This window comes from Azospirillum himalayense, from assembly GCF_042657465.1.
Taxonomy (GTDB): domain Bacteria; phylum Pseudomonadota; class Alphaproteobacteria; order Azospirillales; family Azospirillaceae; genus Azospirillum; species Azospirillum himalayense.
On record NZ_JBHSLC010000021.1, the window covers coordinates 1 to 111,379 of the forward strand.

Sequence of the window (111,379 nt, forward strand, 5' to 3'; positions counted from 1 at the left end):
CGAGCCCCGCATCGCCCCCTCGCTGGCTGCATTCTCCACGACCGTAGAGAATCACGACAGGCCGGCAGGCAACAGACCTTTTTCCGCGTCCTGTTAGTGCAGCGACGGGCTGGGGGAATCGTCGGCATCCTCCGCCTCGATCAGCAGCTCGCCCGCGGCGATGTCTCCGGCGCATTCCTCCAGCCCGGCCTTGACGGCGATCAGGAGGTTGATGATCTCGCCGTTGTCCTGCTCCAGGATGCGCAGGCGCTCCTCCAGCTTGTCCAGACGGCGGGTGACGCTGTCGGTCAGCCGGTCGAGGCGGGCGAGAACCGGGTCGGTGTTCGTGTCGTCCATGGCGGCGGTTGGTCCGTCGATGATTCATGTGCGATCCTGAAGCTAGGACCACGCACCGCCTCTGGACAGACCCGCGCCCGGCGCAACCCGCAATTGATGGGATTATCGTCCGGATGGTGCCCGGCGAGTCCCAAAGGACTCAGGAACGGGCACGCCCGGTCGTTATTCCCCCTCCGACGTGGTGGTGCGGCGGCTCAACGGAACACCATACAATTCCAGCCTATGGCCGAGCAGTTCATAGCCCAGTTCGCGGGCTATGACTTCCTTCAGCCGTTCGAGATCTTCATTCTGGAACTCCACCACCTTTCCGGATTCGAGATCGATCAGGTGATGATGGTGCTCCGAACCGGCTTCCTCATAGCGGGCGCGACCGTCGCCGAAGTCCAGCCGGTCGATGACGTTCGCATCCTCGAACAGGCGCATCGTCCGGTAGACGGTGGCGATGGAGATGCGCGGGTCGATGGTGGACGCCCGGCGGTGAACCTCCTCCACGTCGGGGTGGTCGGCGGCCTCCGACAGCACGCGCGAGATCACGCGGCGCTGGTCGGTCATCTTCAGCCCTTTCTCGATGCAGAGCTGTTCGAGGCGCGAAGGCATGGAAGTCCCCTTGTTGTCGTCTCATTGGCGCGCGCGATCCGGCCGCTGTAGCCCCGAACGCGCGCCGGCCGCCGTCCCTCCCCGGCACGGCCACCCGAATGCCCGAGCACCATACTGTGATTCGGAACCATTCACAAACGCCGACGTTTGGTGTCGGCTTACGGAAAGGGCGTGCGCCATGATGACCCTGGACATCCACCACACCACCACCTACCGCTACGCCAACCCGGTGACCTTCGGCGACCATCGCCTGATGTTCCGGCCCCGCGACAGCCACGATCTGCGGTTGATCGAAACGGGGCTGGTGATCAGCCCGCAGCCGGCCTCCGTCCGCTGGCTCCACGATGTCTTCGGCAATTCCATCGCGGTGGCGAGCTTCGACCAGCCGGCGACGGAACTGCGCTTCGAAAGCCACATCCGGGTCGATCACTACCCGATGGGCGAGCTGGAATTCCCGATCGAGGACTACGCGCGTTCCTATCCCTTCAGCTATTCCGCGGAGGAGGTGCCGGATCTGGCGCTGACCACCCAGCGGCACTACCCGGACCCCGACCATCTGGTGGACGAATGGGCCCGGCAGTTCGTGACGCTGGGCGAGGGCGGTCCGCCCGACACGCAGGACATGCTGGTGTCGATGACCCGCGCCATCAAGGAGACCTTCACCTATCAGGCCCGTGACCTGGAGGGCACACAGAGCCCGGTGGACACCCTGACCTGGAAGAGCGGTTCCTGCCGCGATTTCGCGCTTCTGATGATGGAGGCGGTGCGCTCGCTGGGCTTCGCGGCGCGGTTCGTGTCCGGCTACCTCTACGATCCGGCGCGGGATGGGCAGGAGGGCGCGATGACCGGCGGCGGGGCGACCCACGCCTGGGTGGAGATCTACCTGCCGGGCTGCGGCTGGGTGGAGTTCGATCCGACCAACGGCATCGTCGGCGGCAAGAACCTGATCCGCGTCGCCGTCGCCCGCGACCCGTCGCAGGCGGTGCCGCTCGGCGGCTCCTGGACCGGGGCGCCGGCTGATTTCCTCGGCATGACGGTGGACGTGCAGGTCACGGCGACCGGCGGGGCGGGTGCCGGCGGCGCTCCGCAAAACCCGGCGCCGGCGGCCGGCGCCGCCTGATACGGCAACCAATTGCAAACGAACGTCTGGCAGGATGGAGGGTCCGGGGCTGCTTCGGTTCCGGACCGACCGTCCCATCCGACAGACGAGGCTGCGTCACCCCGTGCTCGATCCCGATCCGACCAGTCCCGTCCCAAGCGGCACGCCGGAAACGGAGGTCGCCCCTGTCCTGGTGGCGGCCCTGCTGGCCGTCCGTGAACCGCCCGTCGGGCCGGACGCGCCCTGCCGCACCCTGCGGGACCGGCTGGCGGCCCAACCCGGTCTGCCGGCGCTCGCCGTGACGGCGGGGGACGGGCGCGTTCTGGGGCTGGTGGACCGTCTGGCGCTGGCGGGGCTGGCCGATCCGGAGGCGCCGGCGCGGACGGCGATGGACCCGGCGCCGCTGCTGGTCGAGGCGGACTTTCCGCTGTGCGAGGTCGCACGGCGGATCATGCGGGACAAGCCCGGCGCGCTGTCCTCCGGCTTCGTCGTGCTGGAGAATGGGCGGTATCTCGGCATCGGGTCGGGGGTGGCCCTGCTGGCGCGGACGGACGAGCAGATCGTCCAGCGGACCCGCCAGCTCGACGAGGCCCGCCGCGCCGCGGAGCGCGCCAACCGGGCCAAGACCGCCTTCTTCGCCTGCATGAGCCATGAGATCCGCACCCCGCTGAACGCGATGATGGGCTTCGCCGAGCTGCTGGAGCAGGAGGTCCTGGGGCCGATCGCCAACCCGCTCTACCGCGACTACGCCCGCGACATCGCGGAAAGCGGGCGGCACCTGATGGACCTGATCAACGACCTGCTCGACCTGTCGAAGGCCGAGGCTGGGCGGCTGGAACTGGCCGAATCCGCGGTGGACGTGCTGCGGGTCGCCGTGGGCAGCGCCCGCCTGCTGTCCGACCGCGCCGCGCGGGCCGGGGTCGGCATCGATACGGACCTGCCGCCCGACCTGCCGCCGCTGCGCGCCGACGAGCGCAAGCTGCGGCAGATGCTGCTGAACCTGCTGTCCAACGCGGTGAAGTTCACGCCGCCCGACGGAGTGGTCACCCTGAACGGCCGCGTGGCGGCGGACGGGACGCTGTGTCTGTCGGTGCACGACACCGGCATCGGCATGACCGCCGACGAGCTGGAAAAGGCGCTGGAACCCTGGGGCCAGATCGACAGCGCGCTGGGCCGCAACCACATCGGCACCGGCCTCGGCCTGCCGCTGACCAAGCGGCTGGTGGAGCTTCACGGGGGGAGGCTGGACATCGACACCGCCCCCGACCGCGGCACCACCATGACGCTGGTCTTCCCGGCGGAGCGGGTGGGCGGGTAGCCTTGCCCCCACCCCGGCCCTCCCCTGCGAGAGCGGGGGAGGGCCGGGGTGGGGGCAACGGGGCCTTACGCCAGCCCCTTCTCCATCGCGCTCGCCAGACGGCGGGCGAAGGCGGCGGGGTCGGGGAGGGGTTCGCCTTCCACGATGCGCGCCTGGTCGAGCAGCAGCCACGCCGCGTCGTCCAGCGAGGTCGCCGCACCGCTCGCCTTGGCGCGCTCGGCGAGGCGCTTGATCAGCGGGTGGGCGGGGTTGACCTCCAGGATGCGCTTGGCCGCTGGGGCGTCCATGCCGAGCTGCTTGTGCTGCTTCAGCAGGCGCTCCAGATGCATGTCCATGTCGTTCTCGTCGGCGACGAGGCAGACGGCGCTGTCGGTCAGGCGCTCCGACGGGCGGACGTCCTTCACCGCGTCCTGGAGCGTCAGCTTCAGCAGAACCAGCAGGTCGGTCAGCTCGCCCTCGGAGGCCTTCTCCTCGGCCGGCTTCTCCTCGCCGCCCTGGATCTTGCCGAGGTCGGCGCCGCCGCGGGTCACCGACTTGAAGGGCTTGTCCTGGAAGCTGCCGACCGACGGCACCCAGAACTCGTCCACCGGGTCGGTCAGCAACAGCACCTCGACGCCCTTGGCCTTGAAGCCTTCGAGCTGCGGGCTGCGCTTCAGCGTCTCGATGTCGTCGCCGCTGATCGTGAAGATGGCCTCCTGGCCCTCCTTCATGCGGCCCAGATACTCCTCCAGCGAGACCAGACCGTCACCGGCGGTGCTGCGGAAGCGCATCAGCTTCAGCAGATCGTCCCGGTGCTCATAGTCGTCGTAGAGCCCTTCCTTCAGCACGGCGCCGAAGTTTTCCCAGAAGGTCGCGTACTCCTCCGCCTTCTCGGTGTCGCGGGCCTTCTTGCCCAGCTCCGAGAGGACGCGGCGGGTGATGCCGGCGCGGATCTTGGCCAGCATCGGGTTGTGCTGGAGCATCTCGCGGCTGATGTTCAGCGGCAGATCCTCGCTGTCCACCACGCCGCGCAGGAAACGCAGGTAGGGCGGCAGCAGGCCTTCCGCCGAATCGGTGATGAAGACGCGCTTGACGTACAGCTTCACCCGGTGGGCGCGCTTGGGGTCGAACAGGTCGAACGGCTTGGAGGACGGCACGAACAGCAGGTTCGTGTATTCGATGGCGCCCTCGGCCCGCCAGTGCAGGGTCAGCCACGGATCGTCGAAGGCGTGCCCGACATGGTGGTAGAACTCCGTGTACTGCTCCGCCGTGATCTCGTTCTTGGAGCGCATCCACAGGGCCGAGGCGCTGTTCAGCGGCTTGGCCTCCTCGCCCTCGCCGAAGAGGATCGGGATGGCGATGTGGTCGGAATACTTGCGGACGATGGCGGAGAGGCGGTGCTCCTCCAGATACTCGTCGTCGCCCTCGCGCAGGTGCAGCTTGATCTGCGTGCCGCGCGGCAGGTCGGCGACGTCGGAGATGGTGAACTCGCCCTTGCCGTCGGACAGCCAGCGCCAGCCCTGCGTCTCCCCGGCCTTGCGGGTCAGCACCTCCACCCGGTCGGCGACCATGAAGGCGGAGTAGAAGCCGACGCCGAACTGGCCGATCAGGTTGACGTCCTTCTTGGCGTCGCCCTCCTTTGCGCTGTCCTTCAGGTTGCGCATGAAGGCGGCGGTGCCGGAGCGCGCGATGGTGCCGAGGTTCTCGACCAGATCCTCGCGGTTCATGCCGATGCCGTTGTCGGCCACGGTGAGGGTCCGCGCCTCCTTGTCCACGACCAGCCGGACCTTCAGGTTCGGGTCGTCGGCGGACAGTTCGGGCTGCGTCAGCGCGGCGTAGCGCAGCCGGTCGCAGGCGTCGGAGGCGTTGGAGACCAGCTCGCGCAGGAAGACTTCCTTCTCGCTGTAGAGCGAGTGCGCGACGATGTCGAGCAGGCGGCTGACCTCGGCCTGGAAGCTGAGCCGTTCCTCGGTCATGGTGTCATCCTTGATCGTTCTTGTTGGTGGTGGGCTTGTTGATGGGCTTGCCGATGGGTCCGAAGGACGGCGCAGATATGTGCGAGCGCGCCGCCCCATGCAAGAGCGATCGGCTGGCGTTGCGCTGGAGTTTCGCAACCGGAGTGGGTGGGGTGGGGGAAGTATTGCCCCCACCCTGACCCTCCCCCGCTATCGCAGGGGAGGGAATGAACTCCCTCTCCTGCGAAGCGGGGGAGGGAAGGGGCCCATGCGCAGCATGGGAAGGGTGGGGGCAAGAACCTCCCCCAAGCCTCAGCGCTTCTTGCCCTGGATCGGCTCCGGCTCCGGCGCCGGCTGGCCCATGCTCATCAGCGCGCTCATGTCCGCCCCGTTCAGCAGGAACTGGCCGGTTTCGGTGACGTCGATCTTGTAGCTGCGCACGTCGTTGCCGGCGTCGTCCTTGGACGCCTGCCCGAAGGCCTGGAGCATGGCGATCACGCCCAGCGCGTTCTGGGTGCTCTCGTCGGCCTTCTTGCCCGGCTTGGGCTGCATCGCCTTGGTGGCGGCGTCCAGGCCGCGCAGCAGCACGGTGCTGCTGCCCACCGCGCCGAAGGCGGAGTTGGCGGCCATGCGCATGGCGCCGGTCATGGTGCCGGAGGTCGCCGGGGTGTTGACGACGAAGCGGTCGATGCGCAGCTCCGTCCCGACCTCCGCCATGGCGCCCATCAGCCGGTTGCCGATGGCGGTCACCGCCGCCTCGTCGGTCCCGTCGTCCGGCAGGGCGGCTTCCTCCTCGCCCTCGCCGTCCTCCTCGTCCTCCTCGCCCGCGGCGGCCTGGGCCTCGGCCAGCGCGGCGAGGTCGGCGAAGGCCCGCCACAGCGAGGCGGTCGGCAGCTTCGCGGTGCTGATCTGGATGTCCAGCTTGTCCGGCATGAAGGCCTTCGGCGCCACCTCCGGCTCCAGCGTCAGGCCGCTGGACTCGATCCCGAAGGTGGTGGAGGCCATCGGCTTGTCCAGATCCTCGGCGCTGCCGCGCAGGACGAGCTGGCCAAGGGCGAGTCGCGTGCCGTCCTCCGGGTTCAGCGCGGTCAGGCCGGACAGGCGGACGCGCCCGCTGGCCCCACCCATCAGGTTCTGCATCAGCGGGATCAGTTCCGCCGCCGGGGGCTGGGTGCCGGCCAGGGCGTGGCTCTGGGTCAGCCGCTGCATGGCGTCGGCGCGGGCGAGGTCGACGCGGGTGTAGGTGCCTTCCATCGTCAGGCCGCCGAGGTTCAGCACCTCCTTCTTCGTCTCGTCGAGGAAGCGCAGGTTGCTGACCGACAGGGCGCCGGGACCGCTCCACAGCGGGGCGCCGGCGGCGGCGGTGCCGTCCGGCTTCAGCTCTCCGGCGACGGTGATGGCGCCGACGGTCAGGGCGCTCTCGTCCTTCTTGCCCTTCTTGCCCTTGCGGTCGCTGGTGACCGACAGGTCGCCAAGCTCCGCGTCCATGGACAGCGCCGTCTCGTAGGCGCCGGACCACAGGGCGCGGATGCGCTGGCGGCCCAGCGTGACGGTGGCCGACGGCTTGCCGTTGTCGAGGATGGCGACGCGGTCGGGCAGGGTGGCGGTGACGGCGTGGGTGTTGCCGTCCTGTGGCTTCACCGTCAGGCGGATGGTGCCGATGTCGGCGGTGGTGCCGTCGTCCGACACCGCGGTCAGCGCGGGCAACGCCACCTCGTAATGATCGCCCGCCGGGGTCGCCACCGGCTCGCCGCTCCAGCGCAGCTCGGTCTCGTCGCCCTCGCTCTTGGGGAACCAGCGGGCCAGCCCATCCTTCAGCGCGGCGGCGAGCGCCCTGGCCCCGTCCTCGGTCACCGGAGGCGCCTCCGCGCGGGCGGTGGCGGGCGGCAGCGCCAGGGTTGCGAGCATCAGCGCGGCGGCGAGCGGACGGGCGGGAAGACGGCGCATGGTGTGGCGCATGAGGAATCCCTTAGGGTGGAGCGCGCCAGGGTAGACGGGATAACCGGCGCCCGTCCATCGGCCCGAGGTTTTATACCCAATCCCGGAAGAGTGCGGCCCCGGATGGTCCTTGCAGCATGGCACGGCCGCCCTGACGCTTGCATTGCCGGTCCCCAGGCCCAAAACTTACGCTTATGACCTCTGTCCTTTCTTCGTCCGGGGGCGGTCTGGGTGCGGGTGGCCGGGTGGTCGCCGTGCTGGGACCGACCAACACCGGGAAAACCCATCTCGCCATCGAGCGCATGCTCGGCCACCGGACGGGGATGATCGGCTTTCCGCTGCGCCTGCTGGCCCGCGAAAACTACGACCGCATCGTGTCGATCAAGGGCAGGAACGCCGTGGCCCTGGTGACGGGGGAGGAGAAGATCCTGCCGCCCAGCCCGTCCTACTGGGTGTGCACGGTGGAATCCATGCCGCTCGACCGGGCGGTGGACTTCCTGGCGGTGGACGAGGTGCAACTCTGCGCCGATCCGGAGCGCGGGCACATCTTCACCGACCGGCTGCTCAACGCACGCGGGCTGGTGGAGACGATGTTCCTCGGCTCCGACACCGTCCAGCCGCTGATCCGCCGGCTGGTGCCGCGGGCCGAGTTCATCAGCCGGCCGCGCTTCTCGCAGCTGACCTACGCCGGCTACCGCAAGCTGACGCGCCTGCCGCCGCGCTCCTGCGTCGTCGCCTTCTCGGCGACCGACGTCTACGCGCTGGCCGAAATGATCCGGCGCCAGCGCGGCGGCACCGCGGTGGTGCTGGGCGCGCTGTCCCCGCGCACCCGCAACGCCCAGGTCGGGCTCTATCAGGCGGGCGAAGTGGATTATCTGGTGGCGACCGACGCCATCGGCATGGGGCTGAACATGGACGTCGACCATGTCGCCTTCGCCCGCATCGTGAAGTTCGACGGCTTCGCCCCGCGCCGCCTGCGCGCGCCGGAGGTGGCGCAGATCGCCGGGCGCGCCGGGCGGCACATGCGCGACGGCACCTTCGGCACCACCGACGAGGTGGGGGAGCTGGAGGCCGACGTGGTCGACCGCGTCGAGAACCACCAGTTCGAGACGATCAAGACGCTGATGTGGCGCAACAGCAAGCTGCGCTTCGACACGCCGGGCTTCCTGCTGAAATCGCTGGAGGAGCGCCCGCCGATCCCGGAGCTGCTGCGCGCCCGCGACGCCGACGACCATCTGGCGCTCCAGGCGCTGGTCCGCGACCATGAGGTGATGGACCTCGCCAAGGGCCGCGACAACGTGCGCCTGCTGTGGGAGGTCTGCCAGGTCCCCGACTTCCGCAAGGTGCTGTCGGACGCCCACACCCGGCTGCTCGGGCAGATCTTCCGGCAGCTGCGCACCGGCATCGGGCGGCTGGACGAGGACTGGGCGGCCAAGCAGATCGCCCGGCTCGATCGCACCGAGGGCGACATCGACGCACTGGTCGCCCGCATCGCCCACATCCGCACCTGGACCTACATCTCCAACCGGCCCGCCTGGCTGACTGATCCCCTGCACTGGCAGGCGCGCACCCGCGCCATCGAGGACAAGCTGTCCGACGCGCTGCACGAGCGGCTGACGCAGCGCTTCATCGACCGCCGCTCGGCCACGCTGGCCCGCACGCTGAAGGACGGGCGGGACCTGATCGGCGGCGTGCGCGCCGACGGCGAGGTGGTGGTGGAGGGGCACCCGGTGGGCCGGCTGGAGGGCTTCCGCTTCGTCCCCGACGCCCCTGAGCGCTCGGAGGAAGCCAAGTCCCTGCTGACCGCCGCCCGCCGCGCGCTCCGCGAGGAGGTGGCGTCCCGCCTGCGCGCCTTCGAGCAGGAGCCGGACGACGTCTTCGCCCTCGGTCCGGACGGGGTGCTGACGGCGGACGGCTTGCCGGTGGCCCGGCTCGGTCCCGGCCCGTCGGTGCTGACCCCGGCGGTTCTGCCCTTCGACGAGGGGCTGCTCGACCAGGGGCAGCTCGACCGCGTGCGCGTCCGGCTGGAGCGCTGGTTGAAGGACCGCGTCGCCGCCCGGCTGCGCCCCCTGCTGGCGCTGCGCGACGCGGACGATCTGACGGGAACGGCGCGTGGGCTGGCCTTCCAGCTCGTCGAGAACATGGGGGCAATGCCCCGCGCGCCGGTCGCCCCGCTGGTCGAGGGGTTGGAGAGGGCCGACCGCAAGGCGCTGTCCCGCCACGGGGTGCGGCTCGGCGTGTCGCATCTCTACCTGACGGCGCTTGCCAAGCCGGGGGCGGTGGAGCTGCGCGGGCTGCTGTGGGCGGTGAAGCATCGCCTGCCCCTGCCCGTGCCGATCCCGCCGCCGGGCCGGGTCTCGGTGGAGGCGACCGGCGCGCCGCCCGCCTTCTGGGAGGCCATCGGCTACCCGGCGGCCGGGCCGCGGGCGTTGCGCGTGGACATGCTCGACCGGCTGGAGACCGAGCTGCTGACCGCCGCCAAGGAGGGCCGGGCGGTGGCCGAGCCGGTGCTGGCCCAGATGATCGGCGCCAAGCCGGACGAGCTGGAGGCGGTGATGAAGGGGCTTGGCTACACCCGCTCGGTGGCGGAGGATGGGGCGGTCTCCTGGCGCCGCCGCCGCAACCCGCGCCACAAGCCCCGCCGCGAGGCCCCCGTCAACGCCGACCACCCCTTCGCCAAGCTGCGCCAGCTTTCGGGAACCTGATGAACGGATACGCTATTGCCCCCACCCTGACCCTCCCCCGCTGGGCGGGGGAGGGAATGACGTTTGCGTGGTGGAAAACTCCCTCCCCCGCCCAGCGGGGGAGGGAAGGGGCCCACGGCGTCAGCCGTGGGAAGGGTGGGGGCCCCGCATGACCGACCTCGACGACGATCTCCCCGACTCCGGCTCCGACCCCACCCCGGCGGGCCGGCTGCGGATCGACAAGTGGCTGTGGTTCGCGCGCTTCTTCAAGACGCGCAGCCTCGCGGCGAAGCTGTGCAACGGCGGCGGCTTGCGGGTGTCCGGCACCGTGGTGAACAAGGCGCATTACGCGGTGAAGCCCGGCGACGTGCTGACCTTCGCGCAGGGGCGGCACATCCGCGTCATCAAGGTGATCGCGCTCGGCAGCCGGCGCGGCCCGGCGCCGGAGGCGCAGGCCCTCTACGAGGACCTCGCCCCGCCGGTGCGCGAGGAGGCGATCCAGGACCCCTACCGCGCGCCGCCGGCCCCGCGGGAGCCCGGCGCCGGACGCCCGACCAAGCGCGACCGCCGGGCGCTCGACCAGCTCTACGGAGAGGAGTAAGCCGAAACAGCCGGGAAAAGCGGCGGGCAAGCGCGGGCGGGGCCATTGCCATCCAGGGGCCGCACCCTCATCTGCGCACAATAATCCCGCAACGGCCGACTTTTCTGGAGCCCGCCGCCCTCATGCTCGAACTGTTCTCCGACCCGCAGGTCTGGGCCAGCCTCCTGACGCTCACCGCGTTGGAGATCGTGCTCGGCATCGACAACATCATCTTCATTTCGATCATGGCGGCCAAGCTGCCGGTCCACCAGCAGCAGAAGGCCCGGCAGCTCGGTCTGGCGCTGGCCCTGGTCATGCGGCTGCTGCTGCTCGCCTCCATCTCCTGGGTGGCGACCCTGACGGAACCGCTGATCACCGTGCTCGGCATGGGCTTCTCGGGCCGCGACCTGATCCTGCTCGGCGGCGGCCTGTTCCTGCTGGCCAAGGGCACCATCGAGATCCACCACACCGTGGAGGGCCATGAGGAGGGCAGCGCCGCCCCCAAGGTCGCCAGCTTCGGCGCGGTGGTCGGTCAGATCATCGTGCTGGACATCGTCTTCTCGCTGGACAGCGTGATCACCGCGGTCGGCATGTCCAACGACCTTCCGGTGATGGTCACCGCCGTCGTCATCGCCATGGCGGTGATGCTGTTCGCGGCCCGCCCGGTGGGCGATTTCGTGAACCGCCACGTCACCGTGAAGATGCTGGCCCTGTCCTTCCTGCTGCTGGTCGGCGTGGCGCTGATCGCCGACGGCTTCGGCTTCCACATCCCGAAGGGCTACCTGTACTTCGCCATCGCCTTCTCGACGCTGGTCGAGGCGCTGAACCTGATGGCCGCCGCCCGCCGCAAACGGAAGAAGGCCGAAGCGCACTGACGCTCCGGCCTCCCTGAAGACGTGCTCGACGGGCCGCCCCTTCGCGGGGGCGGCCCGTTCGCTTTCCGGCGATCAGGTCCGCATCAGACTGTCGCGGAACTCCACCTCCTCCACCAGATGCTCGTAGGCGAGCTTGAACAGGTCGCGGATCGAGACGATGCCGACCGCGCGCTTGCCCTGGGTGATCGGCAGGTGGCGGTAATGCTTCGACTGCATCAGGGTCAGCGCCTCGATGGCGTCCGCATCCGGCGGCAGGGTGTCCGGGTTGCGGGTCATGATCGCCGACACCTCGGTCTCGAAGGCGTCGATCTGGGTGGAGAGCACCTTGTTGTTCAGGTCGCGCTCGGTGACGATGCCGACGAGGTCGCCGTGGTTCACCACCAGAACGGCGCCGATGTTCTTCTCCGCCATCAGCTTCGACACGGTCAGGACGGAGGTGTCCTCCGTCACCAGGATGAGTTCCTGCGACTTCACCACGTCCGGAACCAGCTTCCGCTTCATCATTTCCCCCGTTTTGTAATTTGTTTACAAACTTAAGCGCTGCAGGGAAACAATAGCAAATATCGCAGGTGCAAAACTGCGACAGAAGACCGCACCTCGGGCGAGGTGGTCCGGATTGGGGATCGGGCGGCGCTCAGTGGCGGCGCAGGACGACGGTCAGGTTGTTGGCCGGCATCTCCACCAGCTCCGCGAGGGTGAAGCCGGCGGCGGCGCGCTCCACCGCGTCGAGGTCGCGCACGCCCCAGGCGGGATTGCGGGCCTTCAGGTCGGCGTCGAAGGCGGCGTTGCTGGGTGCGCTGTGCCGTCCGCCGCGTGTGAAGGGGCCGTAAAGCAGCAGCGGCCCGCCCATAGGCAGAAGGCGGGCGGCCCCGGCGAACAGGCCGAGCGCCGCCTCCCACGGGGCGATGTGGATCATGTTGATGCAGACCACCGCATCGGCCGCCTCGACCGGCCAGTCGGGCGCGGCGGCGTCGAGGTCCAGCGGGTCGCGCAGGTTGGGCAGCGCCGCGGCGGCGGCCCAGGAGCGGACGCTGTCGCGCAGGCCCGGGTCGGGGTCGCTCGGCTGCCACGTCACGCCGGGCAGCGCCGCGGCGAAGGCGACGGCGTGCTGGCCGGTGCCGCTCGCCACCTCCAGCACCAGGCCTTGTGGCGGCAGGACGCGGCGCAGCACCTCCAGGATCGGGGCGCGGTTGCGCTCCGTCGCGGGGGCATGGCGGCGGGAGTCCTCGGGGTGCAGCGGATCGAACATGGCGACAGGCTACCCGCGCCCGGCGCCCAGGGCAACCGCGGCGGGGCCGCGGCGCCCGGCCATCCAGGCCCCGGCGGCGAGGAGGAGCGCACCGGCCAGCACTGCCGCGGCGGCCCCCAGCAGGGCGGAATCGAAGCTGCCGGTGCGCGCCACCACCAGCCCCGCCGGCACCGGCCCGATGATCTGTCCCAGCCCGTAGACGGCGGTCAGCGCGCCGATGACGCGGGCCGACGCCCCGCCCGACAGGTGCCGGCCCAACGTGAAGGACAGGGTGACGATGCCGACGAAGGTCCCGCCGAACAGCACGGCCGACAGCAGGGCCGCCGCAGGGGACCCGGTGATCGGCAGCAGGATGCCCACCGCCTGCACGGCATGGGCGAGGATCAGCGCCCGCCAGAGGCCGAGCCGCCGCCCCGCCGCCGCCCAGAGGATGCCGGACGGCATGGCCGCCAGACCGGTGACCATCCAGGCTGCGGCGCCGAGCTGCGCCGTCTCCGGCATCGTCTTCAGGATGGCGACCAGGAAGGTGCCGGTGACGATGTAGCCGGCCCCCTCCAGGAAATAGGCCAGCGTCAGCAGGATCATCGGGGCGGAGGGACGGAGGGAGGGCGCGGGTGTGGGCCGGGCGGCGGCCATGTGGCCGGGCTCGCGCGGCGGGTCGCTCACCCACAGCCAGGACAGGATGCCGAAGCCCAGGCAGGCCAGCCCCAGCCACAGCCAGTTGCCGCGCCAGCCCAGCCGGTCGCCCATCACGGCGACGAACAGGCCGCTCGACGCGATGCCGAGGCCGACGCCGGTGTAGAGCCAGCCGGTCCAGGACTCCCGCCCGGCGCGGGCCAGCGCGTCCAGCGTCATGGCAATGCCCAGGATGAACAGGCCGGCGCTGGCCAGCCCGGAGACGAAGCGCAGCACGGCCCAGGCCGCCATACCCTCGGTGAAGCCCATGCCGGCGGTGGAGGTGACGCTGGCGATCAGCGCGGTGCGGAAGACGGCGGTGCGCGCCGCGCCCTGCGGCACCAGCCCGACGCCCAGCGCCCCAAGGAAATAGCCGAGATAGTTCAGCGAGGCGAGCAGTCCCGCGGCGTCGGTGCCCAGCCCGGTGGCCGCCTGCATCGCCGGCAGGATCGGCGTAAAGGCGAAGCGCCCCACCCCCATGGAGATGACCAGCACCAGCACGCCGCCGATCAGCACCCGGACCATGGCTTCCTCCCGCAGGTTCTTTTTTCGTGTACGCCCATCCTGGCGCGACGGAACCCTCATTTCTAATGATTTGTTTCGATGCTATGCTTCACTGAGAGTGATGGGAAGTGTGCGGATCGGGGAGGGTGTCGATGGACCTCGCGGGCCTGCGGGTGGTGAAGGCGGTGGCGGACACCGGCAGCGTCAGCCGGGCGGCGGAGACGCTGAACTGCGTCCAGTCCAACGTGACGGCGCGGCTGAAGCGGCTGGAGGAGGATCTCGGCGTGCCGCTTTTCCTGCGGCTCAGCCGCGGCATGGCCCCGACGCCGGCTGGGCGGGTGCTGGCCGATTACGCCGACCGGGTGCTGCGCCTCGTCGCCCAGGCGCGCGACGCGGTGGCCGACGCGGCGGGGCGGGGCGGGCGGCTGTCCGTCGGCACCATGGAGACCACCGCCGCGGTGCGGCTGCCGCCGATCCTCGCCCGCTTCCACGCGGAGAATCCGGATGTCGATCTGACCATCGTCCCCGGCCCCACCGAAACCATGTTGGGGGAAGTGCTGGCCGGGCGCATCGACGGCGCCTTCGTCTCCGGGGCGGTGGAGCATCCGGAACTGGTCAGCCAGCCCGTCTTCGTGGAGGAGCTGGTGCTGGTCGAACCGGCCAGCGGCATCACCAGCGAGTCCGGGCGGAACACCCTGCTGGCCTTCCGGCGCGGCTGCGCCTACCGCGCGCGGGCCGAGACGGCGATGCGCGAGGCCGGGCGGGTTCCCTACCGGGTGATGGAGTTCGGGGCGCTGGAGGCCATTCTGGGCTGCGTCGGCGCCGGTATGGGGGTCACCGTCCTGCCCCGCGTCGTGGTGGAGCGGGAGCCCTGGCGCGGCCTGTTCGCCACCCGCCCGCTGCCGCCGGAACTGGCCCGCATGCCCACCCGTTTCGTCCGGCGGGTGGATTCCATGGAGACGGTGGCCCTGCGCACCTTCCTGGAGGCGGTTGCGGAGGGGAATATGGGGGGTGGGGCTGCGTCGCTTGCGCCCACACAACCGGCGGGGTTGATCCCGTCTCGGGCGGCGTGCTAGGCAAGCGCCGCGGTCGGGCCATGGTCATCAAACTATGCCCTTCCGCGCCCACGCGCGAGCACGTCAGTCGAAGCGTCCATCGAAGCGACTCGAACCCCGGCGCGTGAACACCGCCGGAACTGGCGAGAACAGCGGAGAACGAATCATGCCCTACGTCGTGACGGAAGACTGCATCAAGTGCAAGTACACCGATTGCGTCGAGGTCTGCCCCGTGGACTGCTTCTACGAGGGCGAGAACATGCTGGTCATCCACCCGGATGAGTGCATCGACTGCGGCGTGTGCGAGCCGGAATGCCCGGCCGAGGCCATCGTGCCGGACACCGACGGCCGTGCGGAGAAGTGGATGGAGCTGAACCGCGACTACGCGGCGCAGTGGCCCAACCTGACCCGCAAGAAGGACGCGCTGCCCGACGCCGACGCCATGAAGGGCGTGGACGGCAAGTTCGACAAGTTCTTCTCTCCGAAGGCCGGCGGCTAAGCGGAGTCGGGACTATTGCGGCGCATGGCATTCTTTTGCCGCCATGCAAAAACGACAGGTCGGCCATCGGCGGGCAACGTCAGAATCCGGACGGCTGCCCGCGCGTAGCCTTTGTAACCCGGCCGTAACATCGCTATAATACGCGCCCGGAGCCGGCCTCAGCGTCATTGCCGGAATTCCCATCGACCAAGGGCTCAGTGCAACAGTGCGCGGCGTGGAGGACCCCATCCCCACGGTGTGTCGTTGTCACCGGGCCTTTTTCGCCCCCTCCACCGGGGCGGCAAAATGGCGCGATCGCGAGAAGTGAGAGCCAACCCAAATGTCGAACAAGCTTGACTTCGAGGCCGGTGACTTCGTCGTCTACCCGGCCCATGGCGTCGGTCGGGTCGAGGGAATCGAGACCCACAGCATCGCTGGCATGGATGTTCAGCTCTACGCGATCACGTTCGAAAAAGAGCGCATGACGCTCAAGGTTCCGGTCGGCAAGGCCAAGGCCGCCGGCCTGCGCCGGCTCAGCACGAAGGACCGCATCAAGGTCGCCCTGGAGACGCTGCAGGGCCGTTCGCGCGTCCGCCGCACGATGTGGAGCCGCCGCGCCCAGGAGTATGAGGCCAAGATCAACTCGGGCGACCCGGTGGCCATCGCGGAGGTCGTGCGCGACCTGTACCGCGGCGCCGACCAGTCCGACCAGTCCTACAGCGAGCGCCAGATCTATCAGGCCGCCCTGGAGCGTCTGGCCCGCGAGCTGGCCGCCGTCGAGAAGATCGACGAGACCAAGGCCACCGAGCGGCTGGAGCTGGTCCTCAAGAAGGCCGCCTGACTTTGGATGAAAACCCTCTCCCGCCCCGGGAGAGGGTGCCTGCGAAGCAGGCGGGTGAGGGCCGCACGAGGAGCGGGGTGCTTATCCTTGGTGGCACCCTCACCCTCCCACCGCTTCGCGGCGGGTCCCTCCCTCTCCCGGGACGGGAGAGGGAACTGTTTTTCAGAGTGTGATGTTGACGATGAAGGCGCGGCGCTTTGGCCGCGCCTTTGTCTTAAGTTTTCGTCTTTCGCCGGGCCTGCGCGGCGCCTACACTCCCGCCCCCGGCCTGTTCTGGGCCGGTCCGTGACCGCTGGATGGGGTGAGCGTCTCCGGCATGTCTGAAGCGCAGAAATTCATCGATCTCCGAAACCCGCGGCGCATCTGGGCCGTCGGCTCGATCCACGCGCAGACGGACCATCTCCACGCCGTGCACGAGGTGATCGCGGCGCGCTTCCTGCCCGGCGACCGGCTCGTCTATCTCGGCAACATGGTCGGCTGGGGCGAGCGGGTGCTGGAGACGGTGGACGCGCTGCTGGCCTTCCGCACCTGGCTGCTGAGCTGGCGGGGCATGGAGGCCGGCGACATCGTCTATCTGCGCGGCGCGCAGGAGGAGATGTGGCACAAGCTGCTCCAGCTCCAGTTCGCGCCCGACCCGCAGCAGGTGCTCGACTGGATGACCCGCCACGGCGCGGGGGCCACACTGGCCGCCTATGGCGGCACGGTGGAGCAGGGCATGGCGGCGGCCCGCGGCGGCACCATGACGCTCGGCCGCTGGACCCAGGGGCTGCGTCAGGCGATGCACGCGCAGCCCGGTCACGAAAATGTGTTCAACACCCTGCGCCGCGCCGCCTACTGCACCGGCCCGGAGAGCGGGGAGGGCGGCGTGCTGCTGGTCAGCGCCGGGGTGGACATCCGCCGCCCGCTCAACCACCAGGGCGACGCCTTTTGGTGGGGGGCGCCCGGTTTCGCCCAGATGTCAGAGCCTTACGGCGGTTTCGCCCGCGTCGTGCGGGGCTACGACCCGGCCCGCAAGGGCGTGGCGGTGACCGACCGCGTGGCGACCCTGGACGGCAATTGCGGGTTGGGTGGGCACCTCGTTTGTGGATGCCTGTCGCCGTCGGGTGAGATCCTGGACCTGTTCCAGGTCTGACCCATCTCCCTTTTTCCTAACCGTCTTACCCATCCCCTCGGCCTCCGCCACCGAATCCCTTCCGGTGCGGATGATCCGAAACGTCTTGTGCTGCGTATGACGTGCAACAGGGCGAGGGGAACGGCTGTTGTCCCAACCGTCGGCACTCCGAGGCGAACCGGCCATGGTGAACCGACGGACCATTGGACCTGAGGGGGCCTGTCCCTTCGGACTCCGCAGCACAGGGCACGAGCAGCCTGAAACGCGGCCGCCCAGACGGGAAGGAAGGGACGTATGGCCTACATCGACGATCCCGAGACTCAGCGCGCGAATCTGAGTTTCATCAAGGCTTCCATGCGTGAGCCTCTGCTGACGCGCGACCACGAATTCGATCTCGCCCGCAAATGGCGCGAGGGCGGTGACGAACGGGCCCTTCACGAGCTGGTCCGCGCCTACACCCGGCTGGTGGTGGCGACCGCCGCGCGCTTCCGCAACTACGGCCTGCCCATGGGCGACCTCGTGCAGGAGGGCAATGTCGGGCTTATGCAGGCGGCCAGCCGCTTCGAGCCGGACCGCGAGGTGCGCTTTTCCACCTACGCGGCTTGGTGGATCCGCTCGGCCATGCAGGACTACATCCTGCGCAACTGGTCCATCGTCCGCACCGGCACCACCGCCGCGCAGAAGTCGCTGTTCTTCAACCTGCGCCGCCTGCGCGCCCGCATCGAGAGCATCACCCAGGGCGGCACCGGCTCCGGCAACGGCCTGACCAAGGAAGGGCGGGAGTGGATCGCCGGCGAACTCCAAGTCGACGTGACCGAGGTGGAGGCGATGGAGATGCGGCTGTCCGCCTCCGACCAATCGCTCAATTCCCCGGTCGCCGACGGCTCGGATGAGGACTGGCAGGACTTCCTGGCGGACCAGCGCCCCTCGCCGGAGGAGGTGGTGATCGGCATGCGGGACAGCCGCACCCGCTCGCAATGGCTGGCCGAGGCGCTGGGCGAACTCAGCCCGCGCGAACGCACCATCATCCAGGAGCGCCGCCTGCGCGAAGAGGGCGCCACCCTGGAGGAGCTGGGCCGCGAGCTGGGGGTGAGCAAGGAGCGCGTGCGCCAGCTCGAACACCGCGCGCTCTTGAAGCTGCGCCAGTCGATGCTGAAGCGGGTGGAGGGGTTCGGGGATCTGCTGGCGGACGCGTAGCGGACCGCTTGCCCCCACCCCGGCCCTCCCCCGCTTCGCAGGGGAGGGAGTTATCCGCGAACTGGCGGCAGTCCCCTCCACTGCGAAGCGGGGGAGGGTTAGGGAGAGGGCAAGTTGCGCTGGGGCAAAGCCCGCCTACGCCTTCTCTTCCTCCCGAACCGCTCCGGCGCCATCCCCCCCACCGTTGTCGCCATCGCCATCCAGAGTGACCCGCCACACCTCGGTCGTGCCGGTGCGGCCGCGGAGCGTGCGGTCGCCGACGCAGTCCAGCGGCGCGGCCCCGTCGCCCTGGAAAGCGGTGGCGGCGCTGGACAGGACGATGACCTCCTCGTCCCCCTGCAGGGCGGAGGCCAACTCCTCGATGCGGGCGGCGACGTTCACGGTGTCGCCGACGATCGTATAGTTGATCCGGCTTGCCGACCCGATGTTGCCGACGACCACCGGTCCGGAATGCAGGCCGATGCGCACGCGGATCGGCGGCAGCCCCTCCGCCACGCGGCGGCGGTTGCCTTCGCGCACGGCGCGGGTGATGGCGTGGGCGGCGCGCAGCGCGCGGGCGGCGTGGTCCGGCTGCTCCTCCGGCGCGCCCCAGAAGGCCATGATGGCATCGCCGATGAACTTGTCCACCGTGCCGCCCTCCGCCTCGATGCAGTTGGCGAGCAGGGTGAAATGCTCGTTGAGCAGGGCGGCGGTGTCGGCGGCGCCCATATGCTCGGCCATGCGCGAGAAGCCGCGGATGTCGGTGAACATCACCGTCACCTCCCGCTCCTCCGACTGAAAACTGGTCAGGCCGCCGCGGCGGTGCATCAGCCGCAGCACCAGGGCCTTGGGCACATAGGTCTCGAACCAGCGCAGGCCGGCGACCATGGCGTTGAAGGCGCTGTTGGCGCGGGCCAGTTCGCGCAGGCGCGAATCGGGAAGCTCGGATATCTCGCGGAACTCGAAGGTTCGGACGCGGTCGGCGGCCTCGGCCAGATGGGCCACCTGGGTGCTGATGCGCCGCCCGACGATCAGCGCCACCGCCACCGAGATCAGCAGGATGCCCAGACCGGCGAGGCCGGTGGTGTAGAGGCGGCGGACCTCGGCGCTGGCCTCGTTGGCGCGGAAGCTGATGCCGATGATCCAGTCCTGCTGGCCGTAGCCGGCCATGCTGCGCATCAGGAACAGGTAATCCTCGTCCAGCACGTTGACGAGCCGGCCCTCCACCCGCTTCTTCAGGGCGTCCACCGGCTGGCCGGTCTGCCAGAGCGCCGCCAGCGCCGGGTCGGCCACCTGATCGATGCGCGGCAGGGGCGGGCCCTCGGTCTTGGTGGAGAAGTCGAACTTCATGCCGGCCAGCGACGGGTGGGCCAGCACATGCTGCCGGTCGAACAGGACGAAGGCGTTCAGCCCCTGCTCCACATAGAGCGTGGACAGGAAGCGCGACAGGTCGCCCAGCGACACCCCGACGACCACCTGCCCCAGATAGGTGCCGTTGCGCCGCACCGGCTGGAACAGGGTGACGAAGCTGGTCCCCGCCTCCTTCGACCACAGCGGGTCGGCCCAGACGGCGGTGGTGCGGTCGGCGCCGTTGCGCAGCTCCGGCCCCAGCTCCGGTTCGTGGCGCAGATCCTCCCGCCCGATGTGGAGCTGGTTGCCCAGCCGGTCGGCGCGCAGGCCGGTGCGGTCGGGATGGAAGAAGGCGATGCCCGTGACGTCCGGCGCCCCGGCCAGCGCGCCGCGCAGGGTGTCCTGGAGCGAGCGGGAATCGGCGGGGTCCAGTTCCCCCCGCTCCATCAGTCCGGCCACGAAACGGGCCATGTCCCGCGCGGGGTTGAGCTGGTTGCGGATGCGCACCTCCACCCCCGACAGGGCGAGGTCGGCACGGTCGTTCAGCAGCGTGAAGGTGTTCCGGCTGGCGCTGACCAGGCCGAGCACCAGCACGCTGGCCACCGCCAGCAGCATCAGCGACCCGAAGCCCGCCACCAGCACCGCCGCGATGGGCAGGCGCAGGCGCGGGCGTCCCAGCGCGGGTGGGCGCGTCCGGCGCGAACCACCCTTTTTGCGCATGGCCTCCTTCAGCCGGGAGACGCGCAAGCCGGTTTGCAGGAAACGCCGTTTGGTGGGGTGGTCAGCCATGGCGCGGAGCCTACAGGACGCACGCGTCCATCGGCAATCGGCCATCGCGCCGCGTCCTGCAACGGTCACCCCGCCTTCAACCGGGCGCCATCAACCGAGCGCCATCAGCCGGTGATGATCTTCACCGGGCGTCCAGGCTGGAGCGGCATGCTTGGCGGCAGGTCGTTGATGATCCGGAACAACTCCTCCGCGTAGGGTTCCCGCGGCATCTGGCGGACGAAGCTCTCGACGCTGTCGCCGGGGCGGGCGGTCTGCACGCGGATGCGCCGGGGCTGGTAGGACGCGGCCTCCTGCCGGGTCAGCCGGCGGAAGCTGACGGCGGTCTGGCGGAAATCGCCGTCGAAGCGCGACAGCGCGCCGCCGGGCGCCAGGAAGGTGAAGCGGTAGAGCGTGCCGGAGTCGGCGCGGATGGCGACCAGCCGCACGTCCACCGCCCCGGCGTCGGTCTTGCCCTGGGTCAGCGCGGTGGCCGCCGGCATGCCGTTGACGGCGAAGGATTGCAGGTCCCGCAACGGCGCCCCCTGCGCCCAGCTGCCGGTCAGATAGGCGGCCGGGTCGCGCGCCCCCGGCGCCTTGCCGCCGTCGAAGACGATGGCGCCGCCGTTGGGACCCTTGGCGATCACCTGCTGCGCCCCGTTGAGCAGGCTGTAGCCCTGCGGCACGTCGAAGGCGATGCCCAGCTGCGGGTGGGCGAAGGTCCGGCCGCGGACGAAGCCGTTCTCCGGGCTGTCGCCGTAGATGACCCCGTCCATCGCCCTCATGTAGGGATCGACGGGCCGCGCCCCGCGGGGCAGGTCGCGGGCGATGGCCGCCGCCTCGTCGACGCGCGACGCGGTCTGTGGGTGGGTGGCGAAGAAGTCGAAGCCACTCTCCCCGGCACCCTTGCCGGAACGCAAGCCGGAATATTGGGTGTCGCGGCGCATGGTCTCCAGGAAGGTCGCCATGGCGAAGGGGTCGTAGCCGGCGCGGTGCAGATACTCGATGCCCAGCCGGTCGGCCTCCGACTCCTGGCCGCGCGAGTAGCGGGCGAGCAGGGCGGTGCCGCCGATGTTGGCGATCTGCGCCAGCTCCGGGCTGCCCAGCACGAGGCCGATGCCGGCGGCGAGCAGCCCGGCGATGGTCTGGTTGGTCTGCCGTTCCTGCCCATGGTGGGCGATGACGTGGCCGATCTCGTGCCCCAGCACGCTCGCCACCTCCGCCTCGTCCTTGGCGAGCGCCAGCAGGCCTCGGGTGATGTAGACGTAGCCGCCGGGCAGGGCGAAGGCGTTGACCACGTCGCTGTCCAGGACGGTGAAGGTCCAGGGGCCGGAGCGGTCGGTCTGGGCGGCCAGCCGGTTGCCGATGCCGGTGATGTAGGCCTGCAGCCGCTGGTCGGGGTAGGCCCCGCCATACTGGGCGAGGATCTTGGGATGCTCCTGCGCGCCGATCGACTCCTCGCTGCCGCCGAGGAGCTGGGCGTCGGCCGGGGTGCAGGCCGAGGTGAGCAGCAGGACGGCCAGCCCCGCGGCGGCGATCCGGCGCAGCGGAGACGGGGAAGACGGCTTGCGTTCGGTCGTCGGTTCGGGCGTCATGAGTCGTCATATCGGAAGGGGGCTCGCAGAGATCAAACTCCCCGTCCGGCCCGCCTGTTCCACGGCTCCATCCCTACGCCCGCCATGCCGCGTCGCATTCCTTCGCTGATGCTGTCTGCCCTGCTGCTGATGGCGAACACCGCCGGGCCGCCGGAGCTGCGCGTCGCCGCGGTGACCGACGGCGCCACGCTGCTGCTGGAGGACGGGCGCAGCCTGCGTCTGGCCGGAATCGAACCCGCCGCACCGCCCATGGGGGCGGAGCCGGGCGACCACTGGCCGCTGGCCGAAGCGGCGCGGCAGGCGCTGGCGGAGCTGGCCGTCGGGCAGCGCCTGACCTTGCGGGGGGAGGCGCGGACCGACCGGCACGGGCGCCTGCTGGCCCAGGCGGTGCGCGGCGATGGGCTGTGGCTCCAGGGCGAGCTGCTGGCGCGCGGCCTCGCCCGCGTCCACACCCGGCCCGACGCCCGCGCCCTGGCCCGCGAGATGCTGGCGGCGGAGGCCGGCGCGCGGGCGGCCGAGCACGGCATCTGGCGGACCCGCGCCTACGCCGTGCGTGCCGCCGACCCGGACGCGCTGCGCCGCGACCGCGACAGCTTCCAGATCGTCGAGGGGCGGGTGCTGCGGGTGAGCAAGGCGGGCGGCGACGCCTATCTGGATTTCGGCGAGGACTGGCGGACCGACGTCACGGTGCACATCGGGCGGACCGCCTTCCCGGCCTTCGTCGCCGCCGGCATCGACCCGCTGTCCTACGAGGGCCGAGTCGTCCGGGTGCGCGGCTGGGTGGGCCTGCGCGCCGGCCCGCTGATCGAGGCGACCCACCCCGAGCAGATCGAGCGGCTGGACGGCGCCGGCCCGCCCGTCCGCGCCGCAGGGCATGACTCGACCCCGTCGCTGGATGCTGCCGCCAACGAGGACGACGAGGATGGGGAGTGAGCCAGTGGCGGAGGCCGGACCGGCGCCCTACACTCGCTGCGGACCGGCATCGGGAATGATTGGGCCGGATTCCTTGGATCGGCTACTCTGTGGGCCGGACGATCCGGCCCGGACTGACAGGACCTCTTCATGCCCCGCAGCGAGCTTTTCCCGCCCATCGACCCCTACCAGACCGGCTTCCTGCCCGTGGACGAGATCCACACGCTCTATTGGGAGCAGTCGGGAAACCCGCGTGGCGTGCCGGTGCTGTTCCTGCATGGGGGGCCGGGGGCGGGCGCCTCGCCGACGCACCGGCGTTTCTTCGATCCCGGCCATTACCGCATCGTCGTGATGGACCAGCGCGGGGCGGGGCGCTCCACCCCGCTGGGCGAGGTCCGGCGCAACACGACCGAGCTGCTGGTGGAGGACGCCGAACGGCTGCGCCGCCATCTGGGGATCGAGCGCTGGCTGCTGTTCGGCGGAAGCTGGGGATCGACGCTGGCGCTGGCCTACGGGCAGAGCCATCCGGAGCGCTGCCTTGGATTGATCCTGCGCGGCATCTTCCTGATGCGCAAAGCGGAGATCGACTGGTTCCTCTACTCCATGCGCACGATCTTCCCGGAGGCCTGGGCCACCTTCGCCGGCCACATCCCGCCGGAGGAGCGCGGCGACCTGCTGGAAGCCTACTGGCGGCGGCTCAACGCGCCGGATGCGGCGACCCGCATGGCGGCGGCGCGGGTGTGGAGCCTGTATGAGGGCTCCTGCTCCTCGCTGCTGCCCTCGCCGGAGCTGATTGCGACGAGCGCGGAGGACACCCACGCGCTGGGCCTCGCCCGCATCGAGGCGCATTACTTCCGCTCCAACCGCTTCACCCCGGAGGACAGGCTGCTGCGCGACGTGCACCGCATCCGGCATCTGCCGGGGGCGATCGTCCAGGGCCGCTACGACATCGTCTGCCCCATCACTAGCGCCGACGAGCTGCGCCGCGCCTGGCCGGAGGCCGATTACCGCGTGGTGCCCGACGCCGGCCATTCCGCCATGGAGCCGGGCATCCGCGCCGCCCTGGTCCAGGCGACGGAGCGGTTCAAGGAATACCGGTAGGGAGCACCGGTAGGGGAGGGGGCGCGCCGGCCCCCTCATACCTCTCCCGCGTTCGCTCCCCCTTGCGTTGCGGCGTGGCCGCGCGTATAACCCTGCGCTCCAACGGGCGGCGAGGCCGGGTCCGAGACCCAGGGCATGCCCAACCGTCAGTCGGGAACATCCAACGCAAGGATTGAAAATGCCCAAGCTGAAGACGAAGAGCGGCGCCAAGAAGCGCTTCAAGGTGACCGCGTCCGGTAAGGTGCGCGCCCAGGCGGCCTTCAAGCGCCACTGCCTGGAGCAGAAGAGCCCGAATATGAAGCGCAATGCGCGCGGCATGATGACCCTGGCCGAGCCGGACCAGAAGATCGTGCTGAAGAACTGGCTGCGCAACGCTTGATATCGTAAGGGAATCTGAACCATGGCTCGTGTTAAGCGCGGCGTCACCACGCACGCCCGTCACCGCAAGATCCTGAAGCTCGCCAAGGGCTACCGGGGTCGCAACTCCAAGAACTTCCGCATCGCGATCGAGAAGGTCGAAAAGGCCCTTCAATACGCGTATCGCGACCGCCGCAACAAGAAGCGCGATTTCCGCGGCCTGTGGATCCAGCGCATCAACGCCGGTGTCCGCCAGTACGGCCTGACCTACTCGCGCTTCATCAACGGCATCAAGCTGGCCGGCATCGAGATCGACCGCAAGGTCCTGTCGGATCTGGCCGCCCGTGAGCCGGAGGCCTTCAAGGCCATCGTCGATCAGGCCCAGGCCGCTCTCGCCTCCAAGGCCGCCGCCTAAAGGGTCCGCCGCGAAAAGCGGAAACCCGGTCCGGCGCCGGACACGAAAGAAGGGAGCCGTGCCTCTGGGCCGGCTCCCTTTTTCTTTACGCTCGCACTTCCTTATGGCTCGCGGGAAATGACATGCTCGATGCGCTGAAAGACGAACTCCTGTCGCAGGTCAACGCCGCTGGCGACCTCGCGGCCCTCGAAGAGGTGCGGGTCACCGCGCTCGGCAAGAAGGGGCGCATCACCGGCTTCATGAAGGAGCTGGGCGGGCTGTCGCCCGACGAACGGCGCGAGCGCGGCCAGCAGCTCAACGCGCTGAAGGACGAGATCGCCGCCGCCATCGACGGCCGCAAGGCCGACCTCGCCCGCGCCCATCTGGAGGCCCGCCTCCAGGCCGAGCGCATCGACGTCACCCTGCCGGTCCGTCCGGAGACCGAGGGGCGCATCCACCCGATCAGCCAGACCATCGACGAGATGGTGGCGATCTTCGCCGAGATGGGCTTCAGCGTCGCCGAGGGGCCGGACGTCGAGGACGACTTCCACAACTTCACCGCCCTGAACTTCCCGCCGGGCCACCCCGCCCGCGACATGCACGACACCTTCTATCTCCCCGATGCGGGCGACAAGAAGATGCTGCTGCGCACCCACACCAGCCCGGTGCAGGTCCGCACCATGCTGAACAAGAAGCCGCCGATCCGCATCATCGCGCCGGGCCGCACCTACCGGTCCGACTACGACATGACCCACACCCCGATGTTCCACCAGATCGAGGGGCTGGTCATCGACGAGGCGACCCACATGGGCCACCTCAAGGGCTGCCTGATCGAGTTCTGCCGCGCCTTCTTCGACGTGGACGACCTGCCGCTGCGCTTCCGCCCCAGCTTCTTCCCCTTCACCGAACCGTCGGCGGAGGTGGACATCGGCTGCTCCCGCAAGGGCGGCGAGCTGAAGCTCGGCAACTACGGCGACTGGCTGGAGATCCTGGGCTGCGGCATGGTGCACCCCAACGTGCTGGAAGCCTGCGGCATCGACAGCACCAGGTACCAGGGCTTCGCCTTCGGCATGGGGATCGAGCGCGTGGCGATGCTGAAATACGGCATCCCCGACCTTCGCACCTTCTTCGAAGCCGACCTCCGCTGGCTGAAGCATTACGGCTTCGTGCCGCTCGACGTTCCCAGCATGGCCCAGGGCCTGACGCGCTAAAGGAGCCGGACCCATGAAGTTCACGCTGTCCTGGCTGAAGGACCATCTGGAGACCGACGCCACGCTCGACCAGATCGTGGAGAAGCTGACCGCCCTCGGCCTGGAGGTCGAAGGGGTGGAGGACCGCTCCCGGGAGCTGAAGCCCTTCCGCGTCGCCCACGTCGTCTCCGCCGAGAAGCACCCGGACGCCGACAAGCTGCGCGTGCTGGTCGTCGACACCGGCACCGAGAAGCTCCAGGTCGTCTGCGGCGCGCCGAACGCGCGCGCCGGCCTGAAGGGCGTCTTCGCGCCGGAGGGGGCCTACATCCCCGGCTCCGACATCACGCTGAAGAAGGGCGTCATCCGCGGCGTCGAGTCGAACGGCATGATGTGCTCCGAGCGCGAGCTGAAGCTGTCGGAGGAGCACAACGGCATCATCGAGCTGCCGGACGACGCGCCGGTCGGCGTCGCCTACGCCGATTACGCCGGCCTGGGCGATCCGGTCATCGACATCAGCCTGACGCCGGACCGCGCCGACTGCGCCGGGGTGCGCGGCATCGCCCGCGACCTCGCCGCCGCCGGGCTGGGCCGGCTGAAGCCGCTGGCCGCTGAGCCGGTCAAGGGCGCCTTCGCCAGCCCGTTTGGCGTGACCATCGAGGCGCCGGACGCCTGCCCGATGTATGTCGGCCGCTACTTCCGCGGCGTGAGGAACGGCCCGTCGCCGAAGTGGCTGCACGACAAGCTGGTGGCCATCGGCCTGCGCCCGATCTCGGCGCTGGTCGACATCACCAACTTCATCACCTTCGACCTGTCGCGCCCGCTGCACGCCTTCGACGCCGACAAGGTCAAGGGCGGCATCGTCGTCCGCATGGCCCGCGAGGGCGAGACGCTGGCGGCGCTGAACGGCAAGGAATACCCGCTCGACCCGAGCATGACGGTCATCGCCGATCATGAGCGGGCCGAGGCGCTGGGCGGCATCATCGGCGGCGAGGCGTCGGGCTGCACCGAGACGACGGTCAACGTCTTCCTGGAGGCGGCGATCTTCGACACCGTGCGCACCGCGCAGACGGGCCGCAAGCTGGGCATCGAGTCGGACGCCCGTTACCGGCTGGAGCGCGGCGTCGATCCGGCGGCGGTGGTGTCGGGGATGGAGCGCGCCACCCGCCTGATCCTGGAGATCTGCGGCGGCGAGGCCTCCGATCTCGTGATCGCCGGCGAGGAGCCGCAGTGGCGCCGCACCCTGACGTTGCGTCCGGGCCGGGTCGCCGCCCTGGGCGGCGTCGACGTGCCGCGCGACGAGCAGACCCGCATCCTGATCGACCTCGGCTGCGAGATCGTCGGCGAGGATGTGGACGGCACCCTGCGCGTCGTTCCGCCCTCCTGGCGCGCCGACATCCACGGCGAGGCCGATCTGGTGGAGGAGGTGCTGCGCATCCACGGCTTCGACGCCATCCCGGCCACCCCGCTGCCGCGCGACAGCGTGCTGACCCGCCCGGCCCTGACCACCAAGCAGCGCCGCGTCGGGCTGACCAAGCGCACGCTGGCCGTCCGCGGCCTGTCCGAAGCCGTCACTTGGTCCTTCATGGCCGGTCCGGTGGCCGCGCTGTTCGGCGGAGTCGGCGAGGGGCTGACCCTGGTCAACCCGATCAGCGCCGACCTCGACGTGATGCGCCCGTCCATCCTCGGCAACCTGATCCAGGCCGCCGGGCGCAACGCCGACCGCGGCTACGCCGACGTCGGCCTGTTCGAGGTCGGCCCGGCTTTCCGCAAGCCCTCGCCGGATGGGCAGGACATCGTGGCCGCCGGCATCCGCGCCGGCAACGCGGTGCCGCGTCATTGGGCGGAGAAGGCCCGCGGCGTCGATGCCTTTGATGCCAAGGCCGACGCGATGGCCGTGCTGGAGGCCGCCGGTGCGCCGGTGACCAACCTGCAGGTCACCACCGACGCGCCGGGCTGGTACCATCCCGGCCGCTCCGGCGTGCTGCGCCTCGGCCCGACGGTGATGGCCCGCTTCGGCGAGATCCACCCGACCGTGCTGGGCACGCTGGGCGTCAAGGGTCCGGTGGTCGGCTTCGAGGTCTTCCTGGACGTCATCCCGCTGCCCAAGAAGAAGGGCGGCACGGCGCGTCCGCTGGTCCAGCTCTCGCCCTTCCAGCCGCTGGAGCGCGACTTCGCCTTCGTCGTCGGCAAGGACGTGGAGGCCGACAAGCTGATCCGCGCCGCCAAGGGCGCCGACAAGGCGCTGGTCAAGGACGTGACGGTCTTCGACGTCTACCAGGGCACCAACCTGGAGGAGGGCAAGAAGTCCGTCGCCCTCTCCGTCACGCTCCAGCCGACCGAGCGCACCCTGACCGAGCCGGAGATCGAAGCCATCGGCCAGAAGATCGTCGCCGCGGTCGCCAAGGCCACGGGCGGCAGCCTGCGCAGCTGACGTTCGCCCTTCTGACGCGGGCGCATCCAAAGGCTGCGGATCCGGGAAAGGGTTCAATTTCGTAAGACAAAGTTTGGGCCTCCGCCGCAAGGCGGGGGCCCATTGTTTTTCCATGTCCGGATGGAACGGCTCCCAATCCGGACAGTTCAAAGGATTGTTCCGGAGGCGTCACGTCTGGATTCGCAGAACATGCCGCGGTCCGTTGTTTGAAGCACGTTTCGGCGTGGCATCCGGGCGTGCCTCATATGCGCTTTTTCAGAGTTGAATGGAGTTGATCCATCAGATAAAGCGAATGAACATAAGTTTGCAAATCATGCATCCGTATTGTCTCGATGCTGCGCATCGCTGCTTATAAATTTCAGAAATGGAATGTTTTCTTTCCAAGATACATGCCAGACATTCCAAAAAGTTTGTTGGGCTGATATTTTGATTTTTTTAATATTTTTCATTCTTTTTTGAAACGGTCATTCGGACAAACGGCGCGGAGTGCCCTGGCCCCGTCGCCCTCAGAGCTGGTGAAGAATCCGATGGTGAGCTTAACGAACGACCACGCCAAGACCGCCTCCGTCCTCGCCATGACCGGGGATGCCGGCAATGGTTCGGTGAACGGCGGCGGTGCGCTCCGCCGCGAGGATGGCGATGGAGGGACGCCGGCCGCGGCCAGCCGGCTGGTCATTGTCGTGGACGACGACCGGTCGATCGTGGAAGGGCTGGCGCTGCTTCTCGAAGCCTGGGGGTACGACGTGCTGACCGCCCTGTCGCTGAACGAACTGGCGCAGCGGCTGCCGCAGGCGCCCGGCCGTCCGGGACTGGTCCTGGCCGATCACTTCCTGCCGGCGGGGGGCACGGGCGCCCAGGCGGTGGAGATGGTGCGCGCCCATGTCGGCGCCCCGGTGCCCGCCCTGATCCTGACCGGCGACACGATGCCGGAGCGTCAGGCCGAAGCCGCCGCCCTGGGCTGCCGGCTGCTGCACAAGCCGGTGCAGATCGGTCCGCTGAAGGACATGGTGGACACGCTGATGAGCGGCGCCGGCTGATCCCGCGTCCGCCGTTCTCCGACGGGCGCCGGCATCCCTTCAGGCGTCACTCCCGGCGCAGGCTGCCGGACACCGCCAGGAAGGCGTCGACCACCACCGGATCGAACCGGCTGCCCGACAGGCGGCGGATCTCCGCCACCGCCACGTCATGGTCCAGCGCCTTGCGATAGGGGCGGTCGCGGGTCATGGCGTCGAAGCTGTCGGCCACCGCGACTATGCGGGCGCTCAGCGGGATGGCGTCGCCCTTCAGGCGGTCGGGATAGCCGGTGCCGTCCCAATTCTCATGATGCGACCGGGCGATCTCCGCCCCCAGATGCAGATGCGTCCGTCCGTCGGACCGCTGGCTCGCGCGGTCCAGCAAATCCCAACCCGTGGTCGTGTGGGCCTGCATGACGGCCCGCTCCTCCGGGGTCAGCGGTCCGGTCTTGCCGAGGATGGCGGGGTCCAGCGTGGCGTTGCCGACGTCGTGGAGGATGGCGGCCAGACCGACCGACTCCAGGAACACCGTGTCGAGGACGGCGGGATGGCGCCCCTCCTCGGCCAGCCGGCGGGCGATGCGGTCGGTCACCAGGGCGATGCGCGGGCCGGTTTCGGCCTCCGCGCAGGGATGACCGGCGCGCTCCGCCAAGTCGGCCATGGCGATGACCGTGTGCTCCTGGCTGCGCCGCAGTTGCTCGTACAGATGCAGATTGTCGAAGCCGACCGAGATCTTGCGGCAGAACACCTCGATCAGGTTGCGATCGAGGTCCGACAGCGGCCGGTCGGAACTCAGATAGACCACGTTCTCGCGGTCGTTCGGCGTGCGGATGTAGAGCGTGCAATGGTCGGCGGCGTAGCGGTTGCTGCGCGACTCCAGGCAGCGCTTCACCTCCGCCAGCACGGCGGGCTCGACATGGTTGGCCGCCGGCTCGTCGATCAGCGTTTCGAAGCGGCCGGAGCCGGCCAGCACATACAGCCCGTCCGCCGCGCCGTTGATCACCGGGCCGCGCTGCACGCACAGGATGGCGTCCGGCCCGACGCCGAGGATGCCGGAGAGCTGCGTCAGCACGCCCGCGGCGAACAGCTTCATCGAGCGCGCCTGGAACAGCGACGACGACGCCTCGATGATCTTCTCCAGCCCGCGCCGGTTCATCTCGATCGCCATGATGTCCTCGTAGGAGCGCAGGGCGGCGACCGTGGTGGTGAACAGCTGCTGGGCGGTGAGCTGCGTCTTGGCCTTGTAGTCGTTGATGTCGTAGTCGAGGATCACCGCGCGCTCCGGCGCCTGGCCGGGCTGGCCGGTGCGCAGGATGATGCGGACATGGCGGTTCTTCCGCTCCTCCCGGATGTGGTGGACGAGCTGCAGCCCGGCGTCGTCGGTCTCCATCACCACATCCAGCAGGATGATGGCGATGTCCTCCTCGCGCTCCAGGATCGTCCGCGCCTCCGCGGCGGAATAGGCGGAGATGAACTGGGCGGAACGGCCCTTGTAGGCGAAATCGGCCAGGACGAGCTTGGTGATGGAGTGCACCTCCGGCTCGTCGTCCACGATCATCATCTTCCACCGGTTCCCGGTGGCCGGCGACCCGGTTTCGCCGTTGCCGTCGCCGTCCTGGTCGTCCAGAAAAAGGAACTCGTCGTCGGAGTCGGTCATGGGCAAAGCCTGGGGGGAGCGGGCGGGGGGCAAGAAAGATTAACACGGCTCGGCCGCGCCCGCCTACCGCCACGATCGATGCATTTTCGTCGAAAAAGCTCAGTAATTTACCGGAGGCGCCGGGATCAGAAGGTCTCCAGCTCGATCACCCAGCAGTCCATGGAGCGTTGCGCCAGCGCGCCGCAGACATTGTCCACCTGCGTCCGGGTGAAGGGGCCGACGCCCATCTGGTAGGTGGTGCGGGCGCCGCGGAAGACCGGCCAGACCATCGGCGGCAGGTCGCGGTAGGCCGTCCCCGGGCCGTAGGTGAACTCCTGCCACGCCCGCAGCCCTTCGGCGTGGCTGACATATTCGCCGAGCCGCGCGGCGAACAGCGGGCCCGGCTCGATCGGCGGCATGCCGGGCAGCGGGTAGGGGGCGACCACCCCGATCAGCCCCTCCGCCGTGGCGACCGCGCGCGTCCTGCCGGGCATGCCCAGGGTCACCCGCCCGTTCGCGGAGTCGATCAGGCTGACCACGTCGCCCTTGCGCAGGGTGAAGCCGCGCCGCTTCTTGTTGTCGAGGATCTCCGTCGCCTTGATGGCGTCGGCCGCGACGACATAGCCCTGGGCGGGCACCTGGGCGGCGATCTCCCACGCGCTGCGCGGCACCACGGCGGCGCTGCGGTGGATGACCGGCGGCTTGCCGGTCGAGGGGGGCGATCCGCCGGCGTTGGCCCCGGCGGCGGTGGCGCCCATGGCGGCGGTGATGGAGCGCGACACCATCAGCGCCGGGTCCAGCGAGTCGGAGGGCACGTAGCCGATGGGCTGGCCGCCGATGGCGACCTCCGTCCAGCTGGTGCCGCGGGGCGTGCCCAGCGCGTTCAGCGCCTTGCCGCGCGGCAGGGTCTGGATGATCCGGGCGTCGGCGTTGGGGCCGATGCGCACCTCGATGTCGCGGTTGAGGACCACCTCGCCGGTCAGCGGCGCGCCGATGGCGACGGGGCTCTGCGCCAGGGCGGCGTCCGGGGCGAACCACATCGTCGCCGCGGCCAGGATCAGCCGCAGCGCCAGGGCGCGGAAGGCGGTGGTGGAACGCGTGCGCACGGCGGTTTGCCCCCATGGAGGAGGGGCCATTCTGCATCGGTCCGGCCCGCCGGGGCAACCCGGCGCGCGTCCGGCGTGGCGGATGTCACGAAGCGGGGCCAAGCGTCAGGCTGGGCGTCAGGCTGGGCGTCAGGCCAGACGGCTCCCGCCCACCAGATCGTGGATGGCCTCGGCCAGCAGGCGGACCGGCTTGGCGGCCATGCCGGGGGCGCGGTGCAGCGCGATGTCGATGTCCGGCAGGTCGGGGAAGCCGTCCGCCGCGGTCAGCCGGCGCAGGCTGGGCGGGACGGTGCACTCCTCCATGGCGGTGACCCCCAGCCCGCCCAGCACGGCGCCGTGCACCGCCACCACGCTCTTGCTGATGAAGGCGACGCGCCAGCCGCGCCCGATGCCCTCCAGCGCCGCGACGGCGAGGTCGCGCACCACGCAGCCCTTGGGGAACAGCGCCAGCGGCAGCGGGTCCTCGCGCTCGATGGGGGGGGAATCGACGACGGTGGAGCGCGGCGGGGCGACCCAGGCCACCGGCTCCCGCCGCACCAGCTCGCCGCTGCGGCTGTCGGGGTGGCGGGTGACCAGGGCGAGGTCGTAGCGGCCCTTGTCGATCTCCGCCACCAGATCGGGGCTGTTGTCGCAGATCACCTCCACCGGCACGTCGGGGTAGGCGGCGGCGAAGCGGGCGAGCACGCCGGGCAGCAGCATGGTGGCGTAATCGTCCGGCGTGCCGATCCGCACGCTGGCGATCGTGGCGGGCCGGCGCATCAGGGCCAGAACCTCGTCGTTCAGGGTCAGCATCCGCCGGGCGTAGGTCAGCAGAAGCTCGCCCTCCTGGGTCAGGTGGACGCTCTTGGTGTCACGCTGGAAGACGCGGGTGCCCACCACCTCCTCCAGCCGGCGGACCTGCTGGCTGACGGCGGCCTGGGTGCGGCCCAGCGTGTCGCCGGCACGGGTGAAGCTGCGCGCGTCGGCGACGGCGACGAAGGCGCGCAGAAGGTCGGTGTCGAGGTTGGCCGGCATGGTCACGCATTCAAGCAGAGGGGGCGCGCGGGTTCAACGCGCGGAAGGACCATCACGATCTGTGATGAACCTCATAAAGCCTATTCGTTTCCAAGATTTTTCGCGCGGGCGCAGGGTGCCCTCCGATCTTGGGAGGACGGAGCGATGGGCGTGTTCGACGCGATGACGACGGTGGTGCTGGAAGCTGGACGGCTGGACCGCGAGGGGGAGCGCCGTCCGATGACGGTGACGGTGGCGGCGCCGTCGCCGTGGCGCTTCCGGCTGCCGCGGATGCCGGCGCTGTCGGTGCTGCTGCTGACGATCCTGGTGGCGTGAGGGCCGGGTCAGGTGGCGGGCGTGCCGTCGGCGGGCTTGTCCGCCGGGGCCTCGGCCGCCGGCACCGGCTCGGGAGCCGGCGTTGCTGGCGGGGTGAGGCGGATGGGCGCCGGTCCGCCGCTGTCGGGAGTCGAGGCCGCCGGAGCTTCCACAGGGGCCTCCGCCGGGACCTCCGCGGGGGGCGGGGCGGGAAGCTCCTTCGTCTCGATCGTCTCGGCGGGCTTGGCGTCCTTTTGGGCGTCCTTCGCCGCTTCCTTCAGGGTGGGGGCCGGCTCGGGGTCCGTGGAATAGTCGGCGACGATGCGGGCCTGGCTGCCGGCGATGACCAGCACCTTCTGCCCGATCTCGATGGGCTTCTCTTCCCGCTGGGTGACCGACAGAAGCTCGCCGTCCGGCTTGCGGACGATGTACTCCCAGCCCGTGGTGTCGCCGGTCACATGCTCGATCGAGGTGCCGATCAGCCCGCCGATGGCGGTGCCGCCGACCGCGCCCAGCGCCGCATTGATGCCGAAGGTGCCGGACTGCGAGCCCAGCACGCCGCCCGCGGCCCCGCCGGTGACCGCGCCGACGGTGCCGTTGGTGCTGATCTTGACCTGACGGAACCCGATGACGACCGCACGCTCCACCTTGTTCGCCTGCTGCGTCGCGCTGGCGGCGTAGGTGTTCGGGGAGTAGTTCGGGGTGCAGCCTGCGAGGATGCCGGCGACCAGGGCCGCGGCGGGCAGGCCAAACATGACAGTGCGCGTCACGGGACATCATCCGTTTGGAAGCCTGATCGCGGTGATAGGCGATTCCGTGCGGGGAGTCATTCGACTTTTTATGGGCTCCGGGATGCGCGGACAAAAAGAAAGCGGGCCTTGCCGCACCCGCTTTCCATCACATCACCGCGGAACCGTGGCTCACTCGTCGCCCATCTTGAGGGCGGCGATGAAGGCGCTCTGCGGGATTTCGACCTGACCGAACTGCCGCATGCGCTTCTTGCCTTCCTTCTGCTTGTCCAGCAGCTTGCGCTTGCGGCTGATGTCGCCGCCGTAGCACTTGGCCGTCACGTCCTTGCGCAGCGCGCCGATGCTCTCGCGGGCGATGATCTTGCCGCCGATGGCCGCCTGCACGGCGATCTTGAAGAGCTGGCGCGGGATCAGTTCCTTCAGCCGCTCGCAGAGCTGGCGGCCGCGCCGCTCCGACTGGGAGCGGTGGACGATCATCGACAGGGCGTCCACCGGCTCGGCGTTCACCAGGATCGACATCTTGACGAGGTCGCCTTCCTCGTAGCTGTCCATCTGGTAGTCGAAGCTGGCGTAGCCGCGGCTGATCGACTTCAGCCGGTCGTAGAAGTCGAAGACCACCTCGTTCAGCGGCAGCCGGTAGACCAGCATGGCGCGGGCGCCGGCGTAGGTCAGCTCGATCTGCTGGCCGCGCCGCTCGGTGCAGAGCTGGAGGATGCCGCCCAGATACTCGTCGGGCAGCATGATGGTGGCCTTGATCCACGGCTCGTCGATGCGGTCGATCTTCATCACGTCCGGCATGTCCGCCGGGTTGTGCAGATCCATCACCGTGCCGTCGGTCATGTACAGCTTGTAGACCACCGACGGCGCCGTGGTGATCAGGTCGAGGTTGAATTCGCGCTCCAGCCGCTCCTGGATGATCTCCAGATGCAGCAGGCCGAGGAAGCCGCAGCGGAAGCCGAAGCCCAGCGCCGCCGACGTCTCGGCCTCGTAATGGAAGCTGGCGTCGTTCAGCTTCAGCTTGCCCAAGGAATCGCGCAGCCGCTCGAAGTCGGCGGCGTCGACCGGGAACAGGCCGCACCACACCACGGGGATGGAGGGCTTGAAGCCGGCCAGCGGCTCGGCCGCCGGGCGGCGGTCCTCGGTGATGGTGTCGCCGACCTTGGTCAGCGTGATGTCCTTGATGGCGGCGGTGATGAAGCCCATCTCGCCCGGCCCCAGCTCGCCGGTCAGCAGCGCCTTCGGGGTGAAGACGCCGACGCGGTCGACCTCGTGCGCGCTGCCGGTGGACATGAAGCGGACCTTCTGGTTCACCTTCAGCCGCCCGTCCACCACGCGCACCAGGATGACCACGCCGAGATACGGGTCGTACCAGGAATCGACCAGCAGGGCCTTCAGCTCGCCGTCGGCGTTGCCCTTGGGCGCGGGCAGGCGCTGCACCACGGCTTCCAGAACGGCGTCGATGTTCAGGCCGGTCTTGGCCGAGATTTCCACGGCGTCGGTGGCGTCCAGGCCGATCACGTCCTCGATCTGCTGCTTCACGCGGTCGGGCTCCGCCGCCGGCAGGTCGATCTTGTTCAGGACCGGGATGATCTCGTGGTTGTTGTCGATCGCCTGATAGACGTTGGCGAGCGTCTGCGCCTCCACCCCCTGCGAGGCGTCCACCACCAGGATCGAGCCCTCGCAGGCGGCGAGGCTGCGGCTGACCTCGTAGGCGAAGTCGACGTGGCCCGGCGTGTCCATCAGGTTCAGCGTGTACTGCTGCCCGTCCTTGGCCTTGTAGAGCAGGCGGACGGTCTGCGCCTTGATGGTGATGCCGCGCTCGCGCTCGATGTCCATGCTGTCGAGCACCTGTTCGCGCATCTCGCGCGAATCGAGGCCGCCGCACTGCTGGATCAGACGGTCGGCAAGGGTCGACTTGCCGTGGTCGATGTGCGCGATGATCGAGAAATTGCGGATGTGCGAAAGGTCAGTCATCGGTGCCCGGAGCCCTGGTTTGGGGCGGAACATAGGGCGGACGGACGATGCGCGCAATGGAGAAGGGTGACGGCCCGGCTCCGGCCAACGTTGGTCGCGGCTTGCGGCGCGGCTCCTCTCGCGTCCCTTCCCGTGGTCCGCCGCACGGCAACCATGCCGCGCGGCGGCCGTGGGCGGTGCCGCCCGAGGCACGGTGCGACGTCCGGCCTTTTCCCTTTACCGTCCCGCACCGCCCATGGACTATGGCGGCGCGAAGGGCGGCCTTGGGGGATCATTCATGAAATGCGCGGTGATCATCCCGGTGGGGCCGGGACACGATGGGTTGTCCGATGAGGCGGCGGCTTCCGTCGAGGCGGCGTTCCGGGCCGACCAGGGCCCCTTTTCCGACGTGATGATCCTGCGCATCCCCGACCCGGACGGGGCGATCGGCCGCTCGCGGTGCCGGAACTTCGGCGTCGAACACGCCATTCAGCACGGCGCGGAGTGGGTCTTCTTCCTGGACGCCGACGACCTGATGGATCGCAACGGCTTCGCGGCGGTCCGCGGCCATGTGGCGGACTTCGACGCCGTGTTCGGGATGATCGCCGAGCAGTGGTACGGATCGGACGCCGTGGCGTTGCGGGAAAAGCAGGTGGGGGCGACCACCCTTTTGTCCGACATCCTCCTGAACGATCCCTATCTGACGCTGCAGATGGGGCATTTCGTCCGCGCGCGCGTCGCGCGATCCATCCCGTTCGACGAGGCCATGGATACCGGCGAGGACTTCAAATATTACCTGGAGCTCTGGCGGACGCACCGATGCTGCAAGATCGGACAGCCGCTCTTCATCAACCGGCGCGGCGCCCACTCCACCGGACCGCGCTCGGCCGACGGCGGCGGGTGGCGGCAGGCCGTGACGCGGGTGTTCGGCGCGTTCTTCCGCAACCACCCCATCGTGATCAACTTCGTGGTGTCCGGCGTGAAGGTCGGCTTCGCCATCGCCAACCCGTTCGACATGATCCACCGCCATTACCTGCGGCGCGTGTTCTTCGAGCAGGAAGAGCTGGACTATCTGCGGGGGCTCGTGCCCGCCGGATCGTCGATCCTGGAGATCGGCGCCAACGTCGGGAACCACGTCGTCTATTACGGCCTGTTCATGGCGCCGCGCCGCATCATCGCGGTCGAGCCCAACCCGGCGGCCCTGCATTTCCTGAAGAAGAACGTGGAGATCAACCGGCTCGACCCGGCGATGATCACTTTTCTGGAGTGCGGCGTCGGGGATCGTCACGGTTCCTTTGATCTGAACGTCGCCGACGAGGCCAACCTGGGGGCGGCGCGCCTCGTCCCGGCGGAGGGCGGGCGCGTCGCCGTCCATCCCATCGACGATCTCGTCCAGGAGCGCGTCGACTTCATCAAGATCAACGTCGAGGGCATGGAGATGGAAGCGCTGTCCGGCGCCCGGAACACGATCGCCCTCCACAGGCCCATCCTGTTCATCGAGGTCGGGAACGCCAACAGGAACGCCTTTTTCGATTGGGCCGGACGGAACGGTTACCGCATCGCCAAGGAATTCCCGTGCGGCGACGCCTCGAACTGCGCGGCCGTGCCGGTGTGAAGCCGGTGTGAGGCCGCCCGCCCGGGGGCAGGCCGGCCTCGCATCGCCGGTGCGGCCGTCGGGACGGGGGTCACGGGATGTCCGGCCCGACCCCCACCGGGATGACGCGGACACCGTCCTGATCGGTCGGAATGTAGCGCCAGGGGTCGAGGACCACCGAGCCCGCCGGAAAGCGCAGATCGGCAAAGACGCTGTGCTTCGCCCCGATCAGGTAGGTGGCGACGGGCAACGCGTCCTCGACGAGAGGAGCGGAATCCATGTGGGGATCGATCAAGGTGACCGGAACGCCCCGCTCCTCAAGGATCGCGCGCAACAGCAGGGCCGGGCTGCCCGTGGCCATGTCGCAGTCGGACTTGAACGCCCAGCCCAGGATCACCTTGGGCGGCACATGGGCGCACATCAGGTCGGCAAGCCATTCGGTTTGCTTCTCGCGCGACCTCATGACGGCGTCGAAGGTGTCGAAGCTGAGATCCAGCTCGCGCGCCAGCCAGGACATGGCGATGTTGTCGCGGGGGTGGCATCCGCCGCCGTCGCCCATGCCGCCCCGCAGGTAGCTTGGGCTGATCAGCCGCCGGGAGGCCAACGCCAGACAGTCCGTCACCGCGTCCACGTCGGTCCCCGGCAACTTGTGGCAAACTTCCATCATCGTGTTGGCGAAGGCGATCTTCATGCCGATGAAGGTGTTGTAGGCCACCTTGATCAGTTCGGCGTTCTCAAGGGAGGTGGCGTAGAACGGAGCGTCCGTGACGGTGCGGTAGAACGCTTCGGCGAGCGAGGCGGCCTCCCGATCGTGGCGACCGAAGAGAACAAACTCCGGTTGGAGAAAGTCGCGCATGGTCGTGCCCATGGCGATGAAGAACGGATTGTAGCAGAGCTTGATGCGGGGCGTCAGGACAGGCAGGACATGGCGGCGGATGGTCCCCGGCAGGACGGTGGAGATGATGACGACCACCGTGTCGCGCGACGCCACCCGCGCCACGTCGCGGCAGGCGGCCACCAGATGCTCGTAGTGGAAATCGGTCCGGCTGTCGGGAAGACGCGTGATCCCCTCGTACAGGGGGTCGTGGGGGGTCTGAACCGCGATGAAAAGAAGGTCGGCGTGGTTGACGACCTCCTCCAGCGTTCCGAACCGCAGGCTGCTCGCTTCGAGATAGGGATCGAACGGTTCGTGGCCGTCCGGACCGGTTTCGGTGTAGGAGCGCCGCCCCTTGTTCATCACGTCGGGGCGGACGTCGAATCCCATCACGTCGTGGCCCTTCAGCGCCATCGCCACCGCGCAGGGCAGGCCCAGCTTGCCCAGGCCGATCACGCCGATCCTCATCGGGCGTCTCCCGTTTCGACCGGATTGTCGCTGCTGGAACGGATGATGGCCGCAAGCCGGTCGGCGTCGCGCTGCCGCACCGGCCATGTGCGATCCAGTATCAGCATGTCGCGGGCGATCCTCTCGCGGTTTTCCCCCGACCGATGGCGCAGATAGGTTTCGTCGAGTTCCGATTTCCCGACGGAGAAGTGGCGATGCTCCACCGTCACGTCGCTGATGAAATGCAGCCGCTCGACCCGCTTGGCCACGTCCATGATCCAGGTGTCGTTGGCGATGAACTCGAAGACGCCGGGGGTGAAATAGCCCAGGGTCTCGTACCAGCGGCGGCTGACAATGGGAAAGGCGCAGTGCTTCTCGCCATTGATGCCGTCTTCGAACCACATGCAGTAAACGTCGTCGGGGAACTTGGCGATTTCCTGGTCCAGGCGATTGTCCCATCCTGACTGGACATAGACCTGATCGTCGTTGGCCATCATCAGGACATCGCCGGTGCTGGAGGCGGCGAGGTCGTTCCAGGAGAGGGAGACGCTTTTCGGGGGCCCGACCAGCGCCGTGAAGCGGCGCAATTCGACTCCGACCTCGGCCAACGCCTCGAACATCCGTTTGTAGTCGGGCAAAGCGGGGTCGTCGGAGTCGACATAGGCCAGGACTTCGACCCGTTCCACCGACCCCGCGGTCGCGGCAACGCTTTCGATCAGCCGCTGCAGCCCATCCGGCCGCCCGCGGGTGGGACAAAGGAGAGAATAATTCAAAATCCGCATAGGACCGTCCCAGATGTCGCTGTCACCGGGGTCATGTTGGGTTTTCCGGCAACGTTCTACGGCTTCATGCGCGGATCGACGTTTGGAGGGAAGGGGGCGCTCGTCCTGTGATTGATTAAGGGTGCGAGCGGCCCGACAGCTCTAGGGTGTGATCCAGCGCATGTTCCATCGGGCGCACAATAGACCAGGGATGCCTCAACCGGGAAGGGAAAGCGTGGCGGGCGTCATGCCGTCCTGGCGATGTCACGCGCTCCGCCGCTTCGTCGGCTCGGGCGGGCGAAGCGCCGCCCGGCGCGGACCGATGCCGACGCGATCCGGCGTCACCGATCCTCAATCAACCGGGAACGCACGCTGGGGTGGTCTCCCCTGCCTCGAACCCTCCGTCACCCCACCAGGACCGGCGCCACCGCGCGATACAGCTCCATGTACTCCTCCGCCGGGCCATGCCAGCCGAAGTCGCGGGTCATGGCGCGCTGCTGCATGGCGTGCCAGCGCTCCGGCTTGCGGTAGAGGGTGGCGGCGCGGCGCAGCGCCCAGGTCAGCTCCTGGGCGTTGGCGTTGACGAACTGGAAGCCCGTTGCGCTGCCGTCGTTCACCGCCGCCGGGTTGGCGTCCACGATGGTGTCGGCCAGCCCGCCGGTGCGGCGGACCAGCGGCAGCGTGCCGTACTTCAGCGCGTACATCTGGGTCAGGCCGCAGGGCTCCGACCGCGAGGGCACCAGGAACAGGTCGGCGCCGGCCTGGATGCGGTGCGACAGCGCCTCGTCGTAGCCGATGCGCACGCCCACCGACTTCGGATACCAGGTGGCGAGGTGGCGGAAGCCGGCCTCCAGCGCCGGTTCGCCGTTGCCCAACACGGCCAGCTGGCCGCCCAAGGCGATCCATTGCGACGCCGCCTCCAGCACCAGATCCAGCCCCTTGTGGCTGGTCAGGCGGCTGACCACGGCGGCCAGCGGGGCGTCGGGCCGGCGGTCCAGGCCGAAGGTCGCCTGGAGGTCGGCCTTGCACAGGTCCTTGCCGCCGAGGTCCGCGGCGCCGTAGCGGGCGGCGATGTGCGGGTCGCTGGCGGGGTCCCAGATGTCGTAGTCCACGCCGTTGAGGATGCCGGTCAGCGCCTCGGCCCGCGTGGCGAGCAGCCCTTGCAGGCCGGCGCCGTGCTCCGCCGTCTGGATCTCGTGGGCGTAGGTCGGGCTGACCGTGGTCAGGCGGTCGGAATAGAAGCATCCGGCCTTGAGGAAGCCGACGCCGCCGTAATACTCCACTCCGTCGATCCGGAAGGCGGCGGACGGCAGGCCGAGGTCGCTCATCATCCAGGCGCCGAACAGGCCCTGGTAGGCGATGTTGTGGATCGTCGTCACCGTGCCCGGCCGGAACGGCCCGGCGAAGCGGTCGGGGCGCAGCTCCAGATAGGCCGGGATCAGGCCGGTCTGCCAGTCGTGCCCGTGCAGCACGTCGGGACGCCACCAGGGGTCCAGCCCGTCCTCGGCCGCGAAGCCCGCCGCGCACCAGGACAGGGCGGCGAAGCGTTCCGCGTTGTCGGGCCAGTCCTTGCCGTCCGGCCCCAGATAGGGGTTGCCGGGCCGGTCGTAGAGCGCCGGTGCGTCCAGCGCGTAGGCCAGCACCCCGTCCGGCATCCGTCCGATCCGCAGCGTCGCCGGGGCGCCGCCGGGCAGATCGGTGCCGGGCAGATCGGTGAGGGGCTTGCCGACCGGCTGCAGGTCGGTCAGCCCGTTCAGCACCGCCGGATAGCCGGGCAGCAGCAGGCGGACCTCGGCTCCGGCGCGGTTCAGGGCGGGGGGCAGGGCGGCGGAAACGTCGGCCAGCCCGCCGGTCTTCACCAGGGGGTAGCATTCCGGCGTGACGTACAGGACGCGCATGGAGGCGGGGTCTTTCGGTTTCTTCTTGGTCTTGCTCACCGCCCCCTCACCCCAGGGGGCGAAGGGGGATGGGAGGGGTCAGTCCTTGGGCAGGCGGTCGATCATGTCCTGAGTGATCAGGCAGACGCCGCCCTCGCTGCGGTGGAAGCGCTTGGCGTCCAGCTCCGCGTCCTCCCCGACGACCAGCCCCTCGGGGATCACCACGCCGCGGTCGATCACCACCTTGGTCAGGCGGCAATGGCGGCCGATGTCGACGTCCGGCAGAACCACCGCCTGATGCAGTTCGCTGAAGGAGTTGACGCGCACCTCGCTGAACAGCAGCGAGTTCTTCACCAGCGAGCCGGAGACGATGCAGCCGCCCGACACCAGGCTGTCCACCGCCATGCCGCGCCGGTTCTCGTCGTCGAAGACGAACTTCGCCGGGGGCAGCTGCTCCTGGTAGGTGAAGATCGGCCACTCGCGGTCGTACATGTTGAGCTGCGGCGTGACGTGGCAGAGGTCGAGGTTGGCCTCCCAATAGGCGTCGATGGTGCCGACGTCGCGCCAGTAGGGCTCGGACTCGTGGCCGTTCAGGATGGCCGACTCGGCGAAGTCGTGGGCCATCACCCGCGCCCCGCTCGTCACCAGATACGGGATGATGTCCTTGCCGAAGTCGCGGGACGAGCCGGGTTCGTTGAAGTCGCGCTCCAGCTGGTCGTAGAGGAACTGCGCGTTGAAGACGTAGATGCCCATGCTGGCCAGCGACTTGTCCGGGTTGCCCGGCATCGGCGGCGGATCGGCGGGCTTCTCGACGAAGTCGATGACGCGCTGCGTCTCGTCGACATGCATCACGCCGAAGCCGGTGGCCTGGGCGCGCGGCACCTGGATGCAGGGGATCGTCACATCGGCCTTCTTGGCGATGTGGTCGAGCAGCAGCGCGCCGTAATCCATCTTGTAGATGTGGTCGCCGGCCAGGATCAGGATGTATTCCGGCTCGTGGTCGCGCAGGATGTCCAGGTTCTGGTACACCGCGTCGGCGGTGCCCTGGTACCAGGCGGTCTCGCTGATGCGCTGCTGGGCCGGCAACAGGTCGCAGAACTCGTTCATCTCGCCGCGGAAGAAGTTCCAGCCGCGCTGCAGGTGGCGCAGCAGGCTGTGCGACTTGTACTGCGTCAGCACGCCGATGCGGCGGAAGCCCGAATTGATGCAGTTCGACAGGGCGAAGTCGATGATCCGGAACTTGCCCCCGAAATAGGTGGCCGGCTTGGCGCGACGGTCGGTCAGCTGCTTCAGCCGGCTGCCCCGGCCACCGGCCAGGACGAGGGCCACGGCGCGGCGCGGCGCCAGCCGCAGATCCCGTTTGTCGAGCATGTGTCTCCCCTTTCGGTTCTCTTTTTTGCTGTCGGCCATCCGGAAGCGTCCGGCGGACCAGCGTGGGCGGAGGCCGCTTGTCCCCGTCCCCGTCCGGCTCCGCCGGCTGAGATCGTGACCGTGCCACATTTCACCGGGGCGGGCCAATAGGCCGAGGGGAACAGGCCGGAAATAGACGGGGGCTGCCCAACGGTTGTGCGGAATTCTGGCGCATCATTGTGCACAAAAATCAGGCAAGCGCGCGGGAAACGGGCGCGTGGCGCCTCAACAGGGGGCATTCGGCCTGCAATCCACGGGCGAATCACGCTGCGCTGCAAGGCTTTGGGTGGTCCGATTTTCTGCTCAATTTCTGGGCAAGGCGGTGCGGCGACTCGGGTCCTATGCTGCTTTGCGGTCATCCGAAAGGCCGCAACCACCACGATTCCTAGCCCTTTTGGGTTGGCACGCTTCTTGAAGACAAATCGGCGTACACGGCCCCCTCCCGCCGCCCCGTCTGTACCGGGGACGGGGCGAAACGGGCCAGAAGCATTCGAATAAAGAGGAGCCTCGATGAGCCGTCTCTTCACCCTCGCCGCGCCGACGATGGCGGCGATTCTGGGCTTGGCCGGTCTGCCTGCCGCCGCCCTCGCCCAGGAAGCGGCCGCCGCCGCGGCCGAGCCCACCCTGAGCAGCGGCGACACGGCTTGGATGCTGGTCGCCACGGCGCTGGTTCTGTTCATGACCATCCCGGGTCTGGCCCTGTTCTACGGCGGCATGGTCCGCAAGATGAACGTGCTGTCCATCGTGATGCAGAGCTTCGCGATCTGCTGCCTGGTCAGCATCCTGTGGTTCTTCGCCGGTTACAGCATCGCCTTCACCGAAGGCACCCCGTATTTCGGCGGCCTGTCGAAGTTCATGCTGTCGGGCATCACCAAGGACGGCCTGTCGGGCGTCATTCCGGAGACGGTCTTCATCGTCTTCCAGATGACCTTCGCCATCATCACCCCGGCCCTGATCACCGGCGCCTTCGCCGACCGGATGAAGTTCTCCTCGATGCTGGTCTTCACGGGCCTGTGGTCGCTGATCGTCTACGCGCCGATCACCCACTGGGTCTGGGGTCCGGGCGGCTACCTGCTGGGTGACGGCGTGCTCGACTACGCCGGCGGCACCGTGGTGCACATCAACGCGGGCGTGGCCGGTCTCGTCGCCGCCCTCGTGCTGGGCAAGCGCAAGGGCTACCCGAACGAGAACTTCGCCCCGCACAATCTCGTGCTCAGCCTGATCGGCGCCTCGATGCTGTGGGTCGGCTGGTTCGGCTTCAACGCGGGTTCCGCGGTGGCCGCCGACGGCCGTGCGGGCATGGCCATGCTGGTCACGCAGATCGCCGCCGCCACCGCCGCCATGTCCTGGCTGCTGGTCGAGTGGGCCACCAAGGGCAAGCCCTCGGTCCTCGGCATCATCTCCGGCGCCGTCGCCGGTCTGGTCGCCATCACCCCGGCCTCGGGCTTCGTCGGTCCGACCGGCGCCCTGGTCATCGGTCTGGTCTCCGGCGTGGTCTGCTACTGGGGCGCCACCGGCCTGAAGCGCGCCCTCGGCTATGACGACTCGCTGGACGCCTTCGGCGTGCACGGCGTGGGCGGCATCGTCGGCGCCATCCTGACCGGCGTCTTCGCCCAGGAAGCCATCGGCGGCACCGCCGGCGCCCTGGAAGGCAACGTCGGCCAGATCTGGACGCAGGTCTACGGCATCCTCGCCACCATCGCCTACTCGGCGGTCGGCTCCTTCATCATCCTGAAGGTCATCGACGTGGTGATGGGCCTGCGCGTCGACGAGGACGTCGAGCGCGACGGCCTGGACCTCGCCCTGCACGGCGAGACCATCCACTAAGCACCTTTTGCAGCCTGGTTGTTTCCTCCATGAACTTCCGCCGCCGGGGCCTCCCGGCGGCGGATTTTTCATTTTGGAAGCGGTGACGCGCTCAGCGGCGCAGATACATCTTGCCGACGCCGTTCAGCGCCGTGAAAAGCTGCGCGAACTGCGCCAGGAAGGCGTCCCAGGCCAGCGGCCCGGCCTTCTCCGCCACCGCCTGGTGGAGGGCCCCCAGGCTGGTCCGCCCGTCCACCCGCGCCAGGATCGGCCCGGCCAGACGGGGCAGGGGCAGGGGGACGACGGCGCCCATCAGTTCGGCCTCCAGCACGCCGCCGGGGGGCAGGCCCTTGGCCACCGCGGCCCCGTCGAGGTCGCGGAGCACCGGCACCACCTCCGGCCCGTCGGGGCGGGCGACGGCGCCCTCCGCGTCCTCGGGACGGACGAGATAGGCGATGTGCTTGGTCATGCTGCCGGTGACCTGCTCGGCCCAGGCGGCGCGCTCCAGCCGCGACAGCCCGTCCAGCCGCTTCAGCAGACGGGGGTCCTTCACCCAGACGGTAGGGTCGTAGCGGTACGGGTCCACCAGCGCGGCGACGGCCAGCCCGCCCGCCGCGGCCAGCTCCGCCAGCTCCGGCACGGTGAAGGGCCGGTCGCAGGAGTGCAGCAGCAGGTCGTAGAGGTCGGCGTCGGCCTGTTTGTGGTCGTTGATGAAGGGGTTGCGCAGCAGCCAGTTGGACGGCGGCAGGCGTTCGATCAGCCGGCGGGCCAGCGCCACCTGCTCCTTCGGCGGCAGGTCCGCCGCGATGGTGCGCAGCGCCGCCTGCATGGGATAGACACCGGTGCGCCCGTACGGCGCGTAGACCATCAGCCCGATCCCGCCGCCCGGCTTCAGTGCTCCCGCCAGCGAGCGGATGCCCGCCGCCGGCTCGTCCAGATGGTGCAGCACGCCGCAGCAGTCGATGTAGTCGAACGGCCCCCCCTCCTCCAACAGCCCGCCGAGGTCGAGCAGCGAGCCGCGGCGGAAGTCGATGTTGGTCAGCCCGCGCGCCTCGGCCCGCGCTTCGGCGATGTCCCGCGCGGCGTCGGAGAGGTCGAGATAGGTGACGCGCCCCGGATTGCCGGCGTCGGCCAGTTGCTGGGCGATCATGATCGTCCCGTCGCCGGTCCCGCCGCCGGCCACCAGAACCCGGAGGGGCTTGGCGTGGTCGAGGCGCCCGCCGAAGACGTTGTGGTTCACCTCGTCCAGATGGCTGGGCGATCCGGTGATCAGGCGCTTTTTCTCGTCGGCGGGGTTGCGCGCGGGATAGGGGAAGGCTTCGTACTGGGCGCGCAGGGTGTCGATGCTCATGGATCGGGCAACCGGTCAGGTGGACGGGTGCCGGACCATAGCATCAACGCGGGGGAGGGTGGGGGGAGTGGTTGCGCCGGCCCCCCCGCCCGACACTTCCGACCTTACCCCGCCGCGGCCTCCGCCGGGCGGACCACGCCGACCTCCAGGCCGTTGCGGTTGGTCACCGGCTGGTTGATGAGCTGGCCGGCCCGCGTCCACTGCTCGTCGGACAGGACCTTGGTGGCGCGGATCAGGGCGGCCAGGGCGACCTCGCGGGCGCGCGGGGTGCCGTCGTCGATCTTCAGGGCGATGCCCAGGCCCTGCTTGGGCAGGACGGCGCAGCCCACGCCCTCGGCCCCGCCCTTGACCAGCACCAGACCGCCCGCCGCCTGCATCATGCCGGTGTCGAAGCTGTCCTTGCCGGCGATCAGGTGCGGGTGCGACCGCCAGGCGCGGCGGATGCGGGCCACCGCCTCGGCGCGGGAATCGGGCAGGTCCTTGGGGTCGCCGATGCGGGCCATGGCGTAGGCGATGGCGCCCAGCGGGATGCCGATGGTCGGGATGGCGCAGCCGTCGACGCCCCAGGGGGCCTGCGACAGGTCCTGGCCGGTCATCTGCTCCATCACGCCGAGGATGCGCTGCTGCACCGGGTGGTCGAAGCGGACGTAGCCCTTGGTCGGCTCGCCCTTGTGCAGGGCGGTGGTCAGGAAGCCGGCGTGCTTGCCGGAGCAGTTGTTGTGGAAGGCGGTCGGCGTCTCGCCGTGGCGGATCATCTCGTGGGCGGTCTCGGTGTCGGTCGGCAGATGCGCCCCGCACTCGTAATCGCCCACGGTCAGGCCGATGCGCTTGATCCAGGCCTCCGCGATGCGGGTGTGGCGGATCTCGCCATGATGGGAGGAGCAGGCCAGCGCCAGCTCCTGGTCGCCCAGCTCGTAGGCGTCCAGCGCGCCCGTCTCGACCAACGGGATCGCCTGGATGGCCTTGATGGCGGAGCGCGGGTAGACCGGCGCCTGGATGTCGCCCCACTGGGCCAGCACACGCCCGTCGGAATCGACGATGCAGGCGCGCCCGCGATGGACGGATTCCACCATGCCGCCGCGCGTCACCTCGACGAGGATCGGCGCCTCCGGCGGTCCGGACAGGTCGGCGTGCCCCTCGGCGGGGGTGTGCCCCTCGGCGGAGTTGTCATGGTCGGCGTGGCCGTGGTGGTCACCGTGGCCGCCGCAGCAGGAGGAATGGTCGTGGCTCATGGGTGGAGAGCTTGCCTCTCTCCGGGTCGCGAGGCAAGGTGTCGCACCGTCGGACCCGCCGGATCACGGCTGATTCGCGCTATGTGCGGGCCGAAACTACGAGTGATTGTGCAGCCATGCGTGGATATTTCGCCATCGGGGTGGAGCGGATCAGCAAGCCGGGCAACGTCGGCAACCTGATGCGCTCCGCCCACGCCTTCGGCGCCTCCTTCTTCTTCGCCATCGACCCGGAACCCGACCTGCACGAGGCGCACATCGTCGACACCTCGGGCGCGTCGGAGCATCTGCCGCTCTACGTCTACGACCGCGTGGCCGATCTGGCCCTGCCCAAGGATTGCCAGCTTGTGGGCGTGGAGCTGACCGAGGACGCGGTGGAACTGCCCAGCTTCCGCCACCCGACCCGCGCCGCCTACGTGCTGGGTCCGGAGCGCGGCAGCCTGTCCGAACCGCTGCTGGAGCGCTGCGACTTCACGGTGAAGATCCCGATGAAGTTCTGCATCAACGTCGGGGTGGCCGGCGCGCTGGTGATGTACGACCGGATGATCAGCCTGGGCCGCTTCGCGGAACGCCCGGTGCGCGTCGGCGGTCCGACCGAGCCGCTGCGCGATCACCAGCACGGCCGCCAGATCATGCGCAACCCGGAGCGCCGCCGCCGCATGCGCGGCATCCAGAAGCCGGTGATCGTCCGCGACGACGAGTGATCCGGAGAGGCTCCACAGTCCAGGAACCGCCACGCCGCGAAGGAGACGTTCGATGTCCGACCCGCTCTACGACGACCGCTTCTACGACATCCAGGAGGAAGGGTCGCTCCGCTCCGCGCGGGTCATAGCGCCGCTGGTGCTGGGCTGGGTGGGGGCGGACTCGGTCCTGGACGTCGGGTGCGGGGTCGGCACCTTCCTGCGGGCCTTTGCGGAGACGGGGATCGCGGACGTCCAGGGGCTGGACGGCGACTATGTGCGCCGCGACCGTCTGCGCATCGATCCGTCCCGCTTCCGCGCCCAGGACCTGTCGCAGCCCTTCGATCTGGGACGGCGGTTCGGCCTCGTCCTGTCGCTGGAGGTCGCCGAGCATCTGCCGGAAGAGCGGGCCGAAGGCTTCGTCGACGATCTCTGCCGCCACGGCGACGTGGTGCTGTTCGGGGCCGCCATCCCAGGCCAGGGGGGCAACGGCCACATCAACGAGCAGTGGCAGAGCCATTGGGCCGGGAAGTTCCTCTCCCGCGGCTACGAGGCCTTCGACATCCTGCGGCCCGTCCTGTGGGCCGATCCGTCCGTCGAGTTCTGGTACCGCCAGAACACGGTGATCTTCGCCAGTCCGGATGGCATCGCCGCCAACCCGGGCCTGGCCGCCATGCGGGGGAAAGGGCTGCCGCTGTCCTGCATGGGGCTGGTCCATCCGGAACTGCTGGCCCTTCACGCCCATCAGGCGGCCCGGTCGCGGCGGGTGGTCGACGTCTTCAACCAGATGGCCGCGCAGGGCGGCAGCTACCGCTTCGACAAGGGAGCGGACGGCTCGGTCAACATCGTGCGCATCGAGTGACGCGCTTGGACAGATGATCGCTTCTGTCGCTTTTCAGCCGTGAAGCCCGGCTCTCGGACTCAGAACTTCACGAAGGGGTTGAGGATCAGCCCCAGCGCGCCGGTGAAATGAAGCGGCGCGTCGGTCACCGCCAGACACAGGCAGCCCTCCTCGTCGGCCACCGGGCGGTGGCGCACGGAGTCGTCGGCGACGGACAGGTCGCCGCGGGCGAACTGGCCCAGATCGTCGGTGAAGCCGCCGTCGAGCACCAGGGTCAATTCGATCCCGCGGTGGGTGTGGTGGGGCGGCCCGACGCCGCTCGCCAGCCGCATCAGCCGAGCCTTGCCGCGGCGTTCGGAGCCGGCCTCCAGCGGGAAGCCCAGCGGGATGTCGTAGCAGTCCATGCCGCGCATCAGCCGCTTCCAGGGCAGGCGCGACAGGTCGTTGCCGACGTAGCGGCGCAGCGGTTCGGGCAGCAGCGGCACCTCGGCCGGCTGGCAGACCAGCTTCGGCCGGGGCGCGCGGGGCAGGGGCGGCAGGTCGCCCAGCCGGGCGAGAACCGTTTCCAGGCAGGCGGGGTCGACCTCCTCCGGCTCGATGCTCTCCAGCAGGGCGCCGCCGACCGCCTCCATCTCGGCGACGTTCAGACGGCAGCAGGGGCACAGCGCCAGATGGGTCGCCACGATCAGCGACGCCGCCTCGCCCAGGGCGCCGCCGGCATAGTCGATCAGCAGCGTGTCGCCGGGATGGTGGGTGGGCACGGTCATTGGGAATCCCTCATGGCCTTGCGCAGCCGTTCCATGGCCAGCCGCAGGCGCGACTTGACGGTGCCCAGCGGAATGCCCTGTTCGGCGGAGATCAGGCTGTGCGGCTTGTCCTCGAAATAGGCCAGACGCAGCAGATCGGCCTGCTCCGGCGGCAGGGTCTTCAGCGCGGCCCGCAGCCGTCCGGCGGTCTCCCGCGCCGCCACCCCGTCGTCGGCGCTCTCCATCGGGTCGGGCACCAGCGTGGGGTCGGCGGGGTCGATCTCGGGCCGCTGTTCCCGCCGCAGCGCGTCGATCCGCCGGTTGCGGGCGATGGTGAACACCCAGGTGCCGGCGGAGGCCTGGGTCGGGTCATAGGTTTCCGCGCGGCGCCACACCAACAGCATCACGTCCTGCACCAACTCCTCCGCACCGCCCGCGTCGCAGCCCTGGCGGCGCAGATAAGCCTTCAACCGCGGGGCGAAATGCCCGAACAGGGCCGCGAAGGCCGTGCGGTCGCGGTCCCGCCCGACCGCGGTCAGCAGTTCTTCGAAGGTCCGGTCGGCGCCGGCGGCTGGGGAACCAAGATCCTGCATCCACGTCTTCGGGCACGTCTTCGGGGGCACCGTCTCTGCGCGCAAGGGCTTTGCGCACAGGGGCAAGCCCCGCATCACATGGTGCGCGGGGCGCCCCGCTGCAAAGCGTGTTTGGCGCTCTCCCGCGTCGTATTCACCGTCATGTGGTCGGGCGGCCGGTCGTGTCATGGGTGGGCTGCGGCGTTCCGTCGGGCGTTCGATGGGCCTTCTACGCGCCCCGCCGGCCATCGGATCACCGGCTTTCGATACGAAATCGAGCGATCGATTGCAGGACCGGCTGTCGGAACAACCCGTGACTTCGCCGCCGGGACGGGGCGGCGGCCCTGGAAAGCCTCACCGAATTGGGGTAGGGTCCCACCCACTCCCGAACCCGTCCGCGAAACCATTCGAGCCTTCGCCAACCGATGTTGCCCATTCGCACCATCCGTCGCACCGCCGGCGCCGCTCTGCTTCTGGCCGGTCCGATCCTCGCCGCAACCGTTGCGACGGCGGCCGCCGCCGACCCGCGCCTGCTGGGGACCTTCAAGGACTGGAACGCCTTCGCCTTCGACGAGGGCGGGCACAAGGTCTGCTACCTGTCCAGCCAGCCCAAGAAGAAGGAACCCGCCGCGGCCAAGCGCGGGGACATCTATGTGCTGGTGACCCACCGCCCGGCGGAGAAGGCGCTGGACGTCGTCAGCGTCGTCGTCGGCTATCCCCTCAAGAAGGACAGCGAGTCCACGCTGGACGTGGCCGGCAAGTCCTTCAAGCTGTTCACCGACGGCGAGACCGCCTGGGCGCGCGACGCCGACACCGACAAGGCCGTCACCGCCGCGATTCGCGACGCCAAGGGCAAGTCCATGGTGGTGAAGGGGGTTTCGGGCCGCGGCACGAAGACCACCGACACCTACAGCACCGACGGCTTCGCCCAGGCTTACGACGCGATCAACCAGGCCTGCGGCGTGAAGCGCTGAGCAGCGCTGCTCTTTTCACTTGGTCGCTTCTCGTTTCGTCTTTTGACTCCGGACGCTCGTGGCCCTATTTAGGGGGCCATGAGCGCCTCCAACCATGCTGCTGCCTTTGCCCTGCCGGCTGTCGATGCCGACGGGCGCAAGAACCTTGTCGGCCTGTCCCGCGACGAGCTGGAAGCCGAAATGCTGTCCGTCGGCCTGGAGAAATTCCGGGCCCGCCAGCTCTGGCACTGGATCTACCACCGCGGAGCCACCGACTTCGCGGTGATGACCACGCTCGCCAAGCCGGTGCGCGAGAAGCTGGCGGAGAGCTACGCCGTGGCCCGCCCGACGGTCGTGCGCGACCTGAAGTCGGTGGACGGCACGCGCAAGTGGCTGCTGCGCATGCCCGACGGGCAGGAGGTGGAGAGCGTCCACATCCCCGAGGAGGACCGCGGCACGCTCTGCGTCTCCTCGCAGGTCGGCTGCACGCTGACCTGCCGCTTCTGCCACACCGGCACGCAGCGTCTGGTGCGCAACCTCGACGCCTCGGAGATCGTGGCGCAGGTCATGCTGGCCCGCGACGCGCTCGGCGAATGGCCGGCGCCGCCGGACGGCCGGATGATCTCCAACATCGTCATGATGGGGATGGGGGAGCCGCTCTTTAACTACGAGAACGTCGCCAAGGCGCTGAAGATCGTCATGGACGGCGACGGGATCTCGATCTCGAAGCGCCGCATCACGCTCTCGACCTCCGGCGTCGTCCCGGCCATGAAGCGCTGCGGCGAGGAGCTGAACGTCAACCTCGCCGTCAGCCTGCACGCCGTGACCGATGAGCTTCGCGACATCATCATGCCCATCAACCGGAAATATCCGCTGAAGGAGCTGATGGACGCCTGCCGCAATTACCCCGGCCTGAACAACGCGCGGCGCATCACCTTCGAATACGTGATGCTGAAGGGCGTCAACGACAGCCCGGCGGACGCCCGCGCCCTTGTGAAGTTGCTGGAGGGCATCCCGTCGAAGATCAACCTGATCCCCTTCAACCCCTGGCCGGGCGCCCCCTACGAGCGCTCGACCGACCGGGCCATCCAGGTCTTCGGCGACATCGTCAACAACGCCGGCTACGCCAGCCCCGTCCGCACCACCCGCGGCGAGGACATCATGGCCGCCTGCGGCCAGTTGAAGAGCGCGTCCGTCCGCCTGTCCGCCGCCGACCGCGCCGCCATCGAGAAGGTGCTGGCCGAGAAGGACGCGGCGCTGGCCGGATAAGGCCGGACCTATCCCTGGGAGTGCTCCGTGCCTGAGTTCGCCGTCGATCCCGGCCTGATCCTGTTCCTGTTCAACGCGGCGGCGGTCTGGCCGCTGATGCGCATCTTCCGTCGGGCGGGCTTCTCGCCCTGGTGGGCGCTGGTGATCTTCGTGCCGGTGATCGGGCTGGTCGGCGTGCTGGGCCTGCTGACGGTGCGGCGCTGGCCGGCGCGGGTCCTGGTCGACGGGCCGGCGCGGACGCGCAAGGCGCGGAGGGCCGCGTGATGGAGATGCTCGACTCCGTCGTCGCCCTGCTCAACGCCGTCTATTGGCAGCCCTGGGCGGCGATCATGTCCACCGACCCGTGGACGGCGAACCTCGTCATGGCGATCCTGCTGATGCTGAAGCTGATCTTCGGCGGCTGGGTGCTGGCCAAGGGCGGGCGCAGCCCGCTGTGGGCGCTGGTCCTGCTGATCAACGGGGCGGACATCCTGGCGATGTGGCTCTACGCCTACATCCGCTGGCCCTTCGTGGACCGGGCGCCCGCCCGCCCCGCCGCGGAGAGCACCGTTGCGGCCGACGCCGGGACGGATTGAGTGCCCCAGCCCTCTCCCCTCTGGGGAGAGGGTGGCCCGAAGGGCCTCTCGCGCTGGCTGAAAGCCAGCGCTGACGGCGGCAGGCGGATGCCTCTGGCATCCGCCGAGAGCCGGTGAGGGGGATGTGCGTTTCGGTACGTTCGGCAGAAGCGCAACCCCCTCACCCTAACCCTCTCCCCAGAGGGGAGAGGGGACTTAATGAGCGGGACCGATTGATTCGCTCCTGCCGTAGGGCTACTGTCCGGCACCGATATTTTTCCCCACCCGCGTGAGTAGTCCCATGAGCGGTGCGTCCGGCAAACAGATCAAGAAAGTGGTGCTCGCCTATTCGGGCGGCCTCGACACCTCGGTGATCCTGAAGTGGCTCCAGGAAACCTATCAATGCGAGGTGGTGACCTTCACCGCCGACCTCGGCCAGGGCGAGGAGCTGGAGCCGGCGCGCAAGAAGGCCGAGCTTCTGGGCATCAAGCCGGAAAACATCTTCATCGACGACCTGCGCGAAGAGTTCGTGCGGGACTTCGTGTTCCCGATGTTCCGCGCCAACACCCTCTATGAGGGCACCTACCTGCTCGGCACCTCGATCGCCCGGCCGCTGATCGCCAAGCGCCAGATCGAGATTGCCAACCAAGTCGGCGCCGACGCCGTGGCCCACGGCGCCACCGGCAAGGGCAACGATCAGGTCCGCTTCGAGCTGGGCTACTACGCGCTCCGCCCGGACATCAAGATCATCGCGCCGTGGCGCGAGTGGGACCTGAACAGCCGCACCCGGCTGATCGACTACGCCGAGAAGAACCAGATTCCGATCGCCAAGGACAAGCGCGGCGAGGCCCCGTACTCGACCGACGCCAACCTCCTGCACATCTCCTACGAGGGGAAGGCGCTGGAGGACCCGTGGGTCGAGCCGTTCGAGGACATGTACACCCGCTCCGTCTCCCCGGAGAAGGCCCCGGACACCCCGACCTACGTCGAGGTCGAGTTCAAGCGCGGCGACGCCGTGGCGATCGACGGCAAGGCCCTGTCCCCGGCGGCCCTGCTGACCGAGCTGAACCGTCTGGGCGGCGAGAACGGCATCGGCCGCCTCGACCTCGTCGAGAACCGCTACGTCGGCATGAAGTCGCGCGGCGTGTACGAGACGCCGGGCGGCACCATCCTGCTGGCCGCCCACCGCGCGATGGAGAGCATCACGCTCGACCGTGGCGCCGGCCATCTGAAGGATGAGCTGATGCCGCGCTACGCCGAGCTGATCTACTGCGGCTACTGGTTCAGCCCGGAGCGCCAGGCGCTCCAGGCGCTGATCGACCAGACCCAGGAGCCGGTGAACGGCGTGGTCCGCCTGAAGCTGTTCAAGGGCAACGTCACGGTCGTCGGCCGCAAGTCGCCGAACAGCCTCTACCGCATGGACTATGTGACGTTCGAGGAAGACAGCGTCTACAACCAGAAGGACGCGGAAGGCTTCATCAAGCTGAACGCGCTCCGTCTGCGCCTGGGCGCCATGGCCCGCGCGAACGTCAAGTAAGCGCTCGCGGGTTTGATGTTTTCAGGACGGGGGGCTCTCGCAGCCTCCCGTTTCCTTTTGGGGGAAGGCTCAGCGGTCCCAGCGCATCGCGGCGATGCGGGCGTCGCCGGTGAAGGTGGAACGGTTGAACTCCAGGCGAATGCCTGGGAACTCGCACAGTGCCTGGATGCCCGAACCGCGCAAGTAAATCCGCCAAGTCTGGAAGCTGGCCGGCTTCGGTTCCCGGAAGGCCGCGCCGGTCAGCAGGGCCAGACAGGCACCCTTGTCCGGGTCGCGCACCGAGGCGTAGCGGATGACCTGGATACCGGCCTGCCGCGCCGTCTCGGCCAAGCTCTGGCAGGGCTCGTAATGGGTCGGGTGCGACCATGTCGCGGTGTCCCGGTCGAGAGGCGGGGCGGTCAGGTCCAATCCCCGATCCGTTTCGTAGGCTGCGCAGAAAGCCGTGTATTCATTTGGATTGGCGGGCCACGGCGTGTCGGGCGATTCCGCGAAGAACAGCAGGCGATAGAAGGAAAGTTCGGCGACCGCCGTGCGGACGCATTCGGCGGCGTAATAGACACCCGGCGTCATGCCGGCACGCCGGAATCGTGATCCTGTAGGGTAGGGGGCGTCGTAGCGGAACGGTGTGGACAGGAGAAAGTGAAGCCCCTGGCATTCGTTGGGAATCGGGGGCTTCGTGCCTTCGATCAACCGTTCCAGAAGATCCTGTTCGTCCAGGCTGTCGACCAGCTTGAGAGTGGAAACCTTATTTTGGGCTTCTACTAAGCGCCAGCATCCGCCTGTTAATGAGCGCCTGTTAGAGGACAGCGCGGCGGGAGTCCAGATAGTCGATGACATGCATCAGCCCAGTTATGGTCTGGACTTTATCCAGCGGCTTGCCGTTGTCCAGCGCTGTATTGACGTTTCTCAGCCACGCGCGGGCAACGTTCGGGTCGCCGCCGACAATGGCGTCAAGCGACCGATAAAGACGGATGAAGAGAATTGCAAGTTCGAAGGACTTATCGTTGGTTGACAGCGTCAGGCCATGCTTGCGCATGCGCGACACCGTGGGCTCCGAAACGCCCAGGATCCTCGCAAGGATCGTATTGGGAATCTCAAGCTGATCGGCAGCGCGGAGGACAGCCTTGGTGACAACCTGCGCGTTGGATGGCGCGGTGTTCGTCGCTTGATGCGTCAGCATGGCCGCCTCCTTTCCTCAGAAATCAGAATATAGCATTCTTTCCAAGGAAAGCAAAATCACCCTTCCAGCCTGAAGCTCCCGTCCTCGCCCAGCGCGGCGAAGGGGTTCCAGGCGACCTCCCAGGGATGGCCGTCCGGGTCGGCGAAATAGCCGCTGTATCCGCCCCAGAAGACGTCCTGCGCCGGCTTCAGGATGCGCCCGCCGGCCCGCTCGGCCTGGGCCATCACGGCGTCCACCTCCGCCTTGCTGCGCAGGTTGTGGGCGAGCGTGATGCCGCCGAAGCCCGACGTCGGGCCGGACTCCGCCAGATGCGCGTCCTCGGCCAGCGCCTCCCGCCCGAAGAGGGCGAGCGCCACGCCGCCCAACTGGTAGAAGGTGATGGCATCCTGGCTGACCGGGGAGGGGGTCCAGCCCAGCCCCTCCTCGTAGAAGCGGCGGCTGCGCGCGAGGTCGGCGACCCCCAGCGTGATCAGGCTGACCCTCTGTTCCATCTCAGCTTCCCTTGCGTTCGGTGGCGGGCGGCATGGCGACGGGCAGCCCGGCCTCCTTCCAGCCCTTGAAGCCGCCCTCCAGGTGGCAGACATTCTCCAGCCCCATCGACTGCACGGTGTCGGTGGCGAGCGCCGAGCGCCAGCCGCTGGCGCAGTAGAAGACGAAGCGCTTGCCCGACGCGAAAACCGGCTTGTGATAGGGGCTGTCCGGGTCCACCCAGAATTCCAGCATGCCGCGGGTGGCCGGGAAGGCGCCGGGGATCATGCCGTCGCGCGTCAGTTCGCGCGGGTCGCGGATGTCCACGAAGAGCACGTCGGGGTCGCCGTGCAGGGACAGCGCCTCCTGCGGGGTGATCGCCTGGATGCGGCCGTTCGCTTCGGCCAGCATCTCCTTGTAGCCCTTCTTCATCGGCATGGCGGTTTCCTCCTTTTGACCCTTTGGCCGTAGTCGAACCCTTGGCGGGACCGTTGGCGCGTCTGCGCTGTTGTCATTCCACGCAACTGTGCAACAGGCCGCCCCGCCCGGTCCACCGGGAAGGGCGGCCGGTGCAGGGGGAGCCCAGGGAAAGCCATGCCGATCGCCACCGACGGACCCACCGAAGCCGCCGCCGCTTTGCCCACCGTCATCGACCCGGTCCGCGTGGAGCGGAACGAGCGCTACGTCCGCCGTCGCTTCTGGAACACGCTGCGCGCCAACCTGCACCGCGTTCCCTTCCTGGAGCAGGCGCTGGCCGCCTTCTTCTGCGCGACCGACCCGCAGACGCCCTTCAAGGCGAAGGCGATCCTGATGGCGGCGCTGGCCTATTTCGTGCTGCCCGCGGACTCGATCCCGGACTGGCTGATCGCGGTCGGTTTCGTGGACGACGCGGCGGTGCTGGCCACGGCCGTCCATACGGTGCGGAGCAATCTGAAGCCCGAGCATGAGGACCGCGCCCGCGCCGCTCTGCGCAAGGAACAGCAGATGAAGCCTGCTGCGGAGCATTGACGGCTCACGCCTTGGCCGCACTCCGCTCGGCGCGTGACTGCGCGGCGTCGCGATGCGCGGTGTAGAGGGCGGAGGCGGCGATCACCCCGGCCCCGACCCAGCCCCAGACGTCCATGGCCTCGCCGAACAGCGGCCAGGCGAGCAGGGCGGTGAAGGGCAGGCGGGCGTAGTCGTAGGGCATCATCGCCGAGGCCGGCGCCAGCTTGAAGGCGCGGGTCATCGCCAACTGTCCCAAGGTCAGGATGCCGCCCAGCAGGACGAGCCAGCCGAGCGCCGTCCAGCTCGGCCACTCCCACACGAACAGCGCCGGCACCAGCGCCATCGGGGTCAGGAACAGCCCCATGTAGGCGACCACCACCATCACCCCGTCGGAGGTCGCCAGCGCCCGCACCTGGAGCGTGGTTATGGCGGCGGCGACGCAATGCAGGAGCATGACCAGGATCGTCGGGTCCAGGGTGGCGTCGTCGGGGCGGATGACGATCATCACCCCGGCCAGCCCGACCAGAACGGCAGCCCAGCGCCGCGTCCGCACCGTCTCGTTCAGGAACAGCGCGGCCCCGGCGGTGACGAAGAGGGGGATGGTGAAGCTGAGCGCCGTGGCGTCCGGCAGCGGCATGTGGGTGACGCTGTAGAACCAGCACAGCATCGCCACCAGACTGGTCGCCGACCGCGAGGCGTAGAGCCCCGCCCGCTTGGTGCGCAGCCGCCCCAGCCCGACCGCCGCGATCCAGGGCAGCATGAACATCAGGCTGAACAGGTTGCGGAAGAAGACGATCTCGAAGGGATGAAGCTCGCCGCTGACATGGCGGATCATCGCGTTGCCGATGGCGATGAACAGGGCGGCCCCCAGCATCCAGAAGGCCGCCTCCAGCGGCTTTCCCGCCATGCCGGGGCCGGAGGCGGGACCTTTGGCGGTGAGCGCGTGGGTGGGCAATCGGTCGCGTCCCTGGCGGATCGGCCTGCGGGTGGCGCTCCATTGCCGGAAACGCCACCCCAGCGTGCATCGCTATCCTGCTCTTCGGATCGGTCCGGGTGCAAGGGACATTCGAGAGAGGATCAGCCGCCGGCCTTCAGCGACTCGAGACGGGCGCGAATCAGCGTGTATTCCGGCTCCTCCGGCTTGAACTGGGCCAGCAGGCGGGTCCACAGATCGGTGGCTTCGGCGGTCTGGCCGACGCCCGCGGCGTTCAGGCCGAGCAGCCAGAGCGCGTCGCGGTTGTCGGGTTCGGCCGCCAGCGCCTGACGGAGCGAGGCGACGGCCTCCTCCGGCATCGGGCCGGGCTTGCTGCTCCGCGGCTCCGCCGACAACAGAGCGGAGGCGTAGGCGACCAGCACGTCGGGCCGCTGGGGCGCCCGCTCCCGCGCCTTGCGGGCGGCGTCGATGGCCTTCGCCGACTCGCCCATCACGCCGTAGGAGCGCGACAGCCGCAGCCAGCCGTCCACGTCGTCCGGGTTGGCCTCCAGCCGGGCGGCCAGCCCGTCGACCATGCCGCGGATCATCTGCTGCTGGTCCTCGCCCTCCGCTTGACCCTGGCCCTGGTTCTGGCCCTGGCCCTGGTTTTGGGCGACCGGCGGCTGTTGCTGGGCGGGCAGCGGTTCCGGCGTCACCTTGGCCGGGTCGAGGTTCAGCGCCTTGGCGGCCTCGGCGATCTGCGTCCGGACGATCGGCACCCAGGGCGCGTCGGCGTGGGACTCGGCGAGCAGGGCGCTCCAGCGCTCCAGCGCGTCCTTGCTGTCGCCGGCCTGGAAACGGGCCAGCGCGGCGTAGAAGCGGGCGCGCGGCTCCGTCGGGTCCTTCGCCAGCACGCGGTCGAAGGTCTTGCGGGCCTCGTCCGGCACGGTGCCGCCGTTGGCCGAGATCAGGACCTCGCCGTAGCTGCCGAGAAGCTCCAGATCGTCGCCGGCCAGGGCGACCGCCTTGCCCAACGCGTCGGCGGCCTCGGGCAGGCGGCCCATCTTGGCGTAGGCCTGACCGAGGATGGCCCAGCCCTGCGGGTCGTCGGGGGTCTCGGCGAGCTGGGCCTTCAGCTTGTCCATCGCCGCCAGCACGTTCTTCGGCGGCCCGCCGCGCTCATGGTCGAGATTGCGCGAGGCCAGCGGCTGCGCCGGCAGCTCCGGACGGCCCAGCTTGCCATAGACGGCCAGCGTGCCGAGCGGCAGCAGGACGGCCAGCAGGGCGGCCAGCGCCATCGCGCTGCGCGGGGCGCGGGCGGCCGGGGCGGGCGCCTTGCCCTTCGCGCCATCCTTCGCAGCACCCTTGCCGCGGTCGGCGATGGCCAGCATGCGGCGGCCGATCTCGGCGCGGGCGGCGGCGGCCTGCGCCTCGCTGATCAGGCCGCGGCCCTGGTCACGCTCCAGCTCGCCCAGCTGATCGCGGTAGACCTCCAGGTCGTAGGCGGCGCGCTCCTCGGCGGCTCCCTCGGGCTTCCTCAGCAGCGGCGGCACGATCAGCAGCACCACGGCCGCCGTCAGGGCGGCGGCGACGATCCAGAACAGCATCAGGCTTTGTCCTTGCGGAGCAGGGCGTCCAGGCGCCGCCGCTCGTCCTCGGTCAGCGGGGCGGTGTCGCCGCCCGCAGCAACGGCAATCCCTTTCCGCCCGCGCAGGTACAGGGCCGTCACGACGCCGCCGATGGCCAGGATCACGAAGGGGCCGATCCACAGGAACAGCGTCGTCGCCTTGAAGGGCGGGCGCAGCAGCACATAGTCGCCGTAGCGGTCGGTGACGAAGCTCAGCACCTGCTGGTTGCTGTCGCCGGCGGTCAGCCGCTCGCGAACCAGCACGCGCAGGTCGCGGGCAAGCGGCGCGTTGGAGTCGTCGATCGACTGGTTCTGGCAGACGAGGCAGCGCAGATCCTTACTGATCTCCCGCGCGCGGCCCTCCAGCGCCGGGTCCTTCAGCACCTCGTCGGGCTGGACGGCGAAGGCGGCGACCGGGGTCAGGGCCAGAAGGGCGGCAAGCAGGAAAGCTCTCACGACGCGCTCCGCAGATGCTTGACCATGGGCAGGATCTGCTCCTCGACCACCTGCGGGGTCAGGGGGCCGACATGCTTGAAGCGGATGCGGCCCTGGCGGTCGAGCAGGAAGGTCTCCGGCACGCCGTAGACGCCCCAGTCGATGGACACGCGGCCGTCCAGATCGACGCCGATGCTGGCGTAGGGATCGCCGTTGCGGTTCAGCCAGGCGATGGCGTCCTCCGCCTTGTCCTTGTGGTTGATGCCGCGCACCGTCACGCCCTGCTCGCGGGCCAGCCGGGTGATGATCGGGTGCTCGGCCTTGCAGGGGATGCACCAGGAGGCGAAGACGTTCACCAGCGTGACGTCGCCTTTCAGCGTCGCGTTGGACAGCCCTTCCTTGTGCCCCGGCAGCGGCGGCAGGGAGAATTCCGGCGCCGGCTTGTCGATCAGGGCGGAGGGAATGTCGCGCGGGTCGCGGTCGAACCCGCGCAGGAAGGCCACGCCGACACCGACGAACAGCAGCAGCGGCAACAGATAGATCAGGCGGCGCATCGGAAGCGTGTCCTTACTCGGCGGGCTGAAGATTGCCCTTGGCGGCGCGGCGGCGCTCCGGGGCGCCGACGCGGAAGCGGCGGTCGGACAGGCTGACCAGCCCGCCCAGCATCATCCCCAGCGAGCCGATCCAGATCCACGGCACCAGCGGGTGATGGTACAGCCGCACGGTCCAGGCCGTGCCGTTCTGCGTCGGGTCGCCCAGCGCCACATAGACGTCGGACAGCCAGGTGGTGTGGATCGCCGCCTCGGTCGTCGTCATGCGGGTGACCGGGTAGCTGCGGCGCTGCGGCGTCAGGGTGGCGATGTGGTTGCCGTCGCGGGTGACGGTGAAGACGCCCTGCTCGGCGCTGTAGTTCGGCCCCTGCATCGTGCCGACGCGGTCGAAATGCACGGCGTAGGCGCCGACCGTGGCGTTGTCGCCCGGCTTCATCGCCTTGATCGTCTCACTCTGCCACGCCGAGGTGCCGGTCATGCCGGCGATGGCGATGCCCATGGAGGCGTGGGCGATGGTCATGCCCCAGGCGCTGCGCGGCAGGTTGACCGCGCGGTTCCAGCTGTCCTTCACCGGGATGCGGAACAGGCGGATGCGTTCCGCGAACTCGGCGATCGAGCCGAAGAAGGCCCAGGCGGCGAGCGCGACCCCGACCAGCGCCAGCAGCGGCCCGCCGCCGTTGGTGACGTAGGCGGCGACGGCGACGCAGGCCACGGTCGCCACGCCGGCCGTCCACAGCCGGGTCAGGGCGCCCAGCAGGTCGGCGCGCTTCCAGGCCAGGAAGGGGCCGACCACCATGGCGATCACCATCGGGATGGCGACGGGGATGAAGGTGGCGTTGAAGAAGGGCGGGCCGACCGACACCTTGCCGAGGTCGAGCACGTCGAGGAACAGCGGGTAGAGCGTGCCGATGAAGACCGTCGCCGTCGCGGTGGACAGCAGCAGGTTGTTCAGCACCAGCGAGCCCTCGCGGCTGACCGGGGCGAACAGGCCGCCGGTCTTCAGGCTGGGCGCCCGCACGGAGTAGAGCAGCAGCGAGCCGCCGGTGGCGATGGCCAGCAGGACCAGGATGAAGACGCCGCGCGCCGGGTCCACCGCGAAGGCGTGGACCGAGGTCAGGATGCCCGAGCGCACCAGGAAGGTGCCCATCAGCGACAGCGAGAAGGTGATGATCGCCAGCAGGATGGTCCAGGTCTTCAGCGCGTCGCGCTTCTCCACCACGATGGCGGAGTGCAGCAGCGCGGTGCCGGCCAGCCAGGGCATGAAGGAGGCGTTCTCGACCGGGTCCCAGTACCACCAGCCGCCCCAGCCCAGCTCATAATAGGCCCACCAGGAGCCGAGCGCGATGCCGGCGGTCAGGGTCGACCAGGCAGCCAGCGTCCAGGGACGCACCCAGCGCGCCCAGGCCGGGTCCACCCGCCCTTCGATCAGGGCGGCGACCGCGAAGGAGAAGGCGATGGAGAAGCCGACATAGCCCGCGTAGAGGAAGGGCGGGTGGAAGGCGAGGCCGGGGTCCTGCAGCAGCGGGTTCAGGTCGTTGCCGTCGAGCGGCGCCGGGACCACGCGCAGGAAGGGGTTCGACGTGATCAGGATGAACAGCAGGAAGCCGACGCCGATCATGCCCTGGACGGAGATGACGCGGGCCTTCAGCGAGGGCGGCAGGTTGCGCCCGAAGATCCCGACCGCCGCGCCGAACGCCGTCAGCATGACGACCCACAGCATCATCGAGCCTTCGTGGTTCCCCCACACGCCCGACACCTTGTAGAGCATCGGCTTCATCGAGTGGCTGTTGGCGACCACGTTCGACACGCTGAAGTCCGACACCACATGGGCCCAGGTCAGGGCGCCGTAGGCGACCAGCACCAGCAGCAACTGCGCGATGGCGGCGGGGCGGGCGACGCCCATCCAGGCGGCGTTGCCGGTGGCGGCACCCACCAGAGGGACGCCGGACTGCACCAGCGCCACGAACAGCGCCAGCACCAGCGCGTAATGGCCGAGTTCGGGAATCACGAGCCCGATGCTCCCTAAAAGAACGGAATGAGGAGGAGTGGGGAAGCCGCCAGCGTCACGAGCTGGGCTTCTGCTCCTTCGAGTTCGCCTTGAAGTGCTCCGCCTCCTTCAGCGCGGCGGCGACCTCCGGCGGCATGTAGTTCTCGTCGTGCTTGGCCAGCACCTCGCGCGCCTGGAAGACGCCGTTGATCATGCGGCCTTCCGTGATGACGCCCTGGCCCTCGCGGAACAGGTCGGGAAGCTGGCCGCGGTAGCTGACCGCAACCGTGTGCACCGTGTCGGTGACGCGGAACTGCGTCGTCACCCCGTCGGGCATCTTGCTGACGCTGCCTTCCTCGACGAGGCCGCCCAGGCGGAAGTTGCGGTCGCCGATGTCCTGGGTCTGCAACTGCGTGGGGCTGAAGAAGAAGACGATGTTGTCCTCGAACGCCGTCAGCGTCAGGGCGGTGGCCGCGCCAAGGCCCAGCAGGGCGAGGCCCAGCATGTAGAGGCGCCGTTTCTTGCGGGTCATCCTTCACCAACCTCCGCCGCGGGCGATGCCGCAGCTCCGTTGCGCGCCCGGCGCCGCCGCGGCGGGCGGCTGCCTTCCAGCGCCTTCAGGGTCGTCTCGGCGCCGCGCAGCGCCTTCAGCGTGTCGACCAGCAGGCCGACCATCACCAGCGCCGCCAGCGCGTAGGACGACCAGACATACGCGGCGTAGCCGCCCATCGCGAAAAACTCTGCCATCCTTGCCTCCGGCCCAGCCTGTTCCCGTGCCTCAGCCCTGCGCCTCGGTCAGGCGCATCGTCTGGATCTTGCGTTGCACGATCTCCGCCCGCAGGCGCAGCAGGACCACCGTGATGAAGTAGGCGGTGAAGCCCAGCGCCATGACCAGCAGCGGGACCAGCATGGACCCGTCGATGGTCGGTCCGCCCATGCGGATGACGCTGGCCGGCTGGTGCAGGGTGTTCCACCAGTCCACCGAGAATTTGATGATCGGCACGTTCACGATGCCGACGAGAAGCAGCACGTTGCCCGCCCGCGTCCCGCGCTGCGGGTCGTCGAAGGCGTTCACCAGCGCCATGTAGCCGAGATAGAGGAAGAACAGGATCAGCACGCTGGTCAGCCGCGCGTCCCACACCCACCACGTCCCCCACATCGGCGCGCCCCACAGCGAGCCGGTGACGAGGCAGATGAAGGTGAAGCCGGCGCCGACCGGGGCGGCGGCCTTGGCGAACAGGTCGGCCAGCGGGTGCTTCCACACCAGCCCGCAGGCGGCGGCGATGGCCATGTTGACGTAGACGAACAGGCTCATCCAGGCGGCGGGCACATGGATGTACATGATCCGAACGGTGTCGCCCTGCTGATAGTCGCGGGGCGAGCCGATCAGCGCGACGTAGAGCCCGACGATCAGCAGGATCACGGTCGCCCCCGCCGTCCAGGGCAGGATCGCCGCCGACAGGCGCTGGAAGCGGGCAGGATTTGCAAATCGATGCATAGGACCTATGGGCCTCTGGTCGTGCTGCGGACGATATAAGCTCAGTGATGCCCCAGCGCGAGGGGTTTCGCCTTGATCTTGGTCAGGAAACATGGCCGCACACCGTGGTGTTTTCAGGACGGTGCGGCGGCCTGTCGCACTGACGGTACGACGGGTTGACGCGGCCTTTCCATGCTACGTTGGTGCAGGGCGGGTGAAAAAGTCCGCCCGACCCGGGTGAGGGGGCGAAACCGCGCTCAGTGCCGGTGCGCGTGGTGGGCGTCCGGAAAGTGGGCGTGCCGGTGCCGCAGGCGCCCATGGCGATGCCGGTGGCTGTGCGGTTCGGTCACCGGGCCGTCGTGATGGTGCCGGTGATGCGCGTCATGGACGTGCGGATGGTCGTGTTCCATCTCGTCATGATCGTGCTCATGATCGTGGTCCTCCGTCAGATGCAGCCAGACGCCGATCCCCATCAGGACCGCCGCCGCCACCAGCCCGAGCGTCACGGGCTCTCCGAAGATTGCCAGGGAGGCGATGCCGCCGACGAAGGGGGCCGTCGAGAAATAGGCCCCGGTTCGGGCGGCGCCGATGTGGCGCAGGGCGACCACGAACAGCACGAGGCTGACGCCGTAGCCGAGCAGCCCGACCAGCATCGCCGCCGCCGCGGTCGGTGCGGCGGGCAAGGCGTCGCCGAGCGCCAGGGCGATCCCGACATTGACGCTGCCGGCCACCAGCCCCTTGATCGTGGCGATGTCCGCCGGGTCGGCCAGCGACACCTTTCGGGTCAGGTTGTTGTCCACCGCCCACATCAGGCAGGCGGCGGCGACCGCGGCCGGTCCCCAGCCACCGTTTCCCCGGCCACCGTTTCCCCAGCCGCCGTCCAGGCTGACCGTTCCGCCCCAGGACAGCACGACCGCTCCCGCCACGATGGCGATCATGCCGGCGACGAGGCGCCGGTCGACGCCTTCGCGGAAGACGAACCACGCCAGCAGGGCGGTGAACACCCCTTCCAGATTGAGCAGCAGCGAGGCGGTCGATGCCGGCGTCGCCGTCAGGCCGAACATCAGCAGAACCGGCCCGGCGACGCCTCCGGCGGCGACGGCGGCCATCAGCCAGAGCCATTCGGCGCCGCGGAGGCCGCGTTCGCCACGCTTCCGCGACCCTGTCAGCAGACGGAGCAATCCCAGCCCGATCCCGGAGCCGAGATACAGCAGGCCCGCCAGCATCCAGGGGGACAGGTCGTGGACCAGCAGCTTCGCCAGCGGCGTGCTGAGGCCGAAAAGGACCGCGGCCAGGATGGCGGTCGTCGCGCCGGTTCGGGGCATGAGCGCCTCGCACGCCTGTTGAGTGAGGGAACCCTTGCCCCCACCCTAACCCTCCCCCGCTTCGCAGGGGAGGGGATGAAGGCTACCCCCGCGCCCGCAGGTAGGGGGTCATGCGCCACTCGGCGTAGCGGATCAGGCGCGAGGCGAGGAAGTTCAGCAGCAGATAGATGCTGCCGGCCACGATGAACACCTCGAACACCGCGAAGCTCTGCGCGATGATCTTGCGGGCGATGCCGGTGATCTCCAGCAGCGTGATGGTGCTGGCGAGCGAGCTGGCCTTCACCATCAAAATCACCTCGTTGCCGTAGGCCGGCAGCATCTGGCGGATCGCCACCGGCATCATGATCCGGCGGAACAGCAGCGTGCGCGACATGCCGCAGGCGCGCGCCGCCTCGATCTGGCCCTGCGGCACCGACAGGATGGCGCCGCGCAGGATCTCGCTGGTGTAGGCGCCGGTGTTCAGCGTCAGCGCCAGGATGGCGCACCAGAAGGGCTCGCGCAGATAGACCCAGAGGACGCTGCTGCGCACCAGCTCGAACTGGCCCATGCCGTAATAGATCAGGAAGATCTGCACGAGCAGCGGCGTGCCGCGGAACACGAAAACGTAGGCGGCCATCAGCCGCTCGGTGACGCGGTTGCCGTAGAGCCGCAGCAGAGCCACCGCGAAGGCCACGCCCGCGCCGAACAGCAGCGCCAGCCCGACCAGCTGCAAGGTCACCGGAACGCCGCGCAGAAGGGTGGGCACGCTGTCCCACATCAGTTCCCAGTTCATGGGTCAGGCCCTCCGCACGCCGCGGTTGGCGTAGCGTTCCGCCCGCTCGAACGCCACCGTGGAGACGGTGGTGAGCAGGAGGTAGAGCACCGCCGCGGTGGTGTAGAACAGGAACGGCTGGCGGGTCGACCCCGCCGCCACATGCGATACGCGCATGATCTCGGCCAGCGCCGTCACGGAGATCAGCGCCGTGTCCTTCAGGGTGAGCTGCCAGACGTTGCCCAGCCCCGGCAGGGCGTAGCGCAGGGTCTGCGGCACCAGGATGCGGCGCAGGATCAGCCAGCGCGACATGCCGCAGGCGCGCGCCGCCTCGATCTGGCCATGGGGCACCGCCTGGACCGCGCCGCGGATCACCTCGGTCGAATAGGCACCGGAGATCAGCCCGACCGCCAGCACGCCGATGGAGAAGGCGTTCAGCTCGATGTAGCCCTCGTAGCCGAAGGCCCGGCCGACGGCCATGACCGCGCCGCTGCCGCCGAAGAACAGCAGGTAGATGACCAGCAGTTCGGGGACGCCGCGGACGACGGTGGTGTAGACCTCCGCCACGCCGGTGAGGGCAAGGTTGCGGCTGAGCTTCGCCGACGCGCCGAGCGAGCCGAAGACGAGGCCGAGGACGAAGGCCGACACCGACACGGCGACCGTCATCGCGGCCCCGCCGAGAAGCTGGCCGCCCCACCCGTTCGGGCCGAAGGAGAGAAGTTCGAACATGCGCTCCGAAAGGGCTCCGAAAGGGCTCCGAACCGGGTTCCCCTCTCCCAGCGACGGGGGAGAGGGGGCATCCCTTCACATGATGGCCGGTTGCTTGATCGACCGGTTGCTTGATCGACCAGTTACTTGATCGAGATGTCGTAGCCGAAGTGCTGGGTGCTCAGCTTCGTGATGGTGCCGTCCTGGTTGGCCTCGGCGATGGCCTTGTTGAACAGCTCCTTCAGGTCGGCGTCGGCCTTGCGCAGGCCCACGCCCACGCCCTTGCCCAGCACGCCGCGCGCGAAGGCCGGGCCGAACAGGGTCATGTTGCCGGCATCCGTCTTGATGATGGCGTCCACCGCCGAACGGTCGCCGAAGATGGCGTCGACGCGGCCGGCGGCCATGTCGATGCCGGCGTTGTCCAGCTTGTCGTAGGTGCGGACCGACACCTGCGGCAGAAGCTGCTCCATGAAATTCGCCTGGATGGTCGAGGTCTGGACGCCCACCGTCTTGCCCTTCAGCGCGTCGGCCAGGGCGGCGATGGCGGCCTTCGGGTCGTCCTTGGACAGGTCGTAGCGCTCGCCGGGGAACGTGACCTTGGTCAGCGGCGAGGCCTTCATGGTGCCGAACATCGACGGCTCGGTGCCGTAGGGCCCGGCGAAGGCGATGACCTTCTCACGCTCGTCGGTGATCGACATCGCCGCCATGATGGCGTCGTACTTGCCCTGCTGGATGGCCGGGATCATGCCGTCCCAATCCTGGGCGACGATCTCGCACTCGGCCTTGATCCGCTTGCACAGTTCCAGGGCGAGGTCCGGCTCGAAGCCGACCAGCTTGCCCGACGGGTCCGTCGCGTTCCACGGGGCGTAGGCGCCCTCGGTGGCGATGCGGATCTTCTTCCAGTCCTTGGCTTCGGCGGCGGTGCCGGCAACCGCAACGATGGCGCCGAGCGCCAGGGCCGCAACGATCTTCTTCACGGGAAAACCTCCTCTGTTCTGATGCCCTTATGGATGGCTCTTATGCTCGGGCAGGCTCTGAGGTTTACGGTTTTACAGCGTCAGTCAAGGGAATTGAGCGGGCCGTCCTCGCGCGACCGATTCAGCCGCCGCCGGACAGGTGGCGCGACAGGAACTGTCGCACGCGGTCCGATTCCGGATTGACCAGAACCCGATCGGGCGGCCCCCGTTCCTCGATCCGGCCCTGGTGGAGGAACACCACCTCCGACGCGACCTCGCGGGCGAAACCCATCTCGTGCGTCACCAGAATCATGGTGTTGCCCTCCTCGGCGAGCTGGCGGATGACCAGCAGCACCTCGCCCACCAGCTCGGGGTCGAGCGCGGAGGTCGGCTCGTCGAACAGCATCACCTTGGGCTGCATGGCCAGCGCGCGGGCGATGGCGGCGCGCTGCTGCTGCCCGCCGGACAGCTGCACCGGGTAGGACTCGGCCTTGGCCAGGATGCCCACCTTGTCCAGCAGCTTGCGGGCACGGTCCACCGCCTCCGCCTTCGGGACGCCCAGCACATGGACCGGCGCCTCGATGACGTTCTCCAGGATGGTCATGTGGGTCCACAGGTTGAAGCTCTGGAACACCATGCCGAGCCGGGTGCGGATGCGGTCCACCTGCCGGGAGTCGGCGGGAACGGTTTGGCCGCCGCGCGCCTTCTTCAGGCCGATGGTCTCGCCGCCGATGACGATCCGTCCCTCGTCCGGCACCTCCAGCATGTTGATGCAGCGCAGAAGCGTGCTCTTGCCGGAGCCGGAGGAGCCGATCAGCGTGATGACGTCGCCTTCGCGCGCGGTCAGGGAGACGCCCTTCAGCACCTCCAGCGGACCGAAGCGCTTGTGGACATTCTCGACGAGGACGGCTTCGGGGGCGTTGGGATTCGTGGGCGGGTGTCGGTGCATGCGGGGCTTGTCGGCGGCGAGCGGGGGCGGGGAGCGGGGCGGGGAACGGTCTGGACCGCCCAACCCTGGACGGTGCCGCTAGGCTAGACCGCCGGACAAACTCCCGCAACGCGGATTTTGCGGGCTCCGGGGCAACCGCACGACGGGGGAAGCCGGAGGGTTTTTCACCACAGCATCAGCACCAGAAGCTGCGGCGCCAGGATGCGCAGGCACATGGCCAGCGGGTAGACGGTGGCGTAGGCCAGCGCCGGCGCCTCCGACGCGACCACCGCGTTGGCGTAGGCGAGGCCCGGCGGGTTGGTCTGCGCCCCGGCCAGGACGCCGCAGATGCTGAGGAAGTTCAGCTTCATCATTCCGCGCGCCAGCAGCCCGGTCAGCAGCAGCGGCACGATGGTCACCAGCACGCCCCAGGCCATCCAGGGCAGTCCGGCGCCGCTCGCCATCGTCTCGACGAAGCGGTCGCCCGACGCGATGCCCAGCACGGCGAGAAACAGGACGATGCCGATCTCGCGCAGGGCGAGGTTGGCGGCGGGCGGCATGAACCAGACCAGCGGCCCGATGTGGCCGATGCGCGCCAGGACGATGGCGACGATCAGCGGCCCGCCGGCCATGCCCAGCCGCAGCGGCGCCGGCATGCCCGGCAGGAACAGCGGGATGGCGCCCAGCAGCGCCCCCAGCGTGATGCCGACGAAGACCGGGATCATCTCCACCGTCTGCAACCGCCGTTCGGAGTTGCCGATGATGCAGGCGGCCGCCTTGAGGTCGTCGGGCTTGCCGATCACCGTCAGGATGTCGCCGAACTGCAGCTTCAGCGCGGCGTTGGGCACCAGCTCCACGCCGGCGCGGTTGACGCGGCTGACCACCACGTCGCACGCCCCCTTCAGGTTCAGCGCGGCGATGGACTTGCCCAGCACCGGGTTGGCGGTGACGACGATGCGCTCCCACCGCAGGTCGCTGCCCTTGGTGGTCAGCCGGACGTCGGCCTCCCGCCCCATCAGCAGGCGGACCTGCTCCAGCTTCGGGCGCGGGCCGACCACATGCAGCACGTCGCCCTCCTCCAGCCGGGTGTCCTCGCCGGGCACGCGGAGCTGGCCGCCGCGCAGCAGCCGCGACGCGCAGACCCCCAGGCTCGGCAGCAGGGTCAGGTCGCCCAGCCGCACCCCGCGCAGGGCCGGGTTGGTGACGGCGATGTCCATGGTGTCGAGCGCCGCGACCTCGGCGCGCCGGGCGGCCTCGAAGGCCCTGGCCTCCTCCTGCGGGTCGATGCGGAAGACGATCCGCACCGCCGCCATGGCCAGCAGGTTGCCGGCGATGCCGAAGGGGTAGGTGACGGCGAAGGCCAAGCCGGGCAGGGCCATCACCGCGGCGTCGGCCCCGACCTCCTTCAGCACCTGCTGCGAGGCGGCGAGCGCCGGGGCGTTGGTCACCCCGCCCGCGAAGACGCCGAGGCCGGAACCCAGCGGCACGAGGTCGAACAGCACCAGGATTGCGGTCAGCAGGATGCTCGACCCGACCATCAGCAGCGCCAGCCCGTTCAGCGCCAGCCCGGACTTCTTCAGCGCCGCGAAGAAGCCGGGGCCGACCTGGATGCCGATGGTGTAGACGAACAGGATCAGGCCGAAGTCGCGGATGAACTCCATCATCTCGGCGTTCAGCGTCACCCCGGCCTGCTTGGCGAAATGGCCGACCGCGATGCCCGCGAACAGCACGCCGCCGATGCCCAGCCCCACGCCGCGCAGCCGTATGTGGCCGAGCGCCAGCCCGAGGGCCGAGGTGACGCCCAGCATGAACACCACGCGCGCGATCGGCGGCATGGCCAGGAAGAGTTCGATGAGCGCGTGCATGGCCGCGTCTCCCCACGCGAGGACAGACCGCCCTGCTACCAGAGGAACAGGACGATCAACTGCGGCGCAAGGATACGCAGAAACATAACCATAGGGTAAACAGTGGCATAGGCGAGGGCGGGAGCCTCCGATGCGCTCATTGCGTTTGCAAAGGCAAGCGCGGGCGGGTCCGTCATGCTGCCGGACAGCAGCCCGCAGATGGTCAGATAGTTCTGCCGGGCGAAGGCCCGCGCGACGACGCCGACGACGAGCAGCGGGATCAGCGTCACCAGCACGCCGCAGCCGATCCACAGCAGCCCGTCGCCGTGCACCAGCGTCTCCACGAAACGGTCGCCGGACATCAGCCCGACCACCGCCAGGAACAGGACGATGCCGATCTCGCGCAGCGCCATGTTGGCGGCCGGCGGCATGAACCAGACCAGCGGGCCGATGTGGCCGATGCGCGCCAGCAGGATCGCCGCCACCAGCGGTCCCCCGGCCAGACCCAGCTTCAGCGGCGTCGGCATGCCCGGAATGTAGAAGGGGATGGAGCCGAGCAGCACGCCCAGCAGGATGCCGATGAAGACCGGCACGAACTCCACCTGCTGGAGCCGCCGCGCCGAGTTGCCCATCAGCGCCGCCACCCGCTGGAGGTCCGACGGCTTGCCGATGGCGGTCAGGATGTCGCCGAACTGGAGGTGCAGCGCCGGGCTGGGCACCAGCTCCACGCCGGCGCGGTTGACCCGGCTGACCACCACGTCGTAGGCGTCGGCGAGGTCGAGCTGCCCGATGGCCTTGCCCAGCACATGCTCGTTGGTGACGACCAGCCGGTCCCAGCGCATGTCGGTGCCCTTGGTGGTCAGGGTGACCTCCGCCGCCTCGCCGAGCAGGCGCTTCGTCGCCTCCAGCTTGACCCGCGGCCCGACCAGATGCACCACGTCGCCGGTCCGCAGGCAGGTGTCCGGGTGCGGCACCTGGAGCCGTCCCTCGCGCAGCAGGCGGGACACCATCACCCCCTGGTCGCCGAACAGCTCCATCTCGCGCAGCGGCAGCCCCATCGCCGACCGGTTGCGCACGGCGACGTCCAGCGTCTCCAAGGTTTCCACCTGGGCGCGGCGCTTGCGTTCGAAGGCCTCGGCCTCCGCCGCCGGGTCGATGCGGAAGACGACGCGGATCAGCCCCATGGTGATGAGGATGCCGACGATGCCGAAGGGATAGGCGACGGCGTAGCCGAGGCTGGGCGTGTTGATCTCCGCCGCGGAAGCCCCGACCTCGCGCAGCATCTCCTGCGCGGCACCCAGCGACGGCGTGTTGGTCACGGCGCCGGAGAAGATGCCGAGCACCGCCGGCAGCGGCACCCCGCCGATCTCGTGGATCGCCACGGCCACCAGCACCCCCAGCCCGACCAGCGAGGCGGCCAGCAGGTTCAGCGTCAGGCCGGACTTCTTCAGGGCGGCGAAGAAGCCGGGGCCGACCTGCACGCCGATGGTGTAGACGAACAGGATCAGCCCGAATTCCCGCATGAAATGCAGGACGTGATGGTCGAAGGTCAGGCCCAGCGCCTTGGCGACGTGCCCCGCGGCGATGCCGGCGAACAGCACCCCGCCGATGCCCAGCCCCACGCCGCGCACCTTGATCTGTCCCAGCGCCAGCCCCGACGCCGCCACCACGCTGAGCATCAGCATGATGCGGGCGATGTCGGGAAGGCCGTTGAACAGGTCGATCAGCAGGGTCATGGCAGGCACCCGGTCCGGTTGAGCAGCGAGGGGGCGAAGGCGCCTATGAATGCCCGCTCCGCTCCGCCCGGGCAATGCCCTGGAATGGAAAGGGACATTCATCGGATCAAAATTTCGCCACTTTCTGGCCCTAAACCGGACGGAGCCTTACGGCATGAAGTGGCTGGCCGGACCCGTGAACCCCTGCGGCCCGGCCCCTAAGCGACGATCAGGGCTCCGGTTTTCCGGCGCCCCCAGCCAGGCCCCGGCTGGATCGGCGGCCATCGCAAGAACCCCCTTGCGATGGCCGTTTCTTTTTTAGGGCGTTTCTTTTTGGCGCCCGGACGGGCTGTGCTATAGCTCCCCCCGCCCCGTCCACCACAAGAGCCCTGCCCGCCGCCATGCCCGTTTTCGCCGGTTCCGCGCTGACCTGCCTCCGTGGCGACCGGCTGGTCTTCACCGGGCTGGACTTCCGGATCGCGCCGGGCGAGGCGCTGTTCCTGCTCGGCCCCAACGGCAGCGGCAAGTCCAGCCTGCTGCGCGTCATGGCCGGGCTGCTCAAGCCGATCCGCGGCCGGCTGTCCTGGGACGACGTTCCCGTGACCGACGACCCGGACGCCCACCGCGGCCGCATCCATTACGTCGGCCATCTCGACGCGGTGAAGCCGGTGCTGAGCGCGGTGGAAAATCTGTCCTTCTGGGCCACGCTGGGCGGCGCCGCCGACCCGCGGGGCAACGCGCTGAAGGCGCTGGACCGGCTGGGTGTGCCGCACATCGCCAACGTGCCGGGGCGCTACCTGTCGGCGGGGCAGAAGCGGCGCCTGAACCTCGCCCGCATCATCGCCGCCCCCGCCGCCCTCTGGCTGCTCGACGAGCCGACCGTGGCGCTCGACCGCGCGGCCATCGCCCTGTTCGAGGAGATCATCGCGGAGCACCGGGCCGGCGGCGGCATGGTCGCCGTCTCCACCCATGTGGACATCGCCATGCCCGGCGCCGGCGAGTTGCACCTCGACGACTTCACCCCCATCCCGCACGGCGAGGATGACGAGGTTTTGGAAGAGGAGGACGCGGCGTGACCCGCTTCCTGCGCCTGATCGGGCGCGACCTGCGGCTGGCGCTGCGCCAGGGGTCGGACGCCAGCATCGCCGTGATGTTCTTCGTGCTGTGCGTGGTGCTGTTCCCCTTCGGGGTGGGGCCGGAGCCGAACATCCTCGCCCGCATCGCCGCCGGGGTGATCTGGGTGGCGGCCCTGCTCGCCTCGCTGCTGTCGCTGGAACGGCTGTTCCAGAACGATTACGAGGACGGTTCTCTGGAGTTGCTGTCGCTGTCCACCCTGCCGATGGAGGCGGTGGTGCTGGCCAAGACGCTGGCCCACTGGCTGGTGACCGGCCTGCCGCTGATCGCCGCCGCCCCGCTGCTGGCCCTGCTGCTGAACATGGACGCGGAGGGGTTCGGGATTCTGGTTTTGACCCTGCTGGTCGGCACGCCGATCCTCAGCCTGATCGGCAGCATCGGCGCGGCGCTGACTCTGGGCGCCCGGCGCGGCGGCGTGCTGCTGTCGCTGCTGATCCTGCCGCTCTACATCCCCGTGCTGATCTTCGGCGCCGGAGCCATCGACGCCGCGCTGAACGGCCTGACCCCGCGCCCGCATCTGCTGCTGCTGGGCGGCCTTCTGGCCGGCGCCCTGCCGCTGGCCCCTTGGGCGAGCGCCGCCGCCCTGCGTCAGGCGGTGGAGTAAAGGCGGCGCTTCGGGGTGCGTCGCGGCGCTGAACGCCGTTGCCTGCCGCACCCGGTCTGATAGAGTGCCGCCGCCTTGCACACTTTTGAAGAGACGTTGGGCTCGCGATGGGCATTCCCGATTTCCAGACCCTGATGCTCCCCGTGCTGAAGACCGCCGCCGGGGGCGGCGAGGTCCGCATCGGCGATGTGGTGGACCAGCTTGCCGATGCGTTTGCCTTGACCGACGAGGAGCGAGCCCAGCTTCTGCCGTCGGGTCGGCAGACGACCTTCGCCAACCGGGTCCATTGGGCGAAGAGCTACCTCAACAAGGCCGGGTTGGTCGACATGACCCGGCGGGCTCACTTCCGCATCACTCCGGAGGGCCGGAACGTGCTGAAGTCGCCGCCGGAGAAGATCACCGTTCGATTCCTGGAGCAATTCCCGAGCTTCAAAGGTTTCCGCGACGGCGAAACTGGGACAGCCGAGGCGGCCGAGGTCGTGCTTTCGGTTGCCGAGAGTCCGCTGACCCCCGATGAGGTGATGCGGCAGGCCCATCTGCGGATCGAGGCGTCGCTCGCGGAGGAAATCCTCCAGCGGGTGCGGTCCGGCACGCCGGCCTTCTTCGAGAAGACCGTGGTCCGCCTGCTGATCACCATGGGCTACGGCGGGTCGGTGACGGAACTCGACAAGGCCCTGGTGGGCAAATCGGGCGACGACGGCGTGGACGGCATCATCGACCAGGACCCGCTTGGGCTGGATCGGGTCTATGTCCAGGCCAAGCGGTACGCCGACGGGAACACCGTCGGAGCCGGGGCGATTCGTGATTTCTTCGGCAGCCTGAACCTGTTCAAGGCGACCAAGGGGCTGTTCGTCACCACCTCCGCCTTCACCACGTCAGCCCGGGAGACGGCCGACCGGTTGGGCACCCGCATCGTGCTGATCGATGGCATCCAACTGGCCAAGCTGATGATCCGGCACGAGGTCGGCTGCCGGATCGAAGAGACCCTGCACATCAAGCGTGTGGACGAGGACTTCTTCGAGTAGAGGCGGCTTGCTGCCGGGGGGATGGAGGCGATTCGGCCGACGCCGCGTGCGACAGGGCGGTGTCACACCGCGGGGAATTCCGCCGAGCGTCAGCGAATTCCTGTGTCGCATCACTGTCTTGAGGAGGATTGGTGGAGCCGAGGAGGATCGAACTCCCGACCTACGCATTGCGAACGCGTCGCTCTCCCAGCTGAGCTACGGCCCCACACACCGTCACCGGCGTGCGGCGGATAATGGTGATGCGGAGGAAGCCTGTCAAGCCCTCTGAACGCGCCCGGTCGCGAGCATCGGCGGTGGCGCGCAAGGGGATGGCCGAGGGCATGATAGCGGCCCGCCGCGCGGCACTGGACAGCACTCGCCGCTTGTGCTTAGGGTGCCCCGCAAAATCGGACAATAAAGGGACGGGCCGGGCATGATTGCGCTCTACCTGCTGATCGACACCGTTCTCAGCCTCTATGTCTGGCTGCTCATCGCTTCGGCGGTGCTGAGCTGGCTGGTGGCCTTCAACGTCGTCAACACCCGCAACCGCGCGGTCTATGTCATCGGCGACTTCCTCTACCGCGTCACCGAACCGGCGCTGCGCCCGATCCGCCGCGTCCTGCCGAACATGGGCGGTCTGGACCTGTCGCCGATCGCGCTGATCCTGCTGATCTTCTTCATCCGCAACCTGATGGCGGAATACTGGCCGCGCTTCTGATGGCAAGCCCCTTCGAGGCCGTGCCCTTCGAGGCGGTGGCGGACGGCGTCCGGCTGGCGCTGCGGGTGACGCCCAAGGCGTCGCGCAACGCCATCGCCGGGCTGGCCGCCACGGCGTCCGGAGGAACGGCCCTGAAGGTGACCGTCACCGCCGTGCCGGAAAATGGCAAGGCGAACGAGGCGGTGGTGAAACTGCTGGCCAAGGCGTGGAAACTGCCCAAGACCAGCCTGACGGTGGTGGCCGGCGCCACCGACCGGAACAAGATTGTCCATGTGGCCGGCGACCCGGCCGACCTGATGCGCCGGCTGACGGCGCTGGTGGAAACAGCAAAGCCTGATACGGGGAACAGCGATGGCTGAGGCGAAGATCATCGACGGCAAGGCGTTCGCCGCGGGGCTGCGCGCCCGCGTGGCGGAGGGTGTGGCCGCGCTCAAGGGCAGCCACGGCGTCACCCCCGGCCTCGCCGTCGTGCTGGTGGGCGAGGACCCGGCGAGCCAGGTCTATGTCCGGTCCAAGGAAAAGGCCCTGGCCGACCTCGGCATGAACAGCTTCGACCACCACATGCCGGCCGATCTCGGCGAGGCGGAGCTGCTGGCCCTGATCGACCGGCTGAACGCCGACCCGGCGGTGCACGGCATCCTGGTCCAGCTTCCCCTGCCCAGGCACATCGACACGGCCCGCGTGCTGGCCCGCATCGTCCCGGAAAAGGACGCGGACGGCTTCCACGTCGTCAACGCCGGCCTGCTGGCGACCGGCGGCGCCGGCGCCATCGTGCCCTGCACCCCGCTGGGCAGCCTGCTGCTGCTCCGCGACACGCTGGGCAGCGACCTGAAGGGCAAGCGGGCGCTGGTGCTCGGCCGCTCCAACATCGTCGGCAAGCCGATGGCGCAGCTTCTGCTCCAGCAGGACTGCACGGTCACCGTCGCCCATTCCCGCACCCAGGACCTGCCCGGCGAATGCCGGCGCGCCGACATCCTGGTCGCCGCGGTGGGCCGTCCGGAGATGGTGCGCGGCGACTGGATCAAGCCGGGCGCCGTGGTCATCGACGTCGGCATCAACCGCATCCCGCACCCGACCGAGCCGGGCAAGACCAGGCTGGTCGGCGACGTCGCCTACGACGAGGCGGTCAAGGTCGCCGGCGCCATCACCCCGGTGCCGGGCGGCGTCGGGCCGATGACCATCGCCTGCCTGATGCTGAACACGCTGGCCGCCGCCTGCCGCGCCGCCGGCGCGCCGGTCCCGGCCGAGGCCCTTGCATGATCACGGTCCACGCCCGGGTGGGCGGCCGCGTGGTCGAGCAGCCGCTCGCCCTCGGCGAGCCGCTGCCGCCCAACACGGTGTGGATCGATCTTCTCCGTCCCGACGAGGCGGAGCGCGCGCATGTCGGCGCCGTCACCGGCTGCGACCTGCCGACGCGCGAGGAAATGAAGGAAATCGAGGCGTCGAGCCAGCTCTACACCGAGGGGGAGGCCGTCTACCTCACCTCCTCGGTGATCGCGCGGGCCGATTCGCCGATGCCGGAGCAGGGCGAGGTCACCTTCGTGCTGACCCCCCGCCAAATGATCACGGTGCGCTTCACAGAGCCGCGCTCCGTCGCCACCTTCGCCGCCCGGACCATCCGCCAGCCGGAGCTTCTGGCCAGCGCGGAGGACGCGCTGCTGGGCATCCTGGACGCGGTGATCGACCGGGTGGCCGATGTGCTGGAGCTGATCGGCGCCCGCATCGACGGGCTGTCCGCGCGGATCTTCACCGACTCGCTGAACAGCGGCGGGCTCGGCGGCGGCGGCGGTGGCGGTGGCGGGCGGGCCGCCAAGAAGCCGGACGAGTTGCAGGACGTGCTGCGCGGCATCGGGCGGGCCGGCGACCTGACGCACAAGGTGCGCGACAGCCTCGCCGGGCTGGACCGGCTGGTCGCCTTCCTCTCCTCCGTCGCCGCCGGGCGGCTGACCAAGGAGCAGAAGGCGGCGCTGAAGACCCTGACGCGCGACCTGCGGTCCCTGAACGAGCACGCCGGATTCCTGGCGCACGAGGCGAACTTCCTGCTCGACGCCACGCTCGGCCTCATCAATATCGAGCAGAACGCGATCATCAAGATCTTCTCGGTCGTCTCGGTGGCGCTGATGCCGCCGACGCTGATCGCGTCCGCCTACGGCATGAACTTCCATTACATGCCCGAGCTGGACTGGGACTTCGGCTATCCGATGGCGATCCTGCTGATGGTGCTGTCGGCCGTGGTGCCGCTCTGGTACTTCCGCCGCCGCGGGTGGCTTTGACTGGAAGAAGGGAACCGCCGATGATCGTCCTGTCCGATGCCGCGCTCGACGCGCTTCTCGCCCAGGACGTTCCCTACGGCGACCTGACCACCGACTCGCTGGGCATCGCCGCCGCTCCGGCGCGCATCCGCTTCGCGGCGCGCGGCGCCATGGTGCTGGCCGGGACCGAGGAAGCCGCCCGCCTGATCGAGAAGGCCGGCGGCACAGTGACCTTCGTCCGGCCCAGCGGCACGGCGGTGGAGGCCGGAACGCCCTTCCTGGATGGGCACGGCCCGGCGGGCGCCCTGCACCGCGGCTGGAAGGTGGCGCAAACCCTGGTCGAATACGCCTCCGGCATCGCCACCCGCGCCCGCCGCATCGTCGAGGCCGCGCCCGGCGTCACCGTCGCCTGCACCCGCAAGAATTTTCCCGGCGCGAAGGACCTGTCGGTCAAGGCGGTGCTGGCCGGCGGAGCGGTGATGCACCGGCTGGGCCTGTCGGAAACCATCCTGGTCTTCCCCGAACACCGCGTCTTCCTGTCCGGGTCGCCCGAGGCGTGGATCGCCGACCTGCGCCGCCGGGCGCCGGAGAAGAAGATCGTGGTCGAGGTCGACACGGTGGCGGACGCCATCGCCTTCGCCCGCGCCGGGGCCGACGTGTTGCAGTTGGAGAAGCGAACGCCGGAGGAGGCCCGCGCCGTGGTCGAGGCGACGCGCGGCCTGCCGCGCCCGCCGGTCGTCGCGGCGGCCGGCGGCGTGACGGAGGACAACGCGGCGGCCTACGCCGCCGCCGGCTGCCCGCTGCTGGTCACCACCGCCCCCTTCTTCGGACGTCCGGCGGATGTGAAGGTGGTTCTGGAACCGGCGTGACGCTCTCCGGGCGCGCTGGGATCAGCGGTCACGGTTCGGGGCGATCTGGTCCACGCGGTGGGCGAAGTCGACGTCGGCCTGGGTCAGGCCGTCGGCGCTGCGGGTGCATAGAATGATCTCCACCCGGCCCATGTCGTTGAACCATTCCGGATGGTGGTTCGTCCGCTCCGCCAGCAGGGCGACCTGGCTCATGAAGCCCCAGGCGGCGGGGAAGTCGGGGAAATGGTAGGTCTTGCGGATCGCGTCGCGCTCCAGCACCTCCGCCCAGCCGTGCAGCTCCTTCAGCGCGGTCTGCCGCTTGGCACCCACCAGCTTGTCCGACATTCCTTCCCCCTTTGTTGGTTGGCCTGTACTTGGTTGGCCTGTGCAGGCGTAACGGACACGGATCGATCGTGGATCAAATCGGTGTTCCGGTCCGCCTTCCGGTTTAGCGCCGCTTGGCCTGCGCGGCAAGCAACGCTACCTTCACCGGTATGATGCGCAAACCGGCACACACCCACACCGTTCCCCCCTCCACCCCCGACCTCGAGCGGATGGCCGAGGACGCGCTGGAGACGATTCCGCGGGAACTCCTGGCCCCGATCGCCAATCTGTCGATCCATGTCGAGGATTTCCCCGACGAGGAGACCGAGCGCGAGATGGAGCTGGAAAGCCCCTTCGACCTGCTCGGCCTCTACCGGGGCGTCGATATGACGCGCCAGAGCGTCGCCGACCTGCGCAGCGGGCCGGACATGATCTTCCTCTACCGACGCCCGATCCTGGACTACTGGTGCGAGACCGGCGAGGACCTGTTCGCCATCGTCCGCCACGTCCTGATCCACGAGATCGGCCACCATTTCGGCCTGTCGGACGATGACATGGAGCGCATCGAGGCCATGGAGGGGTGAGTCACCCGTCCAGGGCCGCCGTGACGCGGCGGCGCAGCGCGGGCACCAGTTCCGCGTCGAACCAGGGGTTCTTCTTCAGCCAGGCGGTGTTGCGCCAACTCGGGTGGGGCAGGGGCAGGAACTCCGGCAGGTGGTCCCGCCACGCCGCCACCGTGTCGGTCATCGTCCGTTGGCGGCGGTTTCCCAGGTAATGGGCCTGCGCGTAGCTGCCGACCAGCAGGGTCAGCCGCACCCCGGTCAGGGCGGCGCGCAGCGGCGGGTGCCAGAGCGGGGCGCATTCCGGGCGCGGCGGGTAGTCGCCGCCCTTCGGCGCCGTGCCGGGGTAGCAGAGCCCCATGGGGACAATGGCGATCCGGTTCTCGTCGTAGAAGGCCGCGCGGTCCATGGCCAGCCACTGGCGCAGCCGGTCGCCGGACGGGTCGTTCCAGGGGATGCCGCTGGCGTGCACCCGCGCGCCCGGCGCCTGCCCGACGATCAGCAGGCGGGCGGACGGGCTGCCGCGCAGCACCGGGCGACAGCCGTGCGGCAACACCCCCGCGCACAGCCGGCAGGTGCGGGCCTGTTCGAACAGTTTCTCAAGATCGCCGCTCAAAGGCTCAGCAGCTTGGTCACGAAGGCCGGGACCAGCTCGGTCGCCGGGCCGTTGACCGAGTCCGCGAACAGGCTGGCGCCCGCCGACGGTTCCAGGTTCAGCTCCAGCGTCAGGGCGCCGGCGTTGCGCGCCTCGGCCACGAAGCCGGCGGCGGGATAGACGTTGCCGGAGGTGCCGATGGAGACGAACAGGTCGCAGGCGCCCAGCGCGCGGTAGATCCGCTCCATCTGGTAGGGCATCTCGCCGAACCACACCACGTCGGGGCGCATGCCGCCCTTGCGGGCGCAGGACGGGCAGACATCCTCCACCGACAGGTCGCTGGTCCAGTGTTCCACCTTGTTGTGGCAATGGCGGCAGAAGACCGCGTTCAGCTCCCCGTGCATGTGGATCAGCGTCTGCGACCCGCCGCGCTCATGCAAATCGTCGATGTTCTGGGTGACCAGCAGCAGCTCGCCTTTCCAGCGCCGCTCCAGCTCGGCCAGCGCCAGATGGGCGGCGTTCGGCTGCACCGCGGGGTCGCGCAGGCCGCGCCGCCGGTCGTTGTAGAAGCGGTGGACCAGCACCGGGTCGCGGGCGAAGCCCTCCGGCGTGGCGACGTCCTCCAGATCGACCTTGGCCCAGATGCCGTCGGCGCAGCGGAAGGTGTCCAGGCCGGACTCCTTGGAAATGCCGGCCCCGGTCAGGATGACGATGGAATCCGTGGGTTTCAGATGGTTGGCGATGCTCATGGTGCCCTGGCGGGTTCGGGGAACGGCTGATAGATCTCGGATGCGGGAACCAAAGAGGAGGAGGCCGGGATGGTCAAGGTCCTGTTCGTGTGCACGGGCAACATCTGCCGGTCGCCCACCGCGGAAGGTGTGTTCCGCGACCGGGTTCGGCAAGCCGGTTTGGCGGGCCTCATCGGCACCGATTCGGCGGGCACCCACAGCTATCATGTGGGGGAGGCGCCCGACCCGCGCAGCCAGCGCGCCGCCAAGGCCCGCGGGGTGGACCTGTCGGACCTGCGCGCCCGCAAGGTGACCGCGGCGGACTTCGCCGACTTCGACTACGTCCTGGCGATGGACGGCGGGCATCTCGCGCAGTTGCGGCGCATGGCCCCGCCGGACAGCCGGGCGACGGTCGCCCTGTTCCTCGACTACGCCTCCGACGCGCCGAAGCGCGAGGTGCCCGATCCCTATTACGGCGAGGGGCTGCGCTTCACCGAGGTCCTGGACCTCTGCGAGGCCGGGGCCGAAGGGTTGTTGGAGGCGATCCGGCGGGACCGGCTGTAAACCGCGGCCTTTACCGCCAGAGCGGTTTGCGCGCCTCGGTGACGGCGTCGTAGCGGGTGATGCCGATGTCCCGCAATTCGCGGTCGGACAGGGACAGCAGGGCGTCGCGCTGGCGGCTCTGTTCGCGGAGATGGGCGATCCAGGCCAACAGCCTGCGAAAGCGGCGGGCCGGTGGCGGTGCGGTGCGGGGGAGGACGTGCAGCGTCATTGTGACCTCCGGCGGGTGCGGTGAGCACCAGCATCGGGCCGTCCCCACCCCTCCGGCAAACGGGACCTTTTCATCGTCGGGTGAACGGATTTCACCTGAAGCAGGTCACCGCCATATCACCGTCCCTGGGCGAACTCCGCCCGCATCCACGCGCGGAAGGCGGCGACCTCCGGGCGGCGCAGGCTGTCTTGGGCGGTGACCAGCCAATAGGCGCTTTTCGCGCGCAGGCGCGGTCCCATCACCTCGACCAGCTGGCCGGACGCCAACTCCGGGTCGACGGTCGGACGCCGCCCGATGATGACGCCCAGCCCGCGCACCGCGGCGTCCACCGCCATGTGAATCGCGTCCAGCCGTAACCCGCGCTTCAGCCCGTCGTCCAGCGCCGACGGCGGCAGGCCCGCGGCTTCGGCCCAGGCGGTCCAATCCTCCGACACGTCGGCGACGTGGAGCAGCGGGACGGCGGCGAGGTCGGCGGGACAGGCGATGCGCGCCGCCAGGGCGGGGGCGGCCACCGGGACGAGATCCTCCTCCATCAGCTTCAGCGCGGCCAGACCGGGCCAGTCGCCGCGGCCCAGCCGGATGCCGGCGTCGATGCCGTCGCGGGGGAACTCGACCACCCGGTGGGCGGTGTCCAGCGCCACCGTGATTGCCGGGTGGCGTTCCTGGAAGGCGGGCAGGCGGGGGATCAGCCAGCGCAGGGCGAAGGTCGGGGCGGCGCTGACCGACAGCCGCCCGCTGGGCGCGCGGCCGGGCACGCTTTCCGTCGCCAGCGCCAGCGACTGCAGCGCGTCGCGCACGCGGGGCAGATAGGCGTGGCCGGCGGGAGTCAGCGACAGGCTGCGGTTGCCGCGCAAGAACAGCTCCACCCCCAACCAGTCTTCCAGCGTCTGGATGCCGTGGCTGACCGCGCTGGGGGTCAGGTGCAGCTCTTCCGCCGCCGCCTTGAAGCTCTGGTGGCGGCCGGCGGCCTCGAACAGGCGCAGGGTGTTGAGGGGCGGCAGTCGGTAGGCCATGGCCCGCGCAGTCTCCGACAGGCCGGAGGGCCGCGCAAACAAAAAGCCCCGCCGTGCTTTACCCCTCTCCCGCCCCGGGAGAGGGAAGGGGCCCGCGCGAAGCGTGGGAAGGGTGAGGGTGCTGTCGAGGATCGATGCCTTGATCCTCGTGCGACCCTCACCCGCCCGCTGCGCGGGCACCCTCTCCCGGGGCGGGAGAGGGATTGGACGCTACAGGCGACCGCGCAAACAAAAAGCCCCGCCGGAGGGGCGGGGCTTTTCGATCGTCCGGGGAGCGGGGCTCAGAGAGCCTCGTCGACCCACGTGAACAGGGCGGTCTTCGGCAGGGCGCCGATCTTGGTGGCGGCGACGTTGCCGTTCTTGAACAGCATCAGCGTCGGGATGCCGCGCACGCCGTACTTGGTCGGGGTGCCGGGGTTGTCGTCGATGTTCAGCTTGGCGACGGTGACCTTGCCGCCATACTCCTTGGCGAGGTCGTCGAGCGCGGGAGCAATCATCTTGCAGGGGCCGCACCACTCCGCCCAGAAATCGACCAGGACCGGACCGTCGGCCTTCAGCACGTCCTGCTCGAAGCTGTCGTCGGTGACCTTGATGGGATCGCTCATGTGACCTCTATGCCTGGGTTCAGGGGCACCGCCGCGCCGATTTTCCACCGGCGGCGGACCCATCCCTCATCGGTGGAATTTGCCAAAATGTATGACCGACCCCCCTCACTGGTCAAGCCGGGGCGCGAATGCGGTCTCGTCAACCCAATCCGCCGTCCCGTGCAACGCGGCCGGGGGTGAAAAGTTCCCGAGGCGGACTATCGCGCGCGCCTCACTCCGGAAGCTCCATCAAAGCGGGGGTATCGGTCCACAGCAGGACGCAGCGCACCGCCTTGTCCGGGTAGATGGCGCGCAGCGCCGCGCGGTAGGCTTCCATCTGGCGGACATAGACGGGCGGCACGTCCTCCGCCCGGACGGGCGGCGGGCGGTTGGTCTTGTAGTCGACGATCCACACCGCGTCGTCTTCGATCACCAACCGGTCGACCCGGCCCGACAGGGCGCGCCCGGTGACCAGACCGACCACCTCGACCTCGGCGCGGGAGTTGGGGCCGAACAGACGGGAAAAGCGCGGGTCGGTCAGGACGCGCATCGTTTCGGATGCGATTTCATCCTGGCGCTCGGCCGTCAGCTCATGCCCGGGACGAGCAAGGTAACGTCGGGCGGCGGCTTCCCGCGCGTCGGGCGGCAGGTCCGGCAGGGTCTGCATCAGCCGGTGGATCAGCAGGCCGCGCTTGAAGCGCGCTCCGTCGTCCTCGCCCAGCGGGGAGCGCATCGCCGGCTCGTCGCCGTCCGGGCGGGAGGGGGTGAGGGGGCGCGACGGCTCCGGCTCCTCCGGCGCGGTGGCGGTCAGCCAGGGCGGGGCCTCCTGCGCCGCCAGCACGCGGCCGGCCCCGGCGCCGTCCGGCTTGGGCACGGCGGTCTGCGGGTCGGCCAGCCGCCAGCCCTCGCCGCTCCAGCCGTCCGGGCAGAGGGTGGAGAAGTCGAAGGGGTGCGGCACGCCGATCTCGCCCATCGCGGCCTCGACCAGCTTGTACCAGCAGGCCTCCGACGGCTCCTTCTTGCCCTGGTAGCCGCAGACGTACAGCCGGTCCTCCGCGCGGGTCAGCGCAACGTACAGCAGGCGCCTGTACTCCTGGTCGCGGCGGCGGTTGGCGCGGGCGCGCGCTTCGGCGCACAGCGCATCCTCCTGCGAGCGGCGAGCGGCGAAGAGCGGTACGGCGCAGCCCTCGTCCGGCCAGAGGATCGGCGGGCTCTGGGTCGGCGTGCCCAGCGTGTCGGGCAGGAAGACGATGGGCGCCTGCAGCCCCTTGGAGCCGTGCACCGTCATGATGCGTACGCGTCCGCCGCCCTGCTCCAGCTCGCGCTTGATCTCCGCCTCGCTGGCCGCCAGCCAGGCCAGGAAATTCTGCAGGGACGGCGGCTCGGTCTTCTCGAAGGCCAGGCATACGGCCAGGAACTCGTCCAGAGGGTCCTGCGCGTCGGGGCCGAGCCGCTTCAGGAGGGCGCGGCGGCCCGAGCCTTCCGGATCGGCCGGGCAGGGGGCGGCCAGCAGCCCGGCGAACAGCTCGTAGGGCGCCAGGAAGTCGGTGCGGGCGAGCTGGGCGCCCAGATAGCGGCGGGCCGGGCGGTAGGCCGGGTCGTCCTCCGCCTTCGCCACCAGCGCCCGCCACAGCGTGCCGCGCCGCCCGTGGGCGAGGTCGAAGAGCTGGTCCTCGGTCAGCCCGATCAGCGGCCCCTTGAGGACGGTGGCCAGCGTCAGGTCGTCTTCCGGCAGCAGCAGGAACTCGCACAGCGCCATCAGGTCCATGACCGCCAGCTGCTCGGTCAGCACCATGCGGTCGACACCGGCCACCGGAACGGCGCGGTCCTTCAGGGCGCGAACCAGCTCCGTCACGAAGGCGGTGCGGCGGCGGACCAGCACCATCACGTCGCCGGGCTGGATCGGCCGGCCGCGCGACTCGAGCGACTCGCCGCGCTGGGTCCAGTCGCGGATGGTGTCGGCGATGACCGCGGCCAGCCGGGCCGACGGCGAATCGGCGGCCTCGCGCTCCACCGGCGGCGCCCAGGCGGGCGGGTCGGCGGCCTCCGCCGGCTTCACCGGGGGCCACAGCTCGACCAGCCCGGCATGGCCGCGGCGGAAGGCGCGGTGGCGGATCACCGGGCTCGTTTCGGACGCGACACCATCCTTGGCGCCGTCCAGCCCGAACACCGCGTCCACGGTCTGCAGCACGGTGGCGGTGGAGCGGAAGGAGATGTCCAGCGCCACCGCGTGCCAGTCGCGCTCGGCGGCCTTGGCGCGGGTCTGGAAATGGCGGCGCATCCGGGCGAATTCGGCGGGATCGGCGCGCTGGAAGCTGAAGATCGACTGCTTCTCGTCGCCCACGGCGAAGACGGTGCGCGTCGTCTCGCCCCCGTCCCGGGCGCTGAGGCCGGCGAAGAACTCCTCGGCGATGGAGCCGACGACCTGCCACTGCTCCGGGTTGGTGTCCTGGGCCTCGTCGATCAGGATGTGGTCCAACCCGCCGTCCAGCTTGAACAGCACCCAGGGCACGGCGGGGACGCCGTCCTTGCCGCGCAGCAGGGCGTTGGCCGACAGGATCAGGTCGTCATAGTCGAGCAGCGCCTTGGTCTTCTTCTTCGCCTCATAGGCGCTCAGAAGCGACTCGGCCAGGGTCAGCAGGGCGGTGGTGGAGGCGGCGACTCCGGCCGAGCGAACCCGTTTCATCAGCGAAACGAGCCGCTCCGCCTCACGCTCCAGAGCCGTCAGGGCGGCGGGGAAGGAGGTCGCCGGCTTCTTGGTGATCAGGGTCTTGCGCGCGCCGCCCTCCGCCGTCAGGAAATGGCGGGCGTAGATCTGGAAGGCGCGCACCCGACTGTCCGCGGCGTCGAGCCAGCTCTGGATGCCGACCCCGCGCTCCTCGTCGGTCTTGCTGCCGGTGGACAGCGCCCGGCAGGCGTCGCGCAGCCCCGGCACATCGAAGGCGTGGTCGGCGCAGGCCTCGCGCAGGATGGTGGCCTCGGTGATGCCGGGCGGCACGCCGAGCGCCTCGTGAACCGCGTCCACCGCGCCATCCAGCCCGTGGAAGCTCTCGAACAGGCGCTGGATGCGCCCGCGCTCGCTGGCCAGTTCGGCCAGGATGTCGGCGAACTCCTCGGCGTTCAGCTCGGCGGTCAGGCGGGCCATCGCCTTGCCGAGCGGGCTGTCGGGCGCGGCGCGGCCGGCGTGCAGCACCTCGTCCCGCGCCTCGGTCAGCAGGCCGGCGGCGGTGCGCTCGTCCATCACCTCGAAATGCGGGGCGAGTCCGGCCTCCAGCGGGAAGCGGCGCAGCAGCGACTGGCAGAAGGCGTGGATCGTCTGGATCTTCATGCCGCCCGGACAATCCACCACCTGGGCGAACAGCCGGCGGGCGATGGTCCGGGTCTCGGCGCTCGGCCGCTCGCCGCAGAGGTCGGCGAGCCGGTCTTCCAGCCCCTCGTCGGGCAGGGTCGCCCAGATGCCCAGCGTGCGGTTGATGCGGATGGACATCTCCGCCGCCGCCGCCTTGGTGAAGGTCAGGCAGAGGATGCGCGCCGGCGCGGTGCCGGACAGCATCAGCCGCAGCACGCGGTCGGTCAGCACCTTCGTCTTGCCGGACCCGGCGGAGGCACCCACCCACACCGACGACAGCGGGTCGGAGGCGAGCCGCTGCGCGACGTTGGGGTCCAGCGGAAGCTCGCGGACGGGGAAGTCGAGGACGGTCATGGGCGGGTCGTGGGGTGTGGGGCGGTTTGGTGCTTTGCCCCCACCCTCCCGCTTCGCGGGTCCCTCCCTCCCCCGCTTCGCAGGGGAGGGCTTGATTCCCTCCCCTGCGAAAGCGGGGGAGGGTTAGGGTGGGGGTTAAGATGTGTGCTCATCACCCCTCACCCCCATCGCCACCCGCCGACCATTCCTGCACCCGCGCGAGGTGGGCGTAGTCGGTGTAGCGCGGGGCCATGGCCGGGCGGGGGCAGGAGCGGTAGGGGGTGGCGGGGTCGTCGAAATGGCGGATCAGCTCCTCCAGACCGGCGCGGGCCTCGGCGGCCAGAGTCGCCGGGTCGCCCTTCACCGCCTTCTCCTCGCCCGGCGGGTCGCCGCCGGACAGGCGCCAGAAGGCCAGCTCGGCCACCCGGTTCCTGGCCACCCCGGCGAAGCCGCCGGCCTCGGCCATGGCGGCCTCCAGCGGAAGCTGCGGGGCGAAGCCCAGCTCGATCTCGCGGGTCGAGGGCGGGGTGCCGGTCTTGTAGTCGATCAGGACCAAGCCCAAGCCGCCCGAATCGATGCGGTCGGCCTTGGCGGTCAGCAGGAAGGGGCCGGCGGGGCCGCTCAGCGCCAGTTCGCCCGACACTTCGGTGGCGAGCGGCTTCAGGGTGCGGCGGCGGTCGCGCTCCAGCCCGACGAACCATTCGGCGATGCGCTCGAAGCGCGGCCACCAGAAGGCCCAGACGTCGGGATGGCTGTGCAGCAACGGGCCGAAGGACTCGCGGCCCATCGCCAGCAACCGGTGCAGCGCGTCGTCGGGCAACTGGCTTGGATAGGCCTTCACGAAGGCGTCGAGGGCTGCGTGGATGAACTGGCCGCGGTCGGCGGCACCGGGGTCGGCGGCGATGGGATCGAGCTTGCGCAGGCGCAGCACATGCTCGGCGTAGATGGCGTAGGGGTCGCGCATCCACTTCTCGATCTTGGTGACCGACAGCTTGCGCGGGCGGGCGGACACCGGCGGGCGCGGCTCCGGCGGGGCGACGGGGCGCACCGCGTCCGGCTCGTCCAGACCGCGCGCCCAGGCCAGCCAGGGCTCGCCGGCCAGCTCCATCCGCCCGTCCAGACCCAGAGCGCGCAGCACCGTCTCCAGCCGCAGCAGCCAGCGCGACGGGACGGTCGGCGTGCCGTCCACCCGCTCCGCGCGGGTCAGTACGACCTCCGGTGCGCCGCAAGCTTGAGTGAAGTCGTGGGCGGACAGGCCGACCATGCGTTCCGGGCTGGGCAGGCCGAAGTCGCGGCGCATCGGGCGCGACATCCAGGGATCGGCGTCGGGGTCGGGCGGCCAGGTCCCCTCGTTCAGCCCGCCGAGGATCAGCAGGTCGAAACGTTGAAGGCGCGATTCCATCGGGCCGAGGATGTAGAGGCGCGGATGAAGGTGGAAGCGCGGGCGCACCGGGCGCATCGCCATCAGCGCGTCGAGCAGCGCCGGATAGTCCTTGCCGGGAACGGCGGGGAAGCCGTCCGCCGCCTCCAGCAGCTCATGGACGAAGGTCGCGGCCTCCTCGCCGTCGTCCTGCCGCCACAGGAATTCCGACCCCGGCGCGTCGGTGCGCGAGGCCAGCGCCTCCGCGAAGGCGACGTGCGCGCGGACGAGGTCGCTGAGCGGGGCCTCGCCGAACAGCACCTCCATGAAGGGGGCGGCGAGCGTTTCGAGATTTTCCAGCCAGCCGAGCAGGGCGGCCTGCTGGTCCGGGTGGTCGAAGCGGTCGGCGGCCTTCAGCGCGGCGATCAGCCCGGCGAAGCCCTCCGCCGGGCGGGGGCCGCGCAGGACGGTGCGTTCCAGCGCGCGGGCGGAGCGGCGGAACTCCGCCGGGTCGTGCCCGCCGGCGGCCAGCGGGTGCTTGGCCAGCGCCAGCAGGGCCAGCGGATGGGCGCGGCTGGCGGCCAGCTCGGCGGTCAGCCGCAGATAGGTGCCGACCGCGGTGTGGACCAGCGGCCGGCCCGCCGAGTCGTTGACCGCGATGCCCCAGCGGGTCAGCGCCATGGCGACCCGGCGGGCGAGGTTGCGGTCGGGCGAGACCAGCGCCGCCGTCTTGCCCGGCGTTTCCAGCGCGTGGCGCAGCAGGAGGGCGATGACCGACGCCTCCTCCTCCGCGGTCGGGGCGTCGATGCGGGTCAGCCCGTCCAGGGCCGCAGCGTCCAGCCCGTCCAGCTCCCGCCAGCTTTCCGTGGTGGCGGCGGGGCGCATGGCCTCGGCCAGCAGGCGGGCGCGGGCGGCTCGCGGCTCCTCCGCGTCGTTCCAGCGGCGGACGGCGGCGCGGCCGACCGACAGCCGGTCGAGCAGATGGGCGAGGCCGTGTTGCGGGTGCGCCTCGTCGGCGCGGATGGCGTCCCAGCTCGCCTCGTCGGCCTCAAGGTCGAGGCCGGGCAGGACGACGGCGCCCTGCGGCAGGGCGGCAACCACCGCCAGCAGGTCGGCCGACGCCGGGATGGAGCCGGTGGAGCCGGCGGCGATGACCAGCCCCTGCGGCGGCTCCGCCCGCCAGAGCGCGGCCTGCGTCTGGAGCACGAGGTTGCGGCGCTGCGCCGGGTCGGTCAGCGCGCTGGCGCCGAGGATGGTCGGCCAGTGCTCCGTGACGATCTTCAGGAATTCCAGCGTCACCTGCCAGTGCTGGGCGTAATCCTCCGGCACCAGCGAGGCCAGCCGGTCAAAGGCGACATCCTCCGTCCACACCGCGTCGATCAGCCGCCCCAGGTCGGCGCCCAGCCGCACCGCCTGCGCGGTGGTGGCCGACACGCCGGTCGCCTGGAGGATCAGCCGGGCCAGCATCATCTGGCGCTTCAGCCCGCTGATCGGGTCGGGCAGCTCCAGCGGCACGCCGGGCAGCTCCTCCGCCGAGGTCAGGCTGAGGGAGGCAGCGTCCAGCTCGCCCAGCGGGCTCATCCGCGGCAGCAGCATCGGCTGCCCGCCGGAGCGGCGCAGGAAGGCCTCGCGCAGCGAGCGGCAGGAGCGGCGCGTCGGCAGCAGGACGGTCACCCCGGCCAGCGCCAGCGGGTCGTTCCCCACACGGTCCAGGATGCCCGCGGCGAGCTGGTCCACGAAGGACACGCCGGTGGGAATCGAATAGACCTTGGGCTCCGCCCTGCCGCTCATGCCTGCCCCGGAAGCTGTATCGTCAGACGCGCGAGGATACTAGATGTGGGGCAATGAGACCACAAAGCGTCAAGGAATACAAAAATTCTCACAAAGGGGCGGCCGGGTGGCCATCGGGTGGCCGGTCAGGTGGTGACCACCGACACGTCGCTCATCGACAGCATCTCCTCCGTCTCGGCCAGCGCGTCGGGGGTGCCGATGTGGAACCACAACCCGTCATGGGCGAGGCCGAAGAGGCGCCCGGCCTCCTGCGCGCGGTCCCAGACGCGGTTGGTGGAGAAGGCGCCGTCGGGGGTGTCCTGCCCAAACAGCCCCGGCTTCACGATCTGGACGCCGGCGTAGACGAAGGGGGCGATCTCCATCTCGCCGCGCCGGGTCAGCCGGCCCAGCGGGTCCATGTGGTAATCGCCGCGCCCCTCGTAGCCCACCGCCTTGGTGGTCGCCATCAGCAGCAGGAGCGCGTCCATCTCGTCCGGGTTCCAGTGGCGGGCCAGCCGCGCCAGCGTGGGGGAGGGGCCGTCGAGCCACAGGATGTCGGCGTTGACCACATAGACCGGGTCGGTGCCGAGCAGCGGCAGGGCCTTCTTCACGCCGCCGCCGGTCTCCAGCAGCGTGTCCTCCGGAGACAGGGTAATGGCCGGGGCGGTCCGTCCCGCCAGATGCGCGGCGATCATCGCGCCCTTGTAGTGGCTGTTGACCACGGCGGAGGCGACCCCGGCCTCCTCCAGCCGGTCGAGCGCGTGGTCGAGCATCGGCTTGCCCATCACCGGGATCAGGGGCTTCGGGCGCTCCAGGGTCAGCGGGCGCATCCGCAGGCCCAGCCCGGCGGCCATCACCATGGCCTTATGGGGGGCGGTGGTCACAGGCGGCGTCTTGGTACGGGTCTTCTTCGAGACAGGCGACATAATCAATCCGGCTCCGGAACGACAAGCTCCGCGCGGGTTCCCGGCGGCAGATGACGGGCGAACCAGTCGGCGACCGGGGCCAGTTCGGGCTTGGCGAGCTGACCTTCCAGAAGCCGCCAGACGCGCGGCAGGTGAAGGAGATAGCCGCGTCGGCGCTGCAACGCCAGACGCACGAAGATGGCAATGATGCGGGTGTGCCGGATCGCGCCCAGCACCGCGTAGGAGCGGCGGAAGGCCGCCCAGTCGCGATCCGGGAAGGCGGCGCGGTAGCGGTCCAGCAGCACGCCCTCCAGCCCGGCGGGCAGGTCGCGGCGGGCGTCCTCCAGCAGCGACACCAGATCGTAGGCGACGGGGCCGAGCCCGGCGCTCTGGTAATCGATCAGCCCCGCCGCCCGCAGGCCGGGCCGCGGCAGCCGCATCACGTTGTCCACATGGTAATCGCGCAGCAGCAGCGACTGCGGCCCGGCGCAGGCCGCCGGAACGACGGCGGCCCAGGCCGCGTCGAAGTCGGACCGGGCCTTGTCCGACAAGGGCTTTCCCGTCGCCGCGGGCAGGTAGACCTCGGCGAACAGCGCCGCCTGCTGTGTGAACAGGGCGGCGTCGTAGAGCGGCAGGTTCAGGCAGGCCGCCTCCTCCAGCGGGAAGCGGCGGTGCAGTTCGATCAGAACGTCGGTCGCCAGCTGGTAGAGCGGGCGCGGCTCCTCCCCCGCGTTCAGCAGGCGGGTCAGGGTGCCGTCGCCGAAATCCTCCTGGATGGCCAGCCCCGCCTCGACCTCCGCCGCCAGGATGGCCGGAACCGAGAAGCCCAGCCGGTCCAGCGTCGCGCCGATGGCGATGAAGGGCACCAGATCCTCGGCCGGGGCGGGGGTATCGACCAGGATCAGCGTCCCACCGTCCGGAGTCCTCAGCCGCTCGTAGCGGCGCGCCGAGGCGTCACCGGCCAGCGGCTCGCGCTTGGCCCCCTCCAGCCCGTGGCGGGCGAGGAAGGCGGCGATCTGCGACGCGCGGTCGGTCACGGCCCCTCCAGTCCGGAAAGACCCAGTCCGGTGAGGTCGAGGGCGCGCAAGCGCGCTTCCCAGGCGCCGTGGCCGGTCAGGGTGGCGCGGCGCTCGGTCGGCCCGGCGAAGCTCATCGCGACGTCGAGACGGTCGGCGGGCAGCAGCGGACCCAGCCGGTCCGGCCATTCCACCAGCAGGACGGCCTCGGCGCGGGCCTCGTCCCAGCCCAGTTCGGTCACCTCGTCGGGGCCGGACAGGCGGTAGAGATCGAAATGCCAGACCGGGCCGATGTCCGTGTCGTAGGTCTGCACCAGCGTGAAGGTGGGGGAGGGAACCTCCGCGTCTTCCTCGGTCACGGCGCGGATCAGGGCGCGGCACAGGGCGGACTTGCCGGCACCGAGGTCACCGCGCAGGGCGACGAGGTCGCCGGGCACCAGCGCCGCGGCCAAACGGCGGGCCAGCGCGGCGGTCGCCTCCTCGCTCGGCAGCGTGACGGCGCGCGTGTTGGGGGAATCGGTCTGGGTCATGTCACGGGATGCGGTCAAATCAACGGCGGCAATCAACGGCGGGAGGCGGCCTTGCGCGGCACCGGGGGAGGAGCGGGGGGCGGCTCCGCCGCCTCGCTGCGGTCCTCCACCAGGCGCGGGGGCTTCTTGAAGTTCATGGTGATCATCAGCGTCAGGGCGCCGTTGATCAGGTACAGCATTTTGTCGGATTCGACGGGCAGGGGGATCTTGCGCCCCATGCAGTAGGACACCAGCGCCGCCGCGACCTCGGACTCGTGCAGGGTCATGCTGCGGTCGTCACCCTCGTCCCCGGTGACCTGGATCAGCGTCTCCACCCCGCCGCCGCCGGGCTGGCCGGGGCGGTAGGTGACCTTGCCGACCGTGCCGTTGGGCAACGGCTCGCGCATCCGGCGGCGGCGGTCGAGCACGGCCTTCACGACCTCCTGGTCGGTGAACACGAGGCAGCGCAGCTCCTTCATCGCCAATCCTTCATTGCGGCCGCTCCGGCACGGTGGAAACGGGCAAATCCTACCCCACCGCAACCGCACGCCCAGAAGGAAATCGGCGGGACCGCACCCATTTTGCGCGCGCCGTTCGCCCTCCCCGTGCAGGGCGGGGTTGACCGGGGGCGCGAAACCGGACAATTGAAGGCGTCATCGTTCCCCCCGTTTGCACAAGGCAGCGCGTCCCATGTCGCACACCGTCCATCGCACCGACGTCGTCATCGTCGGCGCCGGCCCCGTCGGTCTCTTCGCCGTGTTCGAATGCGGCATGCTGAAGATGCGATGCCATGTGGTGGACGCGCTGGACATGGTGGGCGGGCAGTGCACCGCGCTGTACCCGGAAAAGCCAATCTACGACATCCCGGCCCACCCGGCCATCGAGGCCGCCGACCTGATCGACAGGCTGGCGGAGCAGGCCGCCCCCTTCAACCCGACCTATCATCTGGGCCAGCAGGTCGAGAAGCTGACCCGGACGGACGACGGGCGCTGGCTGGTGGAGACCAGCACCGGCACCCGGATCGACACCCAGGCGGTGATCATCGCCGCCGGCTGCGGCGCCTTCGGCCCCAACCGCCCGCCGCTGGACGGGCTGGAGCAGTATGAGGGCACGTCGGTCTTCTACATGGTCCGCCGCAAGCAGGACTTTGCCGGCAAGCGCGTGGTGATCGCCGGCGGCGGCGATTCCGCCGTGGACTGGACCCTGTCGCTGGCCGACGTAGCGGAGAAGGTCTATGTCGTCCACCGCCGGCCCAAGTTCCGTGCTGCCCCGGAAAGCGTCGCCCGCATGGACGTCCTGGTCCGCGAGGGCAAGGTGGAGATGGTGGTGCCCTACCAGCTCTCCGGTCTGGTCGGCGAGAACGGCCAGTTGTCCGCCGTGCGCGTCGCCACGCTGGACGGCGAGGAGAAGGACCTGCCGGCCGACGCGCTGCTCGCCTTCTTCGGCCTGTCGATGAATCTGGGGCCGATCGCCGAGTGGGGCCTGAACCTGGAGCGCAGCCACATCGGCGTCAGCCTGCCCGGCTGCGCCACCAGCGCCCCCGGCGTCTACGCCATCGGTGACATCGCCACCTATCCCGGCAAGCTGAAGCTGATCCTCTGCGGCTTCTCCGAGGCGGCGCAGGCGGCCCACGCCATCCATCCGCTGGTCCATCCGGGCGAGGCGCTGCACTTCGAATACTCGACCTCCAAGGGCGTTCCCGGCGCCGAGTGACCGTCCCGAAAACGGAAACGGGCCGCCGGGGGTACCGGCGGCCCGCTCCGTCAGCGGCTGACGGGAGGCGTGAGATCAGCCGCCGCGGGGGCCATTACCCGGACCCGGACCGCGGCCGGGGCCTTCGCCGTGCATCGGGCCGGGGCCGTGGTGGCGCATGCCCGGACCGCCCATGCCACCGCCCATCATGCCGTGCCCGGCGCGGTCGAGGAAGCGGTCGGCCTGCTTCTGCTGGTCCGGGGTGAGCTGGGCGTAGAGGTCGGTCAGCGCCGGGCGCACCTGCTGAAGCTGGGCGAGGCGGGCCGACATCATGGCTTCCATCCGCTCAAGCCGGGCGGGGGCCGCGGCGGGCATCGGCTGGTCCTTGTACTTGGCGCAGAGGTCCTGGGTGGGCTTCTGGCTCGCCTTCGCGGCGTCAGCGAACTTGGTCCAGGCGGCGCGCTGCTGGTCGGTGATGTTCAGCTTCTTCTCGGCGTAGGCCAGCATGCCGGCCAGCCGGGCGTCCTGATCCTCGCACATCCGGGAGAAATGCCGGCCGCCGTCCGGACCGGGGCCAGGGCCGGCGCCGGGACCCGGCTGCTGCTGGGCGAAGACCGGCACGGCGAGGCCGAGGCCGAGAACCAGCGCGGCGGTGGTCATCATAGCGCGTTTCATGGGGATGCTCCTTGTTATCGACGGGGTCTTGCGTTCCCGATGACCCCGATGATGGGCCGGCAACGTATCCGGTTGATGTCCGGCCTTCCGTGAATTGGTAACGCTGTGTAACAGCCGGCCTCCCCGTAACGTGGCGTTACACATTTCTTCTTCACCCCGGCGCCCGCGCGTCGGATCATGCGTTCCATGGACCGCACACCTCACCTGCTGGTGGTCGACGACGACCGCGAAATCCGCACCCTCCTGTCGCAGTTCCTGACGCGGCACGGCTTCCGCGTCACCGGGGCCAAGGACGGGGTGGAGATGATGCGCACGCTGGACAGCGCGCGCGTGGACCTGATCGTGCTCGACCTGATGATGCCGGGGGAGGACGGGCTGAGCCTGTGCCGCCGCCTGCGCGCCACGCCCGAGACGGCGCAGACGCCGGTCATCATGCTGACCGCGATGGGCGAGGAGACGGACCGCATCGTCGGGCTGGAGATGGGCGCCGACGACTATCTGGCGAAGCCCTTCAGCCCGCGCGAGCTGCTGGCCCGCGTCAAGGCCGTGCTGCGCCGCGCCTCCGGTCCGCCGGCGGCCGGCGGTGCGGCGGGCAAGACGCTGGGCTTCGAGGGCTGGACGCTCGACCTCGCCAAGCGGGAGCTGCGCTCGCCCGACGGGGTGCTGGTGCAGCTCTCCGCCGGGGAATACGACCTGCTGGTCGCCTTCGTGGAGCATCCGCAGCGGGTGCTGACCCGCGACCAGCTGCTCGATCTGGCGCGCGGACGGTCGGCGGTGCCCTTCGACCGCTCCATCGACGTGCAGGTCAGCCGCCTGCGCCGCAAGATCGAGCCCGACCCGGTCGACCCCACGATGATCAAGACGGTGCGCGGCGGCGGCTATCTGTTCACCCCGGCGGTGACGGGGGCCTGAGATGAGCAATCTTGGCTTGGAGGCGGGCCGCAAGAGCCGCCTGCTGGTGGCCCGGCGCTGGCTGCCGGACAGCATCGCCTCGCGGCTGGTGCTGACCGTGGTGCTGGCGCTGCTGCTGACCCAGGCGGTCAGCGCGCTGGTCTATCTGACCGACCGCCCTCCGGGACCGCCGGCCCACAGCATGCGTGTCCTCGTCCAGCGCGTGACGGCCATCGTCCAGCTTGTGGAGAGCACCCCACCGCCGGAGCGGCGGCGGCTGGTCAAGGCGATCGACGACCCCGTGCTGCGGGTGGACTGGAATCCCGAGACGCCGCGCTTCGCCAACCAGCGCGAGGGCTTTCCCTTCGACCGGCTGCGCCGCGCCATCCGCGGCGAGCTGGACGATCCCGACCGCGCCGTGGTGGTCGAGGTCCGGCGGGAACGCCCGATGCCCGGCCCCTTCCCGGTGGAGGAGCACCGCTGGGGCACCGACGTCCGGCTGTCGGTGGGGCTGAGGGACGGGTCCTGGCTGACCTTCGTCGGCGGCGACCCGCTGGAGGGGCCGTTCCGGCTGCTGCGCTTCGCGCTGTGGATGGCCGGCATCGTCGGGGCGGTGGCTCTGGTCTCGGTCTGGACGGCGCGCCGCATGACCGCCCCCATCGCGCGCTTCGCCGACGCGGCGGAGCGGCTGGGCGTGGACGGCGAGGCGTCGCCCCTGCCCGAGGCCGGCCCGCAGGAGCTGCGCGCCGCGACCCGCGCCTTCAACCGGATGCAGGCGCGCCTGGCCCGCTTCGTCGCCGACCGCACCCAGATGCTGGCGGCGATGAGCCACGACCTGCGCACGCCGCTGACCCGCCTGCGCCTGCGCGCCGAGCTGGTCGAGGACCCGGAGATGCAGCGCAAGATGCTCGCCGACCTCGACGAGATGGCGGCGATGATCAACGCCACGCTGGCCTTTGCCCGCGACGATGCCAACCACGAGCCGCGCGGCCCGCTCGACCTCGCCGACCTGTTGCAGAGCCTGTGCGACGACCGCGTGGACGCTGGCCACGAGGCGGCCTACGAGGGTCCGGCGCACGCGACGGTGGACGGGCGTCCGGTGGCCCTGCGCCGCGCCTTCGCCAACCTGATGGACAACGCCATCGCCTATGGCGGCGGCTTCACCGTGCGCCTGCGCCCCGCGGACGGGGAGCTGCGGGTGGAGATCGAGGACGGCGGTCCCGGCATCCCGGAGGCCGAGTTCGAGAAGGTCTTCGCCCCCTTCTACCGGCTGGAGCGCTCGCGCTCCCGCGACACCGGCGGGGTGGGTCTGGGTCTGGCCACCGCCCGTACGGTGGTGCGCGGCCACGGTGGCGACATCGCGCTGTCCAACCGCCCGGAAGGGGGGCTGCGGGTGACGGTGACCCTGCCGCGGTGAGCCTTATGGACCTCGCCTGGGCATCGATCTCGAGAACATTGCCCCCACCCTAACCCTCCCCCGCTGCGCAGGGGAGGGGACTGCCGCCGATTCGCGATCACCTCCCTCCCTTGCGCAGCGGGGGAGGGCCGGGGTGGGGGCAACGGTGGCCTCTGTTCAGGCTCCGGAATGCACCGCAACATCGGCGGGGCGTCGGCGGTTAACGGTGCAGGATCGTCCTGACCGGAGACCATCGCCGTGCCGCAGATCGACCGCACCCCCTCGCCCGTGGACAGCCGCCCCCATGTCGTGATCGTCGGCGCGGGGTTCGGCGGTCTGGCCTGCGCGGAGGCCCTGGGCGGGACGAACATCCGCGTCACCATCATCGACCGGAACAACTATCACCTGTTCGTGCCGCTGCTCTATCAGGTGGCGACCGCCGCCCTGTCGCCCGCCGACATCGCAGAGCCGATCCGCCGCATCGTCAGCCGCCACCCCAACATCGACGTGGTGATGGGCGAGGTGACCGGGATCGACCGTACGGCCAAGCGGGTGGAACTGGCCGACGGCAGCTTCGTCCCCTACGACCGGCTGGTGCTGGCCACCGGCTCCTCCTACAGCTATTTCGGGCACGACGACTGGGCGGAGATCGCCCCCGGCCTGAAGACCATCGAGAACGCCCGGCGGATCCGCGCCCGGCTGCTGATGAATTTCGAGCAGGCCGAGATGTGCGAGGACCCGGCCCGCCAGAAGGCGCTGATGACGACCATCGTGGTCGGCGGCGGTCCCACCGGCGTGGAGATGGCCGGGGCGGTGGCCGAGCTGGCCCGCTTCACGCTGGCCCGCGACTTCCGCCGCATCGACCCGCGCACCGCCCGCGTCCTGCTGGTCGAGGCCGGGCCGCGCATCCTGTCCACCTTCCCGGACGACCTCGGCCAGTACGCCCGCCGCAAGCTTGAGGAGCTGGGCGTCGTCGTGCTGACCGGTCAGGCGGTGGAGAGCATCACGCCGGAGGGTGCCACGGTCGGCGGGCGCTTCATCCCGGCGGGGGCCATCGTGTGGGGTGCCGGGGTCAAGGCGTCGCCCGCCGGCTCCTGGCTGGGGGTGGAGACCGACCACAGCGGGCGCATCCCGGTCGGTGCCGACATGGCGGTGCCGGGCGTGCCGGACGTCTACGCGCTGGGCGACACGGCAGCGCTGGCCGGCGACGACGGCAAGCCGCTGCCCGGTCTGGCCCAGGTCGCCAAGCAGCAGGGCGAGCATCTCGGCGGCGGGCTGGAGGCCAGCCTGCTGCGCGGCCAGCCGCTGGAGCCCTTCCGCTTCCGCAACCGCGGCAACACCGCCATCGTCGGGCGCAGCGCCGCCGTCTTCGATTTCGGAACGCGCAAGCTGAAGGGCTGGTTCGCCTGGGTGCTGTGGGCGATCGTCCACGTCTATCTGCTGGTGAACTTCCACAAGCGGGTGTTGGTCACCATGCAGTGGCTGTGGCGCTGGGCCACCTATCAGCGCGGCGCGCGGCTCATCACCACCGACCGCCCGGTGTCGGCGGCGGAGTCCGTCACCTCGCCGCATGGCGGGAGCGCCGAGCCCTTCCGGGGCATGAAGCGCGGCCAGGGCTGAAGGCTTTGGATCAGGAGGAAGGCGGAAGCGGCAGGACGCAGCGGAAGCGGGTGCCGTGGCCCGGCCATTCCTCGACCTCCAGCCGCCCGCCGTGCAGTTCCATGACGTTGCGCACCAACGACAGGCCGAGCGCCGCGGCACCGCGCGGGTCGTTGCGGTCGTAGCGCGAGGGCAGGGCGGCCTCGCCCGGTCCGGCGCCGCTGCCGACGGTCAGGACGAGGGCGCCGGGGGTGCGCTCCCCGGACAGCAGGATGCGGCGGTCCGCCGGCGGGTGGCGGATGGCGCCGACGACCAGGGTGAACAGCGCCTGCTTCAGCCGCCGCTCGTCGCCCTCCACCTCGCCCAGCGCCGACGGGGCGGTGAGGTCGAGCCGCAGCCCCTCGCGCCGCGCCCATTCGCGCGTCAGCTCGCCCACCGTCTCCAGCAGGTCCGGCACGTCCACGGTGCCGCGGTCCAGCGTGGTCACCCCGGCCCCCAGGCTGGTCATGTCGACCACGTCGTCGATCAACTCCAGCAGCCGCTCGCCCGCGTTGAGGACGCCCTTCACATACTCGATCTGGCGCGGGTTCAGCTCCCCGAAATACTGGTTCGCCAGCACCTCGGCGAAGCCGATGATGCCGTTCAGGGGGTTGCGCAGATGGTGGGAGACGTTGGCGATGAACTCGCTTTTCAACTGGTCGGCGGCCTCCAGCGCGGCGTTGGAGGCGCGCAGCGCCTGCTCCAGCCGGGCGCTGTCGGTGACGTCGAGATAGCTGTTCAGCACCGCCCCGTCGGGCAGCGGCAGGGTGGAGAACTCCACCACCGACCCGTCCGCCCGCTCCAGCCGGCCCGAGCGCACGGCGCGTTCCAGCGTCGCGCCGATCATCTCGTCCTTCAGGCTGTCCCAGTCGCCGCCATTCTCCAGGAAGGGCCGCATCCGCTCGAACAGGGCGGAGATGTGCGGTTCGCCCAGCAGATCGTCGTCGTCGAGGTCCCAGACGCGCGCGAAGGCGGGGTTGGACAGCTTCAGCCGGCCGTCGCCGCCGAACACCGCGATGCCCTCGGCCAGGTTGTCCAGCGTCTCCTGCTGCACGGCGATCAGCGTGTTGTAGGAGGATTCCAAGGCCAGCGTGTTGGTCACGTCCTCCAGAATCTGCATCAGCCCGCCCAGCGGGTGCGGGGCGGCGAGGCTGCGCAGCGTCGTGCCGTCCGGCAGGTGCATCAGCTCCTCGACCGGCTCCAGCAGGCGGGTGTAGCGGCTCAGCCGTTCGCGCTTGTAGCTCTGGTAGTCGGCGTATTCGGGCAGGCGGCGGCGGGTGCGCAGCTCCTCCAGGATCTCGCCGTGGGTGGGCTGGCTGCGCAGCCAGGACTCCTCCAGGTCCCACAGCCGGGCGTAGGCCTGGTTGAAGAAGGTCAGCCGCGTGTCGGCGCCGAAGATGGCGATGGCCGCACCCAGCCGTTCCAGCACTTCGCCGTGGGCGGCAAGGTGGCGGCTCAGCTCGCCGCGCATCTCCTCCACCGCCGTGACGTCCAGCGCGTAGCCGACGAGCAGCGTGCCGCCGCCGTCCGGGGCGGGCAGGGGGGCCTCGGTGACCTCCAGCAGGCGGCGCTCGGTGCCGATGACGGCGGAGACCCGCTCCGATTGGGCGACCCCGCTGTGCAGCGCCCGCTGCGCCAGGGCGCGCCCGGCGCCGTCCGCGGTCAGTTCCCGGTCGCTGTCCGGAACGGCGGCGGGGTCGGAATCCACGGCGCGGGCGTAGGCGCGGTTGCACCAGGACAGCGTCTGCCCGGCGCCGCGCAGCCACACCGGCAGCGGCAGGGCGTCCACCGCCGCGCGCAGCTCGGCCAGCGCCGATTCGGCGTCGTGCCGCCCCCGGATCAGCCCCTCGTGCTCGGCGCAGCGGTCGGTGATGTCCTCCAGCCAGACGACGTCCTGGTGCCCGCCCTGAGATCTGGAGGCGCCGGTCCCGGTGGATGGCTCGGCCGCCCGCCGTCCGCTCAGCAGCAGGCGCCGCCCGCTGCGGGTCGTCGCCTCGATTCGGAAGGCCTCGCCCGCGGCGCGCAGGCGGCGGACGGCTTCGGCGACCCGGGGGGCGTCGGCGTCGGTGAAGGCAGCCGCGATGTCCTGGCCCGGCGCGGTGCCGAGCAGCACGGCGCAGCCCGGCGCCGAGCTGGCGGCGCCGTCGGCGTCCCAGGCGCACCAGGGGTGGGGGGAGGCGGCCAGCAGGGCCTCCAGGCGCGCCACATCGGCCGCCAGCCGGTCGCTGCGGCGGCGCTCCTTGCCGGTCCAGAACAGCCCGCCGAAGCCGGCGGCGCCGAGGATGCCGGCAAAGCCCAGCATGGCGGGCGAGCCGGAGGGGCCGGCCATCAGGCCGACTCCCACCGCCAGCCCCAGCGCGGCGAAGGCGTATGATCGGGTCAGGACACTCACGCGGGTGAGACTAGTCCACGCCTCCCGGCGGAGCAAGGCGGGCCGGCGGTGGTGCCACTTTCGGGGATGATGCGCCCCATTTCCGTGGCTTGGCCGGATATCCTCACGCCGTTTCCCCGACCCGCAGGGCGCGGATCGCCGTTTCCACCGCCGGATAGGCGGCGCGCACCGCCGCCAGGGCCTGCGCCGCCCCGTCCGGATCGCCGTGGTGGGCGGCGAGCTCCAGGGCGGACGCGCTGCGGCCCAGCCATTCGGCCCCCGCCGTGCGGGCGGCTCCGGCCAGCGTGTGTGCGGCGGCGCGAAGGGCCTCGAGGTCGTTGCGTTCCAGGGCGACGGCGGCCTCGTGCAGCAGCGGGCGGGTGGTCTCCAGGAAGAAGTCCAGCATGTCCAACGCCATCCCGTCGAGCGCGCCGAAGGTGGTGCGGACATGGTCGAGGTCCAGCGCCCGCTCCTCCGCCCCGGTGGTTTCCAGCGCGGGGGGCTCGTCGGGGGCCGCGGCGCTGCCCTCGCCGAACGCGCGGTTCAGGGCGGCGGCGAGTTGCCTCAGGGTCACCGGCTTGGCGATGTAGTCGTCCATGCCCGCGGCGGTGCAGCGCTCCATCTCCCCCGCCAGGGCGTTGGCGGTCATGGCGATGATGGCGGTCCGCGGGCGGGAGCCGCCAGCCGATCCGCCAGCCGACTCGGTCACCGACTCGGCGCTGCGGATCTGGCGCGACAGCTCGTAGCCGTCCATGCGCGGCATGTGGCAATCGGTGATCAGAAGCCGGTAGGGCCGCGCCCGCCAGGCGGTCAGCGCCTCCAGCCCGTCGCCGGTCAGGTCGGCTTCGAAGCCGAGCTGGCGGAGCTGGCGCAGGATCACCTGCTGGTTGGTCGGATGATCCTCCGCCACCAGGATCAGCGGCAGGGTCGCGGCCGCGCCGGGGTCCGTCGTGTCGTGGGCCGCCATGTCGAGAGTGGCCGGACCGCCGTCGGCCTCTGCGGATGGCGAGTCGGCGTAGCGCTCCAATGGGACGGCGCGTCCGGCCAGGGCGGCCAGACGGCGGAACAGGGCGTCGCGGCGGATCGGGCGGCCGAGATGGTCGTGGCGCGGCGTGTGTCCCGCGGATGGCGAGCCGTCCTCGCCGGCGTCCGGCGGGCAGTCGCTGGCCTGCTCCCGCCCGTCCACCAGATGCAGCGTGGGCGGCGGGCGGACCCCGGCGGCGGCGATGCGGGCCAGCACCGCCGGCGCGGACAGCCGCGGGTTGGGCGCGCCGGGCGCGTCGTCGGGATGATGCTCCAGCAGGCCGTCGGAGAGAACCAGCAGGTCGGCATCGGCCATCGTCAGCAGTTCCACCGCCTCGTCCGCCGTCGTGGCGTCGGCGACGGCGGCGCGCTTGTCCTCCAGCGCGCGGATCAACACGGAGCGCTGCACCGGGTCCGGCTCGGCCACGATGATCGACAGGCCGGTGAGGTCGGTGTCGTCGCGCGGGGCGGACCGGGGGTCGCCCGGCGCCAGATCGACCGTGAACCAGAAGGTGGCGCCGCAGCCCGGCGCCGACTCCACCCCGATGCGCCCGCCCATCATCTCGACCAGACGGGCGCAGATGGCCAGCCCCAGCCCGGTCCCGCCGAATCGGCGGGTGGTGGAGCTGTCGGCCTGGCTGAAGGGCTGGAACAGGCGGGCCTGACCGGCGCTGCTGATGCCGATGCCGGTGTCCTCCACCGAGAAGCGCAGGCGCAGCCGGTCCGACCCGGCGGGGGAGGGCTCCAGCCGGGTGCGCAGGACGACCCGGCCGGCGTCGGTGAACTTGATGGCGTTGCCCGTCAGGTTGAACAGGATCTGGCGCAGCCGCCCGGGGTCGCCGCGCACCGCCGTCGGCACCTTGCGGTCGAGGTCGCAGACCAGGAGCAGCGCCTTCTGGTGGGCCTGCGGGGCCAGCAGCTCCGCCACCCCCTCCACCAGCTCGCGCGGGTCGAGGTCCATCTCGTCGAGGTCGAGCTTGCCGGCCTCGATCTTCGACAGGTCCAGGATGTCGTCGATGATCCGCAGCAGCGCCGTCGCGCTGTCGCGCACGGTGGTGACCAGCTCGGTCTGCTCGGCGTCCAGCGGCGTCAGGGCGATCAGCTCCAGCATGCCCAGCACGCCGTTCATCGGGGTGCGGATCTCGTGGCTCATGGTCGCCAGGAATTCCGACTTGGAGCGGGCGGCGACCTCGGCCTGCTCCTTGGCGTGGCGCAGGTCCTCCTCGGCGCGCTTGCGGCCGGTGATGTCGTAGCTCCAGGCGAGGATCGCCGGCTCCCCCTCGAACTCCGTGCGCTGAAGGGTCTGGAGCGCCCAGACGCGGCTGCCGTCGGGCCGGTCGACAGCCACCTCGACGTCGCGGGCGACCAGCCCGGGGCCGTCCTGCGGGAGGGCGCGCCCCTGCAGGGTGGCGCCGGGCAGAGCCAGCGCGTGGCGGCGCCCGACGAAGGCGTCCGGCGCCAGCCCGGCCAGCTCCGCCGCGCGGGCGTTGGCGAAGGCCACGGAGCCGTCGGGCCGCCCGATCGACACGCCGACCGGGCTCTGCTCCAGGATCGCGCGCAGGCGGCGCTCGCTGTCCGACAGGGCATGCTCGCGCGAGCGGATGGTGGCGACGAAATAATGCAGGGCGCGCGCCATGTCGGCGATTTCGTCCTGCCCGTGGGTGGGGATGGCGATGGACCGCCCGGCGGCCGACGCGGTCATGGCCGTCTGAAGCCCGCGCAGCCGCCGCACCACGTTGCGGTGGATGTAGAGGAAGATGCCGAGCGCCCCGAGGATCGAGACGACGGCCATCGCCAGGATGGCGTTCTTGCCGTCGCGGATCACCCGCTCGAACTCGCCGGAACGGGCGGCGATGTCCTGCTCGATGGCCAGAAAATGGTCGGACACCGCGCCGACCAGCCGGTCGGAGACGTTCTGGTTGCGGGTGATCGATCCCTTGATGGCACGGGCCAGCCCGATTTCCGTCAGGCGGCTGGCGAACAGGTTGTGCTCCCCGAGCCCCAGCGCCTCCAACTCCCGGTACAGCGGCTCCAGGTCGAAGGCGGGACCCGGAGGCAGGCCGGACACCGTCTCCGCCGCGCGGTCCATCGCGGCGCGGTAGTCCTGCCGCAGCCGGTCCACCCGCGCCTCGTGGTCGGCGCGGGAGGCGGCGAGCATTAGCAGGATGGCGTGCTGCGCCTCCGCCGTCCACAGGTCGACCCGCCGCTCGGTGTCCCGGGCGGCCTCCCACTCCGTCATGCTCCGGGCGGCGGAGGCGTTCTCCCGCAGCCCGTCCTCGGCGTCGCGGATGCGCTCGGCGAGCTGGATCAGGCGGCCGACCAGCCCGCCCGTCTCCGCGGCGGCGGCGAGCTGGCGTTCCACCTGCGTGTTCAGGGTCATCAGGTTGGCGACCAGCTCGTTCTTGCGGCGCTGCAGCTCCGCCACGTCGGCCATGTCGGTGCCACGCTCACGCAGCCGGGTCATCAGGTCTTCCAGCAGGGCGATCTGGTCGCTCAGCCGGGCCATCACCGATTCGCGCACCGACTGGCTCTGCACCGCCACCAGGGCCGGGGCGTTGGCGGCCAGCGTGCCGCTCTGCTGGGCGAGCTGCGAGGCGTTGACGAGGCCCGGCACCTTGGCCGTGGCGATCTGCTCGAACCCCTGGTGGAAGCGGGCGAAGAGGGACACGGCCACCACGCCGGTGGCGGCGGTCAGGCCGGCGATCACGGTCAGACCCGCCAGGATGCGAAACGCCACGCCCAGCCGGGGAAGCCGCATGCCCGTGCCTCGATTTTTCCACGTCCGCTTGAGATAGCACGGGCAATCGGTCGTGCGCAATTCACACCCCCGCGTCGCCATCGAACGCTGCGGGATCGGGCGCCGGGCGGGCTTGACCCGCGACGGTTGCCGGACCAAAGCTGACCGGAGGTGGCAATGGGGGTGGCCGATGGGCTTTGTCCGCTCTTTCGCGCGGGTTGCGGTGGTCTCGGTGGTCCTGGCGGCGGCGTTGGCCGCGTCGTCCGGCGCTTCGCGGGCCGAGACGCTGGAGGACGTGCGGGAGCGCGGGCTGCTGCGCTGCGGCGTCTCGTCCAGCGGGGCCGGTCTGGCGGCGGTGGACGACAGCGGCCACTGGCGCGGCTTCTTCGTGGACATGTGCCGGGCGCTGGCCGCCGCCGTCGCCGGCCACGCCGACCGGGTGGAGTTCGTCGAGACCAACTCCGAGAACCGCTTCGCCATCCTGCGCAACGGCGAGGTGGACGTGGTGATGGAAGGGACCACCTGGACCCTGCAGCGCGATGCCACGTTCGGGGTCGATTTCCCGGTGGTGTACCTGTTCGACGGCCAGGGGTTCATCGCGCACCGCGCCCAGGGCGTCGCCCGCCTGTCCGACCTGCCGGCCGGCGCCTCCGTCTGCGTGATCGAGCAGACCACCACCCTGCGCAATCTGGAGGGCTGGATGGCCCGCAGCGGTCTGCGCTTCCGCCTGAAGCCGGTGCGCTCGACCGAAGGGGCGTTGTCGGCCTTCTTCAACCACCATTGCGACCTCTACACCAGCGACCGCATCGGCCTGCACGCCCAGCGCCTGCTGAAGGCGCCCGAGCGCGACGATTACGTCATCCTGCCGGAGGCGATCTCCAAGGAGCCGCTGGGGCCGATGGTCCGCCCGGACGAGCGGCGGTGGTTCGACATCGTGCGCTGGGCGTTCCTGGCCACCGTCCTGGCCGAGGAGCAGGGGATCACCGCCGCCAACGCCGCCCGCCTGAAGAGGGAGGCGCAGGACCCGGAGGTGCGCCGGTTCCTCGGGGCCGCCGCCGGGGTCGGCTGGGGGCTCGGGCTGGACGACGACTGGGCCTTCCGCGTGGTCACGCAGGTCGGCAATTACGGCGAGATCTTCGATCGCCATCTGGGCGCCGCCTCGCCGCTGGGCATCGACCGCGGGATGAACGGGCTGTGGATGAACGGCGGCCTGCACTACGCCCCGCCGCTGGGGGGATGAGGGCGGCGGCGCTCTGCCATGCCGCGCGGCCGGCCATACCGCATTGCCTCATTGCCTTCGCCCCGGCTTTTCCCATGTTGTGGGCATGTTCGGCGAAAGGTTCGGCGAACGCTTCAAATCCGGGCGAACCGCCGCTATGGTGGCGCCTTCCGGGCGCCGCGCGGCCCGCTTCAGGCAGTTTCCCAGGCCATGACCAGACCCAACACCTACCGTTCCGGTCCCGACGAGCGCGGGCATTTCGGCATCTATGGCGGACGCTTCGTCGCCGAGACGCTGATGCCCCTGATCCTTGAGGTGGAGAAAGCCTACCGCGAGGCCCGGGCCGATCCCGCCTTCGACGGCGCGATCCGCGAGCAGCTCAAGCAGTATGTCGGCCGCCCGAACCCGCTCTACTACGCCGAACGCCTGACGGAGAAGCTCGGCGGCGCGAAGATCTACTTCAAGCGTGAGGAGCTGAACCACACCGGCGCGCACAAGATCAACAACTGCATCGGCCAGATCCTGCTCGCCCGCCGCATGGGCAAGAAGCGGATCATCGCCGAGACGGGCGCCGGCCAGCACGGTGTGGCGACCGCCACGGTCTGCGCGCTGTTCGACATGCCCTGCGTCATCTACATGGGCGAGACCGACATCGCCCGCCAGCAGCCCAACGTCTTCCGCATGAAGCTGCTGGGGGCGGAGGTGGTTCCGGTGACTTCCGGCGCGCGGACGCTGAAGGACGCGATGAACGAGGCGCTGCGCGACTGGGTCACCAACGTCGCCGACACCTACTACCTGATCGGCACGGCCGCCGGCCCGCACCCGTACCCCGCCATGGTCCGCGACTTCCAATCGGTGATCGGCGACGAGGTGCGCGTGCAGATGCAGGAGCTGGAGGGCCGCCTTCCGGACAGCCTCGTCGCCTGCGTCGGCGGCGGCTCCAACGCCATCGGCCTGTTCCACCCCTTCCTCGACGACCCGTCGGTGCAGATGGTCGCGGTCGAGGCCGCCGGCCACGGCATCGACAAGGGGCCGCTGGCCCACGCCGCCTCGATCACCGGCGGGCGCCCCGGCGTCCTGCACGGCAACCGCACCTACCTGCTCCAGGACGAGGACGGGCAGATCCTGGAGGGCCACTCCATCTCCGCCGGCCTGGATTATCCGGGCGTCGGGCCGGAGCATTCCTGGCTGCACGACATCGGGCGCGTCGAGTATGTCTCGGCCACCGACCAGGAGACGCTGGACGCCTTCCAGCTCTGCGCCCGCACCGAGGGCATCATCCCCGCGCTGGAATCGGCGCACGCGCTGGCGGAGATCGTGAAGCGCGCCCCGAAACTGCCCAAGGACCACCTGATGGTGCTCTGCCTGTCGGGCCGCGGCGACAAGGACATCTTCTCCGTCGCCCAGCATCTGGGAGTGAAGCTGTGAGCGCCCTCAACGACAAGGCCGTTGACAATGGCCGCATCGCCCGGCGGTTCGCCGCGCTGAAGGCGGAGGGCCGCGCCGGCCTCGTCACCTTCATCACCGCGGGTGACCCGGACCTGGAGACCTGCCGCGCCGTCCTGCACGGCCTGCCCGCCGCCGGCGCCGACCTGATCGAGCTGGGGCTGCCCTTCTCCGACCCGATGGCCGACGGCCCGGCGATCCAGGCGGCCAGCCTGCGCGCGCTCCATTCCGGGACGACGGCGCGCAAGACGCTGGACCTCGTGCGCGGCTTCCGCGAAACGGACGCCGACACGCCGGTGATCCTGATGGGCTATTACAACCCGATCCACGCCTATGGGGTGGACCGCTTCCTGGCCGACGCCATCGAGGCCGGGGTGGACGGGCTGATCGTCGTCGACCTGCCGCCCGAAGAGGACGAGGAGCTGTGCATCCCGGCGCTGAAGGCCGGGGTGAACTTCATCCGGCTGGCGACGCCGACCACCGACGACAAGCGCCTGCCGGCGGTTCTCCAGAACACCTCGGGCTTCGTCTATTACGTGTCGATCGCCGGGATCACCGGTGCTGCCAGCGCCGACAACGCCGCGGTGGGCGCCGCGGTGGAGCGTCTGAAGCGCCACACCGACCTGCCGGTGGCGGTCGGCTTCGGCATCAAGACGCCGGAGCAGGCGGCCGATGTCGCCCGCGTCGCCGACGCGGCGGTGGTCGGTTCGGCCATCGTCACGCGGCTGGCCGGCGGGCTGGACGCGCAGGGCAAGGCCCGTCCGGGTCTGGCCGAGGATGTGCTGGGCTTCGTCCGGGAACTGGCCGGCGGCGTGCGCGGCGCGCGCGCCTGAGATCGCCGGGCTGCGAGCGCCGGCTGAGCGGGATATCAGGAAGAATTCGATGAACTGGCTTACCAACTACGTCCGTCCCAAGATCCGCGCCCTCTATGCCCGCAAGGAGGTTCCCGACAACCTCTGGCACAAGTGCCCGAGCTGCGAGGCGATGCTCTTCCACCGCGATCTGGAGGATAACCTCAACGTCTGCCAGCATTGCGGCTTCCACATGCGGCTGGACCCGATCAAGCGGCTGGCCTCGATGTTCGACGAGGGCGACTACCAGTCGGTCGAGCTGCCGAAGTCGGTGGTCGATCCGCTGAAGTTCCGCGACCAGAAGCGCTACACCGACCGCCTGAAGGAGGCCCAGACCAAGACGGGCCGGCATGACGCCATCGTCGTCGGCTCCGGCCTGATCGGGGGACAGCCGGCGGTCGTCGCGGCCTTCGACTTCGGCTTCATGGGCGGTTCGATGGGCATCGCGGTGGGCGAGGGCATCCTGGCCGCCGCCCGCACCGCCATCGCCCAGAAGGCGGCGCTGATCGTCGTTCCGGCCTCGGGCGGGGCGCGCATGCAGGAAGGCATCCTGTCGCTGATGCAGATGCCGCGCACCACCATCGCGGTGGAGATGGTCAAGGAAGCCGGCCTGCCCTACATCGTGGTGCTGACCGACCCGACGACCGGTGGCGTCACCGCCTCCTTCGCGATGATCGGCGATATCCACATCGCCGAGAAGGGCGCGCAGATCGGCTTCGCCGGTGCCCGCGTGATCGAGAGCACGATCCGCGAGACCCTGCCGGAGGGCTTCCAGCGCTCCGAGTATCTCCAGGAGCACGGCATGGTGGACATGGTCGTCCATCGCCGCGACCTGCGCCCGACCCTGTCGCGCGTCCTGACCCTGCTGATGCAGCCGGTCCTGGCCGTCGCGACGGAAGCGCTGCCGGCCGCGCCGGCCGCCGTCCAGGCGGAGGAGCCGCGCAGCCAGGCCGAGGCCGCCGACGAGACGCCGGCCCAAGCTGGCGCCGAAAGGGCGGGCGCCGAGAGGACCGGCTCCGAGCAGGCGGCCTGACCCCGCGATGTCGCTCGCCGATCCGGTTCTCGACCGGCTGAAGAGCCTGCACCCCAAGGTCATCGACCTGTCGCTGGACCGCGTGCACCGGCTGCTCGCCGCGCTGGGCCATCCGGAGCGGCGCCTGCCGCCGGTGGTCCATGTGGCGGGCACCAACGGCAAGGGCTCCACGCTCGCCTTCCTGCGGGCGATGCTGGAGGCGGCGGGGCTGCGGGTGCATGTCTACACCTCGCCCCACCTCGTGCGCTTCCACGAGCGCATCCGGCTGGCCGGGACGCTGATCGACGACGACCGGCTGGCCGCCCTGCTGGAGGAATGCGAGGCCGCGAACGGCGGCGGACCCATCACCTTCTTCGAGGTGACGACGGTCGCCGCCCTGCTCGCCTTCGCGCGGGAGCCGGCGGACGTGGTGCTGCTGGAAACCGGGCTGGGCGGGCGGCTGGACGCCACCAACGTGGTGGACCGCCCGGCGGTCACCGCGATCACGCGCATTTCCTACGACCACCGCCAGTTCCTCGGCGACACGCTGGAAGCCATCGCGGGCGAGAAGGCCGGCATCTTCAAGCCGGGCGTTCCCGCGGTGATCTTTCCGCAGCCCGCGGAGGAGGCCGCCCGCACCCTGGCCATCCGGGCCGAGACGGTGGGCGCGCCGGTTGCCGGCTGGTCGGTCACCCCGACCGAGGGCGGCTTCCGCTTCGAGAGCGCCCGCCGCCGCATCGATCTGCCGCTGCCGGGGCTGGCCGGGGCGCACCAGATCGTCAACGCCGGGGTGGCGCTGGCCTGCCTGGACCATCTGCCGGTGGTGGTGGACGACGCGGCGGTGCGCCGCGGCCTCGCCGCCGTGGAGTGGCCCGCCCGTCTGCAACGGCTGACCCGCGGCCCCCTAGCCGAGGCCCTGCCCGCCGGCTGGGACCTGTGGCTGGACGGCGGCCACAACGATTCGGCGGGCGAGGTTCTGGCCGTCCAGGCCGCGCGCTGGGCGGAGGAGGAGCCGAAACGGCCGCTGCTGTTGGTCTACGGCATGCTGGCGAGCAAGGAGCCGCGGGAGTTCCTGGGACCGCTGACGCCCTTCGTCACCGCCGCCCGCACCGTCGCCATCCCCGGCGAGGAGGCGTCGCTGACGGCGGAGGACACCGCCGTGGCCACCCGCGCCTGCGGCATCGCCGACAGCGCGGCGGCGGCGGATGTCGGCAGCGCCCTGGAGGATCTGAAGGGACGGGTCGCAGGGCCGGCCCGCGTGCTGATCTGCGGCTCCCTTTATCTGGCGGGCACGGTCCTGGCGGAAAACGGCTGATTTGATGGGACGGGCAAGCGGGGTCTCAGCGCCCCTGCTTGCCGTCCAGCTCCAGCATGTTGCGCAGCGCGG

At 70.0% G+C, this 111,379-nt stretch carries 104 protein-coding genes and 1 tRNA gene (1 of these 105 cut by a window edge); 47 read left to right on the forward strand and 58 right to left on the reverse strand.

Features of this window, described 5'->3' with window-relative positions:
* Positions 1–93: 93 nt before the first annotated feature.
* Together ACFPMG_RS11865 and ACFPMG_RS11870 are read right to left on the reverse strand one after the other, a co-directional pair.
* Positions 94–336, reverse strand: coding sequence for a hypothetical protein (locus ACFPMG_RS11865; RefSeq protein ID WP_376995339.1), 243 nt, complete (start codon positions 334–336; stop codon positions 94–96).
* 162 nt (positions 337–498) lie between these two features.
* Positions 499–933 (reverse strand): Fur family transcriptional regulator, encoded by a 435-nt coding sequence (locus tag ACFPMG_RS11870; RefSeq protein ID WP_038525613.1) that lies wholly within the window; start codon positions 931–933, stop codon positions 499–501.
* Between the two features lie 178 nt (positions 934–1,111).
* Between ACFPMG_RS11870 and ACFPMG_RS11875 the strand changes: the two genes are divergently transcribed.
* Together ACFPMG_RS11875 and ACFPMG_RS11880 are read left to right on the forward strand one after the other, a co-directional pair.
* Complete coding sequence (locus tag ACFPMG_RS11875; protein WP_376995340.1) at positions 1,112–2,053, forward strand: transglutaminase family protein; 942 nt, start codon at positions 1,112–1,114, stop codon at positions 2,051–2,053.
* 103 nt (positions 2,054–2,156) lie between these two features.
* A complete protein-coding gene (locus ACFPMG_RS11880; protein ID WP_376995341.1) occupies positions 2,157–3,350 on the forward strand; it encodes a sensor histidine kinase in 1,194 nt (397 codons plus the stop codon).
* A 65-nt stretch (positions 3,351–3,415) separates the two neighbouring features.
* On the opposite strand, the gene htpG is transcribed toward ACFPMG_RS11880, so the two are convergent.
* Together htpG and ACFPMG_RS11890 are read right to left on the reverse strand one after the other, a co-directional pair.
* Positions 3,416–5,305, reverse strand: a complete 1,890-nt coding sequence (gene htpG, locus ACFPMG_RS11885) for a molecular chaperone HtpG (protein WP_376995342.1) — start codon at positions 5,303–5,305, stop codon at positions 3,416–3,418.
* A gap of 291 nt (positions 5,306–5,596) precedes the next feature.
* On the reverse strand, positions 5,597–7,243 hold the full coding sequence (locus tag ACFPMG_RS11890) for a hypothetical protein (protein WP_376995343.1): 1,647 nt from the start codon (positions 7,241–7,243) through the stop codon (positions 5,597–5,599).
* 173 nt (positions 7,244–7,416) lie between these two features.
* On the opposite strand from ACFPMG_RS11890, the gene ACFPMG_RS11895 reads away from it, so the two are divergent.
* From ACFPMG_RS11895 to ACFPMG_RS11905, 3 genes are all read left to right on the forward strand, one after another.
* Positions 7,417–9,927 carry a helicase-related protein gene (locus tag ACFPMG_RS11895; RefSeq protein WP_376995345.1) on the forward strand — a complete coding sequence of 837 codons (2,511 nt, stop codon included), beginning with the start codon at positions 7,417–7,419 and terminating at the stop codon, positions 9,925–9,927.
* Between the two features lie 148 nt (positions 9,928–10,075).
* A complete protein-coding gene (locus tag ACFPMG_RS11900) occupies positions 10,076–10,507 on the forward strand; it encodes an RNA-binding S4 domain-containing protein (RefSeq protein ID WP_376995346.1) in 432 nt (143 codons plus the stop codon).
* Between the two features lie 122 nt (positions 10,508–10,629).
* Positions 10,630–11,361: a TerC family protein gene (locus tag ACFPMG_RS11905; RefSeq protein ID WP_376995347.1), complete on the forward strand. Its 732-nt coding sequence runs from the start codon at positions 10,630–10,632 to the stop codon at positions 11,359–11,361.
* Positions 11,362–11,433: 72 nt separating this feature from the next.
* Here ACFPMG_RS11905 and ACFPMG_RS11910 read toward each other — a convergent pair whose 3' ends face one another.
* The 3 genes from ACFPMG_RS11910 to ACFPMG_RS11920 all read right to left on the reverse strand — a co-directional run bounded on the left by ACFPMG_RS11910 (position 11,434) and on the right by ACFPMG_RS11920 (position 13,810).
* On the reverse strand, positions 11,434–11,865 hold the full coding sequence (locus tag ACFPMG_RS11910; protein WP_103039917.1) for a CBS domain-containing protein: 432 nt from the start codon (positions 11,863–11,865) through the stop codon (positions 11,434–11,436).
* A gap of 130 nt (positions 11,866–11,995) precedes the next feature.
* Positions 11,996–12,610 carry a DUF938 domain-containing protein gene (locus tag ACFPMG_RS11915; protein ID WP_376995348.1) on the reverse strand — a complete coding sequence of 205 codons (615 nt, stop codon included), beginning with the start codon at positions 12,608–12,610 and terminating at the stop codon, positions 11,996–11,998.
* Positions 12,611–12,619: 9 nt separating this feature from the next.
* Entirely contained in the window at positions 12,620–13,810 is a 1,191-nt protein-coding gene (locus tag ACFPMG_RS11920; protein ID WP_376995349.1) for a YbfB/YjiJ family MFS transporter, read from the reverse strand.
* Positions 13,811–13,941: 131 nt separating this feature from the next.
* Between ACFPMG_RS11920 and ACFPMG_RS11925 the strand changes: the two genes are divergently transcribed.
* The 5 genes from ACFPMG_RS11925 (at position 13,942) to ACFPMG_RS11945 (ending at position 18,471) form a co-directional block, all read left to right on the forward strand.
* A complete protein-coding gene (locus tag ACFPMG_RS11925) occupies positions 13,942–14,865 on the forward strand; it encodes a LysR family transcriptional regulator (RefSeq protein ID WP_376995350.1) in 924 nt (307 codons plus the stop codon).
* A 145-nt stretch (positions 14,866–15,010) separates the two neighbouring features.
* Positions 15,011–15,343 (forward strand): ferredoxin FdxA, encoded by a 333-nt coding sequence (gene fdxA / locus ACFPMG_RS11930; protein WP_014238741.1) that lies wholly within the window; start codon positions 15,011–15,013, stop codon positions 15,341–15,343.
* Positions 15,344–15,662: 319 nt separating this feature from the next.
* On the forward strand, positions 15,663–16,163 hold the full coding sequence (locus ACFPMG_RS11935; RefSeq protein ID WP_014238739.1) for a CarD family transcriptional regulator: 501 nt from the start codon (positions 15,663–15,665) through the stop codon (positions 16,161–16,163).
* A 316-nt stretch (positions 16,164–16,479) separates the two neighbouring features.
* The gene (locus ACFPMG_RS11940; RefSeq protein ID WP_014238738.1) at positions 16,480–17,295 is read left to right on the forward strand and encodes a hypothetical protein; all 816 of its coding nucleotides are present in this window, start codon (positions 16,480–16,482) and stop codon (positions 17,293–17,295) included.
* A gap of 273 nt (positions 17,296–17,568) precedes the next feature.
* Complete coding sequence (locus ACFPMG_RS11945) at positions 17,569–18,471, forward strand: RNA polymerase factor sigma-32 (RefSeq protein ID WP_376995351.1); 903 nt, start codon at positions 17,569–17,571, stop codon at positions 18,469–18,471.
* A gap of 135 nt (positions 18,472–18,606) precedes the next feature.
* On the opposite strand, the gene ACFPMG_RS11950 is transcribed toward ACFPMG_RS11945, so the two are convergent.
* Complete coding sequence (locus tag ACFPMG_RS11950) at positions 18,607–20,589, reverse strand: adenylate/guanylate cyclase domain-containing protein (RefSeq protein ID WP_376995352.1); 1,983 nt, start codon at positions 20,587–20,589, stop codon at positions 18,607–18,609.
* A gap of 104 nt (positions 20,590–20,693) precedes the next feature.
* Positions 20,694–22,160: a M48 family metalloprotease gene (locus ACFPMG_RS11955; protein WP_376995353.1), complete on the reverse strand. Its 1,467-nt coding sequence runs from the start codon at positions 22,158–22,160 to the stop codon at positions 20,694–20,696.
* A 108-nt stretch (positions 22,161–22,268) separates the two neighbouring features.
* On the opposite strand from ACFPMG_RS11955, the gene ACFPMG_RS11960 reads away from it, so the two are divergent.
* The 7 genes from ACFPMG_RS11960 to ACFPMG_RS11990 all read left to right on the forward strand — a co-directional run bounded on the left by ACFPMG_RS11960 (position 22,269) and on the right by ACFPMG_RS11990 (position 29,582).
* Positions 22,269–23,093: a thermonuclease family protein gene (locus tag ACFPMG_RS11960; protein ID WP_376995354.1), complete on the forward strand. Its 825-nt coding sequence runs from the start codon at positions 22,269–22,271 to the stop codon at positions 23,091–23,093.
* A 129-nt stretch (positions 23,094–23,222) separates the two neighbouring features.
* Positions 23,223–24,173, forward strand: coding sequence for a prolyl aminopeptidase (pip, locus tag ACFPMG_RS11965; RefSeq protein WP_376995355.1), 951 nt, complete (start codon positions 23,223–23,225; stop codon positions 24,171–24,173).
* 178 nt (positions 24,174–24,351) lie between these two features.
* The gene (gene rpmI, locus ACFPMG_RS11970; RefSeq protein WP_014238730.1) at positions 24,352–24,552 is read left to right on the forward strand and encodes a 50S ribosomal protein L35; all 201 of its coding nucleotides are present in this window, start codon (positions 24,352–24,354) and stop codon (positions 24,550–24,552) included.
* Positions 24,553–24,573: 21 nt separating this feature from the next.
* Positions 24,574–24,945, forward strand: coding sequence for a 50S ribosomal protein L20 (gene rplT, locus ACFPMG_RS11975; protein WP_014238729.1), 372 nt, complete (start codon positions 24,574–24,576; stop codon positions 24,943–24,945).
* Positions 24,946–25,067: 122 nt separating this feature from the next.
* On the forward strand, positions 25,068–26,135 hold the full coding sequence (gene pheS, locus ACFPMG_RS11980) for a phenylalanine--tRNA ligase subunit alpha (protein ID WP_109072671.1): 1,068 nt from the start codon (positions 25,068–25,070) through the stop codon (positions 26,133–26,135).
* Positions 26,136–26,148: 13 nt separating this feature from the next.
* Positions 26,149–28,545, forward strand: coding sequence for a phenylalanine--tRNA ligase subunit beta (gene pheT / locus ACFPMG_RS11985; RefSeq protein ID WP_376995356.1), 2,397 nt, complete (start codon positions 26,149–26,151; stop codon positions 28,543–28,545).
* Between the two features lie 527 nt (positions 28,546–29,072).
* A complete protein-coding gene (locus tag ACFPMG_RS11990; RefSeq protein WP_376995357.1) occupies positions 29,073–29,582 on the forward strand; it encodes a response regulator in 510 nt (169 codons plus the stop codon).
* 46 nt (positions 29,583–29,628) lie between these two features.
* On the opposite strand, the gene ACFPMG_RS11995 is transcribed toward ACFPMG_RS11990, so the two are convergent.
* The 3 genes from ACFPMG_RS11995 to ACFPMG_RS12005 form a co-directional block, all read right to left on the reverse strand.
* Positions 29,629–31,215, reverse strand: coding sequence for a DUF3369 domain-containing protein (locus tag ACFPMG_RS11995; protein WP_376995358.1), 1,587 nt, complete (start codon positions 31,213–31,215; stop codon positions 29,629–29,631).
* A gap of 125 nt (positions 31,216–31,340) precedes the next feature.
* Entirely contained in the window at positions 31,341–32,300 is a 960-nt protein-coding gene (locus ACFPMG_RS12000; RefSeq protein WP_376995359.1) for an SH3 domain-containing protein, read from the reverse strand.
* A 129-nt stretch (positions 32,301–32,429) separates the two neighbouring features.
* On the reverse strand, positions 32,430–33,314 hold the full coding sequence (locus tag ACFPMG_RS12005) for a LysR substrate-binding domain-containing protein (RefSeq protein WP_376995360.1): 885 nt from the start codon (positions 33,312–33,314) through the stop codon (positions 32,430–32,432).
* Between the two features lie 144 nt (positions 33,315–33,458).
* Between ACFPMG_RS12005 and ACFPMG_RS12010 the strand changes: the two genes are divergently transcribed.
* On the forward strand, positions 33,459–33,629 hold the full coding sequence (locus ACFPMG_RS12010; protein ID WP_376995361.1) for a hypothetical protein: 171 nt from the start codon (positions 33,459–33,461) through the stop codon (positions 33,627–33,629).
* A gap of 8 nt (positions 33,630–33,637) precedes the next feature.
* Here ACFPMG_RS12010 and ACFPMG_RS12015 read toward each other — a convergent pair whose 3' ends face one another.
* Positions 33,638–34,378 (reverse strand): outer membrane lipoprotein, encoded by a 741-nt coding sequence (locus ACFPMG_RS12015; RefSeq protein WP_376995362.1) that lies wholly within the window; start codon positions 34,376–34,378, stop codon positions 33,638–33,640.
* A 150-nt stretch (positions 34,379–34,528) separates the two neighbouring features.
* The gene (gene lepA, locus ACFPMG_RS12020) at positions 34,529–36,331 is read right to left on the reverse strand and encodes a translation elongation factor 4 (protein ID WP_035669796.1); all 1,803 of its coding nucleotides are present in this window, start codon (positions 36,329–36,331) and stop codon (positions 34,529–34,531) included.
* A gap of 277 nt (positions 36,332–36,608) precedes the next feature.
* On the opposite strand from lepA, the gene ACFPMG_RS12025 reads away from it, so the two are divergent.
* Entirely contained in the window at positions 36,609–37,925 is a 1,317-nt protein-coding gene (locus ACFPMG_RS12025; protein ID WP_376995363.1) for an FkbM family methyltransferase, read from the forward strand.
* A 70-nt stretch (positions 37,926–37,995) separates the two neighbouring features.
* Here ACFPMG_RS12025 and ACFPMG_RS12030 read toward each other — a convergent pair whose 3' ends face one another.
* From ACFPMG_RS12030 to glgC, 4 genes are all read right to left on the reverse strand, one after another.
* Positions 37,996–39,246 carry a nucleotide sugar dehydrogenase gene (locus tag ACFPMG_RS12030; RefSeq protein ID WP_376995364.1) on the reverse strand — a complete coding sequence of 417 codons (1,251 nt, stop codon included), beginning with the start codon at positions 39,244–39,246 and terminating at the stop codon, positions 37,996–37,998.
* Complete coding sequence (locus ACFPMG_RS12035; protein WP_376995365.1) at positions 39,243–40,007, reverse strand: glycosyltransferase family 2 protein; 765 nt, start codon at positions 40,005–40,007, stop codon at positions 39,243–39,245. Before ACFPMG_RS12035 ends, ACFPMG_RS12030 begins: the two co-directional genes overlap by 4 nt.
* Positions 40,008–40,390: 383 nt before the next feature.
* A complete protein-coding gene (gene glgA, locus ACFPMG_RS12040) occupies positions 40,391–41,884 on the reverse strand; it encodes a glycogen synthase GlgA (protein WP_376995717.1) in 1,494 nt (497 codons plus the stop codon).
* 78 nt (positions 41,885–41,962) lie between these two features.
* On the reverse strand, positions 41,963–43,234 hold the full coding sequence (glgC, locus tag ACFPMG_RS12045; protein WP_376995366.1) for a glucose-1-phosphate adenylyltransferase: 1,272 nt from the start codon (positions 43,232–43,234) through the stop codon (positions 41,963–41,965).
* A 549-nt stretch (positions 43,235–43,783) separates the two neighbouring features.
* On the opposite strand from glgC, the gene ACFPMG_RS12050 reads away from it, so the two are divergent.
* Complete coding sequence (locus tag ACFPMG_RS12050; protein WP_376995367.1) at positions 43,784–45,100, forward strand: ammonium transporter; 1,317 nt, start codon at positions 43,784–43,786, stop codon at positions 45,098–45,100.
* Positions 45,101–45,191: 91 nt separating this feature from the next.
* Here the strand turns inward: ACFPMG_RS12050 and ACFPMG_RS12055 are convergent, their stop codons facing one another.
* Both ACFPMG_RS12055 and ACFPMG_RS12060 read right to left on the reverse strand, forming a co-directional pair.
* Positions 45,192–46,430: a class I SAM-dependent methyltransferase gene (locus ACFPMG_RS12055; RefSeq protein ID WP_376995368.1), complete on the reverse strand. Its 1,239-nt coding sequence runs from the start codon at positions 46,428–46,430 to the stop codon at positions 45,192–45,194.
* Between the two features lie 104 nt (positions 46,431–46,534).
* Positions 46,535–47,662: an asparaginase gene (locus ACFPMG_RS12060; protein ID WP_376995369.1), complete on the reverse strand. Its 1,128-nt coding sequence runs from the start codon at positions 47,660–47,662 to the stop codon at positions 46,535–46,537.
* Positions 47,663–47,778: 116 nt separating this feature from the next.
* Here ACFPMG_RS12060 and ACFPMG_RS12065 point away from each other — a divergent pair, with 116 nt between their 5' ends.
* Together ACFPMG_RS12065 and ACFPMG_RS12070 are read left to right on the forward strand one after the other, a co-directional pair.
* Positions 47,779–48,363, forward strand: coding sequence for an RNA methyltransferase (locus ACFPMG_RS12065; RefSeq protein ID WP_145623014.1), 585 nt, complete (start codon positions 47,779–47,781; stop codon positions 48,361–48,363).
* A 52-nt stretch (positions 48,364–48,415) separates the two neighbouring features.
* Positions 48,416–49,201, forward strand: coding sequence for a class I SAM-dependent methyltransferase (locus ACFPMG_RS12070; RefSeq protein ID WP_376995370.1), 786 nt, complete (start codon positions 48,416–48,418; stop codon positions 49,199–49,201).
* Between the two features lie 59 nt (positions 49,202–49,260).
* Here the strand turns inward: ACFPMG_RS12070 and ACFPMG_RS12075 are convergent, their stop codons facing one another.
* Together ACFPMG_RS12075 and ACFPMG_RS12080 are read right to left on the reverse strand one after the other, a co-directional pair.
* Positions 49,261–49,947, reverse strand: a complete 687-nt coding sequence (locus ACFPMG_RS12075; protein WP_376995371.1) for a ChrR family anti-sigma-E factor — start codon at positions 49,945–49,947, stop codon at positions 49,261–49,263.
* Positions 49,944–50,519 (reverse strand): sigma-70 family RNA polymerase sigma factor, encoded by a 576-nt coding sequence (locus tag ACFPMG_RS12080; protein ID WP_376995372.1) that lies wholly within the window; start codon positions 50,517–50,519, stop codon positions 49,944–49,946. Before ACFPMG_RS12080 ends, ACFPMG_RS12075 begins: the two co-directional genes overlap by 4 nt.
* Positions 50,520–50,923: 404 nt before the next feature.
* On the opposite strand from ACFPMG_RS12080, the gene ACFPMG_RS12085 reads away from it, so the two are divergent.
* The 5 genes from ACFPMG_RS12085 (at position 50,924) to ACFPMG_RS12105 (ending at position 54,811) form a co-directional block, all read left to right on the forward strand.
* Positions 50,924–51,472: an invasion associated locus B family protein gene (locus tag ACFPMG_RS12085; protein WP_376995373.1), complete on the forward strand. Its 549-nt coding sequence runs from the start codon at positions 50,924–50,926 to the stop codon at positions 51,470–51,472.
* 78 nt (positions 51,473–51,550) lie between these two features.
* Positions 51,551–52,720 (forward strand): dual-specificity RNA methyltransferase RlmN, encoded by a 1,170-nt coding sequence (gene rlmN / locus ACFPMG_RS12090; protein ID WP_114857867.1) that lies wholly within the window; start codon positions 51,551–51,553, stop codon positions 52,718–52,720.
* A gap of 27 nt (positions 52,721–52,747) precedes the next feature.
* Complete coding sequence (locus ACFPMG_RS12095) at positions 52,748–52,984, forward strand: DUF805 domain-containing protein (protein WP_035669769.1); 237 nt, start codon at positions 52,748–52,750, stop codon at positions 52,982–52,984.
* Positions 52,984–53,295 carry a hypothetical protein gene (locus ACFPMG_RS12100; protein ID WP_114857868.1) on the forward strand — a complete coding sequence of 104 codons (312 nt, stop codon included), beginning with the start codon at positions 52,984–52,986 and terminating at the stop codon, positions 53,293–53,295. The genes ACFPMG_RS12095 and ACFPMG_RS12100 overlap by 1 nt, the downstream gene beginning before the upstream one ends.
* Before the next feature lie 280 nt (positions 53,296–53,575).
* Positions 53,576–54,811: an argininosuccinate synthase gene (locus tag ACFPMG_RS12105; RefSeq protein ID WP_376995374.1), complete on the forward strand. Its 1,236-nt coding sequence runs from the start codon at positions 53,576–53,578 to the stop codon at positions 54,809–54,811.
* Positions 54,812–54,880: 69 nt separating this feature from the next.
* Here ACFPMG_RS12105 and ACFPMG_RS12110 read toward each other — a convergent pair whose 3' ends face one another.
* Genes ACFPMG_RS12110 through ACFPMG_RS12125 form a run of 4 tightly spaced genes read right to left on the reverse strand, consistent with a single transcriptional unit; the run spans position 54,881 to position 56,897 of the window.
* Positions 54,881–55,648, reverse strand: coding sequence for an RES family NAD+ phosphorylase (locus tag ACFPMG_RS12110; RefSeq protein ID WP_376995375.1), 768 nt, complete (start codon positions 55,646–55,648; stop codon positions 54,881–54,883).
* Positions 55,608–55,991, reverse strand: coding sequence for an antitoxin Xre/MbcA/ParS toxin-binding domain-containing protein (locus ACFPMG_RS12115; protein WP_376995376.1), 384 nt, complete (start codon positions 55,989–55,991; stop codon positions 55,608–55,610). Before ACFPMG_RS12115 ends, ACFPMG_RS12110 begins: the two co-directional genes overlap by 41 nt.
* A gap of 56 nt (positions 55,992–56,047) precedes the next feature.
* Positions 56,048–56,482 carry a VOC family protein gene (locus tag ACFPMG_RS12120; RefSeq protein ID WP_109071831.1) on the reverse strand — a complete coding sequence of 145 codons (435 nt, stop codon included), beginning with the start codon at positions 56,480–56,482 and terminating at the stop codon, positions 56,048–56,050.
* 1 nt (position 56,483) lies between these two features.
* A complete protein-coding gene (locus ACFPMG_RS12125) occupies positions 56,484–56,897 on the reverse strand; it encodes a rhodanese-like domain-containing protein (protein WP_376995377.1) in 414 nt (137 codons plus the stop codon).
* Positions 56,898–57,053: 156 nt separating this feature from the next.
* Between ACFPMG_RS12125 and ACFPMG_RS12130 the strand changes: the two genes are divergently transcribed.
* The gene (locus ACFPMG_RS12130; protein WP_376995378.1) at positions 57,054–57,467 is read left to right on the forward strand and encodes a YkvA family protein; all 414 of its coding nucleotides are present in this window, start codon (positions 57,054–57,056) and stop codon (positions 57,465–57,467) included.
* 4 nt (positions 57,468–57,471) lie between these two features.
* Here ACFPMG_RS12130 and ACFPMG_RS12135 read toward each other — a convergent pair whose 3' ends face one another.
* From ACFPMG_RS12135 to ACFPMG_RS12205, 15 genes are all read right to left on the reverse strand, one after another.
* Positions 57,472–58,401 carry a DMT family transporter gene (locus ACFPMG_RS12135; RefSeq protein ID WP_376995379.1) on the reverse strand — a complete coding sequence of 310 codons (930 nt, stop codon included), beginning with the start codon at positions 58,399–58,401 and terminating at the stop codon, positions 57,472–57,474.
* A 122-nt stretch (positions 58,402–58,523) separates the two neighbouring features.
* Positions 58,524–59,966 carry a c-type cytochrome biogenesis protein CcmI gene (gene ccmI / locus ACFPMG_RS12140; protein ID WP_376995381.1) on the reverse strand — a complete coding sequence of 481 codons (1,443 nt, stop codon included), beginning with the start codon at positions 59,964–59,966 and terminating at the stop codon, positions 58,524–58,526.
* Entirely contained in the window at positions 59,966–60,442 is a 477-nt protein-coding gene (locus ACFPMG_RS12145) for a cytochrome c-type biogenesis protein (RefSeq protein WP_376995382.1), read from the reverse strand. The genes ccmI and ACFPMG_RS12145 overlap by 1 nt, the downstream gene beginning before the upstream one ends.
* Positions 60,439–60,975, reverse strand: a complete 537-nt coding sequence (locus ACFPMG_RS12150; RefSeq protein ID WP_014238694.1) for a DsbE family thiol:disulfide interchange protein — start codon at positions 60,973–60,975, stop codon at positions 60,439–60,441. Before ACFPMG_RS12150 ends, ACFPMG_RS12145 begins: the two co-directional genes overlap by 4 nt.
* Before the next feature lie 13 nt (positions 60,976–60,988).
* A complete protein-coding gene (locus ACFPMG_RS12155) occupies positions 60,989–62,980 on the reverse strand; it encodes a heme lyase CcmF/NrfE family subunit (protein ID WP_376995383.1) in 1,992 nt (663 codons plus the stop codon).
* Positions 62,981–63,035: 55 nt separating this feature from the next.
* On the reverse strand, positions 63,036–63,491 hold the full coding sequence (gene ccmE, locus ACFPMG_RS12160) for a cytochrome c maturation protein CcmE (protein ID WP_038525715.1): 456 nt from the start codon (positions 63,489–63,491) through the stop codon (positions 63,036–63,038).
* A complete protein-coding gene (ccmD, locus tag ACFPMG_RS12165; protein ID WP_376995384.1) occupies positions 63,488–63,706 on the reverse strand; it encodes a heme exporter protein CcmD in 219 nt (72 codons plus the stop codon). The genes ccmE and ccmD overlap by 4 nt, the downstream gene beginning before the upstream one ends.
* A 31-nt stretch (positions 63,707–63,737) precedes the next feature.
* Entirely contained in the window at positions 63,738–64,457 is a 720-nt protein-coding gene (locus ACFPMG_RS12170) for a heme ABC transporter permease (protein ID WP_014238690.1), read from the reverse strand.
* A 236-nt stretch (positions 64,458–64,693) separates the two neighbouring features.
* Positions 64,694–65,761, reverse strand: a complete 1,068-nt coding sequence (locus ACFPMG_RS12175; RefSeq protein WP_376995385.1) for a DMT family transporter — start codon at positions 65,759–65,761, stop codon at positions 64,694–64,696.
* Between the two features lie 82 nt (positions 65,762–65,843).
* Complete coding sequence (locus tag ACFPMG_RS12180) at positions 65,844–66,533, reverse strand: ABC transporter permease (RefSeq protein ID WP_376995386.1); 690 nt, start codon at positions 66,531–66,533, stop codon at positions 65,844–65,846.
* A 3-nt stretch (positions 66,534–66,536) separates the two neighbouring features.
* Positions 66,537–67,241 carry an ABC transporter permease gene (locus ACFPMG_RS12185; protein ID WP_376995387.1) on the reverse strand — a complete coding sequence of 235 codons (705 nt, stop codon included), beginning with the start codon at positions 67,239–67,241 and terminating at the stop codon, positions 66,537–66,539.
* 122 nt (positions 67,242–67,363) lie between these two features.
* The gene (locus ACFPMG_RS12190; RefSeq protein WP_376995388.1) at positions 67,364–68,197 is read right to left on the reverse strand and encodes a transporter substrate-binding domain-containing protein; all 834 of its coding nucleotides are present in this window, start codon (positions 68,195–68,197) and stop codon (positions 67,364–67,366) included.
* A 121-nt stretch (positions 68,198–68,318) separates the two neighbouring features.
* Positions 68,319–69,125 carry an ABC transporter ATP-binding protein gene (locus ACFPMG_RS12195; RefSeq protein ID WP_376995389.1) on the reverse strand — a complete coding sequence of 269 codons (807 nt, stop codon included), beginning with the start codon at positions 69,123–69,125 and terminating at the stop codon, positions 68,319–68,321.
* A 164-nt stretch (positions 69,126–69,289) separates the two neighbouring features.
* On the reverse strand, positions 69,290–70,969 hold the full coding sequence (locus ACFPMG_RS12200) for a putative transporter (protein WP_376995390.1): 1,680 nt from the start codon (positions 70,967–70,969) through the stop codon (positions 69,290–69,292).
* A 35-nt stretch (positions 70,970–71,004) separates the two neighbouring features.
* Positions 71,005–72,684, reverse strand: coding sequence for a putative transporter (locus ACFPMG_RS12205; RefSeq protein WP_376995391.1), 1,680 nt, complete (start codon positions 72,682–72,684; stop codon positions 71,005–71,007).
* Between the two features lie 380 nt (positions 72,685–73,064).
* Here ACFPMG_RS12205 and ccmA point away from each other — a divergent pair, with 380 nt between their 5' ends.
* From ccmA to ACFPMG_RS12220, 3 genes are all read left to right on the forward strand, one after another.
* Positions 73,065–73,739 (forward strand): heme ABC exporter ATP-binding protein CcmA, encoded by a 675-nt coding sequence (ccmA, locus tag ACFPMG_RS12210; RefSeq protein ID WP_376995392.1) that lies wholly within the window; start codon positions 73,065–73,067, stop codon positions 73,737–73,739.
* A complete protein-coding gene (gene ccmB, locus ACFPMG_RS12215) occupies positions 73,736–74,401 on the forward strand; it encodes a heme exporter protein CcmB (protein ID WP_114857883.1) in 666 nt (221 codons plus the stop codon). The genes ccmA and ccmB overlap by 4 nt, the downstream gene beginning before the upstream one ends.
* A 107-nt stretch (positions 74,402–74,508) precedes the next feature.
* Positions 74,509–75,426, forward strand: a complete 918-nt coding sequence (locus ACFPMG_RS12220) for a restriction endonuclease (RefSeq protein WP_376995393.1) — start codon at positions 74,509–74,511, stop codon at positions 75,424–75,426.
* Positions 75,427–75,555: 129 nt separating this feature from the next.
* Here the strand turns inward: ACFPMG_RS12220 and ACFPMG_RS12225 are convergent.
* Positions 75,556–75,631, reverse strand: a tRNA-Ala gene (locus ACFPMG_RS12225).
* Between the two features lie 207 nt (positions 75,632–75,838).
* Here ACFPMG_RS12225 and ACFPMG_RS12230 point away from each other — a divergent pair.
* Genes ACFPMG_RS12230 through modD form a run of 5 tightly spaced genes read left to right on the forward strand, consistent with a single transcriptional unit; the run spans position 75,839 to position 79,244 of the window.
* Positions 75,839–76,123 carry a YggT family protein gene (locus tag ACFPMG_RS12230; RefSeq protein WP_114857885.1) on the forward strand — a complete coding sequence of 95 codons (285 nt, stop codon included), beginning with the start codon at positions 75,839–75,841 and terminating at the stop codon, positions 76,121–76,123.
* Complete coding sequence (locus ACFPMG_RS12235; RefSeq protein WP_114857886.1) at positions 76,123–76,482, forward strand: DUF167 family protein; 360 nt, start codon at positions 76,123–76,125, stop codon at positions 76,480–76,482. Before ACFPMG_RS12230 ends, ACFPMG_RS12235 begins: the two co-directional genes overlap by 1 nt.
* A complete protein-coding gene (gene folD, locus ACFPMG_RS12240; RefSeq protein ID WP_376995394.1) occupies positions 76,475–77,383 on the forward strand; it encodes a bifunctional methylenetetrahydrofolate dehydrogenase/methenyltetrahydrofolate cyclohydrolase FolD in 909 nt (302 codons plus the stop codon). Before ACFPMG_RS12235 ends, folD begins: the two co-directional genes overlap by 8 nt.
* Positions 77,380–78,396, forward strand: coding sequence for a magnesium transporter CorA family protein (locus tag ACFPMG_RS12245; RefSeq protein ID WP_376995395.1), 1,017 nt, complete (start codon positions 77,380–77,382; stop codon positions 78,394–78,396). The genes folD and ACFPMG_RS12245 overlap by 4 nt, the downstream gene beginning before the upstream one ends.
* Positions 78,397–78,416: 20 nt before the next feature.
* On the forward strand, positions 78,417–79,244 hold the full coding sequence (modD, locus tag ACFPMG_RS12250; protein WP_376995396.1) for a ModD protein: 828 nt from the start codon (positions 78,417–78,419) through the stop codon (positions 79,242–79,244).
* 21 nt (positions 79,245–79,265) lie between these two features.
* Here the strand turns inward: modD and ACFPMG_RS12255 are convergent, their stop codons facing one another.
* A complete protein-coding gene (locus ACFPMG_RS12255; protein ID WP_014238670.1) occupies positions 79,266–79,568 on the reverse strand; it encodes a 4a-hydroxytetrahydrobiopterin dehydratase in 303 nt (100 codons plus the stop codon).
* A gap of 149 nt (positions 79,569–79,717) precedes the next feature.
* Between ACFPMG_RS12255 and ACFPMG_RS12260 the strand changes: the two genes are divergently transcribed.
* Entirely contained in the window at positions 79,718–80,131 is a 414-nt protein-coding gene (locus ACFPMG_RS12260; protein ID WP_247896198.1) for a metallopeptidase family protein, read from the forward strand.
* Position 80,132: 1 nt separating this feature from the next.
* Here the strand turns inward: ACFPMG_RS12260 and ACFPMG_RS12265 are convergent, their stop codons facing one another.
* Together ACFPMG_RS12265 and cobB are read right to left on the reverse strand one after the other, a co-directional pair.
* Complete coding sequence (locus ACFPMG_RS12265; protein WP_376995397.1) at positions 80,133–80,723, reverse strand: uracil-DNA glycosylase family protein; 591 nt, start codon at positions 80,721–80,723, stop codon at positions 80,133–80,135.
* Positions 80,720–81,451 carry a Sir2 family NAD+-dependent deacetylase gene (gene cobB, locus ACFPMG_RS12270; RefSeq protein ID WP_376995398.1) on the reverse strand — a complete coding sequence of 244 codons (732 nt, stop codon included), beginning with the start codon at positions 81,449–81,451 and terminating at the stop codon, positions 80,720–80,722. The genes ACFPMG_RS12265 and cobB overlap by 4 nt, the downstream gene beginning before the upstream one ends.
* 69 nt (positions 81,452–81,520) lie before the next feature.
* Between cobB and ACFPMG_RS12275 the strand changes: the two genes are divergently transcribed.
* Positions 81,521–81,994, forward strand: a complete 474-nt coding sequence (locus ACFPMG_RS12275) for a low molecular weight protein-tyrosine-phosphatase (RefSeq protein WP_376995400.1) — start codon at positions 81,521–81,523, stop codon at positions 81,992–81,994.
* Positions 81,995–82,004: 10 nt separating this feature from the next.
* Here ACFPMG_RS12275 and ACFPMG_RS12280 read toward each other — a convergent pair whose 3' ends face one another.
* The 9 genes from ACFPMG_RS12280 to ACFPMG_RS12320 all read right to left on the reverse strand — a co-directional run bounded on the left by ACFPMG_RS12280 (position 82,005) and on the right by ACFPMG_RS12320 (position 93,520).
* The gene (locus tag ACFPMG_RS12280) at positions 82,005–82,202 is read right to left on the reverse strand and encodes a DUF1127 domain-containing protein (RefSeq protein WP_376995401.1); all 198 of its coding nucleotides are present in this window, start codon (positions 82,200–82,202) and stop codon (positions 82,005–82,007) included.
* A 116-nt stretch (positions 82,203–82,318) separates the two neighbouring features.
* Positions 82,319–83,215: a transcriptional regulator GcvA gene (gene gcvA / locus ACFPMG_RS12285; RefSeq protein ID WP_376995402.1), complete on the reverse strand. Its 897-nt coding sequence runs from the start codon at positions 83,213–83,215 to the stop codon at positions 82,319–82,321.
* A gap of 281 nt (positions 83,216–83,496) precedes the next feature.
* Positions 83,497–83,820 carry a thioredoxin TrxA gene (gene trxA, locus ACFPMG_RS12290; protein WP_014238663.1) on the reverse strand — a complete coding sequence of 108 codons (324 nt, stop codon included), beginning with the start codon at positions 83,818–83,820 and terminating at the stop codon, positions 83,497–83,499.
* A gap of 211 nt (positions 83,821–84,031) precedes the next feature.
* A complete protein-coding gene (addA, locus tag ACFPMG_RS12295) occupies positions 84,032–87,502 on the reverse strand; it encodes a double-strand break repair helicase AddA (RefSeq protein WP_376995403.1) in 3,471 nt (1,156 codons plus the stop codon).
* Between the two features lie 151 nt (positions 87,503–87,653).
* Positions 87,654–90,632 carry a double-strand break repair protein AddB gene (gene addB, locus ACFPMG_RS12300; protein WP_376995404.1) on the reverse strand — a complete coding sequence of 993 codons (2,979 nt, stop codon included), beginning with the start codon at positions 90,630–90,632 and terminating at the stop codon, positions 87,654–87,656.
* Between the two features lie 125 nt (positions 90,633–90,757).
* Positions 90,758–91,537: a nucleotidyltransferase family protein gene (locus tag ACFPMG_RS12305; RefSeq protein WP_376995405.1), complete on the reverse strand. Its 780-nt coding sequence runs from the start codon at positions 91,535–91,537 to the stop codon at positions 90,758–90,760.
* 2 nt (positions 91,538–91,539) lie between these two features.
* Positions 91,540–92,553 (reverse strand): aminoglycoside phosphotransferase family protein, encoded by a 1,014-nt coding sequence (locus ACFPMG_RS12310; RefSeq protein ID WP_376995406.1) that lies wholly within the window; start codon positions 92,551–92,553, stop codon positions 91,540–91,542.
* Complete coding sequence (tsaE, locus tag ACFPMG_RS12315; RefSeq protein ID WP_376995407.1) at positions 92,550–93,062, reverse strand: tRNA (adenosine(37)-N6)-threonylcarbamoyltransferase complex ATPase subunit type 1 TsaE; 513 nt, start codon at positions 93,060–93,062, stop codon at positions 92,550–92,552. Before tsaE ends, ACFPMG_RS12310 begins: the two co-directional genes overlap by 4 nt.
* A gap of 32 nt (positions 93,063–93,094) precedes the next feature.
* Complete coding sequence (locus ACFPMG_RS12320) at positions 93,095–93,520, reverse strand: hypothetical protein (RefSeq protein WP_376995408.1); 426 nt, start codon at positions 93,518–93,520, stop codon at positions 93,095–93,097.
* Positions 93,521–93,731: 211 nt separating this feature from the next.
* On the opposite strand from ACFPMG_RS12320, the gene ACFPMG_RS12325 reads away from it, so the two are divergent.
* Positions 93,732–94,754: an NAD(P)/FAD-dependent oxidoreductase gene (locus ACFPMG_RS12325; protein ID WP_376995409.1), complete on the forward strand. Its 1,023-nt coding sequence runs from the start codon at positions 93,732–93,734 to the stop codon at positions 94,752–94,754.
* A gap of 75 nt (positions 94,755–94,829) precedes the next feature.
* Here the strand turns inward: ACFPMG_RS12325 and ACFPMG_RS12330 are convergent, their stop codons facing one another.
* Positions 94,830–95,408: a Spy/CpxP family protein refolding chaperone gene (locus tag ACFPMG_RS12330; protein ID WP_376995410.1), complete on the reverse strand. Its 579-nt coding sequence runs from the start codon at positions 95,406–95,408 to the stop codon at positions 94,830–94,832.
* Positions 95,409–95,594: 186 nt separating this feature from the next.
* On the opposite strand from ACFPMG_RS12330, the gene ACFPMG_RS12335 reads away from it, so the two are divergent.
* From ACFPMG_RS12335 to ACFPMG_RS12345, 3 genes are all read left to right on the forward strand, one after another.
* Positions 95,595–96,320, forward strand: a complete 726-nt coding sequence (locus tag ACFPMG_RS12335) for a response regulator (protein WP_376995411.1) — start codon at positions 95,595–95,597, stop codon at positions 96,318–96,320.
* A gap of 1 nt (position 96,321) precedes the next feature.
* Positions 96,322–97,716 (forward strand): ATP-binding protein, encoded by a 1,395-nt coding sequence (locus ACFPMG_RS12340; RefSeq protein WP_376995412.1) that lies wholly within the window; start codon positions 96,322–96,324, stop codon positions 97,714–97,716.
* 237 nt (positions 97,717–97,953) lie between these two features.
* The gene (locus tag ACFPMG_RS12345; RefSeq protein ID WP_376995413.1) at positions 97,954–99,315 is read left to right on the forward strand and encodes an NAD(P)/FAD-dependent oxidoreductase; all 1,362 of its coding nucleotides are present in this window, start codon (positions 97,954–97,956) and stop codon (positions 99,313–99,315) included.
* 10 nt (positions 99,316–99,325) lie between these two features.
* Here the strand turns inward: ACFPMG_RS12345 and ACFPMG_RS12350 are convergent, their stop codons facing one another.
* The gene (locus ACFPMG_RS12350; protein ID WP_376995414.1) at positions 99,326–101,725 is read right to left on the reverse strand and encodes a sensor histidine kinase; all 2,400 of its coding nucleotides are present in this window, start codon (positions 101,723–101,725) and stop codon (positions 99,326–99,328) included.
* A 103-nt stretch (positions 101,726–101,828) separates the two neighbouring features.
* On the reverse strand, positions 101,829–105,485 hold the full coding sequence (locus ACFPMG_RS12355; protein WP_376995415.1) for an ATP-binding protein: 3,657 nt from the start codon (positions 105,483–105,485) through the stop codon (positions 101,829–101,831).
* Positions 105,486–105,654: 169 nt separating this feature from the next.
* On the opposite strand from ACFPMG_RS12355, the gene ACFPMG_RS12360 reads away from it, so the two are divergent.
* From ACFPMG_RS12360 to ACFPMG_RS12380, 5 genes are all read left to right on the forward strand, one after another.
* On the forward strand, positions 105,655–106,704 hold the full coding sequence (locus tag ACFPMG_RS12360) for an amino acid ABC transporter substrate-binding protein (protein WP_376995416.1): 1,050 nt from the start codon (positions 105,655–105,657) through the stop codon (positions 106,702–106,704).
* A 189-nt stretch (positions 106,705–106,893) separates the two neighbouring features.
* Positions 106,894–108,111 (forward strand): tryptophan synthase subunit beta, encoded by a 1,218-nt coding sequence (gene trpB, locus ACFPMG_RS12365; protein ID WP_349592301.1) that lies wholly within the window; start codon positions 106,894–106,896, stop codon positions 108,109–108,111.
* The gene (trpA, locus tag ACFPMG_RS12370; protein WP_376995417.1) at positions 108,108–108,962 is read left to right on the forward strand and encodes a tryptophan synthase subunit alpha; all 855 of its coding nucleotides are present in this window, start codon (positions 108,108–108,110) and stop codon (positions 108,960–108,962) included. Before trpB ends, trpA begins: the two co-directional genes overlap by 4 nt.
* A 49-nt stretch (positions 108,963–109,011) precedes the next feature.
* Positions 109,012–110,013, forward strand: a complete 1,002-nt coding sequence (gene accD, locus ACFPMG_RS12375) for an acetyl-CoA carboxylase, carboxyltransferase subunit beta (RefSeq protein ID WP_376995418.1) — start codon at positions 109,012–109,014, stop codon at positions 110,011–110,013.
* Between the two features lie 7 nt (positions 110,014–110,020).
* On the forward strand, positions 110,021–111,307 hold the full coding sequence (locus tag ACFPMG_RS12380; protein ID WP_376995419.1) for a bifunctional folylpolyglutamate synthase/dihydrofolate synthase: 1,287 nt from the start codon (positions 110,021–110,023) through the stop codon (positions 111,305–111,307).
* A gap of 25 nt (positions 111,308–111,332) precedes the next feature.
* Here the strand turns inward: ACFPMG_RS12380 and ACFPMG_RS12385 are convergent, their stop codons facing one another.
* A protein-coding gene (locus ACFPMG_RS12385; RefSeq protein ID WP_376995420.1) for a hypothetical protein crosses the window boundary here: on the reverse strand, positions 111,333–111,379 show its end. Its footprint extends 1,693 nt past the window's final position; 47 of the gene's 1,740 nt are visible here — the last part of the coding sequence; its start codon lies off the right edge, out of view — the gene reads right to left on this strand; it ends in the stop codon at positions 111,333–111,335.

Bases quoted from the DNA above. Each gene is read 5' to 3' on its own strand.
- ACFPMG_RS11865 (WP_376995339.1), bottom strand. From the start codon at position 336: ATGGACGACACGAACACCGACCCGGTTCTCGCCCGCCTCGACCGGCTG.
- ACFPMG_RS11870 (WP_038525613.1), bottom strand. From the start codon at position 933: ATGCCTTCGCGCCTCGAACAGCTCTGCATCGAGAAAGGGCTGAAGATG.
- ACFPMG_RS11875 (WP_376995340.1), top strand. From the start codon at position 1,112: ATGATGACCCTGGACATCCACCACACCACCACCTACCGCTACGCCAAC.
- htpG (WP_376995342.1), bottom strand. From the start codon at position 5,305: ATGACCGAGGAACGGCTCAGCTTCCAGGCCGAGGTCAGCCGCCTGCTC.
- ACFPMG_RS11890 (WP_376995343.1), bottom strand. From the start codon at position 7,243: ATGCGCCACACCATGCGCCGTCTTCCCGCCCGTCCGCTCGCCGCCGCG.
- ACFPMG_RS11895 (WP_376995345.1), top strand. From the start codon at position 7,417: ATGACCTCTGTCCTTTCTTCGTCCGGGGGCGGTCTGGGTGCGGGTGGC.
- ACFPMG_RS11900 (WP_376995346.1), top strand. From the start codon at position 10,076: ATGACCGACCTCGACGACGATCTCCCCGACTCCGGCTCCGACCCCACC.
- ACFPMG_RS11905 (WP_376995347.1), top strand. From the start codon at position 10,630: ATGCTCGAACTGTTCTCCGACCCGCAGGTCTGGGCCAGCCTCCTGACG.
- ACFPMG_RS11910 (WP_103039917.1), bottom strand. From the start codon at position 11,865: ATGATGAAGCGGAAGCTGGTTCCGGACGTGGTGAAGTCGCAGGAACTC.
- ACFPMG_RS11915 (WP_376995348.1), bottom strand. From the start codon at position 12,610: ATGTTCGATCCGCTGCACCCCGAGGACTCCCGCCGCCATGCCCCCGCG.
- ACFPMG_RS11920 (WP_376995349.1), bottom strand. From the start codon at position 13,810: ATGGTCCGGGTGCTGATCGGCGGCGTGCTGGTGCTGGTCATCTCCATG.
- ACFPMG_RS11925 (WP_376995350.1), top strand. From the start codon at position 13,942: ATGGACCTCGCGGGCCTGCGGGTGGTGAAGGCGGTGGCGGACACCGGC.
- fdxA (WP_014238741.1), top strand. From the start codon at position 15,011: ATGCCCTACGTCGTGACGGAAGACTGCATCAAGTGCAAGTACACCGAT.
- ACFPMG_RS11935 (WP_014238739.1), top strand. From the start codon at position 15,663: ATGTCGAACAAGCTTGACTTCGAGGCCGGTGACTTCGTCGTCTACCCG.
- ACFPMG_RS11940 (WP_014238738.1), top strand. From the start codon at position 16,480: ATGTCTGAAGCGCAGAAATTCATCGATCTCCGAAACCCGCGGCGCATC.
- ACFPMG_RS11945 (WP_376995351.1), top strand. From the start codon at position 17,569: ATGGCCTACATCGACGATCCCGAGACTCAGCGCGCGAATCTGAGTTTC.
- ACFPMG_RS11950 (WP_376995352.1), bottom strand. From the start codon at position 20,589: ATGGCTGACCACCCCACCAAACGGCGTTTCCTGCAAACCGGCTTGCGC.
- ACFPMG_RS11955 (WP_376995353.1), bottom strand. From the start codon at position 22,160: ATGACGCCCGAACCGACGACCGAACGCAAGCCGTCTTCCCCGTCTCCG.
- ACFPMG_RS11960 (WP_376995354.1), top strand. From the start codon at position 22,269: ATGCTGTCTGCCCTGCTGCTGATGGCGAACACCGCCGGGCCGCCGGAG.
- pip (WP_376995355.1), top strand. From the start codon at position 23,223: ATGCCCCGCAGCGAGCTTTTCCCGCCCATCGACCCCTACCAGACCGGC.
- rpmI (WP_014238730.1), top strand. From the start codon at position 24,352: ATGCCCAAGCTGAAGACGAAGAGCGGCGCCAAGAAGCGCTTCAAGGTG.
- rplT (WP_014238729.1), top strand. From the start codon at position 24,574: ATGGCTCGTGTTAAGCGCGGCGTCACCACGCACGCCCGTCACCGCAAG.
- pheS (WP_109072671.1), top strand. From the start codon at position 25,068: ATGCTCGATGCGCTGAAAGACGAACTCCTGTCGCAGGTCAACGCCGCT.
- pheT (WP_376995356.1), top strand. From the start codon at position 26,149: ATGAAGTTCACGCTGTCCTGGCTGAAGGACCATCTGGAGACCGACGCC.
- ACFPMG_RS11990 (WP_376995357.1), top strand. From the start codon at position 29,073: ATGGTGAGCTTAACGAACGACCACGCCAAGACCGCCTCCGTCCTCGCC.
- ACFPMG_RS11995 (WP_376995358.1), bottom strand. From the start codon at position 31,215: ATGACCGACTCCGACGACGAGTTCCTTTTTCTGGACGACCAGGACGGC.
- ACFPMG_RS12005 (WP_376995360.1), bottom strand. From the start codon at position 33,314: ATGCCGGCCAACCTCGACACCGACCTTCTGCGCGCCTTCGTCGCCGTC.
- ACFPMG_RS12010 (WP_376995361.1), top strand. From the start codon at position 33,459: ATGGGCGTGTTCGACGCGATGACGACGGTGGTGCTGGAAGCTGGACGG.
- lepA (WP_035669796.1), bottom strand. From the start codon at position 36,331: ATGACTGACCTTTCGCACATCCGCAATTTCTCGATCATCGCGCACATC.
- ACFPMG_RS12025 (WP_376995363.1), top strand. From the start codon at position 36,609: ATGAAATGCGCGGTGATCATCCCGGTGGGGCCGGGACACGATGGGTTG.
- ACFPMG_RS12030 (WP_376995364.1), bottom strand. From the start codon at position 39,246: ATGAGGATCGGCGTGATCGGCCTGGGCAAGCTGGGCCTGCCCTGCGCG.
- ACFPMG_RS12035 (WP_376995365.1), bottom strand. From the start codon at position 40,007: ATGCGGATTTTGAATTATTCTCTCCTTTGTCCCACCCGCGGGCGGCCG.
- glgA (WP_376995717.1), bottom strand. From the start codon at position 41,884: ATGCGCGTCCTGTACGTCACGCCGGAATGCTACCCCCTGGTGAAGACC.
- glgC (WP_376995366.1), bottom strand. From the start codon at position 43,234: ATGCTCGACAAACGGGATCTGCGGCTGGCGCCGCGCCGCGCCGTGGCC.
- ACFPMG_RS12050 (WP_376995367.1), top strand. From the start codon at position 43,784: ATGAGCCGTCTCTTCACCCTCGCCGCGCCGACGATGGCGGCGATTCTG.
- ACFPMG_RS12055 (WP_376995368.1), bottom strand. From the start codon at position 46,430: ATGAGCATCGACACCCTGCGCGCCCAGTACGAAGCCTTCCCCTATCCC.
- ACFPMG_RS12060 (WP_376995369.1), bottom strand. From the start codon at position 47,662: ATGAGCCACGACCATTCCTCCTGCTGCGGCGGCCACGGTGACCACCAC.
- ACFPMG_RS12065 (WP_145623014.1), top strand. From the start codon at position 47,779: ATGCGTGGATATTTCGCCATCGGGGTGGAGCGGATCAGCAAGCCGGGC.
- ACFPMG_RS12070 (WP_376995370.1), top strand. From the start codon at position 48,416: ATGTCCGACCCGCTCTACGACGACCGCTTCTACGACATCCAGGAGGAA.
- ACFPMG_RS12075 (WP_376995371.1), bottom strand. From the start codon at position 49,947: ATGACCGTGCCCACCCACCATCCCGGCGACACGCTGCTGATCGACTAT.
- ACFPMG_RS12080 (WP_376995372.1), bottom strand. From the start codon at position 50,519: ATGCAGGATCTTGGTTCCCCAGCCGCCGGCGCCGACCGGACCTTCGAA.
- ACFPMG_RS12085 (WP_376995373.1), top strand. From the start codon at position 50,924: ATGTTGCCCATTCGCACCATCCGTCGCACCGCCGGCGCCGCTCTGCTT.
- rlmN (WP_114857867.1), top strand. From the start codon at position 51,551: ATGAGCGCCTCCAACCATGCTGCTGCCTTTGCCCTGCCGGCTGTCGAT.
- ACFPMG_RS12100 (WP_114857868.1), top strand. From the start codon at position 52,984: ATGGAGATGCTCGACTCCGTCGTCGCCCTGCTCAACGCCGTCTATTGG.
- ACFPMG_RS12105 (WP_376995374.1), top strand. From the start codon at position 53,576: ATGAGCGGTGCGTCCGGCAAACAGATCAAGAAAGTGGTGCTCGCCTAT.
- ACFPMG_RS12110 (WP_376995375.1), bottom strand. From the start codon at position 55,648: ATGTCATCGACTATCTGGACTCCCGCCGCGCTGTCCTCTAACAGGCGC.
- ACFPMG_RS12115 (WP_376995376.1), bottom strand. From the start codon at position 55,991: ATGCTGACGCATCAAGCGACGAACACCGCGCCATCCAACGCGCAGGTT.
- ACFPMG_RS12120 (WP_109071831.1), bottom strand. From the start codon at position 56,482: ATGGAACAGAGGGTCAGCCTGATCACGCTGGGGGTCGCCGACCTCGCG.
- ACFPMG_RS12125 (WP_376995377.1), bottom strand. From the start codon at position 56,897: ATGCCGATGAAGAAGGGCTACAAGGAGATGCTGGCCGAAGCGAACGGC.
- ACFPMG_RS12130 (WP_376995378.1), top strand. From the start codon at position 57,054: ATGCCGATCGCCACCGACGGACCCACCGAAGCCGCCGCCGCTTTGCCC.
- ccmI (WP_376995381.1), bottom strand. From the start codon at position 59,966: ATGCTGTTCTGGATCGTCGCCGCCGCCCTGACGGCGGCCGTGGTGCTG.
- ACFPMG_RS12150 (WP_014238694.1), bottom strand. From the start codon at position 60,975: ATGCGCCGCCTGATCTATCTGTTGCCGCTGCTGCTGTTCGTCGGTGTC.
- ccmE (WP_038525715.1), bottom strand. From the start codon at position 63,491: ATGACCCGCAAGAAACGGCGCCTCTACATGCTGGGCCTCGCCCTGCTG.
- ccmD (WP_376995384.1), bottom strand. From the start codon at position 63,706: ATGGCAGAGTTTTTCGCGATGGGCGGCTACGCCGCGTATGTCTGGTCG.
- ACFPMG_RS12170 (WP_014238690.1), bottom strand. From the start codon at position 64,457: ATGCATCGATTTGCAAATCCTGCCCGCTTCCAGCGCCTGTCGGCGGCG.
- ACFPMG_RS12175 (WP_376995385.1), bottom strand. From the start codon at position 65,761: ATGCCCCGAACCGGCGCGACGACCGCCATCCTGGCCGCGGTCCTTTTC.
- ACFPMG_RS12180 (WP_376995386.1), bottom strand. From the start codon at position 66,533: ATGAACTGGGAACTGATGTGGGACAGCGTGCCCACCCTTCTGCGCGGC.
- ACFPMG_RS12185 (WP_376995387.1), bottom strand. From the start codon at position 67,241: ATGTTCGAACTTCTCTCCTTCGGCCCGAACGGGTGGGGCGGCCAGCTT.
- ACFPMG_RS12195 (WP_376995389.1), bottom strand. From the start codon at position 69,125: ATGCACCGACACCCGCCCACGAATCCCAACGCCCCCGAAGCCGTCCTC.
- ACFPMG_RS12200 (WP_376995390.1), bottom strand. From the start codon at position 70,969: ATGCACGCGCTCATCGAACTCTTCCTGGCCATGCCGCCGATCGCGCGC.
- ACFPMG_RS12205 (WP_376995391.1), bottom strand. From the start codon at position 72,684: ATGACCCTGCTGATCGACCTGTTCAACGGCCTTCCCGACATCGCCCGC.
- ccmA (WP_376995392.1), top strand. From the start codon at position 73,065: ATGCCCGTTTTCGCCGGTTCCGCGCTGACCTGCCTCCGTGGCGACCGG.
- ACFPMG_RS12220 (WP_376995393.1), top strand. From the start codon at position 74,509: ATGGGCATTCCCGATTTCCAGACCCTGATGCTCCCCGTGCTGAAGACC.
- ACFPMG_RS12230 (WP_114857885.1), top strand. From the start codon at position 75,839: ATGATTGCGCTCTACCTGCTGATCGACACCGTTCTCAGCCTCTATGTC.
- ACFPMG_RS12235 (WP_114857886.1), top strand. From the start codon at position 76,123: ATGGCAAGCCCCTTCGAGGCCGTGCCCTTCGAGGCGGTGGCGGACGGC.
- folD (WP_376995394.1), top strand. From the start codon at position 76,475: ATGGCTGAGGCGAAGATCATCGACGGCAAGGCGTTCGCCGCGGGGCTG.
- ACFPMG_RS12245 (WP_376995395.1), top strand. From the start codon at position 77,380: ATGATCACGGTCCACGCCCGGGTGGGCGGCCGCGTGGTCGAGCAGCCG.
- modD (WP_376995396.1), top strand. From the start codon at position 78,417: ATGATCGTCCTGTCCGATGCCGCGCTCGACGCGCTTCTCGCCCAGGAC.
- ACFPMG_RS12255 (WP_014238670.1), bottom strand. From the start codon at position 79,568: ATGTCGGACAAGCTGGTGGGTGCCAAGCGGCAGACCGCGCTGAAGGAG.
- ACFPMG_RS12260 (WP_247896198.1), top strand. From the start codon at position 79,718: ATGATGCGCAAACCGGCACACACCCACACCGTTCCCCCCTCCACCCCC.
- cobB (WP_376995398.1), bottom strand. From the start codon at position 81,451: ATGAGCATCGCCAACCATCTGAAACCCACGGATTCCATCGTCATCCTG.
- ACFPMG_RS12275 (WP_376995400.1), top strand. From the start codon at position 81,521: ATGGTCAAGGTCCTGTTCGTGTGCACGGGCAACATCTGCCGGTCGCCC.
- ACFPMG_RS12280 (WP_376995401.1), bottom strand. From the start codon at position 82,202: ATGACGCTGCACGTCCTCCCCCGCACCGCACCGCCACCGGCCCGCCGC.
- gcvA (WP_376995402.1), bottom strand. From the start codon at position 83,215: ATGGCCTACCGACTGCCGCCCCTCAACACCCTGCGCCTGTTCGAGGCC.
- trxA (WP_014238663.1), bottom strand. From the start codon at position 83,820: ATGAGCGATCCCATCAAGGTCACCGACGACAGCTTCGAGCAGGACGTG.
- addA (WP_376995403.1), bottom strand. From the start codon at position 87,502: ATGACCGTCCTCGACTTCCCCGTCCGCGAGCTTCCGCTGGACCCCAAC.
- addB (WP_376995404.1), bottom strand. From the start codon at position 90,632: ATGAGCGGCAGGGCGGAGCCCAAGGTCTATTCGATTCCCACCGGCGTG.
- ACFPMG_RS12305 (WP_376995405.1), bottom strand. From the start codon at position 91,537: ATGTCGCCTGTCTCGAAGAAGACCCGTACCAAGACGCCGCCTGTGACC.
- tsaE (WP_376995407.1), bottom strand. From the start codon at position 93,062: ATGACCCAGACCGATTCCCCCAACACGCGCGCCGTCACGCTGCCGAGC.
- ACFPMG_RS12320 (WP_376995408.1), bottom strand. From the start codon at position 93,520: ATGAAGGAGCTGCGCTGCCTCGTGTTCACCGACCAGGAGGTCGTGAAG.
- ACFPMG_RS12325 (WP_376995409.1), top strand. From the start codon at position 93,732: ATGTCGCACACCGTCCATCGCACCGACGTCGTCATCGTCGGCGCCGGC.
- ACFPMG_RS12330 (WP_376995410.1), bottom strand. From the start codon at position 95,408: ATGAAACGCGCTATGATGACCACCGCCGCGCTGGTTCTCGGCCTCGGC.
- ACFPMG_RS12335 (WP_376995411.1), top strand. From the start codon at position 95,595: ATGGACCGCACACCTCACCTGCTGGTGGTCGACGACGACCGCGAAATC.
- ACFPMG_RS12340 (WP_376995412.1), top strand. From the start codon at position 96,322: ATGAGCAATCTTGGCTTGGAGGCGGGCCGCAAGAGCCGCCTGCTGGTG.
- ACFPMG_RS12355 (WP_376995415.1), bottom strand. From the start codon at position 105,485: ATGCGGCTTCCCCGGCTGGGCGTGGCGTTTCGCATCCTGGCGGGTCTG.
- ACFPMG_RS12360 (WP_376995416.1), top strand. From the start codon at position 105,655: ATGGGCTTTGTCCGCTCTTTCGCGCGGGTTGCGGTGGTCTCGGTGGTC.
- trpB (WP_349592301.1), top strand. From the start codon at position 106,894: ATGACCAGACCCAACACCTACCGTTCCGGTCCCGACGAGCGCGGGCAT.
- accD (WP_376995418.1), top strand. From the start codon at position 109,012: ATGAACTGGCTTACCAACTACGTCCGTCCCAAGATCCGCGCCCTCTAT.
- ACFPMG_RS12380 (WP_376995419.1), top strand. From the start codon at position 110,021: ATGTCGCTCGCCGATCCGGTTCTCGACCGGCTGAAGAGCCTGCACCCC.